This window comes from Pseudomonas sp. W3I7 (genome assembly GCF_030816095.1).
GTDB lineage: Bacteria > Pseudomonadota > Gammaproteobacteria > Pseudomonadales > Pseudomonadaceae > Aquipseudomonas > Aquipseudomonas salomonii.
The window spans coordinates 2,972,164-3,084,464 of the sequence record NZ_JAUSXP010000001.1 but is presented as its reverse complement, the minus strand read 5'-3'; the positions used below and the strand labels follow the sequence as shown (position 1 = coordinate 3,084,464).

Annotated in this window: 110 protein-coding genes and 5 pseudogenes (1 of these 115 running past the window's edge); 48 read left to right on the top strand and 67 right to left on the bottom strand. The window is 58.2% G+C overall.

Annotated features, from left to right (window positions below):
- The first annotated feature begins 160 nt into the window (after nucleotides 1–160).
- Nucleotides 161–1,045: a manganese catalase family protein gene (locus QF043_RS14420; protein ID WP_058821847.1), complete on the top strand. Its 885-nt coding sequence runs from the start codon at nucleotides 161–163 to the stop codon at nucleotides 1,043–1,045.
- A 54-nt stretch (nucleotides 1,046–1,099) separates the two neighbouring features.
- On the opposite strand, the gene cyoE is transcribed toward QF043_RS14420, so the two are convergent.
- The 5 genes from cyoE to cyoA are packed head-to-tail and all read right to left on the bottom strand — an operon-like array spanning nucleotide 1,100 to nucleotide 5,817.
- A complete protein-coding gene (cyoE, locus tag QF043_RS14415) occupies nucleotides 1,100–1,996 on the bottom strand; it encodes a heme o synthase (protein ID WP_307419037.1) in 897 nt (298 codons plus the stop codon).
- Nucleotides 1,954–2,292 carry a cytochrome o ubiquinol oxidase subunit IV gene (gene cyoD, locus QF043_RS14410; RefSeq protein ID WP_058821846.1) on the bottom strand — a complete coding sequence of 113 codons (339 nt, stop codon included), beginning with the start codon at nucleotides 2,290–2,292 and terminating at the stop codon, nucleotides 1,954–1,956. Before cyoD ends, cyoE begins: the two co-directional genes overlap by 43 nt.
- A gap of 1 nt (nucleotide 2,293) precedes the next feature.
- A complete protein-coding gene (cyoC, locus tag QF043_RS14405; protein WP_307419035.1) occupies nucleotides 2,294–2,908 on the bottom strand; it encodes a cytochrome o ubiquinol oxidase subunit III in 615 nt (204 codons plus the stop codon).
- Between the two features lie 3 nt (nucleotides 2,909–2,911).
- Nucleotides 2,912–4,885 carry a cytochrome o ubiquinol oxidase subunit I gene (gene cyoB, locus QF043_RS14400; protein ID WP_307419034.1) on the bottom strand — a complete coding sequence of 658 codons (1,974 nt, stop codon included), beginning with the start codon at nucleotides 4,883–4,885 and terminating at the stop codon, nucleotides 2,912–2,914.
- 2 nt (nucleotides 4,886–4,887) lie between these two features.
- On the bottom strand, nucleotides 4,888–5,817 hold the full coding sequence (gene cyoA, locus QF043_RS14395) for a ubiquinol oxidase subunit II (protein WP_307419033.1): 930 nt from the start codon (nucleotides 5,815–5,817) through the stop codon (nucleotides 4,888–4,890).
- Between the two features lie 404 nt (nucleotides 5,818–6,221).
- Here cyoA and QF043_RS14390 point away from each other — a divergent pair, with 404 nt between their 5' ends.
- Nucleotides 6,222–6,536: a hypothetical protein gene (locus tag QF043_RS14390; protein WP_307419032.1), complete on the top strand. Its 315-nt coding sequence runs from the start codon at nucleotides 6,222–6,224 to the stop codon at nucleotides 6,534–6,536.
- Nucleotides 6,537–6,951: 415 nt separating this feature from the next.
- Here QF043_RS14390 and QF043_RS14385 read toward each other — a convergent pair whose 3' ends face one another.
- On the bottom strand, nucleotides 6,952–7,221 hold the full coding sequence (locus QF043_RS14385; protein ID WP_307419031.1) for a DUF6555 family protein: 270 nt from the start codon (nucleotides 7,219–7,221) through the stop codon (nucleotides 6,952–6,954).
- A gap of 269 nt (nucleotides 7,222–7,490) precedes the next feature.
- Nucleotides 7,491–11,646, bottom strand: a pseudogene (locus tag QF043_RS14380) (CheR family methyltransferase).
- Between the two features lie 294 nt (nucleotides 11,647–11,940).
- On the opposite strand from QF043_RS14380, the gene QF043_RS14375 reads away from it, so the two are divergent.
- The 14 genes from QF043_RS14375 (at nucleotide 11,941) to QF043_RS14310 (ending at nucleotide 26,197) form a co-directional block, all read left to right on the top strand.
- Entirely contained in the window at nucleotides 11,941–12,798 is an 858-nt protein-coding gene (locus QF043_RS14375) for an SDR family oxidoreductase (RefSeq protein WP_307419030.1), read from the top strand.
- Nucleotides 12,799–12,860: 62 nt separating this feature from the next.
- Nucleotides 12,861–14,654, top strand: coding sequence for a thiamine pyrophosphate-requiring protein (locus QF043_RS14370; protein ID WP_307419029.1), 1,794 nt, complete (start codon nucleotides 12,861–12,863; stop codon nucleotides 14,652–14,654).
- Nucleotides 14,655–14,739: 85 nt separating this feature from the next.
- The gene (locus QF043_RS14365) at nucleotides 14,740–15,396 is read left to right on the top strand and encodes a cytochrome c3 family protein (protein WP_307419028.1); all 657 of its coding nucleotides are present in this window, start codon (nucleotides 14,740–14,742) and stop codon (nucleotides 15,394–15,396) included.
- Nucleotides 15,393–18,263: a TAT-variant-translocated molybdopterin oxidoreductase gene (locus QF043_RS14360; RefSeq protein ID WP_307419027.1), complete on the top strand. Its 2,871-nt coding sequence runs from the start codon at nucleotides 15,393–15,395 to the stop codon at nucleotides 18,261–18,263. Before QF043_RS14365 ends, QF043_RS14360 begins: the two co-directional genes overlap by 4 nt.
- On the top strand, nucleotides 18,253–19,617 hold the full coding sequence (gene nrfD / locus QF043_RS14355; RefSeq protein ID WP_307419026.1) for an NrfD/PsrC family molybdoenzyme membrane anchor subunit: 1,365 nt from the start codon (nucleotides 18,253–18,255) through the stop codon (nucleotides 19,615–19,617). The genes QF043_RS14360 and nrfD overlap by 11 nt, the downstream gene beginning before the upstream one ends.
- Complete coding sequence (locus tag QF043_RS14350; protein ID WP_307419025.1) at nucleotides 19,610–20,134, top strand: DUF3341 domain-containing protein; 525 nt, start codon at nucleotides 19,610–19,612, stop codon at nucleotides 20,132–20,134. Before nrfD ends, QF043_RS14350 begins: the two co-directional genes overlap by 8 nt.
- Nucleotides 20,131–20,664 (top strand): cytochrome c, encoded by a 534-nt coding sequence (locus tag QF043_RS14345; protein WP_307419024.1) that lies wholly within the window; start codon nucleotides 20,131–20,133, stop codon nucleotides 20,662–20,664. The genes QF043_RS14350 and QF043_RS14345 overlap by 4 nt, the downstream gene beginning before the upstream one ends.
- A complete protein-coding gene (locus QF043_RS14340) occupies nucleotides 20,661–21,659 on the top strand; it encodes a hypothetical protein (protein ID WP_307419023.1) in 999 nt (332 codons plus the stop codon). Before QF043_RS14345 ends, QF043_RS14340 begins: the two co-directional genes overlap by 4 nt.
- On the top strand, nucleotides 21,649–22,017 hold the full coding sequence (locus tag QF043_RS14335; RefSeq protein ID WP_307419022.1) for a hypothetical protein: 369 nt from the start codon (nucleotides 21,649–21,651) through the stop codon (nucleotides 22,015–22,017). The genes QF043_RS14340 and QF043_RS14335 overlap by 11 nt, the downstream gene beginning before the upstream one ends.
- Nucleotides 22,007–22,798: an SCO family protein gene (locus QF043_RS14330; protein WP_307419021.1), complete on the top strand. Its 792-nt coding sequence runs from the start codon at nucleotides 22,007–22,009 to the stop codon at nucleotides 22,796–22,798. The genes QF043_RS14335 and QF043_RS14330 overlap by 11 nt, the downstream gene beginning before the upstream one ends.
- Nucleotides 22,795–23,727: a cytochrome c oxidase subunit II gene (coxB, locus tag QF043_RS14325; RefSeq protein WP_058821829.1), complete on the top strand. Its 933-nt coding sequence runs from the start codon at nucleotides 22,795–22,797 to the stop codon at nucleotides 23,725–23,727. Before QF043_RS14330 ends, coxB begins: the two co-directional genes overlap by 4 nt.
- Nucleotides 23,724–25,322: a cbb3-type cytochrome c oxidase subunit I gene (locus QF043_RS14320; RefSeq protein ID WP_307419020.1), complete on the top strand. Its 1,599-nt coding sequence runs from the start codon at nucleotides 23,724–23,726 to the stop codon at nucleotides 25,320–25,322. Before coxB ends, QF043_RS14320 begins: the two co-directional genes overlap by 4 nt.
- Entirely contained in the window at nucleotides 25,309–25,941 is a 633-nt protein-coding gene (locus QF043_RS14315; protein ID WP_307419019.1) for a cytochrome c oxidase subunit 3, read from the top strand. Before QF043_RS14320 ends, QF043_RS14315 begins: the two co-directional genes overlap by 14 nt.
- Before the next feature lies 1 nt (nucleotide 25,942).
- The gene (locus QF043_RS14310; RefSeq protein WP_307419018.1) at nucleotides 25,943–26,197 is read left to right on the top strand and encodes a hypothetical protein; all 255 of its coding nucleotides are present in this window, start codon (nucleotides 25,943–25,945) and stop codon (nucleotides 26,195–26,197) included.
- Here QF043_RS14310 and QF043_RS14305 read toward each other — a convergent pair.
- Nucleotides 26,183–28,486, bottom strand: coding sequence for an FdhF/YdeP family oxidoreductase (locus QF043_RS14305; protein ID WP_307419017.1), 2,304 nt, complete (start codon nucleotides 28,484–28,486; stop codon nucleotides 26,183–26,185). The genes QF043_RS14310 and QF043_RS14305 overlap by 15 nt on opposite strands.
- Before the next feature lie 178 nt (nucleotides 28,487–28,664).
- Between QF043_RS14305 and QF043_RS14300 the strand changes: the two genes are divergently transcribed.
- Nucleotides 28,665–29,591: an NADP-dependent oxidoreductase gene (locus QF043_RS14300; protein ID WP_307419016.1), complete on the top strand. Its 927-nt coding sequence runs from the start codon at nucleotides 28,665–28,667 to the stop codon at nucleotides 29,589–29,591.
- A 233-nt stretch (nucleotides 29,592–29,824) separates the two neighbouring features.
- Here the strand turns inward: QF043_RS14300 and QF043_RS14295 are convergent, their stop codons facing one another.
- The 7 genes from QF043_RS14295 to QF043_RS14265 form a co-directional block, all read right to left on the bottom strand.
- The gene (locus QF043_RS14295; RefSeq protein ID WP_307419015.1) at nucleotides 29,825–30,064 is read right to left on the bottom strand and encodes a hypothetical protein; all 240 of its coding nucleotides are present in this window, start codon (nucleotides 30,062–30,064) and stop codon (nucleotides 29,825–29,827) included.
- Complete coding sequence (locus QF043_RS14290) at nucleotides 30,061–30,318, bottom strand: DUF6555 family protein (protein ID WP_307419014.1); 258 nt, start codon at nucleotides 30,316–30,318, stop codon at nucleotides 30,061–30,063. The genes QF043_RS14295 and QF043_RS14290 overlap by 4 nt, the downstream gene beginning before the upstream one ends.
- 100 nt (nucleotides 30,319–30,418) lie before the next feature.
- The gene (locus tag QF043_RS14285) at nucleotides 30,419–30,700 is read right to left on the bottom strand and encodes a hypothetical protein (protein WP_307419013.1); all 282 of its coding nucleotides are present in this window, start codon (nucleotides 30,698–30,700) and stop codon (nucleotides 30,419–30,421) included.
- 27 nt (nucleotides 30,701–30,727) lie between these two features.
- Entirely contained in the window at nucleotides 30,728–32,041 is a 1,314-nt protein-coding gene (locus tag QF043_RS14280; RefSeq protein ID WP_307419012.1) for an SDR family oxidoreductase, read from the bottom strand.
- A gap of 81 nt (nucleotides 32,042–32,122) precedes the next feature.
- Nucleotides 32,123–32,881: an OBAP family protein gene (locus QF043_RS14275; protein WP_307419010.1), complete on the bottom strand. Its 759-nt coding sequence runs from the start codon at nucleotides 32,879–32,881 to the stop codon at nucleotides 32,123–32,125.
- A gap of 71 nt (nucleotides 32,882–32,952) precedes the next feature.
- The gene (locus QF043_RS14270) at nucleotides 32,953–33,453 is read right to left on the bottom strand and encodes a cupin domain-containing protein (protein WP_307421391.1); all 501 of its coding nucleotides are present in this window, start codon (nucleotides 33,451–33,453) and stop codon (nucleotides 32,953–32,955) included.
- A gap of 70 nt (nucleotides 33,454–33,523) precedes the next feature.
- Nucleotides 33,524–33,979, bottom strand: a complete 456-nt coding sequence (locus QF043_RS14265; protein ID WP_307419009.1) for a hypothetical protein — start codon at nucleotides 33,977–33,979, stop codon at nucleotides 33,524–33,526.
- Nucleotides 33,980–34,221: 242 nt separating this feature from the next.
- On the opposite strand from QF043_RS14265, the gene QF043_RS14260 reads away from it, so the two are divergent.
- Nucleotides 34,222–34,464: a hypothetical protein gene (locus QF043_RS14260; RefSeq protein WP_307419007.1), complete on the top strand. Its 243-nt coding sequence runs from the start codon at nucleotides 34,222–34,224 to the stop codon at nucleotides 34,462–34,464.
- Between the two features lie 9 nt (nucleotides 34,465–34,473).
- Here the strand turns inward: QF043_RS14260 and QF043_RS14255 are convergent, their stop codons facing one another.
- The 3 genes from QF043_RS14255 to QF043_RS14245 all read right to left on the bottom strand — a co-directional run bounded on the left by QF043_RS14255 (nucleotide 34,474) and on the right by QF043_RS14245 (nucleotide 35,762).
- Entirely contained in the window at nucleotides 34,474–34,752 is a 279-nt protein-coding gene (locus QF043_RS14255) for a hypothetical protein (RefSeq protein WP_307419006.1), read from the bottom strand.
- 16 nt (nucleotides 34,753–34,768) lie between these two features.
- Complete coding sequence (locus QF043_RS14250) at nucleotides 34,769–35,023, bottom strand: hypothetical protein (protein WP_307419005.1); 255 nt, start codon at nucleotides 35,021–35,023, stop codon at nucleotides 34,769–34,771.
- 502 nt (nucleotides 35,024–35,525) lie between these two features.
- Nucleotides 35,526–35,762, bottom strand: a complete 237-nt coding sequence (locus tag QF043_RS14245) for a hypothetical protein (RefSeq protein WP_307419004.1) — start codon at nucleotides 35,760–35,762, stop codon at nucleotides 35,526–35,528.
- 198 nt (nucleotides 35,763–35,960) lie between these two features.
- On the opposite strand from QF043_RS14245, the gene QF043_RS14240 reads away from it, so the two are divergent.
- Together QF043_RS14240 and QF043_RS14235 are read left to right on the top strand one after the other, a co-directional pair.
- Nucleotides 35,961–37,100, top strand: coding sequence for a glutathione-independent formaldehyde dehydrogenase (locus QF043_RS14240; protein ID WP_307419003.1), 1,140 nt, complete (start codon nucleotides 35,961–35,963; stop codon nucleotides 37,098–37,100).
- A 670-nt stretch (nucleotides 37,101–37,770) separates the two neighbouring features.
- Entirely contained in the window at nucleotides 37,771–38,148 is a 378-nt protein-coding gene (locus tag QF043_RS14235; protein ID WP_307419002.1) for a Rho termination factor N-terminal domain-containing protein, read from the top strand.
- A gap of 1,212 nt (nucleotides 38,149–39,360) precedes the next feature.
- Here QF043_RS14235 and QF043_RS14230 read toward each other — a convergent pair.
- Nucleotides 39,361–39,453, bottom strand: a pseudogene (locus QF043_RS14230) (VOC family protein); the annotation flags it as partial.
- A gap of 311 nt (nucleotides 39,454–39,764) precedes the next feature.
- Here QF043_RS14230 and QF043_RS14225 point away from each other — a divergent pair.
- The 4 genes and pseudogenes from QF043_RS14225 to QF043_RS14215 all read left to right on the top strand — a co-directional run bounded on the left by QF043_RS14225 (nucleotide 39,765) and on the right by QF043_RS14215 (nucleotide 43,248).
- The gene (locus QF043_RS14225; RefSeq protein ID WP_307419001.1) at nucleotides 39,765–40,658 is read left to right on the top strand and encodes a hypothetical protein; all 894 of its coding nucleotides are present in this window, start codon (nucleotides 39,765–39,767) and stop codon (nucleotides 40,656–40,658) included.
- A gap of 100 nt (nucleotides 40,659–40,758) precedes the next feature.
- Nucleotides 40,759–41,478, top strand: a pseudogene (locus QF043_RS30795) (PAS domain-containing protein); the annotation flags it as partial.
- Between the two features lie 183 nt (nucleotides 41,479–41,661).
- Nucleotides 41,662–42,027: pseudogene (locus QF043_RS30790) on the top strand (methyl-accepting chemotaxis protein); the annotation flags it as partial.
- A 183-nt stretch (nucleotides 42,028–42,210) separates the two neighbouring features.
- Nucleotides 42,211–43,248 (top strand): GGDEF domain-containing protein, encoded by a 1,038-nt coding sequence (locus QF043_RS14215; RefSeq protein WP_307418999.1) that lies wholly within the window; start codon nucleotides 42,211–42,213, stop codon nucleotides 43,246–43,248.
- Between the two features lie 271 nt (nucleotides 43,249–43,519).
- Here QF043_RS14215 and QF043_RS14210 read toward each other — a convergent pair whose 3' ends face one another.
- Nucleotides 43,520–44,914: a DUF1254 domain-containing protein gene (locus QF043_RS14210; protein WP_307418998.1), complete on the bottom strand. Its 1,395-nt coding sequence runs from the start codon at nucleotides 44,912–44,914 to the stop codon at nucleotides 43,520–43,522.
- Between the two features lie 314 nt (nucleotides 44,915–45,228).
- On the bottom strand, nucleotides 45,229–46,953 hold the full coding sequence (gene mobH, locus QF043_RS14205; protein WP_307418997.1) for a MobH family relaxase: 1,725 nt from the start codon (nucleotides 46,951–46,953) through the stop codon (nucleotides 45,229–45,231).
- Between the two features lie 221 nt (nucleotides 46,954–47,174).
- Between mobH and QF043_RS14200 the strand changes: the two genes are divergently transcribed.
- Nucleotides 47,175–47,372: a hypothetical protein gene (locus tag QF043_RS14200; RefSeq protein ID WP_307418995.1), complete on the top strand. Its 198-nt coding sequence runs from the start codon at nucleotides 47,175–47,177 to the stop codon at nucleotides 47,370–47,372.
- A gap of 129 nt (nucleotides 47,373–47,501) precedes the next feature.
- On the opposite strand, the gene QF043_RS14195 is transcribed toward QF043_RS14200, so the two are convergent.
- Nucleotides 47,502–48,461: an ArdC family protein gene (locus QF043_RS14195; protein WP_307418993.1), complete on the bottom strand. Its 960-nt coding sequence runs from the start codon at nucleotides 48,459–48,461 to the stop codon at nucleotides 47,502–47,504.
- 130 nt (nucleotides 48,462–48,591) lie between these two features.
- On the bottom strand, nucleotides 48,592–48,921 hold the full coding sequence (locus tag QF043_RS14190) for a hypothetical protein (protein ID WP_307418992.1): 330 nt from the start codon (nucleotides 48,919–48,921) through the stop codon (nucleotides 48,592–48,594).
- Nucleotides 48,922–49,348: 427 nt separating this feature from the next.
- Here QF043_RS14190 and QF043_RS14185 point away from each other — a divergent pair, with 427 nt between their 5' ends.
- Nucleotides 49,349–49,741 carry a DUF3742 family protein gene (locus tag QF043_RS14185; protein ID WP_373460689.1) on the top strand — a complete coding sequence of 131 codons (393 nt, stop codon included), beginning with the start codon at nucleotides 49,349–49,351 and terminating at the stop codon, nucleotides 49,739–49,741.
- A gap of 8 nt (nucleotides 49,742–49,749) precedes the next feature.
- On the opposite strand, the gene QF043_RS14180 is transcribed toward QF043_RS14185, so the two are convergent.
- From QF043_RS14180 to QF043_RS14160, 5 genes are all read right to left on the bottom strand, one after another.
- Nucleotides 49,750–51,306 (bottom strand): conjugal transfer protein TraG N-terminal domain-containing protein, encoded by a 1,557-nt coding sequence (locus QF043_RS14180; RefSeq protein ID WP_307418991.1) that lies wholly within the window; start codon nucleotides 51,304–51,306, stop codon nucleotides 49,750–49,752.
- Between the two features lie 10 nt (nucleotides 51,307–51,316).
- The gene (locus QF043_RS14175; protein ID WP_307418990.1) at nucleotides 51,317–51,625 is read right to left on the bottom strand and encodes a hypothetical protein; all 309 of its coding nucleotides are present in this window, start codon (nucleotides 51,623–51,625) and stop codon (nucleotides 51,317–51,319) included.
- Between the two features lie 3 nt (nucleotides 51,626–51,628).
- Complete coding sequence (locus tag QF043_RS14170; RefSeq protein WP_307418989.1) at nucleotides 51,629–52,975, bottom strand: integrating conjugative element protein; 1,347 nt, start codon at nucleotides 52,973–52,975, stop codon at nucleotides 51,629–51,631.
- A 32-nt stretch (nucleotides 52,976–53,007) separates the two neighbouring features.
- Nucleotides 53,008–53,964, bottom strand: a complete 957-nt coding sequence (locus QF043_RS14165; RefSeq protein WP_307418988.1) for a TIGR03756 family integrating conjugative element protein — start codon at nucleotides 53,962–53,964, stop codon at nucleotides 53,008–53,010.
- A 104-nt stretch (nucleotides 53,965–54,068) separates the two neighbouring features.
- Nucleotides 54,069–54,323 carry a helix-turn-helix domain-containing protein gene (locus tag QF043_RS14160; protein ID WP_307418987.1) on the bottom strand — a complete coding sequence of 85 codons (255 nt, stop codon included), beginning with the start codon at nucleotides 54,321–54,323 and terminating at the stop codon, nucleotides 54,069–54,071.
- Between the two features lie 169 nt (nucleotides 54,324–54,492).
- On the opposite strand from QF043_RS14160, the gene QF043_RS14155 reads away from it, so the two are divergent.
- The 3 genes from QF043_RS14155 to QF043_RS14145 all read left to right on the top strand — a co-directional run bounded on the left by QF043_RS14155 (nucleotide 54,493) and on the right by QF043_RS14145 (nucleotide 56,110).
- Entirely contained in the window at nucleotides 54,493–54,750 is a 258-nt protein-coding gene (locus tag QF043_RS14155) for a LasR-specific antiactivator QslA (protein WP_307418986.1), read from the top strand.
- 368 nt (nucleotides 54,751–55,118) lie between these two features.
- Nucleotides 55,119–55,367: a hypothetical protein gene (locus QF043_RS14150; protein ID WP_020300912.1), complete on the top strand. Its 249-nt coding sequence runs from the start codon at nucleotides 55,119–55,121 to the stop codon at nucleotides 55,365–55,367.
- Complete coding sequence (locus QF043_RS14145) at nucleotides 55,364–56,110, top strand: zeta toxin family protein (protein ID WP_307418985.1); 747 nt, start codon at nucleotides 55,364–55,366, stop codon at nucleotides 56,108–56,110. Before QF043_RS14150 ends, QF043_RS14145 begins: the two co-directional genes overlap by 4 nt.
- Here QF043_RS14145 and QF043_RS14140 read toward each other — a convergent pair.
- From QF043_RS14140 to QF043_RS14100, 9 genes are read right to left on the bottom strand one after another with little or no spacing between them, the layout of a single operon-like run.
- The gene (locus QF043_RS14140; RefSeq protein WP_307418984.1) at nucleotides 56,088–58,874 is read right to left on the bottom strand and encodes a conjugative transfer ATPase; all 2,787 of its coding nucleotides are present in this window, start codon (nucleotides 58,872–58,874) and stop codon (nucleotides 56,088–56,090) included. The genes QF043_RS14145 and QF043_RS14140 overlap by 23 nt on opposite strands.
- Complete coding sequence (locus QF043_RS14135; RefSeq protein ID WP_307418983.1) at nucleotides 58,874–59,290, bottom strand: TIGR03751 family conjugal transfer lipoprotein; 417 nt, start codon at nucleotides 59,288–59,290, stop codon at nucleotides 58,874–58,876. Before QF043_RS14135 ends, QF043_RS14140 begins: the two co-directional genes overlap by 1 nt.
- On the bottom strand, nucleotides 59,253–60,770 hold the full coding sequence (locus tag QF043_RS14130) for a TIGR03752 family integrating conjugative element protein (protein ID WP_307418981.1): 1,518 nt from the start codon (nucleotides 60,768–60,770) through the stop codon (nucleotides 59,253–59,255). Before QF043_RS14130 ends, QF043_RS14135 begins: the two co-directional genes overlap by 38 nt.
- On the bottom strand, nucleotides 60,760–61,572 hold the full coding sequence (locus QF043_RS14125) for a TIGR03749 family integrating conjugative element protein (protein ID WP_307418980.1): 813 nt from the start codon (nucleotides 61,570–61,572) through the stop codon (nucleotides 60,760–60,762). The genes QF043_RS14130 and QF043_RS14125 overlap by 11 nt, the downstream gene beginning before the upstream one ends.
- Nucleotides 61,569–62,210 carry a PFL_4703 family integrating conjugative element protein gene (locus QF043_RS14120; protein ID WP_307418979.1) on the bottom strand — a complete coding sequence of 214 codons (642 nt, stop codon included), beginning with the start codon at nucleotides 62,208–62,210 and terminating at the stop codon, nucleotides 61,569–61,571. Before QF043_RS14120 ends, QF043_RS14125 begins: the two co-directional genes overlap by 4 nt.
- A complete protein-coding gene (locus tag QF043_RS14115; RefSeq protein ID WP_307418978.1) occupies nucleotides 62,207–62,620 on the bottom strand; it encodes a TIGR03750 family conjugal transfer protein in 414 nt (137 codons plus the stop codon). Before QF043_RS14115 ends, QF043_RS14120 begins: the two co-directional genes overlap by 4 nt.
- Before the next feature lie 7 nt (nucleotides 62,621–62,627).
- Nucleotides 62,628–62,999 (bottom strand): TIGR03745 family integrating conjugative element membrane protein, encoded by a 372-nt coding sequence (locus tag QF043_RS14110; protein ID WP_058821791.1) that lies wholly within the window; start codon nucleotides 62,997–62,999, stop codon nucleotides 62,628–62,630.
- A gap of 17 nt (nucleotides 63,000–63,016) precedes the next feature.
- On the bottom strand, nucleotides 63,017–63,256 hold the full coding sequence (locus tag QF043_RS14105; RefSeq protein ID WP_058821790.1) for a TIGR03758 family integrating conjugative element protein: 240 nt from the start codon (nucleotides 63,254–63,256) through the stop codon (nucleotides 63,017–63,019).
- Nucleotides 63,253–63,588 carry an RAQPRD family integrative conjugative element protein gene (locus QF043_RS14100; protein WP_058821789.1) on the bottom strand — a complete coding sequence of 112 codons (336 nt, stop codon included), beginning with the start codon at nucleotides 63,586–63,588 and terminating at the stop codon, nucleotides 63,253–63,255. The genes QF043_RS14105 and QF043_RS14100 overlap by 4 nt, the downstream gene beginning before the upstream one ends.
- A gap of 452 nt (nucleotides 63,589–64,040) precedes the next feature.
- On the opposite strand from QF043_RS14100, the gene QF043_RS14095 reads away from it, so the two are divergent.
- The 11 genes from QF043_RS14095 to QF043_RS14045 all read left to right on the top strand — a co-directional run bounded on the left by QF043_RS14095 (nucleotide 64,041) and on the right by QF043_RS14045 (nucleotide 75,230).
- Nucleotides 64,041–64,868 (top strand): hypothetical protein, encoded by an 828-nt coding sequence (locus QF043_RS14095; protein WP_307418977.1) that lies wholly within the window; start codon nucleotides 64,041–64,043, stop codon nucleotides 64,866–64,868.
- A 27-nt stretch (nucleotides 64,869–64,895) separates the two neighbouring features.
- Complete coding sequence (locus QF043_RS14090; protein ID WP_307418976.1) at nucleotides 64,896–65,849, top strand: 2OG-Fe dioxygenase family protein; 954 nt, start codon at nucleotides 64,896–64,898, stop codon at nucleotides 65,847–65,849.
- On the top strand, nucleotides 65,846–66,631 hold the full coding sequence (locus tag QF043_RS14085; protein ID WP_307418975.1) for a class I SAM-dependent methyltransferase: 786 nt from the start codon (nucleotides 65,846–65,848) through the stop codon (nucleotides 66,629–66,631). Before QF043_RS14090 ends, QF043_RS14085 begins: the two co-directional genes overlap by 4 nt.
- Nucleotides 66,632–66,664: 33 nt before the next feature.
- Nucleotides 66,665–67,288 (top strand): LysE family translocator, encoded by a 624-nt coding sequence (locus QF043_RS14080; RefSeq protein WP_307418974.1) that lies wholly within the window; start codon nucleotides 66,665–66,667, stop codon nucleotides 67,286–67,288.
- A gap of 563 nt (nucleotides 67,289–67,851) precedes the next feature.
- Nucleotides 67,852–68,904 (top strand): LLM class flavin-dependent oxidoreductase, encoded by a 1,053-nt coding sequence (locus tag QF043_RS14075; protein ID WP_307418973.1) that lies wholly within the window; start codon nucleotides 67,852–67,854, stop codon nucleotides 68,902–68,904.
- Nucleotides 68,905–68,931: 27 nt separating this feature from the next.
- Nucleotides 68,932–69,543 carry a cysteine hydrolase family protein gene (locus tag QF043_RS14070; RefSeq protein WP_307418971.1) on the top strand — a complete coding sequence of 204 codons (612 nt, stop codon included), beginning with the start codon at nucleotides 68,932–68,934 and terminating at the stop codon, nucleotides 69,541–69,543.
- Nucleotides 69,540–70,595: an anthranilate phosphoribosyltransferase gene (trpD, locus tag QF043_RS14065; RefSeq protein ID WP_307418970.1), complete on the top strand. Its 1,056-nt coding sequence runs from the start codon at nucleotides 69,540–69,542 to the stop codon at nucleotides 70,593–70,595. The genes QF043_RS14070 and trpD overlap by 4 nt, the downstream gene beginning before the upstream one ends.
- A complete protein-coding gene (locus QF043_RS14060; RefSeq protein ID WP_307418969.1) occupies nucleotides 70,592–71,812 on the top strand; it encodes a phosphoribosylanthranilate isomerase in 1,221 nt (406 codons plus the stop codon). The genes trpD and QF043_RS14060 overlap by 4 nt, the downstream gene beginning before the upstream one ends.
- 25 nt (nucleotides 71,813–71,837) lie before the next feature.
- Entirely contained in the window at nucleotides 71,838–73,088 is a 1,251-nt protein-coding gene (locus QF043_RS14055; protein ID WP_307418968.1) for an MFS transporter, read from the top strand.
- Between the two features lie 14 nt (nucleotides 73,089–73,102).
- Nucleotides 73,103–74,521, top strand: coding sequence for a UbiD family decarboxylase (locus QF043_RS14050; RefSeq protein ID WP_307418967.1), 1,419 nt, complete (start codon nucleotides 73,103–73,105; stop codon nucleotides 74,519–74,521).
- Nucleotides 74,522–74,552: 31 nt separating this feature from the next.
- Nucleotides 74,553–75,230, top strand: a complete 678-nt coding sequence (locus QF043_RS14045; protein ID WP_058821777.1) for an HAD family hydrolase — start codon at nucleotides 74,553–74,555, stop codon at nucleotides 75,228–75,230.
- Nucleotides 75,231–75,414: 184 nt separating this feature from the next.
- Here the strand turns inward: QF043_RS14045 and QF043_RS14040 are convergent.
- The 12 genes and pseudogenes from QF043_RS14040 to QF043_RS13985 all read right to left on the bottom strand — a co-directional run bounded on the left by QF043_RS14040 (nucleotide 75,415) and on the right by QF043_RS13985 (nucleotide 84,996).
- Nucleotides 75,415–76,147: pseudogene (locus QF043_RS14040) on the bottom strand (TIGR03747 family integrating conjugative element membrane protein).
- 92 nt (nucleotides 76,148–76,239) lie between these two features.
- Complete coding sequence (traD, locus tag QF043_RS14035) at nucleotides 76,240–78,345, bottom strand: type IV conjugative transfer system coupling protein TraD (RefSeq protein WP_307418965.1); 2,106 nt, start codon at nucleotides 78,343–78,345, stop codon at nucleotides 76,240–76,242.
- Between the two features lie 9 nt (nucleotides 78,346–78,354).
- Nucleotides 78,355–78,867, bottom strand: coding sequence for an integrating conjugative element protein (locus QF043_RS14030; protein ID WP_307418964.1), 513 nt, complete (start codon nucleotides 78,865–78,867; stop codon nucleotides 78,355–78,357).
- The gene (locus QF043_RS14025; RefSeq protein ID WP_307418963.1) at nucleotides 78,864–79,412 is read right to left on the bottom strand and encodes a lytic transglycosylase; all 549 of its coding nucleotides are present in this window, start codon (nucleotides 79,410–79,412) and stop codon (nucleotides 78,864–78,866) included. Before QF043_RS14025 ends, QF043_RS14030 begins: the two co-directional genes overlap by 4 nt.
- Entirely contained in the window at nucleotides 79,394–80,113 is a 720-nt protein-coding gene (locus QF043_RS14020; RefSeq protein WP_307418962.1) for a TIGR03759 family integrating conjugative element protein, read from the bottom strand. Before QF043_RS14020 ends, QF043_RS14025 begins: the two co-directional genes overlap by 19 nt.
- Before the next feature lie 9 nt (nucleotides 80,114–80,122).
- Nucleotides 80,123–80,794 carry a chemotaxis protein gene (locus QF043_RS14015; protein WP_307418961.1) on the bottom strand — a complete coding sequence of 224 codons (672 nt, stop codon included), beginning with the start codon at nucleotides 80,792–80,794 and terminating at the stop codon, nucleotides 80,123–80,125.
- The gene (locus QF043_RS14010) at nucleotides 80,791–81,333 is read right to left on the bottom strand and encodes a PilL N-terminal domain-containing protein (RefSeq protein ID WP_307418960.1); all 543 of its coding nucleotides are present in this window, start codon (nucleotides 81,331–81,333) and stop codon (nucleotides 80,791–80,793) included. Before QF043_RS14010 ends, QF043_RS14015 begins: the two co-directional genes overlap by 4 nt.
- Nucleotides 81,334–81,436: 103 nt before the next feature.
- Nucleotides 81,437–82,183, bottom strand: coding sequence for an ABC transporter substrate-binding protein (locus tag QF043_RS14005; protein ID WP_307418959.1), 747 nt, complete (start codon nucleotides 82,181–82,183; stop codon nucleotides 81,437–81,439).
- 52 nt (nucleotides 82,184–82,235) lie between these two features.
- Nucleotides 82,236–82,730: a DNA repair protein RadC gene (gene radC, locus QF043_RS14000; RefSeq protein ID WP_307418958.1), complete on the bottom strand. Its 495-nt coding sequence runs from the start codon at nucleotides 82,728–82,730 to the stop codon at nucleotides 82,236–82,238.
- A 101-nt stretch (nucleotides 82,731–82,831) separates the two neighbouring features.
- Nucleotides 82,832–83,089 carry a hypothetical protein gene (locus tag QF043_RS13995; RefSeq protein WP_307418957.1) on the bottom strand — a complete coding sequence of 86 codons (258 nt, stop codon included), beginning with the start codon at nucleotides 83,087–83,089 and terminating at the stop codon, nucleotides 82,832–82,834.
- Between the two features lie 69 nt (nucleotides 83,090–83,158).
- Nucleotides 83,159–83,740: an STY4534 family ICE replication protein gene (locus tag QF043_RS13990; protein ID WP_307418956.1), complete on the bottom strand. Its 582-nt coding sequence runs from the start codon at nucleotides 83,738–83,740 to the stop codon at nucleotides 83,159–83,161.
- 914 nt (nucleotides 83,741–84,654) lie between these two features.
- Complete coding sequence (locus QF043_RS13985) at nucleotides 84,655–84,996, bottom strand: helix-turn-helix domain-containing protein (protein ID WP_307418955.1); 342 nt, start codon at nucleotides 84,994–84,996, stop codon at nucleotides 84,655–84,657.
- 208 nt (nucleotides 84,997–85,204) lie between these two features.
- Between QF043_RS13985 and QF043_RS13980 the strand changes: the two genes are divergently transcribed.
- The gene (locus QF043_RS13980; RefSeq protein WP_307418954.1) at nucleotides 85,205–85,459 is read left to right on the top strand and encodes a hypothetical protein; all 255 of its coding nucleotides are present in this window, start codon (nucleotides 85,205–85,207) and stop codon (nucleotides 85,457–85,459) included.
- 41 nt (nucleotides 85,460–85,500) lie between these two features.
- On the opposite strand, the gene QF043_RS13975 is transcribed toward QF043_RS13980, so the two are convergent.
- From QF043_RS13975 to QF043_RS13915, 13 genes are all read right to left on the bottom strand, one after another.
- A complete protein-coding gene (locus tag QF043_RS13975; protein ID WP_307418953.1) occupies nucleotides 85,501–87,468 on the bottom strand; it encodes a DNA topoisomerase III in 1,968 nt (655 codons plus the stop codon).
- Nucleotides 87,469–87,692: 224 nt separating this feature from the next.
- The gene (locus QF043_RS13970) at nucleotides 87,693–88,148 is read right to left on the bottom strand and encodes a single-stranded DNA-binding protein (RefSeq protein WP_307418952.1); all 456 of its coding nucleotides are present in this window, start codon (nucleotides 88,146–88,148) and stop codon (nucleotides 87,693–87,695) included.
- The gene (locus QF043_RS13965) at nucleotides 88,145–88,663 is read right to left on the bottom strand and encodes a DUF3158 family protein (protein ID WP_307418951.1); all 519 of its coding nucleotides are present in this window, start codon (nucleotides 88,661–88,663) and stop codon (nucleotides 88,145–88,147) included. The genes QF043_RS13970 and QF043_RS13965 overlap by 4 nt, the downstream gene beginning before the upstream one ends.
- A complete protein-coding gene (locus QF043_RS13960) occupies nucleotides 88,660–89,415 on the bottom strand; it encodes a PFL_4669 family integrating conjugative element protein (RefSeq protein ID WP_307418950.1) in 756 nt (251 codons plus the stop codon). The genes QF043_RS13965 and QF043_RS13960 overlap by 4 nt, the downstream gene beginning before the upstream one ends.
- A gap of 262 nt (nucleotides 89,416–89,677) precedes the next feature.
- On the bottom strand, nucleotides 89,678–90,868 hold the full coding sequence (locus QF043_RS13955) for an STY4528 family pathogenicity island replication protein (protein WP_307418949.1): 1,191 nt from the start codon (nucleotides 90,866–90,868) through the stop codon (nucleotides 89,678–89,680).
- Entirely contained in the window at nucleotides 90,865–91,413 is a 549-nt protein-coding gene (locus QF043_RS13950; protein ID WP_307418948.1) for a DUF2857 domain-containing protein, read from the bottom strand. The genes QF043_RS13955 and QF043_RS13950 overlap by 4 nt, the downstream gene beginning before the upstream one ends.
- Nucleotides 91,410–92,996, bottom strand: coding sequence for a ParB family protein (locus tag QF043_RS13945; RefSeq protein ID WP_307418947.1), 1,587 nt, complete (start codon nucleotides 92,994–92,996; stop codon nucleotides 91,410–91,412). The genes QF043_RS13950 and QF043_RS13945 overlap by 4 nt, the downstream gene beginning before the upstream one ends.
- Nucleotides 92,997–93,010: 14 nt before the next feature.
- A complete protein-coding gene (locus QF043_RS13940) occupies nucleotides 93,011–93,220 on the bottom strand; it encodes a hypothetical protein (RefSeq protein WP_307421388.1) in 210 nt (69 codons plus the stop codon).
- A gap of 83 nt (nucleotides 93,221–93,303) precedes the next feature.
- A complete protein-coding gene (locus QF043_RS13935) occupies nucleotides 93,304–94,146 on the bottom strand; it encodes a ParA family protein (protein WP_307418946.1) in 843 nt (280 codons plus the stop codon).
- A 4-nt stretch (nucleotides 94,147–94,150) separates the two neighbouring features.
- The gene (locus QF043_RS13930; RefSeq protein WP_307418945.1) at nucleotides 94,151–94,381 is read right to left on the bottom strand and encodes an AlpA family transcriptional regulator; all 231 of its coding nucleotides are present in this window, start codon (nucleotides 94,379–94,381) and stop codon (nucleotides 94,151–94,153) included.
- A 109-nt stretch (nucleotides 94,382–94,490) separates the two neighbouring features.
- Nucleotides 94,491–95,246, bottom strand: a complete 756-nt coding sequence (locus QF043_RS13925; protein WP_307418944.1) for a hypothetical protein — start codon at nucleotides 95,244–95,246, stop codon at nucleotides 94,491–94,493.
- Nucleotides 95,247–95,795: 549 nt separating this feature from the next.
- Nucleotides 95,796–96,701: a LysR family transcriptional regulator gene (locus QF043_RS13920; protein ID WP_307418943.1), complete on the bottom strand. Its 906-nt coding sequence runs from the start codon at nucleotides 96,699–96,701 to the stop codon at nucleotides 95,796–95,798.
- A 23-nt stretch (nucleotides 96,702–96,724) separates the two neighbouring features.
- Complete coding sequence (locus QF043_RS13915) at nucleotides 96,725–97,393, bottom strand: LysR family transcriptional regulator (protein ID WP_307418942.1); 669 nt, start codon at nucleotides 97,391–97,393, stop codon at nucleotides 96,725–96,727.
- A gap of 177 nt (nucleotides 97,394–97,570) precedes the next feature.
- On the opposite strand from QF043_RS13915, the gene QF043_RS13910 reads away from it, so the two are divergent.
- Nucleotides 97,571–98,218 carry a hydrolase gene (locus QF043_RS13910; RefSeq protein WP_307418941.1) on the top strand — a complete coding sequence of 216 codons (648 nt, stop codon included), beginning with the start codon at nucleotides 97,571–97,573 and terminating at the stop codon, nucleotides 98,216–98,218.
- A 99-nt stretch (nucleotides 98,219–98,317) separates the two neighbouring features.
- Here the strand turns inward: QF043_RS13910 and QF043_RS13905 are convergent, their stop codons facing one another.
- The 3 genes from QF043_RS13905 to QF043_RS13895 all read right to left on the bottom strand — a co-directional run bounded on the left by QF043_RS13905 (nucleotide 98,318) and on the right by QF043_RS13895 (nucleotide 101,313).
- Nucleotides 98,318–98,563 (bottom strand): hypothetical protein, encoded by a 246-nt coding sequence (locus QF043_RS13905; protein ID WP_307418940.1) that lies wholly within the window; start codon nucleotides 98,561–98,563, stop codon nucleotides 98,318–98,320.
- A gap of 413 nt (nucleotides 98,564–98,976) precedes the next feature.
- Entirely contained in the window at nucleotides 98,977–100,245 is a 1,269-nt protein-coding gene (locus QF043_RS13900; protein WP_307421386.1) for a site-specific integrase, read from the bottom strand.
- Between the two features lie 153 nt (nucleotides 100,246–100,398).
- Nucleotides 100,399–101,313, bottom strand: coding sequence for a LysR family transcriptional regulator (locus tag QF043_RS13895; protein WP_244972951.1), 915 nt, complete (start codon nucleotides 101,311–101,313; stop codon nucleotides 100,399–100,401).
- A 247-nt stretch (nucleotides 101,314–101,560) separates the two neighbouring features.
- On the opposite strand from QF043_RS13895, the gene QF043_RS13890 reads away from it, so the two are divergent.
- From QF043_RS13890 to pgm, 4 genes are all read left to right on the top strand, one after another.
- Complete coding sequence (locus QF043_RS13890) at nucleotides 101,561–102,583, top strand: zinc-dependent alcohol dehydrogenase family protein (protein WP_307418939.1); 1,023 nt, start codon at nucleotides 101,561–101,563, stop codon at nucleotides 102,581–102,583.
- Between the two features lie 719 nt (nucleotides 102,584–103,302).
- Complete coding sequence (locus QF043_RS13885) at nucleotides 103,303–104,733, top strand: hypothetical protein (protein ID WP_307418938.1); 1,431 nt, start codon at nucleotides 103,303–103,305, stop codon at nucleotides 104,731–104,733.
- Complete coding sequence (locus tag QF043_RS13880; protein WP_307418937.1) at nucleotides 104,730–106,136, top strand: GntR family transcriptional regulator; 1,407 nt, start codon at nucleotides 104,730–104,732, stop codon at nucleotides 106,134–106,136. The genes QF043_RS13885 and QF043_RS13880 overlap by 4 nt, the downstream gene beginning before the upstream one ends.
- A gap of 106 nt (nucleotides 106,137–106,242) precedes the next feature.
- Nucleotides 106,243–107,889, top strand: a complete 1,647-nt coding sequence (gene pgm, locus QF043_RS13875) for a phosphoglucomutase (alpha-D-glucose-1,6-bisphosphate-dependent) (protein WP_307418936.1) — start codon at nucleotides 106,243–106,245, stop codon at nucleotides 107,887–107,889.
- Nucleotides 107,890–108,004: 115 nt separating this feature from the next.
- On the opposite strand, the gene QF043_RS13870 is transcribed toward pgm, so the two are convergent.
- On the bottom strand, nucleotides 108,005–108,700 hold the full coding sequence (locus QF043_RS13870; RefSeq protein WP_307418935.1) for a pirin family protein: 696 nt from the start codon (nucleotides 108,698–108,700) through the stop codon (nucleotides 108,005–108,007).
- Between the two features lie 220 nt (nucleotides 108,701–108,920).
- Here QF043_RS13870 and QF043_RS13865 point away from each other — a divergent pair, with 220 nt between their 5' ends.
- Entirely contained in the window at nucleotides 108,921–111,368 is a 2,448-nt protein-coding gene (locus QF043_RS13865; protein WP_307418934.1) for a UvrD-helicase domain-containing protein, read from the top strand.
- Nucleotides 111,369–111,531: 163 nt separating this feature from the next.
- On the opposite strand, the gene QF043_RS13860 is transcribed toward QF043_RS13865, so the two are convergent.
- A complete protein-coding gene (locus tag QF043_RS13860) occupies nucleotides 111,532–111,804 on the bottom strand; it encodes a DUF1652 domain-containing protein (RefSeq protein WP_026013572.1) in 273 nt (90 codons plus the stop codon).
- A 256-nt stretch (nucleotides 111,805–112,060) separates the two neighbouring features.
- On the opposite strand from QF043_RS13860, the gene QF043_RS13855 reads away from it, so the two are divergent.
- On the top strand, nucleotides 112,061–112,301 hold the 5' portion of the coding sequence (locus QF043_RS13855) for an AraC family transcriptional regulator (protein WP_307418933.1). Its footprint extends 566 nt past the window's final position; the window shows 241 of its 807 coding nt (coding positions 1–241); the start codon lies at nucleotides 112,061–112,063; its stop codon lies off the right edge, out of view.

Sequence of the window (112,301 nt, the reverse complement as noted above, 5' to 3'; positions counted from 1 at the left end):
AAAGCCCCGAGGCCGCCGTTTCGCTTGGCGTGCGGCGCTGAACCGCTGGTCGTGCGCACGCATTATTTTTCAAATTTTCTCCGTGCTGTTGCTTCACATGAAGGTAGGCGCGCGTTCAATCAAGGGCGCCGCCTCGTTCATACGCCTGAGGAGATTTGTGATGTTTCTACATAACAAGCGACTTCAATACACCGTACGCGTCGCCGAGCCCAATCCGGGCTTGGCCAACCTGTTACTCGAACAGTTCGGCGGCGCCCAAGGCGAGCTGGCGGCAGCGTCGCGCTACTTCACCCAAGCCTTGTCCGAGGATGACCCGGGGCGCAAGGACCTGTTGATGGACATTGCCACCGAAGAGCTCAGCCATCTGGAAATCGTCGGCTCGATTATCGTCATGCTCAACAAAGGCGCCAAGGGACGCATGGCCGAAGGGGTCGAAGAGGAGGGTGAGTTGTATCGTTCGCTCAACGGTGCCGGCAACGACTCCCACATCACCAGCCTGTTGTACGGCGCAGGTTCACCACTGACCAACTCTGCCGGAGTGCCCTGGACTGCCGCCTACATTGATACGATCGGTGAGCCAACGGCTGACATGCGTTCCAATATCGCTGCGGAAGCCCGCGCCAAAATCGTTTACGAACGCTTGATGAATGTCACGACTGATCCCGGCGTCAAAGAGGCGCTGGGCTTTCTCATGACCCGGGAAATCGCGCACCAGCTGTCTTTCGAAAAGGCCCTGCACGCGATCCAGCCCAATTTCCCCCAAGGCAAGCTGCCGGGCATGCCGGAGTTCACCCAGGTGTACTTTAATATGTCGCAAGGCGCGGGCAGTGTCCGGGGTCCTTGGAACCAGGGCGAAGACTGGGAGTTCGTGGAAGACCCGCAACCGGCGGTTGATGGCGGTGACGGGATGGCGAGCGTGCAGTTGGATGCCGACGACGATGCACGGTTGAGCGCCATGAAAATCCGCACGGTGTCGGACCCGCTCAGCGACCCCACCACCGGTGCCGACCTGGGCGCGGGCCTGCAACCCAAGCCTGATCTGTAACGTGTCGCCACCGCACGCCGCGAGGCGTGCGGTGCTTGAGCAGGTGCTCGGCAGCTAACGCGCAATCGCCAACGACAGGTTGAGTACCAGTACCAGCACAATCGAAACCCCGAAGACTTTACGCGCCCAGCGTGCGGGGTTGGCCAGGCGCATGGCGCTCGCCGCCAGCGCCCACCAATAACCGCCACAACCGAGTACCGCGCAAAAATACAGCGCACTCATCTGCGCGACGACGCCCAGCAGGGTCGCGCAGGCGAGGAACACCAGCAGGTACGCCTGTATCTGAACGTTGGCTTGGGACAGGGTCAATGTGGGCAGGCGTGCAGCGCGAAAATCCTCGTGGCGCATCACGGTAATTGCGTGCGAGTGGGGCATTTGCCAACTGCAGAACACGGCGATCAGCATCAGTGCGGTGAGGTCAAAGCTGCCCGTCACCGCGCAATAGCCGATGACGGGCGGCATGGCGCCAGAGAGGCTGCCGACCAGGGTGGCCCAATGGGAACGACGCTTCAACCAGCAGGTGTAGACCCCGACGTAGATGATCAGCCCGGCCAGCGCCAGCAGGCAGGACAGTGCGTTACTGCCGGCCCACAACAGCCCGAAGCCGCTGGCACCCAGCGCAACGGCATACATTGCCGCCGTGGGCACCGTTACTGCCCGGATTGCCAGCGCCCGATGGCAGGTGCGCACCATGCGCCGGTCGATGTCTCGATCAACACAGTTATTGAGCACGCAGCCGCAACCAATCACCAGCGCGGTACCCAGCAGGGTGGCGAGCAACGGCACAGGGGCCGCCAGGTGGCCGTTGGCGGCAAGAAAGTAGCCGCCCAGTACGGAGGTGAGGTTGCCAAAGATAATCCCCGGTTTGGTCAACTGGAGCCCGACATTGAACAGCCCCGCCCACTGTCTCAATGCGCCAGCATGTTGTGATGAATACTGTCCATGATCCATAGCGAAAGTCCTACCAGCAAGAGAATGATGACCGCCGAAAAGATCAGCGCGATAAGGTTCCAGCGTTGCTCGGCGGCCGTGTCCAGGTGCAGGAAGAACTTCAAGTGGGCGATGATTTGCACCGCGCCCAGCGCCACCACCAGCCAGGCGGTGACGGTGCGCGGCAACGTCGGGTACATCACGAGTGCGAAGGGGATCAGGGTCAGGAGCACCGAGACGATGAACCCGACCAGGTAAGACCGGCTGCTGCCATGGGCGGTGCCGGCGCTGCTGTGAACCGAACTTTGCTTGTACATGTCACACCACCCCTAACAGGTAGATCACGGTAAAGACGCAGATCCACACCACGTCCAGGAAATGCCAGAACAGGCTCAGGCAACTGAGTCGCGTGGCGTTGGTGCTGGTCAGCCCGCGCTGATGCACCTGGGCCATCAGCACCGCCATCCAGACCAGGCCGGTCAGGACGTGAGCGCCATGGGTGCCGACGAGGGTGAAAAAAGCAGTCAGGAATGCGCTGCGATCGGGGCCGTTCCCCTCGGCGATCAAGTGGTGAAACTCATTGATCTCCATGGCGATAAAGCCCGCGCCGAGCAGGAACGTCAGCCCCAGCCACCGCAACACATGGCTCGGCTGGTTACGGTTCAACGCGAGCATCGCGTAGCCGTAGGTGATGCTGCTCAACAGCAGCAAGAGGGTTTCGCCGAGCACATAGGGCAACTCGAAGATATCCACGGTCGAGGGCCCGCCCGCCACACTGTCGCGCAGCACCGCATAGCCTGCGAACAAGGTCGCAAACAGGATGCAGTCGGTCATCAGGTAGATCCAGAACCCGAACAGGCTCAGCGAGCCCGCGTCTTCGTGGCCCTGTTCCTGCGTGTGGGCAATGTCTTTGTCGATTACGGTATGAGACATGGATCAAGCCTCCGCCAAGTCTTTGAGGCGCGCCGTTTCGATGCGCGCGACCTCGTGTGCGGGCACGAAATAATCGGTGTCCTCGTCGTAGCTGCGCACGACGAAGGCGACCACCGAGGCCACCAGCCCGAAGATCACCATCCACCAGATATGCCACACCAGGGCAAAGCTGCAGATCAGCGCAAACAGGCTGATGATCAGGCCCGATGCGGTGTTGCGCGGCATGTGAATACTGCGGTAATCGGTGTGGCTGAGGGTGCTCACGCCACGTTCCTTCATGCCCCAATACGCATCCAGGTCGCTGACTTTTGGCTGCTCGGCAAAGTTGTACACCGGCGGCGGGGAGGCGGTGGCCCACTCCAGGGTGCGGCCGTCCCACGGGTCGCCGGTGAGGTCGCGATAGCGATGGCGGTGGCGAATACTCACAAACAGCTGCAGTGCCTGGGTGGCCACGCCGCAGAGGATGATTGCCACCCCCACCAGCTCCAGTAACAGCCACGGGCGCCATTCCGGGTTATTGAAATGGTTGAGGCGCCGCGTCATGCCCATGAAACCGAGCACGTATGACGGCATGAACGCGAAGTAAAACCCGGTGATCCAGCACCAGAAGGCGATGCGTCCCAGTTTGTCGTTCAAGCGAAACCCAAACGCTTTCGGGAACCAGTAAGTGAGTCCGGCCATGTAGCCGAACACAGCGCCGCCAATGATGACGTTATGGAAGTGAGCGATCAAAAACAGGCTGTTGTGCAGCATGAAGTCGGCCCCGGGCACTGCGAGCAAGACCCCGGTCATGCCGCCGATGCTGAAGGTGACGATAAAGCCCAAGGTCCACAGCATCGGCGTCTCGAAGCGCACGCGGCCGCGGTACATGGTGAACAGCCAGGTGAAAATTTTCACCCCGGTCGGCACGGCGATGATCATCGTCATGATGCCGAAGAAGGCGTTGACGTTGCCGCCCGAACCCATGGTGAAGAAGTGATGCAGCCACACGACGAATGACAGCAAGGTAATCGCAATCGTCGCCCATACCAGCGACACGTAGCCGAACAGGCGCTTGCTGCTGAAAGTCGCCGCAATTTCCGAAAATACTCCGAAGGCCGGCAGGATCAGGATGTACACCTCCGGATGCCCCCACGCCCAGATGAGGTTGACGTACATCATCGGGTTGCCGCCGGCTTCGCTGGTGAAAAAATGCATGCCCAGGTAGCGGTCCAGGGTCAGCATCAGCAGGGTGGCGGTCAGGATCGGGAATGCGGCGAGGATCAGCACTGACGTACACAGCGCGTTCCAGGTGAACACCGGCATTTTGAACAGGCTCATGCCTTCGGTGCGCATCTTCAAAATAGTCACGAAGAAATTCACGCCCGTCAGCAACGTCCCGATGCCGGATATTTGCAGTGACCAGATGTAATAGTCCACGCCCACGCCCGGGCTGTAGCCCAGCTCGGACAACGGCGGATAGGCCACCCAACCGGTGCGCGCAAACTCACCGACGCCCAGCGAAATGTTGACCAACGCCGCGCCCACCACAAACAGCCAGAAGCTCAACGCATTGAGGAAGGGGTAAGCCACATCACGCGCGCCGATCTGCAAGGGCACGACGATGTTCATCAACCCGACCACGAATGGCATGGCCATGAAGAAGATCATGATCACGCCGTGGGCGGTGAATATCTGGTCATAGTGCTCCGGCGGCAGGTAACCCGGCCCGCCACTGGCGGCCATCGCTTGCTGGGTGCGCATCATGATCGCGTCGGAGAAGCCGCGCAGCAGCATCACCAGCGCCACGATGATGTACATGCAGCCGATTTTCTTGTGGTCCACCGAGGTGAACCATTCGCGCCACATGTAGCCCCATTTGCGTTTCCAGGTGATTGACCCCACCAGCGTCACACCGATCAGCCCGACGATCGCCAGGGTATACATCACAATGGGTTCAGTGGTTGGTATCGCGTCCCATGACAATTTACCGAACATAGTTAACGCTCCTCAGCCAGCAGGCTTGGATGTTGAGGGGAGCGCTCGCCTGTTTCGTCCAGCTGCGTCTGGCGGCGCTTGGCCTTGTTGGCTTTATTCATGCCTTCGTATTTGTCGACGATGTCCAGGAACAAGCGCGCCTGTACCGCCGAGTAATAGGTGACGGGGTGCTTGATGGTGGGCTTGGCCAGTTGTGCGTAGCTGGCCTGGTCGAGGGGTTGTGCGGCGCCTTTGACCTTCGCCACCCACGCCTGGAAATCGCTGGGGCTCAAGGACAGCGTGGCGAAATGCATATCGGAGAAACCGGGGCCGTTGTAATTGGCGGCGATCCCGGTGAACTGGCCGGTTTCGTTGGCGATCAGGTGCAATCGGGTTTGCATGCCGGCCATGGCATAAATCTGCCCGCCCAGAGCCGGGATAAAGAATGAGGTCATGGCCGCGTCGGAGGTGATGGTGAAACTCACCGGCGTGTGCACCGGCAAGGCCAATTCGTTCACCGACGCGATGCCCAGGTCGGGGTAGATGAACAACCACTTCCAGTCGGTCGCCACGACTTGCACATTGACGGGCGGCGTCTGCGAGTCGAGCGGGCGGTAGGGGTCAAGTGCGTGGGTTGTTTGCCAGGTCACCCAGCCAAGGGCAATGATGATAAGCAGCGGCACGCCCCATACAACGGCCTCGATTTTGTGTGAACTGGCCCATCGCGGCGAATAGCGCGCGTTCTTGTTGGTGGCGCGGTAGCGATAGGCAAATACAAACATGAGGACGATCACCGGAACGACCACCAATAACATCAGCCCGGTGGCGAGAATGATCAAGTCGCGCTCGTCCGTTGCAATTTGTCCTTTGGGATTGAACACAACCAAGTTGCACCCCGTTAACAGCAACGTTCCGGCGAGGGACACCAGGAAGTACCCGATTATTCGCTTCATGGCCTGCTCCTGCGGTTAAACATCCGTGGTTTTATTTTTCAAGCTGCCGCGCGATACCGCTGCACGGTATGCAGGTTTTTTAACGCTGCGCTTGTTTAACGCAGCCAAGAGCGTTCATTGTTCAAGACGCGTACTGGCGGCCCGGAAAAGTTGCCGATTTTCCGGGTTTGTATACGTGTGTCTGACGGTCGGAAGTGTAACTACGCCCCGGCCACGATATTTTGAATAACGCCTCTGGCGTTGGTTTAAGAATTTGTTACACAAGCTGACGAACGGCTAACAAGCGAAACGGTAGTTGCCTTCTGTCGACAAAGTGGCAGCGGCAAGTTGTTAAATGCGCGGAATCATCAATCATTGAAGTGAGTCTTTCAAACACCGTATCGCGTGCGTTTAAGGAGAACAGTATGTTTATTCGAGGCGACATCTATAAGGCCTGGGCCGCGCAGGCGCAGGCCGAGCAGTGTTTCACCCAAGAGGTTGAAAACGGCTGTCACATTGATGTCCGGGCGCGGGAACGCGCGGACGCTGACATTGAAGTGCTGGTCAGTGTCTACACCGCGACAGGGCAGTGTGTTGTCGAGCGGACCCAACGGTTGCCGGGCGCGGAATGGTCGGTGCGCGACGCCCTCAAGCGGGGTATCGATCAGGCAGAACGGGTTGCCGGGGGCGAGTCTGGCCGGTTGCCTTGCGCCGATGCGCACAGGCACAGCGATGATTGAACGCCTGTGCGGATGAGGGCCGGAAACAAGCGCCACATCGGTCAGCGTCGGCACTGCTTCATTGATGGCAACTTGCCAATAACTAAGCGCTTGTTTGAATTTTTTTCACACATGGGTTGAAAGAGCGCCCGCTTGTTGGTATCGCTTGTTGAAGACGTGATCTAAAAAACAGGGATGGAGCGTTTATGTCTCATCAACAAGCGGGAAAAAGCTGCGCGACGTGTGAGGTTGAATACTTCCCGCGCTCGATAGTCAAGCGCATACGGTGTTGATAGGGCATGACCCATGGTGCCCAATTTGCAGAAAAATACAATTAGACCAGCGAGTTGAAGAGGCACTTCAGGAAAGTGTCAAAAAATTGTATTCAATGCTGGCCCGGCGACGGCAGTCATAACGCGAGAAGCGCCGAGCGCTGTTATTCAGGCGGTGGCGGCGCGTAGGGTTTGGCGATGAACGGAATGCTGCCTGATGGGCGCCACGTTACTTGAGCGATGCCATAACGTTCGGCGAGGGGTTTGCTGATGCGTCTGAACTTGTCATGACGGGACTTGGGAATAATGCCGATGTCTGCATCGCAGCATGCCCAGTGCCAAGCCTCCGCGTTGTTCATCGTGTCGGCCCGAATAATAAACGCCTTGGGCATGTTGTGTATGAAGTATTCAATAATAAATAAAGAGCTGTTCATTGTTCCTCCGGCTATTAGTTTCGTCGGGTTACAGGAACAAAGGTTCATATTTTTTTGAGCCATTAACGGGGAGTCGCCAACCGTCTGATCAAGCGTGTAGAGACGCCGTTTGTCTGGCGATCAAAGTAAGTTTTTAACTAGCGTTAAGGGCATGTGCTCTTTCAAGTAGGCCTGTTACTCCTGCAGGCTGTCAGGTTACACTCCTGTTTGCCCGCACGGTGTGCGGGCATTTTTTTTGGGAACTGGCCAGGCGCCTGAATGCCTGCCCGTTATTGTTGCGTATTGCACAAACTGTTGATCAGTTCAATCAGCGACTCATGAGCCACCGGCTTGCTGACGTGATGATTAAAGCCTGACTCGGCGGTTTTTTTCTGATCGTTTGCGGCGCCATAGCCCGTCAGTGCAATGGATGGCGTGGCCTGCAAGTGATCCAGCTTGCGAAGGTTTTTCATCAATTCATGGCCGTCCATGACCGGCATGCCGATGTCCGAAATGATCAGGTCATACCGGTTGGTGTTCGCGGCTTCAAGCGCCAGTCGCGGATCGCCGAAGGCCTTTACGTCGGCACCTTCCATTTCAAGCAGCATCTGCAGCACGAACAGCACGTCTTCGGAGTCGTCGACCAGCAGGACTGTCAACCCGCCGAGACGGTTATCCTCATCCGAGGTTTCCGGGGTGGCCGGTAGATCATCGTGCTGCTCGCTCAGGGGCAACAGCACTGAGAATGTGCAGCCAAAGCCGAGCCCCTTGGAGTGCACGCTCACATGACCACCGTGAGCCTCAACCAATTGTCGAACCAGCGACAGGCCGATCCCGAGGCCCTCACGCTGATGCGTCTGGTGCTGGTTTTCGGCCTGGCTGAACAGGTCGAAAATCTTGTCCAGGCTCTGCTCGGCCAGCCCAATGCCGCTGTCGATGACGTCCAGCCTCGCATGCCTACCTCCATCCACGCGGCTGAGGACCAACTGCACGCGGCCATCGTCCGGGGTGAATTTCAGCGCGTTGTTGACCAGGTTCCAAATCACCTGCTCAAGCCGCGTAGGGTCGGCATCGACGAGCAGTGTGGTCTGCGGCGCGAGGGAAATATCCAGCGTTACCTGGCAACCGTGGCCATCGATGAGCACCACGTTGTAGATGTCCTGAAGCGTTTTGGCCAGGTCGACCGGCTGTTTCTTCAGCTTGAGCTTGCCGGTGCGCACCCTTGCTACGTCCAGCAGGTCGTCAATAATTCGCGCCTGGCTGGAAACCGCCTCGCAGATCGTATCAACGGCCTTGATCGCCGGGCCCGTTGACTTGGTGGCCGGCAGGCGGCGCAGCAACTCGGCGTTGAGCTGAATCAGGTTCAACGGATGTTTGAGCTCGTGAGACATCACCGCGAAAAACTCGTCCTTGAGGTGGCTGTTGGTCTGGGTTTCCATCAGCCGCTTGTGTTGCTCGTCATGCATGCGTTTATGGCCGGTGAGGTCCCGGGCGATCTTGACGTAGCCGCGCAGGCTGTCGCTCTTGAGTTGGGTGACTTCACCGCTGCAATAGAACCGGCTGCCGTCCTTGCGCACATGCCAGCGCTCGTCTTCACCCCGGCCATGTTCGCGGGCCGCGCGCAGTTCATTTTCCGGCACCCCGTCGGTGCGGTCCTCCGGGGAAAAGATCAGGTCGTAGTAAGCGCCCAGCACTTCGTCTTTGGTGTAGCCGAAGATCAATTCCGCGCCGGTGTTCCAGTCGGTGATAGCCCCATGGTCGTCCAGGATGATGATGGCAAAGTCATGGGTGCTTTCGGCCACCAGGCGCATGCGCTCTTCGCCCAGCCTGAGCTCTTCCTCGGCCAGGCGGCGTTTGGTGATGTCGATAAAGGTCAGCACGGTGCCGTCGATATGGTCTTCGCTGGAGCGGTAAGGCAGTAGACGCGCAATGTACCAACGCTCATCCTTACTGTTGATCTCGCGCTCGATCATGCTCAATGATTCGAAGACGTTCGTCGCGTCACTGGCCATTTCCGGGTAGTTGAGGCGGTGGGTGATGTCCATCAAGGAGCGGCCGGTGTCCACCGGCAGCATGCTGAAGATGTCCGTGGCGCGCGGGGTAAACCAGCGGATGCGCATATTGCGGTCGACAAACACGGTGGCGATGTCGGTGGACGCAATCAGGTTGGTCAGGTAGTCGTTGACCTTGTCGGTTTCTTCAACCTTGGTCTTGAGTTCGTAGTTGACGGTGAGCAGCTCTTCATTGATCGACTGCAACTCTTCCTTGCTGGTCTCCAATTCTTCAGTGGCCGAACGCAATTCTTCGTTGACCGCCTGCATCTCTTCGTTGGAGGCCTTGAGTTCCTCGCTGGAGACTTCCGATTGCTCGATGGTGTCCTGCAGGTGCAGCTTGGTACGCTGCAGCTCACGCTCCAGATTGCTCATCATCTGGTTCTCGACGAGGTTGACGCTGGACTCGCCCGATTGTTGCGAGTCGACTTGGGTCTCTTTGAACGTCACCAGGACAAAATCGCTTTCGGTGGCGTCATCCCGGTAGGGAAGGGCCGTGATGTCCACCATGAACAATTCCTGGCCACGCTCCAGTTGCACCTTGCGCGACGTGACCGGCAGACCGGATTGCTGCACCTGAAACAGCGTCGTGCGAATATCCAGGCGCAGGTCGGGGTGCACCAACGCGAGCAAATTACGCGTCATTTCCCCTGCTACGTAACGCAAGAAGCGCCCGGCACCTTCGCTGATGTGCAGGATATCGGCGTGTACATCGACGATGACACTCGGGCGGTGCGGCTTTTTCCAGGGCGCGCAGGTGAATTTCAGCAAACGAGACTTTCGTCGGCATCTTGGTTTCAGTGATGGCTGGCAGCATATTGGGGCGCAAATAGCCACCCCGCGGCATGGTGGGCGCGCGCCGCACCGAGGTCGAACCAGCACGCACACGAAAGATGCGATTGCGCTTGTCTACCGGCACAAACAGGTCAAGGCAGCCATCGGCTGACTCCGACGAGCCGAGGAACAGATAACCGCCCGGGCGCAAGGCGAAATGGAACATCTGCAGGATGTCCCGTTGCACTTCCCGGTCCAGGTAAATCAGCAGGTTGCGGCACACAATCAAGTCGATCTGCGAGAACGGCGGGTCGGCCATCAGGCTGTGCTTGGCAAACAATACCTTTTCGCGGATTTCCTTACGCACTCGGTAGTGCTGGTTTTTTTCTTTGGAAAAATACTGGCGCAGGCGCGTGGGCGGGACGTCGGTGATGATTGCTTCGGGGTACACGCCATTGCGGCCATGGCTGATCGCGCGCTCGTCGATATCGGTGGCGAATACCTGCATTTTTGCCCCGCTGGCGTCCAGAACCAGTTGCTCGGCGACCAGCATCGCCAAGCTGTAGGCTTCTTCGCCGGTCGAACAACCGGCCGACCAGACACGCACCTCCTCACGATGCGGGACGCTGTCTCCCAGAGACTTGACCAGATTGGGGATCACGTCACGCTCAAGCGCTTCGAAAGCCTCGCGGTCGCGAAAGAAGTTCGTGACGCCGATCAGCATGTCGCCGAGTAACGACTTGGTTTCCTCGGGGTGTGCCTGGAGAAAATTGTAATAGCTGGCCAGGTCCGGTTGGGCGGTCACCTGCAAGCGCCGCTCAATGCGGCGCAACACCGTGGCCCGTTTGTAGTGCTTGAAGTCATGGCCGGTAGTGGCGCGCAACTGGATCAGGATGTCCAGCAGCAGCTGTTCGGCTAAAGCAACATCCCGTTCAGTCGCGGGCGGGGTGGTGTGGATCTCTGGGTCATTGGCCGTGGGCAGGATGATCGATTGAGCGTTACGCCACAGCTCAAGCAGTTTTTGCGGCATTTCCACCACCGGAAGCGCCAGGTCGACCATCTGCGTTTCGATGGCGGCGAGCGGCATGCCGTCGAACTCGGCGTCTTCCGGCGTTTGTACCAAGGTGACTCCGCCTTGCTCCTTGATACGCGACAACCCAACTGCGCCGTCGGAGCCGGTGCCGGACAGGATCACGCAAAACGCGCGCTCCTTATGCGTGTCTGCCAGGTCGCGGAAAAATAGATCAATCGCAATATGCGAACCTCCTTCGCGCACCGAGGAGGTTACTGCCAGATAGCCATCATTCATCGCCAGATGTTGTGCGGGAGAGATGACGTAGACGTGGTTCTTTTCGATGGGTGTGGTGTCGGTGACTTGCAGCACCGGCATCCGCGTCGACTCCTGGATGATTTTGTCCGCCACGCTCTGATGGTCGGGTGACAAATGCAAAACCACCACGAAGGCCATGCCACAATCTTTGGGCATATGCTCAAAGAACGCCTTTACCGCTTGTAGGCCACCTGCCGAAGCGCCAATACCCACTACCGGAAAGGCTAGGTTGCTTGGGGTTAGATCCTTGCGTTGCGGAACATTCGGTGACCGCGGTGGGGCAGACTTCATGAGATAAACCTTGGTTAACAGCGCGCTGAAAGTCCGCTATCACACGGTCTCGATTCAGAGGGATAAGGATTGAAAACAAGTGCGAAATATAGCCCAAAAACTGCCCGGCATTGGCGTTTTAAGATCGCTCGATAATCCCTGTAATTTGGTTGAGGCGCAAACATTGCGCAAGGTTTAATCAGATCGACGGGTGGTACTGCATCACAGTCACGCTGATCCGGATGTTGCAATTTCATCTGAACTAAAGCCCGCGGCGAGTCCTCGCAAGAGTATACAAACAGAGGAGGACCGCCGATGAGCAACTATCCAAAACCACCGTTCAAACCCCAACAGCAAGCGGTGCCCGGCACCCAATACCGGATGGATCCACAGCCCGATTGTGGTGAAAAAACCTATAAGGGTTCAGGCCGTCTGGCGAACAAAATAGCCTTGATCACCGGTGCCGACAGCGGCATTGGGCGTGCCGTCGCCATTGCCTTCGCACGCGAAGGGGCAGATGTGGCGGTCGCCTACTTGGATGAGCATGAGGACGCCAAGGAAACGGCGCGCTGGGTAGAAGCGGCTGGCCGAAGATGCCTGCTGCTGCCGGGCGATCTCAGCAGCCAACCTCATTGCTCGGCTATCGTGAATGACACGGTAAAGGCCTTTGGGCGTATCGATATTTTGGTTAACAACGCAGCCTTTCAGATGACCCATGAAACGTTGGAAGAAATTGCTGACGAGGAATGGGTGAAGACATTCGACGTTAATGTCACCGCCATGTTTCGGATCTGCAAGGCCGCGCTGCCCAACATGGCCGCAGGCAGCTCGATTATCAACACCAGCTCCGTCAACTCCGATGCGCCCAACCCGTCACTCCTGTGTTATGCGGCCACCAAAGGCGCCATCGCCAATTTCACCGCAGGCCTGGCGCAATTGCTCGGCAAGCGCGGTATTCGTGTCAACAGCGTCGCGCCTGGGCCTATCTGGACACCTCTGATTGTGTCGACGATGCCTGAAGCGTCAGTGAAGCAGTTTGGTGGCAATACGCCCCTGGGGCGCCCCGGTCAACCGGTCGAAGTGGCGCCGATTTATGTGTTGTTGGCCTCGGACGAGGGGAGCTATATCTCCGGCGAACGATACGGCGTGACAGGCGGCAAGCCGATTCTTTGACGTATGGCGGTCGTAGCGTACTGCGCCCGTTTCCATTCGACCTGGTTTAAGCGAGGGTTCCAATGACAACGACAGTAGGTGACTTTCTGGTTGAACGGCTTGCCCAGTGGGGCGTCACGCGGATTTTTGGTTATCCGGGTGACGGCATCAACGGCGTGTTTGGCGCCTTGAGTCGCGCCAACGGCAAGATCGAGTTCATTCAGGCCCGTCACGAAGAAATGGCCGCGTTCATGGCTTCGGCTCACGCCAAGTTCACCGGCGAACTGGGGGTGTGTATTGCCACCTCCGGGCCGGGTGCGTCGCATTTGATCACGGGTTTGTATGACGCGCGTATGGACCACATGCCGGTGCTAGCCATTGTCGGGCAACAGGCCCGGGCAGCGCTGGGCGGCCATTACCAACAAGAGCTGGACCTGGTCTCGATGTTCAAGGACGTGGCCGGCGCCTTTGTGCAACAGGCCTCGGTGCCGTCGCAGGTGCGCCACCTGATTGACCGTGCGGTACGCACCGCCGTCGGCGAGCGTCGGGTCACTGCGATCATTTTGCCCAACGACTTGCAGGAAGCTGCCTACGAGCCGCCCGCCAGGGCCCATGGCACGGTGCATTCCGGTGTGGGCTACAGCAAACCCAAGGTCGTGCCCTACGAGGCCGACTTGCAACGTGCGGCAGACGTGCTCAATGCCGGCAAAAAGGTTGCGATTCTGGTCGGCGCCGGGGCACTGGCGGCGACTGACCCCGTGATTGCCGTGGCCGAAGCATTGGGCGCAGGCGCCGCCAAGGCGTTGCTTGGCAAGGCGGTGTTGCCTGATGACTTGCCGTGGGTGACCGGCAGTATCGGCCTGCTGGGCACCGAGCCCAGCTACAGGTTGATGACCGAATGCGACACCTTGTTGATGATCGGCTCGGGTTTTCCCTATTCCGAGTTCCTGCCCAAGGAAGGCCAGGCGCGCGGCGTGCAGATTGACCTGCAACCCGACATGCTGAGCCTGCGCTACCCGATGGAGGTGAACCTGCTCGGCGATGCGGCCGAAACCCTCGCCGCACTGCTGCCGCTGCTGGAACACAAGACCACGCGTACCTGGCGCAAAAAAGTCGAAGGCTGGCGCGCAAGCTGGGAGAAAACCCTGGAGAAACGCGCCCTGGCCAAGGCCAAGCCGATCAACCCACAGCGCGTGGTATACGAACTTTCGCCGCGCTTGCCCGATCACGCGATTATCACCAGCGACTCCGGCTCCTGCGCCAACTGGTATGCGCGTGACCTGAAGATCCGCCGAGGCATGCAGTGTTCGCTGTCCGGTGGCCTGGCGTCGATGGGCGCCGCCGTGCCCTATGCGATCGCGGCCAAATTCGCCCATCCGCAGCAAACGGTGATCGCGCTGGTGGGCGATGGCGCGATGCAAATGAACAACATGGCCGAGTTGATCACCGTCGCCAAGTACTGGCGGCAGTGGCTGAGCCCGAAATGGATCTGCGCAGTCTTCAACAACGAGGACTTGAACCAGGTCACCTGGGAGCAACGGGTGATGGAAGGCGATCCCAAGTTCGAGGCTTCGCAGAACATCCCCGACGTGCCGTACCACCTGTTTGCGATCTCGCTGGGGCTCAAGGGTATCTTCGTCGAGCGCGAAGAGGACGTCGCGTCGGCCTGGGAGCAAGCGCTCGCCTCGAATGTGCCGGTGTTGATCGAGTTCAAGACCGACCCCAACGTGCCGCCGCTGCCACCGCATATCAAGCTGGAGCAGGCGAAGAAATTCGCTTCCACATTGCTTCAGGGCGATCCGGATGAGGCCGGGGTAATTGTGCAGACCGCCAAGCAGGTACTGGCCAGCGTTTTGCCTGCACGCCCGAAAAAATAGACCGCCCGCGCCGATCACAAAAATAACGAACTCCTGCGCACCCGCGCAGCCCTAGCTGTAAGGACATGGACATGAGAATCCGGCGATGACGCAGATTTTCAGGCGCTCGGCCGACACCTGGTTGCGCGTGGGATTGCTGCTGCTAATCGTCGGCGTCTCGGGAGGCTTGCTTGTGGCATTAACCCTGGAGAGCACCGACTACCGCACCGGGCGCAATTGGGTGGTCGAGCAACCGCTGCCCTTCAGTCATGCCCACCACGCGGGCGAGCTGAGGATCGACTGTCGCTACTGCCACAGCGCGGTGCAGTCCTCGGCCATGGCCAGCCTGCCGCCCACCGAAACCTGTATGAGCTGTCATTCCCAAGTCTGGAAAAACGCCGACGTGCTGGCGCCGTTGCGCAAGAGCCTGCGCGAGCGTGAACCCTTGCACTGGCAGCGCGTGGTCGATCTGCCGGACTACGTGTATTTCCATCACGGTGTGCATGTAAACGCGGGTGTTGGCTGCAGTGAATGCCACGGTCAGGTTGACCGTATGCAACTGATGTTCAAGGCCCAGCCGCTGAACATGGGCCAGTGCCTGGCCTGTCACCGCGACCCGGCACCGCATCTGCGGCCCGTAGATCAGGTCACGAACATGCAGTGGCGCACCGACGAGGATCGCCGCGCGCTGGGTGAGCGGCTGATGAAAGCGCACCCTATGGATATCCGGGGTTTGACCGACTGCGGGACGTGCCACCGATGAGCGCGCCCCTGGATTTCGCCACCTTGCGCGACCAACTGGCCGGGCTCAAGGGCCAGGCCTATTGGCGCGGGCTCGAGGCGCTGGCGGCGTCCCCCGAGACCCAAGCGCTGATGGCCGCCGAGTTTCCGGGCGCGGCACCGTTGATGGACCGCCGCAGCTTTCTGCAACTGATGGCCGCCAGCCTCGCCATGGCCGGGCTGGCCGCGTGCGGCAAGACCCCGGAGCAGGCCGTTACGGCGGTTAACCAAGCGGTTTCACTGATACCGGGTGTCGCGGCCTGGTACGCCACCGCCATACCCTTTTGCGGCGTCGCTCAGCCGGTGTTGGGCAAGACTGTGGCCGGACGCCCGATCAAGCTGGAAGGCAACCCCGAACATCCGATGTCCGGTGGCGCCTGCGACGCGTTCACCCAGGCTGCAATTCTGCAACTCTATGACCCGGACCGCTCCCAGGCGCCACGCTTCAAAGGCCGCGAAACCAGTTGGTCGCAGGTGCTCGGGGCGCTGTCGGGCATGCAGAGGGCGTTGGATGGCGTGCATGGCAAAGGTCTGCATATCGCCTGCGGCGCCAGCAGTTCGCCGAGCCTCGGGCGACAGCTCGCTCAACTGCAACAGCGCTGGCCCGAGGCGCTGCTGTACCACGCTGAAGCATTCAACGAAACCGTCGCCCTGCACAGCAGCGAACAGGTGTTCGGCCAGCCGCTGAGCCCGCGCGTGCAGTTGGAACAGGCTGACGTGCTGGTGTGCCTGGAATACGATCCGTTGGGCAGCGGTCCCTGTCAGACGGCGTTGCAGCGCGGCTGGGCCGAGCGACGGCGGCGGGCGGCCAAAGGCGAGGGCGCCGCACTGGTCTTCGTGGCGGAAAGCATTCCAACCCTCACCGGCGCTGCCGCCACGGCACGTTTGCCGGTCGCGCCAGCGCGCCTGCCGGACCTTTTATTGGCCTTGAGTCAGGCCCTGGGCGAAACCCTGTCGGGCACGCCACGCTTGAGTACGGCGCAACGGCGTTGGGTGGACTCGGCCGCCGCCGCGCTCAAGGCGCATCCGGGGCGAGGCCTGATCGGCATCAGCCATCAAGCGCCCGAGGCGTTGCAGGCGCACGTCACTTACCTGAATCAGCGTCTAGGCCACATGGAGTGGCAAGTGCCCAGTCTGCTGGGCTACACGCCGCGACACCGGTGGGGTTCGCTGGAGCAGCTAAATCGCGAGCTGGTAGCAGGGCAAGTGACTCACCTGGTCATGCTGGACTGCAACCCGTTACAGACGTCGACGCTGACGCCTGCCCTGCAGCAGGTCCCGTTCCGCCTTCACGCCGGCCTCTATTGCGACGAAAGCGCCGCTGAATGCCACTGGCACCTGCCACTCAACCATGCACTGGATGGCTGGAGTGATGCTCGCGCGGCGGATGGCAGCGCCTGCATCGTGCAGCCGCTGATTGAACCAATGTACGCGACCCGTACGTTGCACCAGGTGGTCGACATGCTGCTCAACGCCGCCGAGGTTGATGCCCTGCAATTGGTGCGCGCCACGTGGGCGCCTATCCCCGAGGCTCAATGGCGCCAGGCGTTGGCGGACGGCTGGATCGAACCGGCTGCGCCGCCCATAGAAGTCGCCGACGCGCCAGCAGCAACCCTCGCATTGACCGATATCGACGGCCTGCAGGCGGTCATCCGCCCGGACCCGACGGTATGGGACGGGCGTTTCGCCAATTGCGGGTGGCTGCAAGAACTGCCCAAGCCGATCAGTACCCTCACCTGGAGCAACGTGATCGGGCTTTCGCCGCGCCAGGCGGAGCAGTTGGGCCTTGGCAATGGTGACGGCGTTGAAGTAACCCTGGCCAACCAGACTGTGCGCGGGCCCGTGTGGATCGAGCCGGGGCAGGCCGACGAGGTCATCGCCCTGTACACCGGTTATGGCCGAACCCGCGCCGGGCGTGTCGGTAACCACCTCGGCTACGCCGTCAGGCCGCTCGAACAGCTTTCCGTCGGCGCGACCCTGCGTGCCACGGGCGAGCGTTATCGGTTGGCCGCCACGCAGGCCCATCACCACCTTCCCGGCGATGAAGACCCGCCCATCCGCGTAGTCGCGCGCGATGCGCCGCAACTGCCCACCCAATCGATTCAGGTGTCGCTCTACAGCCCGGCCGCCGACAGCGGCCCGCAATGGGGCATGGTCATTGACCTGGACCTGTGCACCGGTTGCAACGCCTGTGTCGTCGCCTGCCAGGCCGAGAACAACATCGCCGTGGTCGGCGCCGACCAGGTTGCCCAAGGCCGCAGCCTGCACTGGCTGCGCATCGATCACTACTACCAGGGCCCGCTGGAGGCACCGCGCTCACGTTTCCAGCCGTTGCCGTGCATGCATTGCGAACAGGCGCCCTGCGAAACAGGCTGCCCGGTCAATGCCACGGTACACAGTCGCGATGGTTTGAATCAGATGGTCTACAACCGCTGCATCGGCACGCGCACGTGTGCCTCCTATTGCCCGTACAAAGTCCGTCGCTTCAATTGGCTCGACTACAGCGCTGATGCGGCGCCGTCACTCCAGGCCCAGCGCAACCCCGAGGTGACAGTGCGCGCCCGAGGCGTCATGGAAAAATGTACCTACTGCATCCAGCGCATCAGCAGTGCGCGGATTGATGACAAGCAGCAAGGCGCCGACTTCGAAACCTCAGGCGTGGTCACCGCCTGCCAGCAAACGTGCCCCAGCCAGGCCATCCGTTTCGGCGATATTGCCGATCCGTCGAGCGACGTCAGCCAGGCACGCCGGGATCCGCGCCATTACCGCCTGCTCGAAGCCCTCGGTACACGACCGCGCACCAGCTACCTGGCGCGGATCGAAGAGGAGGGCCCTGCGGATGAACGCTGAGCCGCTGCAGCACGACACCGCGCATTTCTTGCCGCAGGACCTGAGTGACCAGCAGGTGTCGCGGCAGGTGTTCGGGCCGCTGCACCAGTTCCCGCGGCGCGTGGCTTGGCGCTGGATGTTCGGCGTCGGCATCGTGCTGTTGCTGATCTACCTCGCCTCAGTCGCGGTGTTGTTGGCCAAGGGCGTGGGCATGTGGGGCAATAACCAGCCGGTGCAGTGGGGCTTTGGCATTCTCAATTACATCTGGTGGTTGGGCATCGGCCACGCCGGCACGTTTATTTCAGCGTTGCTGCTGCTGATCGAACGACCTTGGCGACATACCCTCAATCGCTTGGCCGAATTGATGACGCTGATGGCGGTGATCTGCGCCGCGCTGTACCCGATCCTGCACCTGGGCCGCCCCTGGCTATTCTACTGGACCATGCCGTACCCGAATGAGATGGGACTGTGGCCGCAATTCAAGAGCCCCACCGCGTGGGACATGTTCGCGATCCTGTCATACCTGACGGTGTCGGTGTTGTTCCTGCTGGTCGGCGCCATACCTGACTTCGCCACCGCCCGTGACCGCGCCCGGACGCCGCTGCGGCAAGTTTTGTATGGCCTGCTCGCGCTCGGCTGGCGCGGTTCGCAACGGCACTGGGCGGTATGGCGACGGACCACGCGGGTGCTGGCGATCCTGGCGATCCCGCTGGTATTTGCGGTGTCGAGCGGTTACTCGTTCCTGATGACCATGGGCCCCCAGAGCGGCTGGCATTCCACATTGTTTCCGCCCTATTTCGTCGCCGGCGCGGTGTTTTCCGGGTTTGCCCTGGTGGCGTTGCTGGCGATTGGCGTGCGCTGGATGCTGCGCATCGAAAGCCTGATCACCGAGCGCCATCTGGACATGCTCGGCCGTTTGCTGCTGGCCACCGGTTGGCTGACGGCCTACGGTTACCTGGCGGATCTGTTCATGCCGTTCTACAGCGGCGATGCCCACGAAATCGAGGTGCTGCTCACGCGCATCAGTGGTCCGCATGCCTGGAGTTTCTGGCTGGCGATTGTCTGCAATGTCGGCGTGCTTCAAGCATTGTGGTGGCGCCAAGTGCGACAGCAACCGAGGCGCCTGGCCCTGGTCGCGTTGGCGGTGCTGGGGGGCATGTGGGCCGAACGTTTCATGTTGTTGATCCCGCCCCAGACCCGCGACCTGCTGGTGTCGAGTTGGGGCGACTATTCGCCAACGCTGTGGGACTGGTCGCTGTTTATTGGCAGCTTCGGCGTGTTTCTGGTGCCCTATAGCCTGTTCCTGCGCTACTTGCCGATGGTCTCCGCGTTCGAGGTCAAGCAGGCGCTGCATCAGGAGCGCGGCGATGGCTGACTGCCTGGGGCTGCTTGCGCGTTTTTCTGCACCCCAGCCGCTGGTGGAGGCGGGGTTGCGCGCCTGGGACCTCGGCTATCGGCGCCTGGACGCGTTTGCGCCGTTTGCCCTGGAAGCCTTGGAGCCGGTGTTGGCGGCCCGGGCCAACCGCGTGCCGCGCATGGCGTGTGTCGGCGCCGCCGTGGGCGCCGGGCTGGCACTGTTGATGCAAATTGGCTCGGTGTGGGCCTATCCACTGAACGTCGGCGGGCGTCCGTTGATTGCGTTGCCGCAGCTGTGGGTGGTGACGTTCCTGTTCGCGGTGGTGTTTGCTGGCGCGGCGGCGGTGCTGACCTGGTTGATGTGCATCCGCCTGCCACGCCTGCACCATCCGTTATTTGCGGCAGAGGGGTTCGACGCCGCCAGTGATGACGGGTTCTTCCTGTTTATCGACGCGCGTGACCCGCTGTTCGACCTTGAAAGCACCCGTGCCTGGCTGGCCGAACACGCGCTCAGCGTGCAGGCGGTGCAACCGTGAGTCGCTGGCCGTGGGCGCTGTGCCTGGTGTTGCTGTGCAGTGGCTGCGATGACATGTCACGCCAGGCCAAGGTACTGGAGCAGCGGGCGGGTGCGCTGTTCGCCGACGGCCTCAGCAGCCGTCAGCCGCCGGCGGGCAGCGTGGCGCGCGGGCAGTTGCAGCGCGAGGCAAGCGTGCAGCAACGCCCGGTGCTGAGTGCGGCATTGCTTGCCCGGGGCGAGGCGGGCTATCAAACCTTTTGTACACCCTGCCATGGCCTGAGCGGGCTCGGCGACGGCTTGGTGGTCGATCGCGGTTTTCCGGCGCCGCCGTCATTCATCGAGCCACGGCTGTTGAACGCAACCGATGACCAACTGATGCAGGTCATCGCCCATGGGCAAGGCTTGATGTATGGCTACGAATCGCGCATCCAGCCGCAGGAACGCTGGGCCATCGTCGCCCATCTGCGCGTGTTGCAATTGAGTCAGCATGCCGACCTCGACAGCCTGCCGGAGCCGCTGCGCCAGGCGTTCGGGGCGCACACGCAATGAAACGCCTGCCACTGCTTGTCGCCATCGCAGCCCTCGGGCTCGCGCTGTTTGGCCTATGGCAGCCGGCCTGGGTTGGCGCGGGCGCCCTGGCGGCGGCGGTGAATGGCACCAGCATCGTGCTGGGCTGCGTGCTGCTTGCCGTGCTGACGCCCCTGATCAGCGGGCGCTGGCAACCGCTGCTGGAACCGGGCAGCCGCCTGGGCGCGAGCGCGGTGATCCTGATGGTGCCGATGCTGCTGCCGGTGCTGCTGGCAATGGCGTGGGTGTACCCGTGGTACAGCCAGGAGACCCAGGGTTTTCGGGGACTCTGGTTGTCACCGTGGTTTTTTGCGCTGCGCACCTTGCTGTATGCCGGGCTGGCTTGGCGGGTGCTGCGCTGGGCCGGTCGGCACAACGCCGCGGGGCTGATCCTCTACGGGTTGACGGCCAGCCTGGCGGCGGTGGACTGGCTGATGTCGCTGCAGCAGGAGTTTGTCTCCAGCATTTTCGGCCTGTTGTTGATTTCCAGGCACTTACTCGATGGCCTGGCGTTCGCCGGGCTTTGTGCGATGTGCTGGAACGTGGTGCTGTTGCCGGCCCGGCAGTGCGTCGTATTGCGTGGCCTGTTGGTAAGTGCCCTGGGATTTTGGGTGTATGTGCACTTCATGCAGTACCTGATTATCTGGTCGGTGAACCTGGAGCATGAAACGCTCTGGTATCGCCTGCGGGAAGCCGGGTTGTGGGGCGTGTTGACCGCTTTGTTGATGCTGGGGCAACTGGCGTGTCTGCTGGTGCTCGCGTCGCCGTGGGGCGCGCGGATGTGGGTATTGATGTGGGGCTGCGTGGCGATCCTGCTGCTGGGGGCGCTGGAGTCCATCTGGATCAGCCTGCCGTCGATATTCCCTGAAGCAGGCGCCGGCACCGTGCTGACCGCCGTGCTTTGCCAGGGCGTCTACGCGGCGGGCCTGTTCATGTGGTGGCGTCGGCAATGGCAAAGGAGGCGCCATGACACCTGATTACCAACCCAACAATTTTGACGGCAAAAAAGCCTGGCGCGTGATCCTGCTGTTGTTCATGGCGGTTGCGCTGGCATTGGGTGGCGTGGCCTGGCTGTTGAGTGGCTATCGCCAGCATGCGCAACAGCCGCCCTTGAGCGAACTGGAACGCCAGCGCCTGCTGCCGCCCGAACCGCGCTTGCAAGCCAACCCCAGGCAGGCCGGCGAAGCACAACTCGCCCGCCAGCGCGTGCGCCTGGACAGCTTCGGCTGGGTCGACCGCGAGCGTCACATCGTGCATCTGCCCTTGGCGCAGGCCCGACAGTTGATGCTGGAGCGAGGCTGGCCTGCACCAGAGGACGATGGCCATGAGCATTAAACCCGTGCTGGCGCTGCTGGCGTGCCTGGTGTTGCAACCGGTCATGGCCCAAGGCTTCGACCCGTTTACCGCCGCCGGCATCGACAGCAGCCGCGTGGGCAGCCGCCTGGCCCTGGACACGCGCTTTACCGATCAGCACGGCGGCTCCGTGCGCCTGGGCGATTTGCTAAACGGCCAACCGACGCTGCTGGTGCCGTTGTACTTCCGCTGCCCGAATGTGTGTGGTGCGGCGCTCTCGACCTTGTTCAGCCAACTGGCCAACCAGCCTTATCGCCTGGGACGGGACTTCCAGGTCATCGCCTTCAGCTTCGACCCGCGTGAGGACGTGGGCGCCGCCCGCGAAGAACTGGCCAAGCTCAGCCAGCACTGGCCGGCATTGGCCAACGCGCCCGGCCTGCATCTGCTGACCGGCGACGCGGCTGCCAGCCAGGCCCTGGCCGACTCGATCGGGTTCGGTTACCGCTTCGATCCGCAGCAACAACAATACGCCCACAGTTCGGCGGTGGCCGTGGTCACCGCTGACGGACGCTTGTCGCGCTGGCTCTATGGCCTGGGCTACCAGGCCAGCGACCTGCGCCTGGCGCTCACCGAAGCCGGGCAGGGCAAGCTCGGCGCAATCAAGGAGCAGCTGTTGTTGCTGTGCTACCACTACGATCCCCAAAGCGGCACCTACAGCAGCCGGATTATCTTGTTGCTGCAAGTGGCCGGCGTCGCCACCGTGTTGGTGCTGGGCCTGTTTATCGGCGTTGCCGTGCGCCGCGAACGTCGGAGGGCGCCATGAACGAACATTTCCTGCGCCTGTGGCCGGCGCAAGCCTCGGATTATGCGGTCTCGGTGGATTGGCTGGTGATTGGCTTCACCGCCATGATGGCGCTGTTTGTGGTGCCGGTATTCGTGGCACTGTGGGTGTTTATCTGGCGCTATCGACGCGGCCGCGTGGCAGACCGTGACCACCGCCCGCAAAGCAACCTGCCCATTGAACTGGCCTGGATCATCCTGCCGTTCATTGGCTCGCTGGTGGTCTTCCTGTTTTCCGCGCGGTTGTTTTTCATCGCGCGTACGCCGCCGGATGACGCGCTGGAAGTGCAGGTCACCGCCCGGCAATGGATGTGGAAATTCCAGCACCAGGGCGGCCAGCGCGAGATCAACACCTTGCACGTGCCGGCCCGGCGCCCAGTGAAATTGACGATGATTTCCGAGGACGTGATCCACAGCCTGTTTTTCCCCAGCCTGCGTATCAAGCAGGACGTGCTGCCAGGGCGCTACAGCATGCTGTGGTTCCAGGCCGAGCACAGCGGCACCTACGAGGTGTACTGCGCCGAATACTGCGGCACCGACCATGCGGCCATGCTGGCGCGCCTGGTGGTGCTGGACCCCGCCGACTACGAACACTGGCTGACCGAAAACGGCAGCGCCGCCGACCTCGCCAGCCAGGGCGAAACCCTGTACCGCCAATACGGCTGCGGCAGTTGCCATGACTCGGGTAACGCGCCGCCGCTGGCCGGGGTGTTCAATCGCACGGTACAGCTGGCCGATGGGAGCCAGGTGAAGGCTGATGAAGCCTACCTGCGCGACAGTATCCTGTTGCCGCAAAAACAACTGGTGGCCGGCTACCTGCCGATCATGCCGACCTACAGCAACCTGCTGGACGAAGAGGCCGTGCAGCGTCTGGTGGCCTATCTGAGCACACTGCCTGGAGATCCCAAATGAGCCCACCCAGCTACCTGCATGAACAAGGCCTGCGCTCGTGGTTCCTGACCCGCGACCACAAGCGCATCGCGGTACTGTACATGCTCACCGTGACCTTCTTTTTCTTTGCCGGCGGGCTGGCGGCGAGCCTGATCCGCATCGAACTGGTGACCCCGGAAGGCGATTTGCTTACCGCCGATGGCTACAACCGTGCGTTTACCCTGCACGGCGTGATCATGGTCTGGTTTTTCCTGATCCCCTCGATTCCCAGCGTGTTCGGCAACTTCCTCGTGCCGATCATGATCGGGGCCAAAGACATGGCGTTTCCGCGCCTGAACCTGTTCAGTTGGTACCTGCTGCTGGGCGGTGGTTTGTTCACCTTGCTCGCGCTGCTGCTGGGCGGGGTCGACACCGGCTGGACCTTCTACACGCCGTTGTCGACGATGTTCAGCAACGGTCATGTGGTCGCGGTGATTTGCGGGGTGTTTATCGCCGGGTTTTCGTCGATCTTCACCGGCGTCAATATCATCGCCACCGTGCATACCTTGCGCGCGCCGGGCATGACCTGGATGCGCCTGCCGCTGTTTATCTGGTCGATGTATGCCACCTCAATCATCCTGGTGCTGGCCACGCCGGTGCTGGCGATCACGCTGGTGCTGGTGGCCGCCGAGCACCTGTTCAATATTGGCGTGTTCGACCCGAAACTGGGCGGAGACCCGCTGCTCTTCCAGCACCTGTTCTGGTTCTACAGCCACCCGGCGGTGTACATCATGATTTTGCCGGCCATGGGCGTGGTCAGCGAACTGATCACGGCGGCGGGGCACAAGCGTATTTTCGGTTATCGCTTTGTCGCCTGGTCGAGCGTGGCGATTGCGGTCATCGGCTTTCTGGTGTGGGGCCATCACATGTTTGTGGCCGGGCAGTCGATGTACGCCAGCCTGGTGTTCTCGCTGTTGAGTTTTCTGGTGTCGATACCGTCGGCGATCAAGGCCTATAACTGGAGCGCCACGCTGTACAAAAGCGACCTGACGCTGCACGCGCCGTTCCTGTTCGCCCTGACGTTCATCGGCTTGTTCATCGTCGGTGGCGTCACCGGGCTGTTCCTCGCCTTGTTAGCCGCGGATCTGCACGCGCACGACACCTATTTCGTGGTCGCGCATTTCCACTACATCATGGTCGGCGCGGCGGTGGCTGGGTACTTTGGCGCGCTGCATTTCTGGTGGCCGAAAATCACTGGTCGGCTGTACTCGCAGCTGTGGGGCAAGATCACCGCGATCCTGATTTTCTGCGGCTTCAACCTGACGTTTTTCCCGCAGTTTTTGCTCGGCTACCTTGGCATGCCCAGGCGTTATCACAGCTATGACCCGGACTTTCAGTTCCTCAATGTGTTGTCCTCGGCCGGCGCGTCGATCCTGGCCGTGGCCTACGTGCTGCCGTTTTTTTACCTGCTGGGCTCGCTGCGTTGGGGCGAGCGGGCGCCCATCAATGCCTGGGAGGCTGCCGGGCTTGAGTGGCGCGTGGCGTCACCGCCGCCGGTGCATAATTTCGAAGCGCCAGTGACGGTGGATTTCGAAGCGTACGACTATTCGCCCGAGGCGCGTCGTGATCCGCTCTGACGAAAAACCCGCCGAGCCGTTCGTGGCCTGGGCCCAACAGCGCGACGCCGCACGCCTGGGCATGTGGCTGTTCCTGGCCAGCGAAGCAATGATGTTCGGCAGTCTGATCATGGTCGCCTGGTTGCTGCGGTTGCAGCACCCGGACGGGGTGGCGGAGGCGGTGGCAGGGCTGCATTACTGGCTGGCGGCCGGCAATACGTTCCTGCTGTTGACCAGCAGCTTGCTGATGACCCTGGCGATAGCCGCCGGTGAGCCGCGCCGGGTGCGTCACTGGCTGCTCGGCGCTGCACTGTTGGGTGTGTTGTTCCTGGGCTGCAAGGGCATTGAGTATGGCTTGGAGATTCAAGAGGGTGTGTTGCCCGGTTTCGCCCAGGCGTCGCACTGGCAAGTACCCTCGGCGCAATTGTTCATGAACCTGTATTTCATCGCCACGGCGCTGCACGGCGTGCATGTGCTGGTCGCCGTCGGCCTGGCGCTGTGGCTGTACCGTTCGCTGGGACGCGGCACGCTGGCGGTGCATCAGGCCGACACGCGGCTGGAAATGATCAGCCTGTATTGGCACTTGGTCGATGGGATCTGGATTGTGTTGTTCCCCACCCTCTACCTGGTAGGGCGCTGAGATGAGTAAGACGGGCGCACTGAAGGTCTACGCCGGGTTGCTGCTACTGTTGGCGCTGCAATTGCTGTGTGCAACGTTCTGGCCCCGGCAGGGCGGCGTGATCATGCTCGCCGCCGGTGCGCAGTTCCTGCTGTTGTTGCTGTTCTACCTGGGGCTGTACCGCCACCGAGGTTGGGCGCGCCTGTTTGGCTGGGTGTACCTGCTGTGGCTGCTGGTGATGGCGGTGTTTATCCTCGGTGAATCAGCCACCCGCTGAACTCAGGCGCACCGGCACCGACTTGGCCGCCGGCACTTTACTGCGTTCGGCGTGGTGCCAGAGCGGCACCAGCGGGTTGCATTCCGGGTAGTAGGCGGCGGCGCAGCCTTCGGGAATGTCGTAGGCAATGATTTCAAATGGGCCGACCTGACGCTTTACCTCCGGTTCGATGGCGGTGGTCAACAGCACCCGCTCGCCGACCTTGAAGCCCAGGCGCACGATGTCGTTGCAATGCATAAAAATCACTTCGCGCGTGCCACTGACCCCGCGAAAACGGTCGTCATACCCGTAGATGGTGGTGTTGAACTGGTCATTGCTGCGCAGCGTCATCAGTTGCAGCACGTCGCGCGCGGGTTCGGCGAGGTTGACGTCATCGTCTTCGGCCAGCGTCACGGGGGTGACGAACTGCGCCTTGCCCGTCGGGGTCTGCCATTCGCGTTGCGCCGCGGCGATCGGCCGGTGGAAACCGCCGGGTTCGGCCATGCGGGTTTCCATGTCATGAAAAATCTGCGGATAGATCGTGCCGATGGCGGTTCTGACCGTCGAGTAATCATCGCTCCAGGCTTGCCAGTCGATACGGTTGCCGGGCGCCAAGGCGGCCATCGCCAGGCCGGCGACGATGCTGGCTTCGGCGCGCACGTGCGGCCCCACCGGTTCGGCGCTGCCGTGCCAGCCGTGGATGCAACCGGTGCTGTCCTCGGTGGTGTAGGTTTGCGCCACGCCGTTTTGCCGGTCAATTTCTATGCGCCCCAGGCACGGCAGCAGCCACATGTTTCGGGCAGGCAGCAGGTGGGTGCGATTGAGTTTGGTGGCGACTTGCACATTCAGTTCCAGCCCTTGCCACGCCGGTTCCATGCGCGAGGTGTCAGGTATCGCCCGCAGGAAGTTGCCGCCCAGCCCGATGAACCCGCGCACGTGCCCCGACAGAATGCCTTCGCAGGCGTCCACGGTGCACAGGCCCTTGTGCGCCGGGACCTTGAAGCCGAAGTGCTGCTCGATCAGGTCTGCCGGGACTTTTTTCGGGTCTTCGGTGATGCCCACGGTGCGCTGGCCCTGCACATTGGAATGGCCGCGCACCGGGCAGATGCCGGCGCCGGGTTTGCCGATATTGCCGCGCATCAGCATCAGGTTCACCAGCATCTGCACATTCGCCACCCCGTGGCGGTGCTGGGTCAGGCCCATGCCGTAGACGAACATCACCCGTTGGCTGCTGGCGTACACCGTGGCGGCGGCTTCGAGTGCGCCGCGCGTGAGCCCGCTTTTGTGCTCCAGTTGCGCCCACGTGCAGTCACGCACGTAGGTGGTGAACGCCTCGAAACCTTCGGTGTGGGTGGTGATGAAATCGTAGTCGAGCACGGCCGGTGTGCCGCGTTCAGTAGCGCAGTCATCCATTTCCAACAGCGCCTTGGCGATGCCGGTGATGGCGGCCGTGTCCCCGCCAATCGCCACCTGATGGTATTGGGTGCTGATCAGGGTCGACTCGGGCGTGAGCATTTCGCTGGGCGATTGCGGGTTGACGAAGCGCTCCAGCCCGCGCTCGCGCAAAGGGTTGAAGGTGATGATCGGCACGTCGCGGCGGCGCACGTCCTGCAATTGATGCAGCATGCGCGGGCTGTTGCTGCCGACGTTCTGGCCAAAGAAAAACAGGCAGTCGGTGTGCTCGAAGTCGTCCAGGGTCACCGTGCCGACCGGTACGCCGATGCTTTCCTGCAAGCCGACGGAGGTGCTCTCGTGACACATGTTGGAACTGTCGGGCAGGTTGTTGGTGCCGTAGGCCCGAGCGAACAACTGGTACATGAACGAGGTTTCCAGCGAGGCGCGCCCGGAGGCATAAAACACCACGCTGTCGGGCTCCATCGTCTGGAGCTGCGCGCCAATTGCCTGATAGGCCTCGTCCCACGACGTCTCACGGTAGCGGTCGCTCTGCGGGTCGTAGCGCAGCGGATGGGTCAGGCGGCCCTGTTGTTCAAGCGCATAGTCGGGCCAGTCGCGCAATTCGCTGAGGGTGTGCTCGGCAAAAAACGCCGGGGCGGTCTTCAGCGACGTCAGTTCCCAAGCGGTGGCCTTGGCGCCGTTCTCGCAGAACTCCAACGCATGCGGGCGGCCGGGTTTGGCCCAGGCGCAGCTGACGCAGGCGAACCCGTCGGGCTTGTTTTGCTTGAGCAGCGCAACGGGCGCCTTGGTCAGCGCCTGTTCGCGCCAGAGGATCTGCATCACCGATTTAGCCGAGCCCCAACCTCCGCTCGCGTGGGTGTAGGGCTGGAAATGGGTCTTGGGATGAATGAGCATCTTGGCACTCCCGGGCGCTGGCTGGATAACCTTGGGACGGGCCGTCAGGGCAAAGGTTCGAGCGGAATGCCGGACGGGAGGTGCCGTTTGTCTGCGCTGTGCAACACCGAGTGAACCCATGGCCGCCGAGCGTCCTCCACACCCCTGTGTGCTCTGAAAAGACGAAGAGGTAAGTGGCATGAAAGCGATCAGGATTGAGCAATTTGGCGGCCCCGAGGTCATGCACGTACGCGAGGTCGAGGTGCCGGAACCCAAGGCGGGTGAGGTGCTGGTCAAGAATGTCTTTGTGGGTATCAACCCCGTGGACTACAAGATTCGCGAGGGTCAGTACCCGGAGGTCAAGCAGGACAAGTTGCCGCTGACGTTGGGCCGGGAAGTCGCTGGCGTGGTCGACAAGGTCGGTCAAGGCGTCAGTGATTTCAAGCCGGGCGACCGCGTGTTTGCCATGATCGGTGCCGACGGCGGTTATGCCGAGTACTCGCGGGTGCCTGCCGAGCATCTGGCGCGGGTCCCTGAAGGCCTCGATTGGCCGTCCGCTGCCGGCGTGCCGCTGGCCGGGCACACTTCCTGGCAGGCTTTGGTCGAGCACGGCCAGATCGAGCAGGGGCAGAAGGTGCTGATCCATGGAGGCACGGGTGGCGTCGGCCATTTCGCGGTGCAATTTGCCAAGGTAAAGGGCGCCGAAGTCTACGCCACCGCCTCCACTGACAGCCTGCCGTTCCTGCGAGAGCTGGGCGTCGACCGCGCCATTGATTACAAGACCGAACGGTTCGAGGACATCTGCAAGGACTTTGACTTGGTCATCGATTTGATCGGCGGCGACACCCAGGCGCGTTCATGGCAGGTGCTCGGCGAGGGCGGGCGATTGGTCTCGACCCTGACCATGCCCGATGCGCACCATCCCCAGGCGGCAGGCAAGACCGGCACGCGATTCACCGCCGACCCGCGCGGTGAGGAACTGACCGAAATCGCCGGGCTGATCGCGGCGGGCAATGTGCAAGTGTATGTGGCCAAGACCTTTAAATTGGAGGAAGCCAAGCAGGCGCTGGACTTCCTTGCCAACGGCCACGTGCACGGCAAAGTTGTATTGCACGTCAGCGATTGAGGAGGCGGTATGAGCGAGCATTCAAAACCGGGCCCAGGCACGCATGCCGGGCAGAAAGTGCGCCCTGAAACGGCCAAGCGAAACGACAAATCGGAAAATCCGAATGTCGACCGCCCCTGGGAAGCCGAGACCGAGCAGGGCGGCGTTGCCCCTGGCGGGCCTTCAAAAGATCCTGAGTCAGGGGCTTGATAGAGCGCTCACGTGCCAGCCCTGTGTTCAACAGGGCTGGCCGTTCATTTGCGCTTCGCGCGGTTGATGCGCATCCACTCTCGATACGCGGCGGTACGTTGCGCGTCCGCGACCTTCTTGGCCTCGGTAAAGCGCGCCCAGGTGGCCGCATCACCGCTGTAGCGCTCGATGATTTCATAGGCGCGTGCGTCCAGCCGATCGGCCTCGAAGAACATCTCGGTGTTCTGTGCTATTTCGTCATCCCAGGCCTGCCTGGAGCTGTAGTTGAGTAGTCGACTGGTCATTGTGTAAGTCCTTCTGTCCACTGGATCTGTTCCGCGCCGCTCCATCGCACATGGGTGATGCCATATTTCTCAGCAATTGGTTTAGAGACGCGTTTGAGTTTTTGTTGGCCAAATTTCGGTATGACTGCCACGCCTGCATCGCAACTGGCCCAATGCCATGCCTCGCCGTTATCCATCCGTGTCGTTCGCACGATGAACGACTTCGGTTCACCGTGAAGTTCGTAGTTGATCCTGAATAAATCGTTGTGTTTCATGAGGCCCTCCCTATGCTCATGAACTACAGATATTTGACGTCAAAAAAAATTCAAAATAATTGTCCGACAATTCGATAAGCGACACGGGCCGCGAGGGCCCTCAACCGTCCACCGTAAATGTCACCCACCCCGGTCCGTCATTTCGCCGTTCGATTTCGGCTATTACGCCGCTGACCGAAGTGCCGTCGGGCAAATTGATGGTGACGAAGTTGGGGTTGCCGGGCCAATCGAGCGGGGTCTCGAAGCTCAGGCACGCGAGTGTGGGTTTGCCGCTGCTGGTCAGATGGATCGCGACGGACGCATTCAGACATTCGTCCGATTGTGTTCCCAAATGCCGCGAGGCGGTGATGACGCTGGCGTTACCTTGGTAGTCGTAAGACATGTTGGTTACCTCTTCGGGTGGACGCGGTCAGGGGCGACGTTTAGGGTTCGATTGATAGCGGCGCGCAACGGCAACACCGCCCAGCAATAGCGCGGCGCCGACGGCAACGAGCAAATACGGCGCAGGTTTGCTGTTTTGCCGCCAGCCGCCCTCGACTCGGCGCTGCCCCGTTGACGGCGTAAACAGGTTGCCTGAGGACGTGTCGGCCTGCGGGCTTCGACCGAGCGCGAAGCGCGTCAGCCAGCCCGACATGTGGGCAAAGCCTGGGACCAGGAAGTGAGCCACCCTCGCAGCGGTGGCGGCGGCGCCCACGGTGATGCTGTTGCGCGGCTGAAGGGCGCAGGCAACCATGGCGTCGGCCACCAGGTGCGGGTCATAAACCGGTGATGGGGGCTTCAGCGCGTGGCCGGTGAAGTTACCGCCATCTCGAAAGCCTGGCGTGTCCATCACGGCCGGGTAAATGTCACACACGTGAATGTTCGGCAGGCCGGTCAGCTCGGCGCGCAATGCTTCACTCAGGCCGCGCAGGCCGTATTTGCTCGCCGAATACGCGACGGCATACGGCTGGGCAACCCAACTCCCGAGTGACAGCGTGTTGATCAGGATGCCGGCCTTCTGCGCCTTGAAATAAGGCCACGCCACATAGGCGCCACGCAGGTAACCGAGCAAGTCTGTCTGCAACACCTGTTCGTGGGCTTCCAAGGGCGTGTCTTCGAAGCTCCCCACGGCACCCACGCCGGCATTGTTGATCCATATGTCGATACGGCCGTGGCCGAACGCTGCGGCTTCCGCTGCCAAGGACCTCATCGGGTCGGATTGGGTGACGTCGGTCTGGACGGCAATCGCCTCGGCGCCGCGCAGGGCACATTCCTCGACGACTTCGGCCAGCGCGGTAGCGTCCCGGGCCGCAAGTACCAAGCGTGCGCCTTGCTTGGCGAAGGCATGCGCGGCCGCGCGCCCGATTCCGCTGGACGCACCAGTGATTACCACCGTTTTGCCGTGCAGTTGGCCGCTGACGGGGCGGGCGACGGAGGCGCGCTCGGGCTGTGCGTTTGGCACATGCACTTGCACGGCTTCCAGCTCGAGGCGGGCGCCATCATTCAATACCAGGGTCAGGTTTTCGATGATGCCCGCCACCCGGTCTGGGAAAACCGGCTCGCCCATGGCATCCAGCTCGTCGTACACGAATTTCTGGCCCTCCAGCCACCCGACGGCCGTCATCAATTCCGGGCCCAGGTAGTACTTTCCATCAAGGAAGAACCCGCCGAAGTTGTGGATTCGCTCCAGGTTGTGCACGACATAGCGTTCGCCGGGCCTCATTCCGGTGCCTGAATCAATCATGATGACATCCTCCATTCACGTGTGTTTGGGTAGAGAAGGCGGCGCAAATGATCGTTCAATCGAAATGACCGACAGGCACTGTCAATGGGCGTGCGGCGTTGCGGTCGGGTCGACGATTTGAATGATTTCACCCTGACGCCACGCATCGGCACCTGGTGCAATCGGCGGCGCAGCGATGTCTGCGCGCGCCTGCTTTTTCTGGCTGCTGTCGATACCCATCCGCTGGTCCCGCTCAGCGACCATGTGCGCATCCGCCTGCCCGTCGGCGGTGAACCCCATCATCAACTGAGGCACGCCCAACGGCAGGCGTTTGTCGAGGTCGGTATGCCAGGTGTGCCAGGTCTTGCCGTAGGTGTGCACCAGCTTTTCCATCAGCGCATGCTCGGCCACCGCCGGGATGCCTGGCGCCACCAGTTGCCCCGATTTCACCTCGTGCACATGGCTGTGCCACAACGCTTTCTCCGGCGTGGGCAGGCTGTTGAACAGTTGCTCGCTGATGATGTACTCCACGCCCATCAGCTTGGCGTCTTTGCGGTTGCCGTCATAGATCACGCACTGGATCACCTCTTCGTTGAGGATTGCGCAGTAGTGATGGGCTTCCATTTGCATCTCGGGGTGGCTGTTGTAGAAATGGAAACCATCCAGGTAAGCATTCAGTGCGTCGATTGGCGGGCGCGACTGCAACAGCGCGGCGCCGGCCTCCAGCGTCTGTGTGCCGGGGGTTTCAGGCTGGCCGGGTGCTTCGACGTTTGATGGTGAAGTGTTGCCCGTGCAGGCGGTGAGCAGGGCCAGGGATGCCGTCAAAGAAAGTGATGGGGCGGTTCGGCGGGTTCGGGTCATCGTAGGTTCCATCCTGTTGCGCGTGTTCACGCTGAAAATTAAAGCAAGGGCTGACCGTGCACAGCGCACCGTCAGACGTGCGTGGTGGGGCGGCTGACCCATAAGCGGCGATACGTCCCGTGGTCTCCCTCCACAGGGCCTTGATCAGGAAACGGCAGCTGCTTGATGCTCGCCAGCTGCGCCTGCGTGGGCGCTTCGCGGCAGATATCCGCGTGTTGGCCTGGCGGGTAAGCGCCTACCACCAAGAAGTCATCGCTGGCCCCGATATTACGGTGACCGGTTCCGGCGGGCAGCACCAGGACATCGCCCGCGCGCACCTCCAGAACCTGCCCGTCGGGGCCGCCCAGCATCAGTTGGGCGTGGCCTGTCGCAACACCCAGCACTTCATGGCCCTCGGTATGGTAGTGGTGATAGTCATAGACCCGGCTGCGCCATTTCGGCGGCCAGCCTTGGGCGGCGAACATGTCCTCAAACCGCGCGGCCAGGTCGCCGAGCTGTGGGGACAGTACTTGGGCGTAATGCAGCACAGGCAGGTCCGGATTATTAGGAACCGGGTCATTGGGCTCGAGCATGAGAGACATTGATGCCGGTGTATCAGCCTGTGAAACGTTCATGTAGACACTCCGATTGCACGTGTTGGGTTTATTGGGCCGCCTGCCACGTCCACTGGCCGCCGTCTTTTTCACAGTCGACTTTCGCTTGCTTGAGATCCTGCGCGGCGTAGTGGTACGTCACCATCCGGGCGTTGTCGGGCAGCATGGCGCCTGCGTGATCAGGGGCTTTGGACGTAGCGTGAGGGTTGGCGAGCGCCTCCTGGGTCAACGTGGCCTTGCAACTGGCAGCAAAGTCGCCGGGGCACTGTGCAACCCTGGTTTTCTGTGTGGCCAGCATGTCTTTGTTTTCATTGCTGCATGACCAATCGATGGCGTCGGCGGGCACGCCTTCGTAGGCATAACAGGTGTGCTGTTCCACCATCGGGACCTGGTCACTTTGAGAACGCGTGACCACATCACAGCCAGCGGCCAGGGCCGTCGAAGAGGCGAAGCAGAGCATTAAAGCCATCGGGCCTGCCAGCGCAGCGACAGGTGAAGTGTTCATCGGTCATTCCTCGCAAGTAAGACGATTATCCGGCCTGCTGGCGCTTCACGATGCTGCACTTGAGCCGGTCCCTACACAGTGGGAGGCGTTGAGCGCGGGGAAAGTTTGAACAATCTGCACACGCTTCGACGAATGGCATTCGCCGTGTTTCATCAAGGCTCGGCGGGCAGATTGAGTTTGAACATCGAGAACGCTGCACGCTCTCAAATACACACCGGCAGTTTCACTGGAGGATGAAAAATATGAGCCAGGCACCTGAACCTCCAGAGCTTAAGGCCTGGTACCAATTGTTGAATGACGAGGGCTACCGCTTCGATTCGCCGGATGCGTACCACCGCAGCCTGCTGGACGCGGCGCAGGCATTGCTCAGCGGTGGCGTCATCGACTGGGACCAATGCGAGAGTCTGATACAGCAGGCCGATTCGGCGCATGCCGAAGCGCTGCAACATGCCGTGGCGCGACAACTGCGCGATCCATCGGCGTAAGCCCCCCAGTTAGGGCTGGGTTTCAACCGCTACCAGCAGTTCACCAGTGGGCAATGGCTGTGCGTCCTTGATGAGACCGTGGCAGGCAACGCCGTCGAACGCGAAGGTAATCGTGTGGGCATGCTGCAAACGCGATGGCCATGGCGGGTTGAGCCGAAGCTGCCAACCAGACGCTGTAGGCGCAACCTGCGCCGAGCACTCGCAGGCCAGCGCATTTACGCCGAACAGCGTGTCTTCAAGGTAATCAATTTTGATAAGTTGCGCGGCGGTCTCAGTAAAATCAGGCATGAAAGGCCTCGCTTTATTACCCCGTGGATGAAAGTTTGGAAGACTGCCTGGACATCACCATTTCATCCAATATTTCCCGGATGAGCCTGTTGATCCCCGACTCTCCGTGATACTTGTCGCGATTGATGTTGGCGATGGTGAACTGGTCAGCACCCTGTGCCAATACGGTTACCGACAGGTTGCCTTCAGGGTTGACTGCGCATTTCACCCTACAATTAGGTAGGCGCGCCGAAAGAGCTATGTCAATCTCCGCTTTGGTTAGCGTGTCCATGTAGTTACCGTGCTGGAAGACTTTTACACAATAAGGCTAGTTCAGAATACGTTTACGTAAATACTGGCATGGCAGTAGCACTGGAGCGCGGGGTCGCTCGTCGAGATTTGGTCAAGTCCGACCATCGAGTTACGTGAAACCTCTCACGTTAGCGCTTCGCGACTACCTGGCTTCCCTTGTGCCTTCCGGTCCGTACTTCGGAAGCCTTCCATGAGTCCAGAAGCCAGCCGCAGAGTGGGGTGACCTTTGGCTTTGATCGATTGGGTGCAATGGCCCGCCATGGCAGTGACTTTAATCTCGGCTGGGTATATGGGTTCTCAGCGACCGCGTCAACGCATGATCGCCTTCTGGGGCTTCATCTTCAGCAATGCGTTATGGGTTGTCTGGGGATGGCATACAAATGCTTTCGGATTGGTCGTGCTCGAGTGCATTCTGCTGGGCATGAACGCACGCGGGTTTAGGAAAAACCAACGCGCAAGCCAGGCCTCCGGATGAATCGCCATTACTGACTTTGAAAATTCTTTTTAAACCCGCGCAGGTTCATCGAACAGAGGCAGAACTGAAGCACGATCAATGCGTAGGCTTCAGCGTAAGCCCCCCAAATAACCCACAGAACATTACTCAAAATAAAACAGAAGAACCCTGCCATTCTTCTCGCGGGGCGTTGAGAACCGATAAGCCACGCTGCGATCACGGTCACTGCCATGGCGGGCCATTGAACCCAGTCAAGATAACTCAAGACAACTCCTCTAATCTCTTGGCGGTTTAAAGGAGAGAGGCGCCTAGGGGCGAATAATTCAGATTATTGTCGGGTGGCGTGCTGATTAACCGCTCGTCAGACTCGACGCTGATTTCTTGAACATACGTTTCGTTCTGTCGGACAGATTAACCATGTGCTGGCGAAAATTCCGTTTCGTCTTGCTTCTGGGAGAACACAATGAAAGCCATCGTTTACAACGGCCCTCGTGACGTCAGTGTGCAAAATGTGCCTGACGCCAAAATCGAAAAACCTACCGACGTTCTGGTTCGAGTGACAGCCACCAATATCTGCGGATCTGATCTGCACATGTATGAGGGTCGCACCTCTTTTGAAACAGGCAGAGTGTTTGGCCATGAGAACTTGGGCGAGGTCATCGAAGTAGGCGCCGGCGTAGATCGGGTCAAGGTTGAAGACCGTGTATGTCTTCCATTCAACATTGGCTGTGGTTTTTGCGAAAACTGTGAAAAAGGCCTCACCGGATTTTGCCTGACGGCTAACCCAGGTAGTGCTGGTGCTGCTTACGGATTCGCTGACATGGGCCCTTATCAAGGCGGACAGGCTGAGCTCCTTCGAGTGCCGTACGCCGATTTCAACTGCCTGGTGTTGCCCGAGGACGCGCAAGAACGTGAAGAAGATTACGTCATGCTGTCGGACATCTTCCCGACTGGCTGGCATGCGACCGAACTGGCAGGCCTCCTTCCCGGAGAAAGCATTGCCATCTACGGCGCCGGCCCAGTTGGTTTGATGGCGGCCCACTCCGCCATGATCAAGGGCGCCTCTCAGGTGTTCGTGGTAGACAATCATCCTGACCGTTTAAAGCTCGCTGCTCAAATGGGCGCTACGCCCATCAACTCGCTTGAGAAACAAGCAGTGGATCAAATTTTGAATCTTACCCATGGCAAAGGCACAGATCGCGGTTGTGAGTGTGTTGGTTATCAATGCTGCGACCACCATGGTCATGAGGCCAACCACCTGACGATGAACAACCTTGTCGCCTCAACCAAAGCAACTGGGGGCATCGGTGTCGTTGGTGTGTTCGTGCCGCAAGATCCTGGGGCTAAAAATGAATTGGCCAAGGAGGGCAAGATGGCTTTCGACTTCGGCGCTTTCTGGTTCAAGGGGCAGCAGATTCGAACTGGGCAGGCCAACGTCAAAGTCTACAACCGTCGCTTGGCCGAGCTTATCCATCATGGCCGAGCAAAACCTTCTCAGATCATTTCTCATCGCCTCAGGCTTGCTGAAGGCCCAGATGCCTACAAGCACTTCGACGCACGTGATGATGGCTGGACGAAGGTCGTACTCAGGCCAGCAGCCTAAATCGAACAGCCAATTTCTTGCGAGCCCGCTTCTGACTGGCGCCTTCTCATGAAGATAAACATTAATGCTCTCTGGGATGTGGCGTGTGTTACCCGCGAGTTCTTTCAGCACCGCGGCATTGGTGCAAAAAGCTTGAACGCCCGGGCGTATGCACGCTCTCGCTTGAAGATCGGCTTAATAAAATAGGCTTAGAGGGGTGTGATGATCGCTTTTGAGATCTCGCACCGTATTTGATCCATTCACTACCCGGTAAATGATCATGAAAAAGTTGAGTATGTGCTTGGCCTTATGCAGTGTATTCATGCTGCATGGATGCTTTGACAGCGCCGATAACGCAACGAAAGACAACTCCAGTGGCGCCAAGTCGTCTGTACAGATGCAAGAAGGAAAGGCCGACGAAAGTAGACAGTGATCGATGGCCCGGGCAGTCGTAGACCGCTTGGGCCAACAACCTTTTACGATAGTAAAATGGTGATTGAGATGAATTGCCTGATTTCTGTGGGCACTGTCGAGTGCTTGATGTACCGAGGCGGAATGGTGTGCCATCTGCGAAAGCGGCTAACCTTGACGGTGATATTCCGGAACCCATTTATCGGGCGGCCTGAACGTGGTCGGATTTGGATACTCTACAGATGTAGGCAAAGTGTTCAGTAACTAAGAGGATGCGACCATGCCGCGTGGGGATAAAGATAAGTACACCGATAAGCAAAAACGTAAAGCGAAAGCTATTGAAGACAGCTACGAGGCTAAAGGGGTTCCCAGAGATGAAGCAGAACGTCGTGCCTGGGGAACAGTGAATAAACAGTCAGGCGGCGGTGAGCGGAAGGGTGGCTCTGGGCAAGAAACCTCCGAAGCAACCAAGGCTAAGGCTCGAGAATCATCAGCTCGGCGAGCTGCAGCGACACGGGAACGTACCCAGCATTCTCATCAACGATTAGAAGATATGAGCAAAAATCAGCTGATGGATCGAGCTCGCAAACACCTAATAGCAGGACGTTCGACTATGCGTAAGGGTGAACTGATCGAGGCGCTGAAGGATGCGAGTTAAGGATTTCACTGAAGTAACTACGTGGCATGAACGGTTGCATGGACGCAGGCAGTCCGCTCGGAGTTCTCCTCATCAATAGTCTGCTCGTCTTCAGGTTGGGGGCATTCGTTTCAAACCACCCAAGTTATGCCCTCAGATGTGCCCCCAATTCAGCAATCCGCTCGAATTGAATGGAGCTCTATGGCTTGTGGAGAGGCAGAAATGATCAGATAAACAACCTATCCGACGACGCCTAAAGATTCTCAGGGGCGCCAAAGAACATTTCGACAGGACTCTAGAGCGGTATTTTCAGGTCTTAAAAACTAAAATATGCCCTTAGTTTTGCGCCATTCGCATCGGGTCTACGAGTGATTGTAAACGGCTATTTCCAACGGGCCCAAGTCTTGCTGTGCCTGGATCAGTGTATTCCGTTTGGGCTTCGGTGTAGGTTGGAGGTTTCTTCGCATAAACGAGTCTATGGTTGTTTGAGATGAAGGTTTGATCGGCCACTTTCCATAGCTGCCGGCGCCTAATGCCCGTTCTCGAACATACTCCTGGCGTCGGGCAGCACGCCTATCCGCAAGATGCGCAACCGCTGCGTGCCGGTGGGTCTTGGGGGATGCTGGGCTTTCAACAATGACGCCAGCATGAGCGGTGAGGTGCACCACACCTACTGTCGGAGCAGGTGGGTTTCGGCCCCCAATGCGATAACTGCATGCGACGCACCGGAATTTGGCAACCTGGGCGGTGCCAAGGAGCTCAACCCCCAAAGTATCGCCGCCTTGGCCCCGTGCATATCTGGCTACCCCATGTATGGGGTGCTAGGGGTCGAGTGTTCGAATCACTCCGTCCCGACCATATTTTTCAATGAGTTAGCCCAATCTTCACCGGTTGGGCTTTTTCATGTCTGAAAAAATACTCCCACATTTACTCCCACGGCTATTTTGAATCTTGCAAGCTTCGTGTGAACCAGCGACAGCTTGGTACTGATTCGCATGATGTGGCGTATGTAAGAAGATGACCGGCTGCAAAACCCTCACCGACATTCAGCGCGCCGACCGAGCTTTCTATCTGCGGAACCATCCCATCGCCAGCACGGTCACCGCGCAAACTCGGCGCACCTCGACTACTAGCCCGGCCAAGGCCTTAACCGGTAGAAATCGGCCATTAGCGGACGTTGAACTACGTCCGCTGAACCCAAAACCTGAACATCGGCTTGGCTCAGATTCAAATTCAGATTGAGCAAGTCGGCCTCTCACCCAACCGCGCTACCAACCTGACGAGACAACCGTCAGGATCCTGGGCGATGAATTCGCGCTGGCCTACTCCAAGATGGGTTAGATCCTACAACTATAGTTTAGTGGCACGAGGGAACCGTGGCGAGGATCATGATGCAAGGACGGGCGGGAATTATCGTGATGCGTTGTTGGCTGCAATTGGTCGAACGGATTCATGCACGCAGCGCGTCTTTAAGCCGGAGGGCATCGATCAGACACGCTTGCGGATGACCGGTAATCGAAGCGCGTCAGGTCATAAAACATTTTTGGGGTGAACCTGCCAGCGGTTCGAATACACATATACTGTGCGTATTGCGAATGGTAGCCGTTTGATATTACCGATTAAGGGTTGTGTACTCGATGAACAAGACTGATCTGCTTGAGAATTTGAAAGAGACCAGTTACGAAATGACCCGAGGCAACATAGACGAAGCTGTTCTCCTGCATTTCGATTTGGTTATGGAGAGCTATCGACAAAAGCCTTCATTCTATAAAAACCTGTTGAAATATGACCGGTTCATGGTGGCCCTGTCTTTGTTGAGCTTTAGTTATAAAGATGAGCAAGTTCCCTTATCCAAAGTGAAAGCATTTTGCCAAGAACGTGGCTATATGTCTCGCAACAGCCTGGACTCATATTGCGTGTTTTTATCTATCACCGGATATCTGGATGTCCGGTTACATGTCCAGGACGGACGCCAACGTAGCTTCCGACCCACGGATAAAGCGCTGTGCAATACCGCGCAGCTAATCAAATCGTATCTGCTGCCTTCGCAGATGATCTCTCCATACGACAGTTGGTTGTCGGGCCTGGGGAAAAGTGCGGATCTATTGCGCGTTTTTTTTCGAGGGTTTGCCAGAATACTCGAAGGCGACTTCCTGCTCGACAAGCTTTTGCCTGAAGCGAAATGGATTCTCAACCGGGATGGCGGTCACCTGCCGATGCTCGCACTCTATGCTGATGCCTTGCGCAACGGCTCGTTAGAGACTGGCTACAAAGTATCCTCTTACGTTGAGCTTTCATCGCGTCTGGGCGTATCCAAAACACACATGCAGCGCATGATCAAGGAAGGCCAGTTACACGGCTATTTCAAATGCGATAAACGCTTGGTGGAGTTGAGCCCGGCCTTTCTCGAACTTATGCGGCGGGCCATGTCAATTTATTTCGCAGTTGCACGGGTCAGCATGGAACTGGGAGTTGATGAAAGCGAAGTGGAAAACAAGTTTGGCGGTATTTGCATTGTTTGTGGACGCTAGCTCCAATGAGTTCGTTTGTTATTTAATCTTCCCTCTCGGGATCGACTTAAACACTGAGCAATGTCTTTTTCTGTTGTAATTGTTTATACCGGAGTTTAGCGTGTTTAATCGCCAGATAAAGAATGCTCTTTTTGCCTGCCAAGAGGAACTGTCCCTATCGCTCGGTACAGTTGCCGGTATCGAAGCGGTTTTTCTTTCAATACGTGTCGATGGTGCTGGTCGGATTATCTCGGCCAACCATCGATTTGCGCAAACGCTGGGATACTCGCTGGAACAGCTTTCAAATATGGCAATGAGTAACATTAACGCGGAACCGCAGAATGATTTTGCACCCAACCTGTGCGCCATCCAACGGCAACGCTATCGTGCCTCCGACGGCCGTGCTGTGACACTCAATGTAGGTTGGATCGCTGCAGCGAACCGGACGTTTCAAGGCTACGGCATGGTTGCACCACCTCTGGCGCAAGACGAACAGGAGGTCATCGAAATGTTCAACGCACTGAACCGCTCGATGGCGATGATTCAGTTCAGTCTCGCGGGTGAGGTCATTTACGCCAACGAATCGTTCGTCCAGGCCATGGGTTATAGCCTTGCGGAGATACAGGGCAAGCATCACCGCCTGTTCTGCCTGGGGGAGGACGTGGCGTCGGCGCATTACGCCGAGTTCTGGAAGAGTCTGAACAATGGCGTGTTTAACGCTGGTCGCTTTCGCCGGGTAGATAAAAGCGGAAAAGTGGTGTGGCTAGAGGCCACTTACAATCCCATCAGAGACGCTTCCGGTCGGGTTTATAAAATTGCCAAATTCGCCAGTGTAGTGACCGAGCAAGTTGAAAAAGCCGACCAAATCAAACAAGCAGCGACCATGGCTTACGACGTGTCGCTAGATACCGATGTAAAAGCTAACCGAGGTATGGAATTGGTCGCCGACTCCGTACTTGGAACACAGAATATCGCCCAACAGATGGCCTTGGTGACCGACAGCATGACCGCGCTTGAATCGCAGTCGCAGTTGATCGGTTCCATCGTCGACACGATTGGCGCCATTGCCACCCAGACTAATCTTTTGGCGCTTAACGCCGCTATCGAAGCTGCACGCGCTGGAGTGCATGGGCGAGGATTCGCTGTCGTGGCGGATGAAGTGCGCAAGCTCGCCGGCCGTACCAGTGCAGCCACGCGGGAGATTAACGGCGTGGTCAGGCAAAACCGAGAATTGGCTGGCGCAGCAGCGTTGCATGTCCAGTGCAGCAGAGACCAAGCCGACGTTTTATTGGAACTGTCCGAACAGGCAGGTATGGCGATGGTGGCTATCCAGTCAGGCGCAAAGCAAGTCGTGAAAGCCATTGGCAGAGTCACCAGCGACCTGCATTGAATGCTCTATCTGCGTCGCGGTAACGCCTCTTCGTTGATGGTGAAAGCAATATGAAAGTTTTTGCGTGCAGTCTTTTCCGATTGATAACAGGAGTATAGATGCCGAAATACACTTAAGTCATTGGTCAGGTATTGCCCACACGTTCACGTCACATTTTGGCCGTTTCGGAAAAGGAGTTTAGGGATGCCGGCGATTTTCAAAATCCGACCAAGAATGCGAACGCTGCTGTCACCAGCGGTTACCAAGATTGAAATGGCAGGAATTGTTTCCTGGCTTTGCGTTTTGCTGATTGAGCCTGCGACAACGTTAAATCTACCGAACCTATTGGTCACAACATTGTTGTTTGTTATTTGGTACGTCCATCGCGTAGTTGCTGATTTCCGCATATGGAGAATGCTCGGCGGCGTCTATATATTGATTTTGTCACTCGGCTTTGCATATGTGATTGACACCAATGTGCAGTTACGCGTCTTTACGCTGCCCCTTGCTGTGATCATCGTGGTAAGCAGTGCTATCTTATTCGTCACAGTTCAGGACTATCTTCTTTCTACATTACTGGTCTGGATGCTGATGTGGCCCACTTTGGACGTTGGCCTTTACCGGGAACTGGAAGTTTATGTGGTAATTTTTTGCGTTGCTTCCATGTCCATTGGTTTTACTCTTAGCTTTACCTTTTTAAGAAGCATGCGGTCGGTATTGTTGGTCGAAAGTGAGTTCAGGACATTGGCGGAGACAGATTTTCTCACCTCCTTACTTAACCGGCGGGCCTTTATAGAGACCTTCAAAAAGATATTGGCTGAAGGTCACAGCGGCTACTTCATAATGTTGGACATTGATGACTTTAAATTAAAAAATGATCAGTACGGTCACGATGTCGGTGACAAGATTTTGTGTGCCATGGCCGGGTGCCTGAAAACCACCGCTGGCAGCCACAGTGTCGGACGGATTGGAGGTGAGGAGTTCGGTGTCTTGTTGTTGGGCGAAAATGATGCGGTTGCTAATGAATATGCGTTGCGCCTGCTGGCCAACATCCGTAGCAGCGTATTGCCTCCGCATCAATTCACTTGCAGCGCGGGCGTCGCGCCGTTCCGAGCGACATCGGACATGTCAGCGGTGCTCAAATGCGCCGACAGCAATATGTATAAAGCCAAGCATGATGGTAAGGATCGGGTGTTTCAGGATGGAAGGCAGGTCAAACCGCTACTTCCTGTAACTACGTAATTAAGGTTTGACTGGAGGACGTCTGTGAAAATCGTTTTCGAAGAAATCGAATCTCCCCCTTGCTGCTTGCTTACGCTGGGCACCTTCACTTTGATGTTCCATAACCGTTCTGAGGCTGAAAGCTTTCTGAAGCTTATTAAGGGATGAAATACATCGCTTAGCCCCCATCGCTGAGCGTCTGCTTTTGGCCGATTGCTGTGTCTCTGGGGGAGTACACTTGCAACGGAATAGACAGCCCAGTTTTACTCACAGGGCTGTCGTTGGCTGGCGGCTACTTCGCTTGCTCGATCAGCGGCGATTTCCATTTTCCGGACAGCAGTTCCGGTTTCGGCCAGTAGTAGCGCATCGTGACCATGAATGGCCCGTTTGGCGCCGGCAGCCAGTTCGCCTCTTTGTCTTTGCCCGGGGACTCGTGCTGGATGTACAGGGTGAGTCCGCCATCGCCATCCTTGGTCAGGTTCGGCAGCATTGGCGAGTTGATCAGATAGCGGTTGATCGCATTGTCCACGAGCAGTTGTTTTGGCAGATCGTACATCGTCAACGACCAGAATGCTTCCACTGGTGGTTGCTGACCCTTCGCGAATCTCAGTGTGTACTTGTGTTGACTGCCATCAAGGGACTGACCAGAAGCGTCCTTGTCGTAGATGGGGTACATCGCCTCTTCACGCGAGTTCGCGCCAATGCCCATTTGGGTACCTGTGGCGCGGACGACATAGTTGTTCTTCAGATATTCTCTGGTGCCGAATAGGGTGTCTGTTTTACCGCCCAACGAGTTGCGTAACTGATCGATTTCTTTCTGGCCGTCTTGCATACCCGCCACCAGCGCAGCTTGCTGCTCCTGCGACAGTTTCGAGGCGTTGAACGGTTTTCCCGGTTCGATACCGATCTCGGTGAAACGCTTACGCAACACAGCCTCACTCGGATGGATCGGGGCGAATTGCAGCAGGAAGGCGAACTGGTTGAAAAACTCCGGGGATGTGCGTTCGACGGCAGGCGTTATCGGTTTGATCCAGTTCACCTCAGCCGCCGCTTTTGGGGCAGGTTTGTTCTGGAATGCGGAGAGGGTTTGAACCTTGTAGTTGGCCTGAATTTTTTTAACGTCATCCAGGTCGGCTGGATTGAACAACTGAGTACGGCCCACCACCGAAACCATTTCCGTTTCGGCCTTGATGACTTTGTCCACGCCTTTAGGTTTTTCACCTTCCCAGTTGGGCCCGGCGATCATGTATGTGCCGCCTTGGTTGCCAGTGGAACGGCTGCCAATATACGCAAAGTTGAAGCTGTAGAGATCCATCAACTGGAATACGAAGTACCGATTCTTCTCCATCGGCGGGACACTGATGATCACCGGTTCTGCTCGCAGGTCCAGGCCTACGAACGAGTAGGGCGTATCAGAGTTCGGGGTGACGAACGCGGTATCTGCCGGGGTAAAAACCCGGGAGACGTTGAGGATGCTATTGAACGGGCCCTTATACTGCGGGTTGGTTTTATCAACCGAGAACGCATACATGACCCGGTAGGTATCCACCATCGGTGTGCCGAAAACATAGGCGTCCTTGGCGATGCTCCGGGTCTCTTCCACGCTTACTGCAGCGTTGGCCTCGATGGGTACGGCAATCATCATGGTCGCTAACAGTGATGTAGCAAACAACACTTTTTTCAGCATGTACGACGCTCCCTGATTCCATGGCGGCAGTCTTGACTTTCATCTACCAAGCTTAAGCATCGTAGGTGCGAACTCGTGGATCGTCCACGCGCCCCCACTCATCTCATAGAAACTCGGGTACTTTTCGTACCCAAAAGATATGAACGTTTCCTTTTGGCCGATTGTAGCCTGTTGCGGAGGGCTGCGTTCGTCCCAGGCGTGCCGTTGACGAAAAGACAGCGAGCGTCTCGGGATGAATAACAGAGCGGTAAAGCGGCGAGTGTGCACTTCAGAATCAACTTGAGTTTCGATTCCTACCACGGGGCCGTTGAAAGTTAATCTCTTTCCATTTTAAGAAACGGATTATCGAGTGGCATAACTTCAAAAAATAGCTTGGGATCCTCAATCAAGTAGCCCTTCAAAGTCGTTTTCTTCCTAGGACCTTGCACTTTGCACGCCCAGATGTTCAAACCATCAACTTGCTTCCTGTGGACCTTCAGCTTCTCAAACTGCTTCTGCACCCAACGCCATTCTTCGATGTCTTGGCAGGCGCCCTGAGAGATACCGGGGAATTCCTGCGTATAGCGTTGAAAGAGACCAGGCGTGACCAGAAATACGCTCCCTTCCACCGTGTGGATTTTAGCCTTGCTGTCGTTGATGATCAGCTTGTGGCTGAGAATGCCTTTCTTGACCCAATTCAGGAATGCCTGGCCTGGGTTATCCGATGGAGTCGTTGAAGTTTCGACAGCGCTTTCTGAGGGGGCATCACGGGCCTCAGGCTCCTCCAACTCGAACATGTTCAGCAGCGTGCCTAGGTAGTCGGTATCCTCTAGCACCATGGGATCCGGCTGCGGTTGGCTTTGGTCTGACCTTGTACTAACTGCCTCAGGCGCTGATGTTGGTACCGGGGCGTCAGTTAAGTGTTCATGAGCCGCAATGCTCACGGTTCCGCTAAATGCATCAGGCCGGTCTTCGTTTCCCCAAATCAATGCCGGTTGAAGGCGCAGAAAGGTGAAGGTCTGCTGCCAGTTTCCCTGTGCCACGAGCGCAGTCCAGATAGCTTTGCCTTCTGGTGTAGACTCGACCAGCCCATGCGATTGCAGTTCGTCGAACACGGCAATGTTGGACGTGGGGATGTCCTCAATCGATTGTGCCAGTAGATAAGCTCGCAGCTTGTCGGTGACCGTCTTGCTGACCAGCCAGAGGGCGTCCTGGGTCAGCCATCCCGCGGCACCCGGCTGGTTGAGTTTCAGCTCGTGCTGAACCAGATGACGCAGTCCGCCGATCAAGTGATGTTGCAGCGAATGAATCGGTGCTTGTAGCGCCTTGCTCGGATTGCCACCGATGTTCTGCGCGGTAGAGACGCGGTCGGCCTGAATGACCAACTCGCCCAGCACACCGGCACGCTCGTACTGACCCGCCAGGACATACAGCAAGCTGGCCCACAGCGACGGAAATCCACTGAGCCAATCCAAGATCGGGCGGTCGAGAATCTGGGTGTAGAGCAAGCCTGCAGCGGCTCCGTGCAGGTGGTAGTCGCGACTTTTGAGGTAGCGAAAACGGTAGGGCTGATCCAGGGGACCCTGCCAGGGGTGCCAATGACGGCCATCCTGGCGTTCAACCAGCAGGTCCACGGCGATCTTGCCGATGTCATGCAGCAGAGCGCCATAGGCGATGCCGGCTGACCAGGCATCAGTCTGGGCGGCCTGGTCTTCGGGCGCGGCGCCACTGGGTAGTAGATAGGACTGGCGCAATTTTAGACTACAGGCGACCAGCTCAAGGCCATGGTCGAGCATGCCGCCGAGGTACGCATGATGGTGCGTCTCGCTGGCCGGGAGTTGCTGGACCAGTTCGGCATAGCTATGGATCGGATTTAAATAGAGCTGGATGAACTGCGCGTGGGAGAGGGCGGTGTACTGCCAGATGCGATCGAGCAGCTGGCGGCGGTGCTCCGCGGCTAACAAGTTGTGAGCCGACTCGATGGACAGGTAACCTTCGGCGACGTTGACGGTCGGTGGCGGAGGGGGCTTCTGCCTTTTGCGGCGAAACAGGCTGAGCATCGTGACCTCCGGAAAGTGGCTGGGTCAGTGGCCTTTTAGCCTTTTCGGATAGAGCTCTTACCCTTGAGTCCCCATTCCCTTCCAACCCTTACCCGTCCTTTTGGCTCGTGTCCCTTTGGATGGCAATCGGAATATGGATACGGCTACGCATCGTTTTGTTGGGGCTAGTACGGCAAAGACAAGAGCCGGTACACTGCGGTGCCTATTTTTTGGGTCTCGCCATGAACCTCACTGACGCCACGCTCGTGCTGCTGCTCGCCGCACGTATCCATGGAACCGACGAAGCTGTCAGGGCCTCGGCGAAGAGCGTGGTCAAGAAGTTACCGCGCGGCAAACGCGATCTGATCTATAAAGTGATCGACAGTCGGAGTCCGCTCGAGCTCGTGGATTATCTGGCGCAGAACCTGGATGCGGAATGAAAGGTTGCGGGTGTGTGCCAATCCCTGACTGTTTGAATTAGAGCCCCGCGGCAGGGGGATTTCTGGACGCACAAAAAAGGCCCAACTCGCGCTGGGCCCTTTGATGCGATTGCGGTGGTGAGGTAATGATCAAACTCCATCGTTCATACATCGTGAATCATCCATTACCATCTGCTTCCGTTGCTGCTCCAGGTTGAGCACAAACTCCGAGGCGCTTCGGGCCTGACCACTGGCGCGAAAGATCGCGCGTTTGTCAGCCTTGAGCAGGCTGAGCCAGGAGTCGATGTAGCCCTCGTGTCGCAACTCTCCCTTTATACCGGCGTAAGCACATAAAAAAGCGGCACCCATTTCGGCGATCAACTCCTCAAACGCGTAGCCTGGCGAGCCGAATGGGCAGTCTGACGTCACGCCTTCGCGCTGCAACCGAGCGTGATGCCCGGTCCAGTGCGTCAGCTCGTGCAGTGCGGTGGCGTAATACCCGCCTTCATCGTGAAATTGTGCTTTTGTTGGCAGTTGGATGAGATCCCTGATCGGGTGGTAAAAAGCTTCGTCGGCAGGCCGATGAACGATGTGTGCACCTGAACTTAACAGCAGATTTTCCGCGGCGCTGTTGGGCTGGAAGGGGTCACTCTTTTCCGTCTCGAGCAGGGTGTCATTGGGCATTTCGAGCCCCTCCGTTTGCTCGATGTTGAACAGAAAATGTGTCCTGAGAATGCCGAAGTGAGTGACATTGGGCTGACCGTTTTCATCGAGTACGGGTTGGCCTGACTCGGTCTGTTCCTCGCGCTCCATCCGCTTGTAGAGCACCGCCAGAGTGCTGTGCTCACCCTTACGAATGTGCCCGCCAGCTTTTTTGGCTTGATTGAACGTCAGCCAACGATCTTGAGTGAACCCCTGCAACCTGGCCTCGGCCCAGAGCAGCGGCAAATTGATGCCCGAATACGGATGTCGCGTGATGGCGTTGATGGGGTAGGGTTGATGACCGATGTCAACTGAGCCACTTGAGGACCAGGGTTTGATCCAGGGAACAACGCCTTGGTCTAACGCGGTAACGATCTTGTCTGTCACGTTTTGGTAGATATCGCGCATGGCAATTTCCTCGGGAGAAAAACGGAGGAACGCCTTGCCCGTCGGGGTAGGGTTCCCCGGTTGGGTCATGGATTGGATTGATGCACGTCTTGCATGCCGTCCAAATGTGGAGGGGCGCCGCCAATTGCGCTTAGCGCTGAAGTTCTCCTGCAAGCGCTATCAGCAAGGCGTCAGGCTGACCCGCTTCTTGGAGTAGACTCAGACTCAATTGCAGCAATGGCTCGTGGGCTAAGTGATCGGTTGGTTCACTGTGGATTACCTCGAACAGCACGTAGGGCTTGTGTGGATAGGCCAGGTGGGCTTCGAAGGCTGCGCGCAATACGTGGCTCAACCGATCGACCTGCAGCTTCTCAGCGTGATCGGATTGCTCGAGCAGTACTGCGTGCAGCCACGCGCCAGGGGTAAACACAATGGGTAACCAAAGAGTGTTCAGTGTTTCCGGTGTAAGTGGATCGGGCATGGCATGTCTCCGTCGAAAGCGCGAAGAAACCTGTCCCGTGCGGAGAAAGATTTCCCCGCAGTGGGTTGAAGAAAATTAAGAGGGCTTACCTCGCGAGCAGAGCTCAAAAGGCGCTCATAAGAGCAGTAGGCGTTCATCACCGTAGAAACGGTCACTGTGCGAGCCACCGAACGCTAATCGCACTTGGGGGGAACCATCATTGAAGTGACGTAGCCTTGAAGGTTCTGGCTACCTGGGAAAGTGCTGTTGATAACAGCTATCCGCACCTTGTATTTAGCCGGACGATTTATCTGGGTCAACCACTGTAGAGACGCTGTTTCACGGAGCTAGTCTTCTGGCTTCCAATGAGGATTTTTCGACCGGGGAAACTGATAAACGGTCAGGCATGGGCCGTTTTCGGTAGTAGGCTATTCCTCTAGGCTCAACCATGAAACGCTCAGAAGAGGGCGAGACCATGCCGACTCAACAACCTGTTCAGAATTCACGTGCCCACCGCTGGGCGTATGCCTGTGGTCTGTCGGTGAAGCGTGGTCACCGTAGGTTGAAAACTTTTGAATCCCACGTGGTCGAGCGTGCGAAGTCCGCAGGTGTGCCCGCAGGTAAATTTCTTATTCGCGGGAGTTTTCTGACTGCTAAGTTCGCTCTGTTCGGAGCATTTCTTTTTGTCAGCTTCTGGTTGTTTATGCTGATGTGCACAATTGTCGTATTAGCATCTATCCCATTTCAGGATTCAGACACTCCAGATAGTGACGATCTCGATGATCCAATGCATAGAACGTCTTGGCCTGAGCGTTACGATAAATGGGGTTCTCTGAAGTAGGCTCTTAGTTATTTTGAGCTCGATTTACCCGAAACAATTCTTGCACCGCTCATCAACTGAGAGGTCCCGTTAGAGCTCGCTGTCTGTGCTGCGTGGGTTCCCCTGCTGAGCATTCCTTCTACGCCTGAACCTACGCTATATCCGGCCCAACTCATTGCCCCGAGAAACAGCATCGGCAGTACGATGAACATCGCCCCCATCACATACTCAATTACCTGTGCCGTAACTGTCCCATCCATGAAGCCGGATGTGGGCAGTGATAGCAGCATCTGATTGGACGCCGAAACCTGGTTGTACAGCGTATCGAGCATGCTGGAGTCGACCCAGCGGGCCAGTTCCCACCAGAAGGTCAACATGTGAAGCGTGAACAGTGCGAATGTCACCGTCATGACGGTCTTCAACTGATAGGTACTGACCAGCAGAATCAGCGGCAGGCTGATGATGACGCCCATGATCAGGAAGGCCTGCACCATCGGCAGTGCAGCACGTAGCGCATTCATCGCCGGGAAGTTGCTGAAGGAGCCGAGGGCCAACCCGGTATTGGTGGCGAGGTTGTTGAGCCCCTGATTGATCGAGCCGCCACGAGCGCTGGAGCCATAGTCTTGGTACACCTGTCCGGGCGACATGGACATCGATTGCTGGCGCGGGCTGACCAGCTCACGCAGGGTAGCATCCTCGATCTCGTTGCTCGAACGGCCAGACAACCAGCCTTTCAGCTGAGTCAGCAGCGAGGGATCGACCTGCTCGATCAAACGTTCGCGTAACCCGATACCATCATCATTCCACCACTGCTTGCAAGTGGGGTAGCCCGCGCCATTCTCCAGCCGCGGTAAGGAAACATCGCGGCTTTCGTCATACGGCCAGCTGACTCGCGGTGTGCGTGAACGATCAGTATCGTAGTAGCCGGGCGTGTCGAGAAAATAGCTTGAGCCGATCCAGGACGCATCGTGACTTTGTGCCTTGTCTAACTGCGGGCGGTTGGTGAACAGCCGAGAGCGGGAATAGCCATAACAGTCGCGGGTGAAGTCAGCGACTTCCTGCAGCAGGACCTGACTGTCGATGCGCGAACTATCGATCTCCATGCGCATCTGCCGGATATCCGGTGCGCAGGGAATAGAAGCGGCTGCTGCGGCGGTCACGCCTTTGCTCAAGGCATGCACCAGAAACCACCAGATCGGTACGTTGGCGGAGCGTTCGCCGATAGTATTGAAGGTCTCCCCCCAGGCGGTTTCCGCCGGCTTGGCCACACTCACGCCGCAGCGCTGACTCGCCGCATCGTCGAACGCCATTGAGGCGAGGCTCAACGGAAAGACTGGCGCGCAGCCGAACAACACAACGATGTAGGCCAGCCACAACCTGTTCTCGATCCGTGGTACCGAGAGCAGTCCCTTGTTACCTTCATCTGCGCCTTGCTGACGGGCTGACAACCACTCTTGCAAGATGATCGCGCCGAAGGGCGCGGCGAACAGCCCGGTATCGGACAGGATGCTCCAGAGGCCGTTGTTGATGATCCAGGCCAGCAGGGAGAGGTAAAACTCCAGGTAGCTGTTGGTGCTCATGAGCATGGTGGTGACCTCACAGTCGGGTGAACTCGACGCAGGTAAAGAGCACGAGTCCTAATGCCCCGATGCGTTTCACGCGCAGTCGATTCTGTGGTCGATGTCGGTAGCGTCGAAGCAGATCCCACCAGAGTGCAAAGAGGGCTCCGTAGAGCAGGGCACGCCACCACCGCAGATAAGGTTTTGCGGATTCGAATGCCTGCTGCCAGGCCTCGAGGCTACCCAGCGCAGTGTGGCCGATCCAGGCGACCAGTGCGGCGGTCAGGACCATCGCCGCAGCAATTCCCAGACTCGAAAGCAAAGTGAGTAGTGGTGAGCGTTTCATGGCTCACTTACGCCGGGCGTCAGCGTCATTGAGTCGACCGGGCTCGGGGTCGCCTTGCTCGACGGTACGCGAAGCATCGGCACCACCGGCATGCCGATCGAGCACCAGGCTGGCGGTGTTGGTGGCCAACATCTGCCGGACCTGCAGTTCGGTCTGCAGCAGGCGTATCTCGCGCTCCAGAGCGTCGATGTTTTTCGTCAAGGCGGTTTGGGCCGGCTCGGCGGAGGCGATGTTCGGTTCGTGACCGCCTGCCAGCAGGGTACGCAATAGCAATAACGCTTTGTCGAGTACGCTGGACAAGGCCGTCTCACTGGCCAGGCGCCGTGCCAACAGATCCTGGTCGGGATCGTCGCGCAGGGCTTCAACCACACCACGAGTCACCGGCAGCATCGGGCTGGAGGCTTTCGCCAGGTTGTCAGGGGTAGGCGGCAGAGAGCCAGAAAACAGCCCTTGCAGGGCCTTGAGGCGCTCGTTATAGGCCTCCTGGATCAGCGGCGTCAGTCCGCTGCCAGCGGTCGCACGCAGAGTTTCGCAGCTGTCGCAGGTCGCGACTTCGCTCTCGCCCAACACCCGAACAGCCCAGTCGGACTCCTCTTGGGGCGAAGCCCATGTCTGACAAATAGCCCCTCCCAGGCAATCACTGCTACTGATCGAGGCACTGTCATCCACCGTACGGTTATGCAGCAGATTATAGCCTGCGCGGACCACGTCGGCGGTCACCCGAATGGGCGTCTGTCCGTTACCTCCGGCCTCCGAACCGCCGACCCAGGACACCCCATTGTTGCCGTTATGGGCCTCGGTGTTTTTCACCGCTGCCACCGCATCACCGCCGGTTTGCTCCAGATTGCCCTGCATCTCCTGGTTTTTGGCCAGCGCACCCCAGCCGGCTTGACCGACCTTATCCGCCATCTTTTCGGCCATGGCCTGGCAGGTCAGTTTGGAGCGATCGAAGTCGATACGACCTTGCATCACCCCGTTACTGAGCAACTCATAGAGGCCGGGGTTGGCGCGCTGGATGATCAACGCCGGCAGCGACATCACCGCTTGGGTCGCGTTTTGCACAATGCTGCCCATGATCTGCTGGAAACCTTCGGTGACGCCGTTCAGTTGGTTTTGCAGGGTGTTGGTGAGGCTCATGTTTCCGCACATCATGTTCGCTCGCCATGACCCGCCGACACCGAGACCACTGGGTCGGTAGAGCGAACTCGGAGAGCCGACTGCCGAGCCGCCACCAATGGTGTACATCACTCGGTCGTCGAGTACTTCGCCTTGAGTGCCCAGGCGGTAATCGCCCTCGGCGGCGTGGGCATGAGTGGCCATGGCGAGCAGTCCACAGAGCAACAGACTCATCACACACAACCATGGTCGCGTGAAAAACCGACTCACGACGTGCCTCCTTCGAAGTCGATGCTGAACAGAAAGGTCTGCCCCTCACGTTTGCAGCAGCTATAGGGACGCCACAGCGACCAGGCGTAGCCGCCATTCGCGCTCTGGACTGGATCGCTGGGGAAGATGGCGCACGTGGGCTGCACCTGGGGGTAGAGCAATTGCCATTTGTGGGTCGAAGCGTCGTTTTCAACGATCGGGCCAGGCGGCCAGTAGCCGTCGCGTTTGGCGGGCGTGAGTGGTACATACACATGCGGCTGCCAGTTGTTGGTAATCACATCGCCGGCGCGTTGCGCCATGACTGCGGCCGCCTTGAAATCGTCGGGCTGTACCAGAAAGCCCTGCCGGGGATAAACGTTGCCCCACATGTTTCCCGAGGCCTGACGACCAACTTCACGGATCCCCGGCATGAGCGATTCGGGGTAGAAACTTTCTGGGATGCCATGGCGCCAGGCCAGTGAGTCCAGGGTACTCAGGTAGTAAGGCATTAATGCCGTGGCGCCGCTGGCGCAGGCATAGCCGGATTGCGAGGCCAATTGCGTGGCGGCCCATCCGCCCGGGTGACCGATGCCGTCAACGTTTTTGAAACGAGGCAGGTTATCGCGCTGTGTGTTCGGCGTGATCAGGTTACCGCCACCTTCCGCACCGCTGATGGGAGAGGAGAGGGTGGCCATCTCGGTCCAGGGGTTATTGCCGGTGGTGGCGTAGCTCGAGACCACCAACTCAGGAATGAAATGACGAACCTTGGTCGAGGTTTTGACTGCGCAGCCGAAGGGCGTGCAGAGCAGCCAGAAACAAATGCCGACGACCCTGTATTCGAGACAATTTGGCGAAAGCACGGAGGAGGTGATGCTGGCGGTGTCCAGCGCCATGCTCGGGTCGCACGCCAGCAGGACGCTCAGCGCCAAGGGCCGTAGCTTTGTGGGCGGGATTGACGAGCGGGCAACAGGCATGATCCAGGCTCTCGGTGTATGCCTGGGCAGGTTCGGTTAGGGACTGAAGACTGTCAGTGGAAATTATGAAGGCGGATCTATCGGGTTTGCGAGACGTGAGACTATTATTTGACGTGAAGGGCGCTGCGCAGGATATCGGGTTCCACAAGTAACTGATCTGCGGTAATTTCGAGAATATTGGCGAGCTTGCACAGGACCAACAGCGACGGATTGCCCGTGCATCGTTCGATTTGACTGACGTAGGTGCGATCCACCTCGGCCATGAGCGCGAGCTGCTCTTGGGTCAGGTTTTTCACACGTCGCATCCAGCGGATGTTTTCCGCCAGCTGCAGACGAAGCTGTTCGTAGTCTTGAGTCATGCGCGCAAATTGCGCCTTGAGGGACTCTCAATCCACGGGATATAGTCTACATTGGTATTGATCTAGGCTATTTGATGCTCATGCCTGTTATTGAGCGTTCATTTGGTACCGTTAAGCTTTTCGAGTTTGGATTCCACTGCTAACAATAAATCAGAAATCTAGGGTGTGTATGGACGAAAACTACATTTCAATTCCTGCGGCGGATGGTTGCCCAAGTCTTCTGACACCTTGGGGCAAAGAGTTTGTTTCGATGATCGAGCGTGGCGTGCAATGCGCTCAGGCTTGGCTTGATACGCCCGGCGAGATTCCCCTGTGGTGGGAGCTGGCGCAAACCCGCAAGTCCTTTCCTGTCGGTGACTGCCAGGATGCTTTTGAAGCAGGTTTTTTATTGAGGATTCAGCAGCGGCTTCGTGGCGTGTCACAGTAACTATTGTTGCTCATGGCGATTTCGACTTGACCCCCCTTTTGCATCAATCAGACCACATTGGGACAGACAAATGATTGCAGCGATAGAGCTATTGTCTGTCTAGTTGAGGTGTATTGGTCCAAATACTGAAAAGCTTGGTGGGGAGTCGCGCTTTCCTTAGTTGGGTGCTGCGCCAAGGGTGGTGCTTGCCTCCAATGCCGCCAGTCGTGCATCGAGCGTGAAAATCTCTTGAAAGGTATGGTTCCAGACGCCATTCCTCTAGACTGGGGGCTGACAGAAGTAGCTTTCGCCCTGTTACAAACAGGTTTACGTAGCTAAGATTCTGATTAAGTGCAGATTCTGCACGCTCTGAGAACGTGGAGCGCGATATGAAAGCCAAACGAGTGTTGAGTGACGATCTGGTGAGCCGACTGGAGGATAAGATCCCGGTTATGGCTGAAGGCGCCATCAATACCGCCTATATCAACGCGCTGGCGGCCGGGCGCAGTGTGATGGAGGTTATGAACGGCATGCTTGTTGAAACGACTGCCGACGGTAAGCACAAGGTCATTCGGGTGGCTAAACCCAAGCACAAAGTGACTTTGGGTGGCGTAATCAAGGTGCGCCGCTGCTCATGACGGTTCCTCGGTTGAGGGTTTTTGCTGGACCCAATGGCTCCGGCAAGAGCACGATGAAAAGTGCCATCCCTTCCCACCTGATTGGTATCTACATTAACCCGGATGAAATCGAGAAGGCTGCCAAAGAGAGCGGCCGTCTGGAGTTCAGAGATTTTCAACTGGAAGCTGAAGGTGATGAGGTCCTCAGTTTCATTAGGGAGCATCGGCTGGTCAAGTCCGCCGGGCTCGATGAGGAGTCCGCCAAAATAGGCTTTAGCAGCAATGGTCTGAATTTCCAGACGGTCGCGATGAACTCCTATTTTGCCTCCGTGCTCTCTGACTTCATCCGGAACAAGCTTCTCGAAGAGCAGTTGTCTTTCACCTTCGAAACGGTAATGTCCAGCGACGACAAAATCGCTTTTATGCTCAAGGCGAGAGAGTCTGGATATCGAACCTACCTTTACTTTGTGGCAACTGAAGACCCTGACATCAATATCAACAGGGTCAGGAACCGTGTTGCAGCAGGTGGGCATCCAGTTCCCACAGAGAAAATTGTTCAGCGTTATGGCCGTTGTCTGAGCCTGCTGCCTGCGGCTATTGCCGCTTCGAGCCGGGCCTACATCTTCGATAACTCCGGTGCCGACCTCGTGCTGCTTGCCGAAGTTACGGATGGAACTGACCTGGAATTCAGGGTTGACGAGGTCCCCGGCTGGTTCATGGATGCCTACGTTGAAAAAGTGCTCAATGGCGAGCTGCCGGGTTGATCAACATCGGATGCGCTTTCCCTCTTTTTATTGGCTCTATTCCACGCGCCTGATCAATACGCTCAGCTACTCGATAGGCAGCTTCCAACTCCGAGCAGTCGTGCTCTTTCATCAATGTCCAGCGTTCTGCCTTTTCTTCAGGTTCCGTCATGGCAAGGGCGAGGTAGAGGCTCGGTGGGACCGCTCGGAATAACGTTTCGAGCTTTTTCGACAGCACGACCCCCTCAGTGTATTTACCCGGCTCTTTACTGGCGGAGAGCAGCAAGGCTTTCTGTGCCGGCGTGAGCTTCTTGAAGCGTGCGATTTCCTCGATCTCCGCGGGCGGCATGTTCAAACAAATCCACCATTCGATCATGTTGAGCATGGTCTGCGCAGCAGTGGGAAAGTCGGCAAGGTTTTGCGTCGCCATCCAGAACCAAGCGCCGAGCTTGCGCCACATCTTCGTCCCCTTGACCACGAAGGGCGCCAGCAGCGGGTTTTTGGTGATGATATGACCTTCGTCGGTGACCATGATGATCGGCCTCCCTAGGTACTGGTCGCGTTCGGCGAGGTTGTTCACGGTGTTCATCAGGCTTATGTAGCTAATGGACATCTGTGCCTCATAGCCTTCGCGAGCGTAAGTGGCCAGATCGACAACGGTCACATCGCTCTCGGGCCAAGGCGTGCCCTCGCGATCGAACAGTTCACCCTCGAAACCCTGGCAAAACAGGTCGATGGACTCGCCCATTTCCTGGGCACGCTCGCGACGCTTCTCCGGCAAATGCGGGTCGGCGGCGACGCGTAGCAAGGCATCGCGCACGTCGCGAGTCAGCACTCGACGGCCCGCGGTGACGCAGGTTTGCGCGGCATCGAGAATGCACTCGCGGATCAAGCTGCGATCGGCTCGGCTCAGGCGTGCCTCTTCCTTGGCCTCGCCGCCGGTGATCATCAGCCGGGCGGTGATTTCCAATTCGCCGAGAATGTCGCGCTGGTTTTCGCGACTGGCTACCACCTCATCGTCAAGCTCATCGATCGACAGACTCGCCACCTGATCCGGCTGCTCGACTAGGCGCCAGGCATCGGCGAACGGGGCGAGACTGACCGAGCCGCCAGGTTTCAATTGGACCTTATTGACCGACAGGCCCTGTGTCGCGAAGTAGTCTCCCTGCAAGCCGAATGAGTTACCGGCCTCGACGATAAAAAGGCGAGGACGGTACACCGCCATGACCTGCATCAGCAGGGTGACCAGGGTGGCCGACTTGCCGGCACCGGTGGGGCCGAACAACAGCAGATGACCATTCATAGCCCGGTCCAGGCGTGACAACGGATCGAAACTTAACGGCGAGCCGCCACGATTGTACAGAGTTATACCTGGGTGGCCGGTACCGGTGCTGCGGCCCCAGACTGGAACCATGTTCGCCAGGTGCTGGGCGAACATCAGGCGGGTGTACCAGTTACGCGTGTCGCGGGCCGGGTTGTAAACCATCGGCAACCACCGCAGGTAGCTGTTGCAGGCCGCGACCTCGTCGCCTTCGCGCACCGGCTGCAGACCCGCACCTAACAGTGCGTTAGCAAGGCTGACCGAGCGCTGGTGCAACTGCTGTTCATCACGACCGCGAACATAGAACGCCAGCGTTCCCCGGTACAGCTTGTGCTGACGACCGATGATCGCGCGGGCTTCTTCAACATCCTGACGGGTCTGGGTCGAGGCCAGATTTTCACCGATGGCTTTGCGCGCCAGTCGGTTTAACTGGTCCTCGAGCACATCCTGCGGTTTGACCACCAAGGTCAGGCTCATCACCGTACCTTCAGGCAACTGGTCGAATAACGCGTTCACTGCATCGCCCTTACGGGTTTCTCCGGTGAGTTGACCAATCAAGGGCGCCCGGCGCAGCTTGTCCACCACAATCATCCGGTGGGGTTGATCGTCGAAAAACCAAAGCCCATGCTGCACATCCGAACGCGGTTCGTTGAAGAACAGCCGTTCGGCAAAGTCATGATCGAAGGGCAGTTCCAGCGACTCGCCCTCGCCAGACTCCGGATAGGCCACGCGGCGGTAGAAATCCTCGGGCGCTTCATCGGTGAGCCTGGGTGCCGGATTGAACCAGGGCAACAACCAGACATACAAACCTCGGCCATCGACTCGCGTCGATTGCACCCCGCACGCCTGCAACGAAGCAGCGATACGTTCGCAAGCCTGTTGCAGGGATTGCACCGGGGTGAGTCCCGTCTCCTCGCCGTCAGACTCAAGCCAGCGATAGACCACCAGGCGCACCCGGCGGTTGTTTCCGAGCCAGGGCAGGCGCGTGACTGCCTTGTCCTCGAACAGACCGCCGGGCTTGGCGATGGCCTTCAGATGTCGGCGAGTAAGTTCCAGGTATGCTTCGGTGAACACCGTACCTCGCGCGCTGTCCTGAATATAATCGGTGAGCCGGGTCAGGTAGGGGGTGAAGTCGCTGTCGTCCTGGCAGAAAAACTGCGCCACCCAAGGCGCTTGATCCAGCTCGTCAAAGCTATCCTGCAGGGCATCCTCAAGGGCATCGCGGGCCGCCATCAACCAATCGGGCTCGCGCCCTTCAGTGCCGATGGGCAGTAACTCGAACACCGCACCTACTGAGCGATTGTCATCGAGAAGGAAACACTGCTCGGTGTCGAGGTATTCGACCCAAGGCAGGTGATCGGTGAAGCTGGGGTTGTGCGCATAGAGTATGGCTTCATCGGCCAAGGTTGCGCGAGGGCGCAATGGGTTGCGCCAGGTTTTCCACTCGTGAGCGCCGGTTCGCATCACAAGTCTTCCTGACGTTCACCGGGCAGTGCGTACTGCACGCGCTGGTAAAACGGAAAGACGGTCGAGTAACCCGGGACCGGTGCCTGCTCGGTGCCGCTCAGATGCGGATACACGTACAGCACTAGATCGGGATTAGCAAGGCGAGGGAACAAATTATGGATCTCGTTCGCCGCGGTGCGCGTGTACGGTTCCTGGAGCGCCGCGGAGAAATCTGCCTGGGCCAGCGGACGGCGTAACAGTTGCCGAGCATCCAGCAGTTGCTGCTGAGTGCCTTGTGAGCCGGCTCCGTTCCAGATGTCCAGCATGGTTTGCTCGCCATGGGGCAGAAGCGTCTCCTTGTCGGTGGAACACCCCGCCAGGACTAAGCAAAGCAAGCTAGTCCAGATCAGGCAGGGAGGCATGGTCTTTTTCATGGCGAACGCTCCGGCCCTTGGGCTCGTAGTCGATGGTGATTTCATGGTCGAGGTGCAGTGCGACCTGTGCCGCCGGTGGCACGTACACGGCGGCAAAGGCTTCGCCATACAGCTTGTTGACCCACTCGCGGATGTCGCTGACCCCACCACTGAGAATTGAATTCAGTGCGCTATTGCCACTGCTGCTGGCGACCCCGAAGGCAGTACCGCCCGAACTGATCACGCTGCTGTTGTTCTGCTCATTCCCGAGCAAGGCAGCGACACCGGCGCCGGCCGCAGTGATCAGGCTCTGGCTACCGAGGTATTGTTGGGCGTTCGAGCGGCGCTCGCCGGCAATGCAAGGAATGCCATACGGATCGGACAGGTAACCGAGCCCGCCACGGATCTTGTCGGTGTTCGAGCTCTGGGTGGTGGAGGCAGTGCGGCTGGCTATCGCCTTCGGCTGAGGCACCGTGCGGATGGTGCCATCGGTAAACACAAAGGTAATTGACTCGACCTGTCCGCGTACGCAGGACAGGGTCCAGTCACCGGACGCCGTGCCGCTCATCACGGCCCCCGCGACGTCCGGCAGGTCGATGCCGTTGGCGGTCAGGTTCTCCGGGCCGACCAGCACCTTGAAGGGATAGGGGTCATTCACGGTGCCGTCCACCGGGACTCGGCCGATCAGCGCGGTCATGGCGACCGAGCCCATCAGCGTGGCGTTTTCGGGGAACGTGTAGACCGGCTTCGCGCCTTCGGTACGATCAACGGATCGCGTCAGGTCGCGCTCACCCTTGGTAACTGCACGTAGCTGTTTCTGGCTGCGATCAATCGCGTTGTCTTTCAAGCCTTCCAGAGAGTTGAAAGCGGTAGGCAGGCTCAGTGCGGAGGAAGTCGTGGTTTTGCCTCTGGCGTCGGCGGACGGAGCATCCGAGGGTTCAATCCACTGCAGCGCATCATTGGTAGAGTGTCGCCCTTCGAACTGAGCGCCGTCGCCGGGCTCAAGCCCCAATCCGATCGGCATGTCCTTGCTTTTGCCAGTCAGCCCCGACAACTGTTCCTGCAATTGCGTCAGCAGGCCGCGAGCCTGACGACTGTCTTGTTCCGCTTTGAGTCGGGCCTCGTTGGCTTGGCGGCGGCCTTCGTCGACCTGCTGGGTCACACTGCCAAGCGCGGTCTGGATACGCGAATCGACACTGTTTTCCCGCTCGCGTAAGCGGTTGTTTTCCGTCTGCAGTGAGTCATTGTGTTTCTTCAAACCGAGCATGTCGCTGCGCATGGCCTTCACCTGGCCGACCAGCGTGGCGACCGTGTCGCGTGGGGTATCGCCCGCAATGCCGAGCGACTTGGCTTGCTCGGCGGATAATTGAATATTGCCCTGATCAACTGGGTGCTCTGGAGAAGGTGTGCTGCCACCCGGGACCCAGGTTTTCAGGATGATCAGCACCACGCCCAGCAGCGCAGCCGGTACCAGACATTTGAGCAAGGCGTTAGCTTTCATCGTCAGCACCTCGCGCAACGGGCGGGAGCAGCACGGCTTGCTCGAGGCCGGCACCGCGGGTGACAAGGTAGGCGATCGTCGTGTCTTCAGCGCTGCCGACAGGCCCGAGGAAAGCATGCTGGAAGGCCGCGGCGAACAGCTTGGCCTGAAGTCGACGTGGATCGAGTTGCACCGTCTCTGAACCACGATTGCGCAATTTCACCGCCGTCACCCAGTAATCACCGAGTCGCCAGACGGCGATGGGTGTGCTGGACACGTTTTCGTTCGGCAGCAGGTTCGGCAGTTCGGTGCACAGCTTGAGCGGGACGCGGCGTACACCGGGCAGGGACTTCACGGTGCGCAGCGGCGCGTACAGGCTTTGCGCGGCGTAGCGCGTCAAAGCGACCGGGATCGGTGTACGTTCTGGAACCGGGACGGTGTTGGGTTCAGCCTCGGTAGTTTGCACCTGAGCATTCTTGAGAATACGCACGGGCTCCAGCGGTTGATCGCCAGGCGTGGCCGCGATATCCAGCAGGATGATCTCGCCCGTCGTGACTGATTGCAGTTGCAGGCGGGTCGGGGCAATGGCTTCCGACGCGCGCAGGTACAGCGTGCCGCCGGTTGATTGCACGCGCAGCTTGCCGGTCAGGGCTGAGGGCACCCCAACTCGAACATCCTCATCGACAAAGACCACCCGTTCCTGATTGATCACCAGTGGGACCGAGAGGGGTAGGCGTTCCCAGTGCATCAACTCGACGGCCTGTGCTGCTGCTCCCCATACCATCAGTGCGATGGTGAGTCTCAGGGTAGACATCCGCTTCATGGCTCACCTCCAGGCAGGGAGATTTTTTGCGGAGTGCCCTGATAACAATCCAGTGCCAGCCCCCACTTATTGCGTTCGGGGTCCAGATCAAAGCGCACCACGCGTAATGGATAACGCACTACCACCCGTTTCACCGGTTCGGCGGCGTAATACTCATCAGCGTTGAGGTCGAGGGTGACCAGCCAGCTGTCGCGATCGAGTTGCTTGACCCTGAGATCCGGATCTTCGCTGTAACCTCGGCCCAGAATTTCGTAGACCCCACGCACCCGCTGGCGCAGTTCGCCGGCGGCCTTGCGGTACTCGTAGTCGCCATCGAGGAAGGCCTTGCAGGAGGGTGTCAGGTACGACTGCAAGCCATAGATGGCGCGGCGATAGTCCTGCTCTCCATCTGAGGGCCAGCGGTTGAGCTGACCAAAGATGTACAGGGCAAAGGCATACACATTCTCTGAGGGGATATCCCACCACTTGCGAGTGCTGCCCGAGCGCAGATCCGGGGGGACATGCACGGTCAGATCGGTCGGTGCCGAGCGCCAGCCGTACCAGAGTCCGGCACAGAGCAGGGCGAGGACCACTACTGCCAGACGCAGGCTGAAGATATGGGCCTGTTGCGCGTCTACCTTGTTCCGAAATCGGCTCATGGTTGCCACCGGGACAGGGCAGGGCGCATTCGACGTGAACGACGAACCGTCCAGGCTCCGGAGTGGAGAATTAAACTTCCGCGCCCCAGGCGCCAACGGCTGGCCAGTACCCATTCGAGCTCGCGGTACAACCAGGTCTCGGGGCGCGCCCGTTTGGCTCGACGTATTAGCGTGCCACCGGCAAATAACACCAGCGCCATGCTTGCGATCATGCTGGTCGGCGCCACGGCAATGGAGGCGGTGGCGATCGCCAGAGGAACACCCAACACCAGGCCAACGAGTGCGCCGGTACCGAGCGCCACCCACATCTCATCATTGGTCAAACCGCGTAATACGGCAGGATCACGATTGAGCCGTTCGGGTAGAAAGACCAAGGTGCCGTCGGCAAGGCGTTCGATAGTGTCGTTCATGCCAACCTCACAGAATCGCGGCAGCCTTGGTCAGGAACCAGATGATGATTACCAATAGCAGGGCTCCGATGCCGACTACGGCGCCGAGGTCTTTCCAGGTCTTGCGTTGGTTCTGTACGTCGGCATAGACGGTGAGCGAATGCCAGGCTACACCGAGAAAAGCGAGGAGGGCGATCAGTAGACCAAGTAGGATTCCGCCGTCGTAGGCGTAGTTTTTGATCGTCTCGATCAATCCGGACCCTTCCCCGCGCGAAGGGGCTTCCATGGTGGGTAATTGGGCAAAAGCCAGGCTTGGACCGAGCACCAGCAGCAGCCCGATCACACGCTGACTCGTACGATCACGCAGGTTGTTTTTCAGAGGGGCAAAGCACTTGAGCATGGCGGCGACCTCCTGGATTAGGACAGGGTGAAGAACATCAGTAGGAGCAGGGCGAGCAAGACGCGCACGGCGCTGCCGCCGAAGGCCCCAAAGCGCACACTGCCGGCGGCCCAACCCCGGTAAGCCGTCCACATCACCCAGGCACACCAGAGCAAAACCAGGACGAGAACCAGGGATAGCCACAGCGTGGAACTGTTCTGTGCCGAGAAACCGGAGGCATTCTGAAACGCTGCGATTTGGGCGTCAGTCATGCTCATGGCGAAGGCTCTGCGGGCGTAGTGTCGAGGCGGTAATTGCCGACCAAATCGGTGGGATCACGGGGTTGGGCGCGGGAGGGGGATAGATAGTCCCGCACGCCTTGACGAATGCGCTGAATGTCTTGAATTAGGCGGGGATAGTCGAAGCGATAGCGATCGTCGGGTTCGAACGTGCTGGCTGCCTCAGCTTGCGTTACAAGGCGTTCGATAATATCGAGCTGCTGCTGGACTTGGCTGAACTGATCCTGCTCCCGATCAGACGCGGCATAGCTGCTGCCATGGACGATAACCAGCGATAGCAAAAACAAGCTGCGGAAGGTGGTAATTGGCATGATGCTAGCCCTTATGGATCTGGGAGCAGAATCAAGCTAGAGGGTGAATTTTTCCGTAAGAAACCTGAGGTGTGATGGATCACATTTATGGAATGCGCTTTCTTGCGAGCCCTGTAGCAGTGATCCGTATAAACGCCATTTGGCTCGCAACCAATCCCAAGATAGGCGCGTCAGCACTTGAGCTGCGCCGGTCGCACCTCCGTTCGGCGGTAAGGCCGCGCCGTGCTTATCTATTTACGAATAGATGCCAATCGGTTGAAGACGTTGGTACATGACGGCGCATGAATTTAGCTTGATGACCCCCAAGTACCACGCACATTGATTGCCATTTGTCAGGTTCCCTTGACCTGTCCAATCGCATGGGCTAAATATTACTTCATCGCAATTAAGCGATGCTGGTTAATATATTCGATACATAACAGAGTTAGGCTTGTCATCAAAGATGTGCTGATATGTTCTGTTGGTTTGAATTTAATACTGATGCCAAGGAAGGTATAATTTTGATTGCATTGAATAGTAGCAGATTATTAAACGCAATGAGCTTGGAAAGCATCATCGGAAATTTCCCTTCTGATCGAGCTATTTCAACGCTTGGCTTTGCACAATTCAAAAACTGCTACGACCCTGCACTATTAAGGGGTGTCTTGGACGAAGCCCTTAAGCTAGAGTCTATAGCAAGCAATAAGTTTTTGTCGTTAAAGCACTTGCGCAAAGCTCATGTTCATATACCTCAAATTGAAAGCCTGATGCTGAATAAGCATAGGCTCGAATACCTGTCCCTGTTGGCAGGTTGTGAGCTTGAACCTTATCCTATTCCCACCGCTGCGGCGCATATAAATTATTATCGACGGGGCGAGCCGGCGATTGGTTATCATACGGACGGGGCCGCGATGGTAGAACTTATTCCATTGTATATCGATGGCGCCAAGGCCAATACTGCCACCTTGATCTACAAGGGAAGCGCTTCTGCCCGATCAAGTTTTGGTGAGCTCCAGGCGCCGTTCTCCGAAGATGAGATTATACGAGTAACTCAGGAAGTCGGTGCGAGTGTTCTATTGCAAGGTCGCTGTTTACTACACGCTGCAGAAATAAATAGTGAGTCTGAGCGTATTACTTTGGTATTGGTATTACGCTCAAAGCATCAACCTTGGAAAGATGATAATACTTTATTTCGCCTCCTACAGGATGACCTTCCTGAGGATGTGGTGCAGCCTTGGGTCGACGATGTTGTAAACCGACAGTATCCAGCGTACTTGAGAGCCAAAAATATTCATTCCTGAATACGACAGCGCATTCGAGATATTGCCATGAAGGATATTCCACGTATGTCAAAAGGCTTGTCGCTGCTTGTAAAGTCTTTGAAAGCTAGACATCCGGAACCTTCCCGGCTGCAGGGTGAACCTCTCTGGGACGATGCCTTCAACCGATCCGATGCAAAAATCGACGTCACCTTGTGCCGCACGTTATTGGATCTCGGTTACAGTCAGTCCGATATCAATCGCCATGAGCGGCACATTGATAATCTTGGCTATATTGGACCGATCCGCCCCTTCACTGATCAATGCATCAATATCCTTTCAACCACTGCGCAACGATTGGAAGAAAAAGCACCGAGTAATCCACATATTGTCTCCAGGCGGTTAAGGGGGGCGCAACAACACTCACAATTTATCGCTGATCTAATCGATAGTCCTGACTTTCTATGCAATATGTCAGCGCTTGCCGGCGTACCTTTGATACTCCATCCACATCCGGATGCGGCGGTCCAAATTAATTACTATCGTCATGACGCGTCTCGCCCCGAGAAAAATCCGGACGTCGCAAAGTGGCATACCGACGGTATGGATTATGTACTGACCATCCTCCTTACCGACAGCTCCACCTACGTGGGGGGCAATTTTCTTTACTACGATGGCGTGGCCGCGACATTTGATCCTCGCATAGAACAGCACCACGAAAAAATCAGAGTTGCAGACTTTCATAATAAAGGTGAGGCTATATTAACTAAGGGTTCCAAAATCTTTCACGGTGTAACTCCCGTGACTCAGGGATTTCGCATCACGCTGGTCATTTCGCTCTTTTGTCCATACTTCCATATGAATGATAGTAATAAATTCTGGCACAGTGCGCCCGATGATGGACTTTTTAGGACATTAAAGAACTGGAGTCGCTTCAAGTTACCTTGGCATAATCATCGTTATTTTTTTCAGCTAAGCAAGACGAACGAGAAAATTTACCAACGCACGAGGAGTATGAAATGAACGAAAAAGCAAATCTTCCGGTCACCGACTATAGCAAGCTGGCAATGGAGTATTCGATTCGACCGGTTCATTCCAGCAACATTAACATTCAGTCTGAGGAGAAATTTTCAGCTGTCGTAGAAGGTGTGGAAGCGATCTACTCGATGCACGACTACAAAACCATGTACAAGATCCCGAATTTGTATGACGCCATGATTTACGGGATGCTCGGATGTCGTACGCCAGCACTGCTATCAGAGAAGTTCGAGCAGCTACTTGATCAACATTCAAAGGAACAGGAATTGCGCGTATTGGAAATAGGCGCTGGTTCCGGGGCGTTTGGGCAGGCCCTGCTCAATAACAGTAGGCGCCTGAAGATTATAGGATTGGATATCGTAGAAGAAGCCCAGGAAGCTGCCGCGAGAGATCGGCCTTTTGTCTACAATGACTACATCGTTGATGACCTTTGCAATCTTTCCCACGAGAGCTTGTCCACCATCAACTCGTTTAAACCGAACTGCGTTGGTGTCGCATCTGCTACTGGCTGGGGTAATCACATACCGGTCGCAGGTTTTGAAAAAGCTTTTGAACTGCTCTCTGCGGGAGGATGGTTCATTTTTCATGTGAAGCCAAATGATCCGGATCCAGAGTGCATCGCGCTGAATCAATGGATCGACAAAAAGATCGCTGATGAGGATATTGTTGATGTGCAACGCGGCAAAATTTTTCACCGTTATGGCGTAGGTGGCAATGAAATTTACTATGACTACATCATTGGAAGGAAATCACTGTCAGCCGCCTGACCGTTCACGTCTGCTGTTTCAGGAAAATATCCCTTGCTCACATTTCAACAACTGATCACTTTTGCACCCGCTGCGTTTGTGGTTGCGATAACCCCAGGCGCTAACAATTTGCTCGCGTTCAATCACGGCACGCAAGCGGGTTTTTTTTCCACAGTCATGAGTCTGGTGGGTCGTTTTATCGCATTCGCCATTATGATTCTGTTGGTTGCGTATGGAATGGGGGAGTTACTCAAACAATCTCCCTTTGCTTTTTCATTTATCAAGGCTATCGGTACCCTTTACCTCATATATATTTCTTGGATTCTTATCTTCTCGACGCCCCCCGAAAAATATGGCGAGATAGCCGCTGTGAGCACGGCGGACATGACGACCAAAGAGTTTCTCGTGGCCGCTAGCAACCCTAAGGCGCTTTTACTTTTTACTGCATTCCTGCCGCAGTTCATCGTTCCAGGGATCGCGTATGACATGCAATTGATCACCCTTGGGGGCGTTTACATCCTGGTAGAGTTTTTTTGCGCGTGCTGCTACGCCTATTCGGGGGTATGGGTCAAAACTCATACCCGTAGCAATTCCGTCACCATCCGCCTTATAAATCGTATTGCGGGTGTTATTTTGCTGCTCATGGCAGGCCTGCTTTTTTTCTCCGCTCCCCCGTAACCTGGTGAGCTATTCAACATTCGAGTGAAGGCTGCTCGATCACGCCGTCAAAATGCTCCAGCGTTCAAATGCCGTCGCAAAGGAACGGCATAACGAGCTGCATCGTTCAGAGTCATCAGTCTGCCCAACGACTTGGTGCATCGATGCCATACGAGTAATCAATGAAGGTAGGTCACGTATTTGACCAGGTTCGGAGGTGGTCTTCAGAGTTTTTGAACCTCTTTTGGGTGTCGATAACGGACTGGGGGCTCGCTTGGACCTCTTCAGGTTCCAACCTATTCTTCATCTCTGCTATCCATGCACTTACTCCTGACAAATTGTTACTAAATGTATCGCTCTGGTGCAAAACAATACAAATCCTCTCCGAATCGCGGGTTTTGGTGGATTTGTTTTTTTCGCGTTCATTTTATTGATTCCAACGGTTTTTTGCGGCTTTCGATCGTTGACGGTGCCTCTGAACTGAGACGGATGAATGAGGCTGGCCGAAAAATTGCTTTAGTGTAGATGCGGTAACCATAGACGGATCTAAGGGGGTACACCTGATGAAGTTGGGAGCTTTTATGATGCCGGCGCATCCGCGCCATCGCTCCATCCGCGACGGCCATTTTCACGATCTGGATACGCTGGAATATCTGGACAGCATCGGTTTTGAAGAGGCGTGGATTGGCGAGCATTACATGATGCCGTCAGAACCATGTCCTTCACCCGACCTGTTGATCGCACAAGCCTTCCTCAAAACCAAGCGCATCAAACTGGCTCCCGGGGCCTTTATGTTGCCTTTCCATCACCCTGCGGAGCTGGCGCATCGCATCAGTTGGCTCGACCATATTTCCGAAGGGCGCCTCATGGTCGGTATCGGGGCCAGCGGCACCAACCTCGACCTTGAGATGTTCAACATTGATCACAAGTCTGGCGCGCATCGCGAGATGACCGCCGAGTCGATTGCGATCATGACCCGCTTTTGGGAAAGCGAAGGCCCCTTTGAGTATCGCGGCAAGTACTGGACTGTACGGCGGCCCGCCGACCAGATGGATAAATGTTCCGGCTACCACCTCAAGCCATTCCAACAGCCATACCCACCGATTGGCGTGACTGGCCTCTCCGCCTCATCCGCCACCCTGGGACTTGCCGGTGCCAACGGCTGGATCCCCATCAGTTTTTGCTTCACCCCTCAATACCTGCATACCCATTGGGCGGCGGTGGAGCGCGGGGCGCTTGAGGCCGGGCGCGTTGCACCGTCAAGAGACATGTGGCGGGTGAGCCGGCCGTTCTTCGTCGCCGACACCGATAAAGAGGCCTGGCGTCGTTCGGTGGGTGGTGAAATGGGCCGTTATTTCCGCGAGGACTACCTGCCGATGCTGGCGGGTAATAACGCCTTGGGGTTGCTCAAGCATCACCCCGACGTGCCCGACAGCGATGTGACGGTGGAGTACGTCGCCCAGCATTGCTGGATCGTGGGTTCGGCCGAAACGGTCAGGCAGCGAATCGAGGACATGCAGGAACAGTCCGGCGGTTTCGGCGTATTGCACATCATGTGCTTCGACCATCTGGATGACCTGGCGGCTACCCGAGACAGTTATGCCGCCCTGGCAGGGATAGTCGCCAACGATTTCTGACTCATCTCAATGGAATGGGAGAGCTCCATGCAACGATCTTTCACAACGGTCAACGCCACGCACAACATTGCGTTGGTGGTGATCGATATGCAACACGATTTTGTCGACGAAGACGCACCCATCGCCTGCAAAGGCGCTGGCGCCATTGTGCCGCTGATCCACGAATTGACCGCGTTGGCCCGCACCCTGGGGATCCCGGTTATCTATACTCGCGAGTCGCACCGCAAGCAGAAGGTCGATTTCGGGCTGGAACTTGAGTACGGAGAAACCGAGCATTGCGTCGAGGGTACGCCGGGGATCGAGATCATTGATGAACTGCGCCCCCACGAGAGTGATTATGTCCTGGTGAAGCGCCGTTACAGCGGCTTCTTCGCCACAGACCTGGACTTGCTGCTCAAGGGCCTGGGCGTCAATACCCTGGTGTTGACCGGCGTGGCGACGGACGTTTGCGTGCGCGCCACCGCCCAGGACGCCTTGCAGCTGGATTACCGGGTCTGGGTGCCGCATGAATGCGTGGCAGGGACCAGCGAGGCTCGTCATCTGGCGGCGCTGGAACATATCGGTTATGTGCTTGGCCGGGTTCTGCCGTTGGAGTCGGTCATGCAGCACATGCGTGACAGCTGCGAGGTATCGACATGAGCGCGGTACAGGACGCCAACCAGTTGCCGTGCGCCGATTACCATCAGGTGATTCGCCAGTTGGTGGAAGAACGGGCCGATCTGACCCGCCAGGAGACGAAGCAGGTGGTCGAGGCCATTCTTGATCGCCAGTTCAGCGACCTGCAAATTGCCGCCACGCTGGTTGCCCTGAGTCGCAAAGGTGAGACGGCGGACGAGATTGCCGGGGCGGTGGATGCCATTTTGAGCCGCAGTACGCCCTTGCAGACCGGCTTCGACAACGCGGTCGATATCGGCGGAACGGGCGGTGACCGGGCCGGTACGTTCAATATTTCCACCACGGCGGCCTTCGTCGCCGCTGCGGTGGGCGTGCCGGTTGTGAAGCACGGCAACCGCAGCGTCACCAGCCGCTGTGGCAGCAGCGACATGATTGCCGCACTGGGCGTGGATGTTGAACAACGCAGTAGTGCGCAGCAAATCCGCGCAGACCTCGCCGCATACAACTTCGCGTTTGTGGCCACCGCCAGCTTTCACCGGTTTGCGCCGCGTATCGGCGAGATCAGGCGTGAGATCGGCGTACGCAGCGTCTTCAACCTGGCGGGCCCCCTGGTTCACCCGGCGGGCGTCAAGCGTCAGCTGATCGGCGTCGCACGACCCAATCAGCTTGAGCTCATGGCCGACACGCTGCAAAGGCTTGGGCGTGAAGAAGCCTTCGTGGTGCACGGACTCAATGGTCTCGATGAGGTCAGTTGCGTCGGTGAAACCCTGGTCGCACATGTTCGTCACGGCACCGTCGAGACGTTCAGCCTGCACCCGCGTGACTTCGGCGTTGACGCTTGCCGCATGCAGGACCTCATCGGGGGTGACCCCCAGCGCAACGCGCAACTGTGCACCGCCATCCTCGAAGGCGAGCGAGGGCCCCGCAGCGATGCGGTGGTGATTGCGGCGAGCGCGCTGCTGGTGTTGAGCGCCAGGGCAGAGAGCTTCTTGGAAGGTGCACACATGGCCCGCGCAGCCATTGATAGCGGCAAGGCCTATCAGGTTTTTCAAGGATTTTTGGGGCAGGGATTATGAAAACAACCATCAAGATTTGTGGCATCACCACGCTGGAAGATGCATTGGCGGCCGTGAATGCCGGTGCCCATGCGCTGGGTTTTGTCTTTTCGCCGAGCCCGCGCCAGGTCAGTGCCGACGTGGCGCGCGGGATCATCAGCCGGCTGCCGCCGTTTATCAGCACGGTCGGCGTATTTGTCGATGAGCCGTTGCCCCTCGTCCTGGATACGATTAAGCGCTCGGGCATCTCGATGGTCCAGTTGCAGGGCCATGAGAGCAATGAGTATTGCCAGCAGATCGACAAGCCCGTGATCAAGGGTTTTCGCGTCGCCGCGGAAGTGGATGTTGACCTGATCAATAGCTATCAGGTGAGCGCCTATCTGTTCGACACCTACGTTAAGGGACAGGACGGTGGCACGGGCCAGCGTTTCGATTGGGAGCTGCTGAAACGCCGTCATTTTTCCCGCCCGGTGATCGTCGCCGGCGGCCTGAATGTGAGCAACGTCCGGCACCTGATGGAGGCCTTGAACCCTGACGGAGTGGATGTCAGCAGCGGCGTCTCGGCAACCGCCACCACCAAGGACAGCGCCAAGATGCGCGCCTTTGTCTCGGCGGTCGAGACGGCGGGGCAGGAGCCACCCCTGGAAAAGGTGGCATTCGGTGAAGTCGACATCCTGCGCGACGCCTTCCATGACCGGCCACTGGTGAAGGTCAACGGCAAGCAGTTCCTGATCAACTCGCTGACCGAACAGGTACCCGCGACCTCGGCGCAGTTGCTGCACGTGGCGGCGCAACGGGTGTGCGAGGCGGCTGACCTCTCCCTGGGGTTGAAGCTGGTGGGGGAGGAGGACAAGGGCGGTGTGCTGCTGGCGGCGGTCTCGTTGCTCTGTGGCCTGCCCTTTGGCATTGCGCGTTGGTACCCGTCGGGGCTCGAAGGGCAGGTCAAGGTCGGCTTCGACTGTGAGTACATTTCGGGCGAGTTGTACCTCAACGGCGTCGAGCCCGGTGATCGGGTGGTGATTGTCGATGACCTGATCAGCACCGGCGGCACGCTCATCGGTTTGATCGAGGCGGTGCGGCGGGCAGGCGCGCATGTCGAACAGATTATCTGTGTGGCCGAGAAGCTCGACTACGCCGGTGTCGAGCGGGTGCGCAACGTCACTGGCCTGGAGGTCAAGACCCTGGTCCGCGTGCGAGTGTCCGGGGCCACGTCCAGCGTCGTCAGCGTTGCTTATTAACGTCTGCAAGAGCGAGAACAGTGTGATGAAAACCAAAATCTTTCCGGGATGGTACGTGGTGTTCGCTGCGCATCTGCTGCTGGCCCTCATCTTTGGTGGCGCTTACTCCTTCGGCGCGTTCTTTTCACAGATCCAGTCCAACTTCGATGTGGGGCGTTTTTCCGTGGCCTCGGTGTTCTCACTGACGGCGTTCATCTACTACGTGGTGGGGGTGTTTTCCGGTTCGTTGGCGGATCGTATCTCTACTCGCGTCGTGGTCGGGGTTGGCATCGTCTTGCTGGCGGTGGGGTTCTTCCTTAGTAGCCTTGCCTCGGGGTCGTTGCAACTGTTCCTGGTGTGTTTCTGTTCCCTCGTCGGACTGGGTGTCGGCCTGGTGTATGTGCCGACGGTGGCCGCGGTTCAGCGCTGGTTCGTCAAGAATCGCAGCAAGGCTTCGGGCATTGCGCTGGCAGGCACCGGCGTCGGGACATTTGTCGGTCCTTCCGCCGCCGGGCTGCTGATGCAGCACTTTTCCTGGGAATCGACCCTGCAGATCTTTGCCGTAGCGATCCTGGTGGTGGGGCTGGTGGTGGCATCGCTGGTCAGGAGTAATCCGCAAGAACTCGGGCTGTTTCCGGATGGCCTCGCGCCGGCGGATGCGAGCCCCGGGCGTCAGGCGGCGCCCAGCGGCATGCGCCTGGCCGAGGCCGCGAGTACGGGGCGATTCTGGTGGTATTTCGGCGCGATTTTCTTTGGTTCGGTCGGGCTGTTTCTCGCGCTGGTGCACATCAACCCCTACGCGCGGCAGTTTGGTATTTCCGCCACCCAGGCGAACCTGTTGATCGGACTGATCGGTGTGGGCAACGTCGCCGGCCGGTTATTCCTGGGCAGCATCGGTGACCGCATGGGCGCGCGTCGCCTGCTGATCGTTTTGACCTTCGCACTGGTGCTGCTCAATCTGCTGTGGCTGGGTGCCCACACGTTCGTCACGCTGGCGCTGTTCGCCATTTGTTTTGGTGTGGCCAACGGTGGCTGCATATCCCTTTATCCGTCGGTGGCCGCCAGTTGGTTCGGCACGGCGAATCTCGGAGCGATCCTGGGCTCACTGTATATTTCGGTGGGCATAGCCGCCTTGATCGGCGGCAGCGTCGCAGGGCTGCTGTTCGACCTTTACCAGAGCTACGCGGCGTCGATCATGTTGGGTGCGCTCTGTGCATTGCTCTCAGTGGTCTTCATCCTGATTGCCGCTCGCCCGGTGCCTGAGGTTGCCATCCCTGCGGCTTCGGCAGGCTCCTGAGCGAGGGCGCAGTAATGACCGACAGCCTTGAAATCCATGACCTGCGTTCAGCGTTGAGTGTGCTTGAGCGTCACGGAAAAACCGTGGCGCACATCAATACACCGATGGACCCGAACCTGGATCTGCTGAGTGACTACCTGGCCGCGTACCGAACCGCGACCAACTCGGTGATGAGCGCCGAGCAACCGCTGCGGTTATACCGCAAGCCCCGGACGGGGGCATTTTCGGTATTGCTGGGAGTGTTCGGCAGCCGGGCCAATACCCGGATGTTCCTGGACCCTCAAGGCCGCCACGGCACTGAGGTGTGCAATGCCGAGTTGGTGTACCGGGCGATCATGCACCCGATCGCGCCGGTCATGGTGCACCCTGCGGCGGAGCGGGTGGTGCTGGAAAACCCCGACGTGCACACGTTGCTGCCCGCGCTCACGTGTTCGGTCGGTGACCCGGGGCCGACCATTACGCTGGGTATGGTTTACGCCCGCGATGAGCGCAGTGGCGCGACCAATTGCTCGGTGCATCGCATCACGATCAAACCCTCTTCGGTGGCGATTGCGATCTATCCGGGAGGCGACCTGCAACGCCTGATTGACCTGCATACCCAGCGGGGCGAACGGCTGTCGGTTTCAGTCAACATCGGCATGGACCCGGCCATTTATATCGCCGCCGCCTTGAGCAAACCTGCCCTCGGCTTTGGTGACGACGAACTGGGCGTGGCGGGCGCGATTCGTGGGCGCGGCGTCGAACTGGCACCGTGTTATTCCAACGCCGGGCGGTTTGTTGAGCACGCGGAGATCGTGCTGGAGGCGAGCCTGGGAACCGAAATGGAGCCCGAGTCATCGCTCGGCGATGCGCACTCGATGCCGGAGTACCTGGGTTACTACTCACCGTGCGGCGAAGTGTCGACGCTGCGTGTGAGTGCCTTGAGCCATCGTCCGGGGGCTGTTTATCAGGCGCTCTCGGGGCCGGGTCGGGAGCAGTCGGAGTTGTTGGGGGCTGGCCAGGAAGCATCGATCCTGCGGTTGCTCAGTGAGTGGGGCATGAGCACGTGGATCAAGAACATCGTGGCGCAACCCGCCGGCGGCGGCCATCTGTTGACCGTATTGCAGGTGGCCAAGTCCTGCGAGGCGGATGATCGGCTGGTCCGGCAACTGGCGCAACGGCTGCTGGAAGCCATTTCCAGCACCAAGAACATTGTGCTGCTGGACGAGGACGTCAATCCGCACTCCGCCGAGGACGTGTTGTGGGCGATGTCCACCCGCTTCCGGGCAGAAATGGATATTCACCCCACTCGACCATTGCCGGGTACGCCGCTGGACCCGACGCTGTCGAGCCTTTACTGCTCTGGGGAGTTCACGGGGGCGGCGCCCAAAAGCGTGTTCGATTGCACCGTGCCGTTTACCCTACGCCCACGGTTCCGCCGGGCGTTTGCCTGATGGTTTTGCCCACTTGAGTGGTCCATGGCCTATGCACTATTGCACGCTGCTGATTGATTTCGATGGCACGCTGTTCGACACCCGCAATGCGATCCGCAAAACCCTGGAAGCCCTGGCCGGCCGCCGTGGTGCGGCGCCTTTTGCCGCCCACTTGATCGACCAAGTGATCGACCAGGGGCTCTCGTTGGTGGATATGTTGGGTGTGCTGCTGGGCCCCGGTGATGTGCCTGGTTTGCCGGCATGGGTCGCTGACTATCGCGCGATCTACAACGGCGGATTGGGGGTGGCCCAGAGTGCGCCTTATCCGGGTGTCGAAGCCGTTGTGCAGCAACTGCATGAGGCAGGTATAGAGCTGTTTATTGTTTCCAACAAGGGCGAGGTCTCGATCCTGGACACCCTTGAACAGTACCGGCTTGGCCCATGCTTTCGCGGGGTGGTTGCGGCTGTTGGTGATCGCGCGCCCAAGCCGGACCCAGCGAGCTTTTTTGAACGGGTCAGGCCCCGGATGCGTCACGGCGACAAAGCCCAGGTCTTGGTGATCGGCGACACCGAGATCGATCTCGGGTACGCCCGCAACCTTGGAGTAGCGAGTTGCTGGGCGGCTTACGGGTATGGGCTGTCATCACGCTGCGAGGTGCTGGCGCCGGATTTCGTTATTCAGTCGGCGAATGACCTGCTACGGCTGGAGGACTGCCGTACAGACTCTTGAATAACTTAGGTTTTGAAGGATTTGAAATGACACCGGCGTAGTGGCTGCATGAAATAATCGCTTAGAAGGCTAGTGATGATGTCCAACTTTCTCGGGGGCAAATTGAATGCACACAACGCCTTGCCTTTGGAGGGCTGGTGGATGAAATGGTCGGACGAATAGAATTTTTTAGTTTATTGCATTGTTAAAGGTATTTTTTGAACGTCGTTGCGGTGACTGCTGTTGTTATCCCTAACATCACCGCGCTAGGAAAAAAAATAGCCATGGGATTAAGCGAAAAGGGCAGGGAAAGGTAAATGCCACAAGGTACGATCAGCAGCGGTATCACTGCTCGTTTGGCGCGGTGATAGACAAAACTGCTTTCTCGCCCTGCGCCAAATTTGCGCAGGTCACGGCGCATCAAACCCTCGACAAAACCGGTGAGCGTGGCCAACAAAAATAGTGGTGTGGCTAGAACCAGAATGGTCAGGCGCACCACGAAGGTGAAGGTGACATACACCGCTGCCAGCACGAAATCGTCAATGCTCACGTATAGCTGATTGGTCCAACTCCAGAAGCCGTTGCCCTGGCTCGACAGCCGCGCCTGCTGGGCAAAATCCGCAAAACCAGTCTTGACCAGCAGCCATTGAATTAGAAAATTCAGCCACTGGACAATCGTGTGTCCGGGTTGTTGGATGATGAGTGAATATTTAAAATGCTCACTCAGCCAGCCCAGTTCGTTCGTCAACATGGCCTGGCTGTGCCGCCAACCCCTGATCGCCCCAGACCAGTAGCAAACCGGCGAACTCGATGAGGATCGAGAACACCAACGACGCCATTAGCACACCGATGATGCGCAGGACTAGGATGATTGCCGAGATAATCAATCCCGGGCGCTGGATCGGTTGTGGCGACGTGTTCTGGGCGGAAGTCGTCATCGTTCACTCCATATTGCGAGTTGCAGAGTTGATGCGGGCACGACGCCTGCCAAATACGTTTTTGCTGAATCGAAACCTGTGACAGGGCCGGGCTACCCAACCTGATCCAGATCGAAGTTTGTTGTTGGACCGCCACCGCTTGCACTCCACCATTGTCCTGCCTGTTTGTTGTAAGCCGCGCGCATCCGTTGGGTAAGCTCCTGCAGGTCTTTGGGCATGGCATCGTCGTTGGAGGGTTTTGGCAACGGCATGCGGACTTTCCAAAGCTGCCCCCCGGCCTGGAAGGAGAACATTTGCCCCTTGGGCAAGCTGACGATGTGAGCAGGCTCGATCAGCGGCACGTTGGTACTGCTGACACGGTCCTGTGAGGACGAGGTGAAGTCCGTGTTGGCCTCCGGATCGGAGGTGTCGGTGGCACCCGACACCAGTGTCTTGGTCAGCACATTAACCTTGGGCAACTGCTGGGTGAGCAGCTCCGCGGTCGCGGTTTCGCGCACCCGCAGCATTTGCAGGGTGTTGAAGTTGCCGATCACCTGGCCGGCCTTGGCCCGGTTGCCAATCCGCGCTTCGATATCACTGAGGGTCTGGGTGTAGGCCGTCACCTGAATGCCGGCACCACCGCCCTTATTGATCAGCGGGATAAACTCATCACCCATCAACTCGTTGAACTCATCGGCGTGCAGGTTGATTGGCAGTTTGTAACCAGCGTCGTCAGATTGAGGCAGCCCATGGTCAATGCCATGTTTGTAGATATGTCCGGCGACCGAGACCAAGTCGGCGAACATGGAGTTGCCCACAGCGGCGGCCACCTCGGCATCGGTCAGCGCATCCAGACCGACGTAGACGATGCCGCGTTTTCGGATGATCTGCATCCAGTCGAAGATTGGCCGAGGGTCATCTAAATCGGTGTAGTTGGGAGCCAGTAACTGGGCGGTCTTGCCGGTGGTGAGTTTCTCCAGCAGCGGCAGTAGCGAGGCGACGATTTTGTCGAAGTAAGTGCGGTCGTAGCGCACCGCTGAACGTAGTCCGTCCATTACCGGATCAAATACGCGTTTCACCGCCAGGTATTGCTCGATGGCCACCACCCGCTTTTCGCGTCCTATCATATGCCGGGGAATGTTCTTCTCGGTGAGTTTGCCTTCGAGTTGGACAATCACTTCCCACGCCTTCGGGTCGGTCCTGGCGAAAAACTGCTGGGCGTATTCGATGAACAGGGCATCAATGTTGACCACATGCCGCTGGATTTGCAGGTAGTCCGGACGCCGGCCCAATTCGATCAAAGCACGGGCAATGATGTTGACAAAACGCCATGCGAACTCACGGAAGGCCGCGGAGTTACCTTCACCACTGAGCTGCCCAGCAATGCGAGATGCCACCTCAGAAATACGTCCGAAACGTCCCACCGCGTTATAGCGGGCGGAGATTTCTGGCCAGCCCAAATGGAAGACATAAAACTCTTTTTCCCGACCGGCGCGTTTGGCTTCGACGTACATGCGCTTGAGCAAGTCGGCATCGCCCTTCGGATCGAAGACAATCACTACCTCATGTTCAACGCGGTGAATGTCCTGGGTGATGTACACCTCGGCGAGCCGGGTCTTGCCGACGCGGGTAGTGCCGAGCACCAGGGTGTGTCCGACCCGTTCGCCCAGCGGCAGGCTGACTTCCGTTTCATCGGGCTCGACCCCATGCAGCAGTGGCGAGCCTCCTACCGGTGGTAAAGGGCGCACCGGATTGAAAGCACTGTCCCAAGCGGTGACGCGTGCCAATGTCGAGAGCGGAAACGGTGCATGTTCCAGGCGGCGTTCGAGACCGCGTGCCAGACGATAGCGAGTCGGTTGGTCGATATAGTGAGCAACAGCCGGATCCTGGGCCTCGACCAAGCGCTGGGTGTGCAGGCGGGTCCAGCGAAAGCCTCGGCCCATGAACAGACGCTTGCGGCTGACCGGAATCTGTCGGCTGGTCAGTTCGTAGCGGGGCAGCCGACGGATATTGCGCCTATAGCGCAGTACCTCCCAGGCTTGTCGCAACCGGAGCAGGCCGAACAGGGTATAGGCCAGCGCAGCAACCAGACCAATCTCGGGTGATAGGGCCACAGCCCAGGGTGAGTACACGCACAACACTGCGGCGGCGATACAGATCGCTACGGTGTACAGCTCAACCGCCGGCCGGAGTTTGGACTCTATCGCATGCTCGGCCATGGCCTGGACTCACTGTTCCAGTGAGGTGGCGGTGATCAAGACTGGGTAGTGCTCAATCTGCAGACGGGTGGCGATGTCGTTGCCGTTGACCGGCAGGATGGTGATGCCCGGAGCGGCTGCTTGAATCCGGGCCAGGGCTTCATTATCGGCCACTTCGACGGCGAGGCCAGCCGCGCCCATTTCCTGCAGCTCAGCCGCGTGTTGACGCAGCCAAGCCAGCGACTGGGGATCGTCACCGACCAGAAAAAATGGCTGCAAGCCCGGCAAGTTCAGGGAGCGAGACGTGATCTGGCCGGGGCTCAAGTGAGAACTGCGGATGGGCAGTATCCAGGCTTCATCGGCAAACGTGGACAGGTCCGCATGTATGGCCCGATCAGGCTGGATTTTGTTGTTTATTGGCGGCTTGGAAGCTTGAAAATGGATTCGGGTGAAGTCGCTGGATTGATCCTCTGCTACTGTCAGTTCCGGCTGGACGAAAGGTGCCAAGAGGAGGAAGTAACAGGTAAGAGGTATGAGCTTCATGGCGGTGTGCCCTGTTTGACGGAAACCAGCAGTCGTTCGAGTTGCCGGGAAAATCCGGCGCGGTAACGCACGGCCGGCGCGCCTCCTGCCGGACGGTGATAGCGTCCGGCAGCTGAGACCCAATCACCGGTGGCGGCGTAATGCTCCTGCAACAGCGCGGCGGTCACGGCGAGATTTCGATAGGGATCGAGGGCTGCGCAGGGACTGGAAAAACGTTGCCCGTGGTAACCCAGGTTGGTTTGTCCTAGGCCGACATCGACCAGCTTGGCGTCATGCCGAGCGAGAGCTTGGAGCAAGGCGCGACAGGCAGCCGGGCGAGTGGCGAAGCGGTAGGGTGTTCCGGCGATGTTCAGGGTCCAAGGCCAGGGCAGCAGTCGACCACGGACACGGATACCGCTCTCCTGCAGGGCAATCGCGAACAGCACCGTAGAGGGGATGTCGGCGTCATGCGCCGCCAGTTGGTAGGCTGGCGGCGGAAGCTCCTCTGCCTGAGCTGCCAGCATCGCCAACATCAGCGTAATACCACTCAGTTGAGGCGTTGCCATTGTCCATTCACCTGTTGGAACGTGGCGGGCAACGGTTCCGGGGCACCCAGGCTAAACCAGCGACCACGGTCATGGTTCAGGGTGATCTGTCGGCGTTGAACCTTGGCCGGATCGATGTCCGCTTGCCGAGCCCAGCTACGGACGCGTTCATCCTCGCCTTGGCTGCCCACCAAGTAGATATCGAACGCCGTGTCACTGCTTTGTAGACGCTGAGCTTCGGCGGTGCACGCCGGGCAGTGATCCTCCACAAACAGGGCTGGATGCGGCGCGACCGCTGAGCTGGTAGGGGCCGGGGATGCCATGCCCTGGATCGGCAGCAGCCCGGGAAACAGCTTGGCCCAGGCAGCCGTGTAAGCGTTTTGGTAGGCCAACTCGCGCTCGGCGCGTTTGGCTTCCAGCGCTACCTGTAGTTCGGCATAGCGCTGGCGCTCTTGGTCGGTTTGGGCCTCGACCCCGAGTGCGGTCAGCGGATCGAGGTTCGGGCTCCAAAAACCGCGTGGGCCGGCTTGGATCTGTTCGAAACGCGTCCACTCCTGCTCGGTCAGGCCCCAGCTCGCCGCCTGTTCAGAGTCAGAGCGCCCCAAGGGCGCGACCTCCGTGTCCTGATTCCGTGACGGTGTCGTGGCGGGGTTACCCATAGCAGCGCCGATGACCAATAGCGGAGCGAGACAGACGACGGTAGGCAGTAGCGCTCTGTTCATGATCGCTTCTCAAGGAAGGTGTACGGTCTGGTCTGGCTGAGCGGCCACTGCGAAGATGGCTGAGTTCGGCTCCAGCACTTTTAGGTACCAGGCGCCGAACTGCTCACCGCTATGCAGCAGCCGAACATCCATGAGCGAGCGACTGTCAGAAGGTGCGACCGCTAAAAAGCGCTCACCACCGCGGGACTCGACACCCAATACCGAGAACGGTGGCGAGAGCGGGACGGATTTTGGGCGAGCGGTCTGTTTCGGTTTGAGCGCTGAAGGCGTCGGCGGTGGGGGTGATGGCTGGGTCTTGAGGTCCAGGAACTGCTGCTCGACCTGTTCAAGACGTGCGCGTAGCACTGTCAGGTCTGCCACGGTGGCACGGGCCGCCAGGCCATCGCGCAGTTCCTGTATTTCTTGCGCCCATTGATCCAGCATGGGATCGAGGGTATTGGCCTGTTGCTCACCGGTGTCGACCATCTGCTTCAGGTCTTTCAGCGCGTACTGCAGTTTTTCCTGGGCATCCTTGAGCGCGCTTGAATCACGTTGCAGGGTGTCCAAGGTTTGTCGGTATTGCGTGTCCGTGCTCTGCAGTTCGGCCACGCGCTGATATTGGTTATACAAACCACCGCAGAGACCGGCGACCGCCAGGCAAAGTAAGCCGACAATAAGGGTTTGAAACGTTGAGGCTTTCATGGCCGCGCCTCCAATTGATGGGGCCAGACGGTTGCGATCAGCGCGACACCGGCCTCCGTTTTCTGCTGTTCGAAGCAGACCGAACGGCTGACTTCGTCGGTCGTAAGTTGCCAGGCGGGGCCAGCCAGCACTTGTAGGGCGTTGCGCAAAGGGATTGGCCCAAGCCGGTAATGGGCCGCGGGCAGGGGCCGAGTAAACAGCACCTTCACGGACGCGGTAACGGGGCAGAGCGAATAGCCCGAGCGCTGCAATACGTACTGCAAGGCATCCTGCACCGAAGGGCTCAGGCTGGACGGGATGCTCACGTCGATGATTTGGGCAAGCAGATCGCGTTGCTCCGTGGTGGGCTCGGTGCTGACCAGCGTGTAGCGGCCATAACGAAGTTCTGCCGAATGGCTTTCTTCAGCTGTGCCCCTCGAGAACTGTGTCCGATTGGAGCCACTGCCGATCTCTGGACGGGTCGGCAATGGGTTGGGGGCTTGTGCGGTGCAGGCGCTCAATAAGCCCAGCAGGCAGACAGGCGTTAAAAAACGGCCCATGGAAAAAACCTCATGTCAGATTCAGTGCAGAACCTGACATGAGGTGAAGGAGCGATTCATTGAGATAGTTGATTCAAGGTGGGTCGTGTTAAAGCGCATGTTGCTATTCATCGAAAATGGCGAGCCCATCCAAGACGGAAGCGTCGGGGTCGAAGACTAACAGTCTCACATCCGCCGATGCCGCCAGATACAGTACGTCGGCCAAGGCTTTCGGTGTACCGGCGTCGAGTTGCTCTTGTCGTAAGCTCGAATAACGTCTGCCATCAATGGTCAACAAGTTCTCGTCCGTCCAGGGCGTGCCGATCAGTTTGCAACCCATGCCGCAGCAATCCGGCAACGTGAAAAGTTCGAACAAGAGGCCGGTTTGCCTCGGAGCGGAGTGACTGAGCCACTCTTCCAGATAATGCATCGCAGCTTCGGGAAGGTGCGCGGTACTGAGTTCCCAGGCTCGACTGAAATGTCCCGTTTCGAAGCTCAAGCAATGGACCATGGCTTGGGCTTCTTCCATGGAGTACAGATCGCCGAGATGATGCCGCTCGTTGAGCATTTCACCCGTTACGGCGTAAATCACTTGGCGCACCAGTCCGGTAGACGGGCAGCATTCATCCAACTCCTCCGGAATGGATTGGCCTTCGCTGATCAAGGCGAAATCATCATTGAACACGCAGGGGAACAGTTGCAGCGCATCGTCGGGAAGATGAGCTTGTGAGTCGTGTACGGGGCGAAAGCAGTGAGGGCGGTCGTCTTCGTAGGTGATCAGCAACAGCCGTTCGATATGCAGGTTGTCGTAACCGCGAGCAAATGGATTTGAGGTCGGCAGCGGGGTTGAGGTTTGGTGGGCGGGGTTCATGAGGGTTCTCCAGAATGAAAATTAACAAGGCGTCCGAAGACGCCTTTTAGGGTTAAAGCCAGCCATATTCGGCAAGGGAGAGCGGACGGCCTTCACCCACGATGAAGTGATCCAGCACGCACACTTCGATCAAGGCCAAGGCCGCTTTTAATCGCGCGGTCAAGACGCGATCCGTCTGGCTGGGTTCCGTACACCCTGAGGGGTGGTTGTGAACAAAAATGGCGGCCGCAGCGTTATGCGCGAGGGAGCGCTTAACGACTTGGCGAGGGTAAACGCTGGCGCCATCAATGCTGCCGTGAAACAGGACTTCGAATGCCAGCACTCGGTGCCTGGCATCGAGAAAGATCACGCCGAAGACTTCATGCTCTTGTTGCACAAGGTGCAGTTTTAAGTACGCGGCCACGGTGTCAGGCGACGTCAGGATTGGGCCGCGGGCGAACAGCCGACGATCCAGAATATGCAGCGCTTCGCCGATCACCTGGTTTTCATAGACGATACGATCAGCCTCGACATCCGAGGTCTCAATCAGTGTGAGCTGGGTGTTCATGGGGGTACCTCCGAAGGGAACAATCAGGGGGTACACGCCCGAGGGGAGTGGTGTCCCCAAGGTGGATATAGAGTCGCGGGCATTAACCGATGACGTGTTGTTTACAGCCGAGTGAATCGGTGGCGTCGTCCGTGCAGGTGTGAGTCACAACCGTCGCAGGGCAACAAGGAAAACACTTTTATCCCCCAGCCGGCGTCGGGATCGAAGTCGGCACTGAAGGGCATTAACCGCACCAGTCCACAATGGATGCCGGCGATGCGTTTCTCGATGTCATCCGTGGTGTAGTAGAGCGATAGCGTGCTGTAGTCCTCGTAAGCCGCAGCGAACAGGCAGTCGTCGCAAAGCCAGAAGGATTCCATGTTGGTTCTCCTGTGCTGATTGAAGAAAAGGCGCTCGATTGAGCGCCTTGGTGAAACATCGTGGACTGTTCAGACGGACTGAACGGTACGCGTGGCGACACGGCGGGCCGTGCGGGGAGGGGGTGGAGATTCAGGTTCGACCCGAGCCTCTGTTGGGTTTTCGATCTCCTCAGCTTCGGCATCAGCCGATGGTGGGGATGGCTCACTGCTTGGCGCTTGCTCAGCAGGTGCTGTTGCTTCCTGCCTGGCGGGCGCTTTGTACTCAAGCATGCCATTGACCTTGATCCAGTCGATGAACAGCAAACGACCTTTCAAGCTGGCACCTGGCTGACCTTGTTTAGCGCCTTTCTCGTAGAGAAACGGATCAATCCACAGGTCACCGATACGGAACGACAGTAAGACCTTTTTCTCGGTGTTGACAGCGTCCATATAGAGACGAACCAAACGTTCAGCTTCGCCGCCAGCGACTTTGCAGTCGAAGCGGGTGTATTCCACTGCGTCGCTGGCACCGTGCAGAGCTGCGATATCGCAGGCCATGAACGGCTGGCCGCGGCGGACTTGTACTTCACGAACACGGTTGAGGTAGCCGATACCGACGGTGTGCAGGTTGAAGTAAGTGATCACTTCTTGAGATTGGTTGGTGTGGGCCATGGTGGTTCTCCTGTTTTAAGGGGAAACGGAGACACACAACCCCTGACGGGGAAGTGAACCCCCGTCAGGGTGGGTAAGGTGAAGGCGAGCGATGAACGACTCACCACCGGCAAGCCGATGACGATCAGAACGATGCGTCTGGGGGAATAGCGGTGCAGCAGAAGAAAATCCGCGGTAGTGGTCCGCGAACTTGCGGTAGTGGGCATTCATCACCGCCGAAGCGGTAACCGTGCGAGCTTCCGAACGCTGATCGCACTTGGGTAAACCACCACGAGCGTGGCGTAGCCTTGAAGGTTCTGGCTACCTGGGCTGGGCTGTCAACGACAGCAAACCACACCCTTTGTATAAGCCTGTCTCAAGGGAGCGTCAAGGTGCTGCAACCCGATTTTTTATGGCTGGAATACGGTGGAAGTCACTGGAATTAAGAAAAGGAAAAAAATGAAGAGTGGGCCTGGCCGAGTGCCAGGCGAGGAAGAGAAAAACCACCTTTGACGGTCTTACGCACTCGACAAGCGCCTCGCAACACTTGGTCGAACTGCGCCATCATTCGCCAACCGACCCTTGTCGTGGCCTGGGTCGGAACATGCTGGCACGCATCCGCGCACAAAGGGTGCCTAGTGTTTCCCCGGCGGGCTCCGGGACTGAATACGATCGTCGAAGCGGATGACCGCTATTGCCTGGCAAGGGCAACAGCGGTCATCCGCCACGGTGATCAGGTCGAGCATAAAACGGGAATTAAATCCCGCAGAAGAGAAGGCTCCGAACTCGAAGAGTTCGACCGAGCTACCCGGAGCAAATCGGTCTTGGGTCGCCGTTGGCGGTGATCCGAAGTTACTACAGCAGAGAGGGCAACACGACGTCAAGCCTATGGGCGCTCCCCTCATAAGACACAACGTTGACCGCGATGAAAGAGGTTACTTACTGCCGAGATGAGCAGCTAATTGCTCAACAGTTGCCAAGATAAACGCACGGTCGCTTTCTTTCAGTCCACTCAAAATACCCGCGATCATCTGGCCCTGGTCATTGGGACGATTACTCGATGCCGTCAGCAGTTCATCCATCCGGCAATCGAAAATGTCCGCTAATTGCATCAGCTTGACTACGGACAGCTCCACCACACCCCGCTCCAGGCGGGAGATGGCTTCGCTACCAATCCCCAAGCGTTCAGCCACCTCTTCCTGGGTCAGATTACGCTCGGTGCGGTGCTTCGCGATCATGCGCCCGATTTGGGCTTGGGTTGGATGTTTATGTGCCAAGTGATGAGATCTCCAGTTCAACCCGAATGGTTGAGCAAAGACTCGTTGACATGAACATCCCTAAAGGTTGAGTATCAACTTATTGGGTTGTTATAGTGACTGAAATGGCTGTGTATCGCGACGTGATTTCTATTCCAACAGGAATCAGCGTCCAAGGTGGTCGGTGAGAACGAAAGCCTGATAGGGCCAAGCTGAGGGACGGTTGAGCATGGAAGACGAAAACAAGGACATGGATCTGATCTGGGATCGAACACTTGAGCTGTTCATCAAAATCCATGATTGCCCAGATAATCCTGAACACTTCGACAGCCTTGTTCGTTGGCTAAACGAAAGTCCTGCTCACCTGAAAGCGTTCAACGAGCTGGGGCAGATATGGATTTCTACTGGCATCGCCTTGGCCCGAGAAAACGGACAACCTTTGATCGATTTGGAGCGGGATCAGGCGCCGCCGATAATGCATTGAACAGTGCCACACCCAACCTCATGACGAATTCAACTGAACGGTCATTGACGCTGCGTCTCTTTTCCTATCGGCGTAGTGCCCTTGCAGTTCGGGTACTGCGAGCATGACCAGAACGGACCAGATTTTCCCTTACGCTTGATCATTGATGCATTGCAAATGGGGCAGGTCGGCCCGGCTTTGATCGGTATCGACAAGGTGAGCGATCCACAGTGTTTGACCAATTGCGCAATCCAGTTCGCCTGCTTGGCGACGAACGTATCCAAGGTCAGGCGTCCTGCTTCGATCTCGTCCAGAGCTTGTTCCCAAACCGCGGTCATACCTGGATCTGCGACGGCGGCCGGCACCGCCTCGATCAGCGTATGGGCTGTAGCGGAGGCCGTTAAGGCACGTTTTTTCTTCAGCAAATAACCGCGATCAATCAACCCCTTGATGATGCCGGCTCGCGTGGCTTCGGTACCGATACCGGTAGTGTCCCGAAGTTTCTGTTTCAGTCGTGGGTCGGTGACCAGCTTGGCGACGTTTTTCATGGCCTTGATCAGATCACCCTCGGTGAAAGGTTTGGGAGCGGTGGTACGCATGGGCTTGAGTTCGACGTCGTCCACTGCGCACTTAGTACCCTGCTGTAAAACCGGTAAGACTTGGGACGTGTGACCGGGCTCATCCTCCTCGGTGTTTTCGCAGAGTAAGCCTTTCCAGCCCTGGACCAGGATCTGTTTGCCAACAGCGATCAAACGTTCTTCGCCACATTCCAGCTCGACCTGGGTTCGGTCAAACTCATGATGCGGCAGAAATTGCACGAGGTAGTGGCTACGAATCAGTTCGTAGACTTGGCGTTCTTGTTCAGACATCCGCGCCAAGTTTGCCGGCTCGGTGGTGGGAATGATGCCGTGGTGCGCGGTGACCTTGGCATCGCTCCACACGCGGGAGCGCAATGATCGATTGAGACTCCCGAATGCAGGTCTGAGTGCCGGATCCGTTTCGAGCAGGGCGTCGAGTACTGCGGGTGCCTCGTTGAACATACTCTCTGGCAAATAGCGGCAATCGCTGCGCGGGTAGGTGGTGGCCTTGTGGGTTTCATACAGAGCTTGGGCGATGTTCAGCGTTTCCTGGACGCCGAGCCCCAGCTTACGCGAGCAGACCTCCTGCAACGTGCTCAGGTCGAAGGGCAGGGGTGGTGCTTCGCGGGAATGTTCAGTCTGCAACGAGAGCACCGTGGCGGACTTACAGTTGTTGATTGTCTGGACCGCATGATGGGCAAGTGTGTGCTGCAGGCAACGGCCCGCCTCGTCCCGCCCTGAGCGTGGCGGTAACCAAGATGCGATGAATCGCTGACCCATCGACGATAGGAACACTTCAATGTTCCAGTAAGGTACCGGGACGAAGCCGGCAATCGCACGATCCCGATCAACTACCAAACGTAAGGTGGGTGTCTGGACGCGCCCCACTGACAAAACGCCGTCGTAGCCTGCCCGGCGACCAAGAAGGGTAAACAAACGACTGAGGTTCATGCCGATCAGCCAGTCGGCACGGCTGCGGGCGAGGGCCGAGTGATAGAACGGGAAAGTCTCCTGACCGGACTTCAGCGCGGACAGGGCTTTGCGAATCGACGCCTCGTTGAGTGCGGATAACCAGAGGCGCTCGACAGGACCACGATAGTTGCAGAGCTCTAGTAACTCACGGGCAATCATTTCACCTTCGCGATCGGCGTCGGTGGCGATGACGACGGTGGTAGCGTTACCGAGCAGGCGTTTGATGACTTTGAATTGTGCTGCGGTCTTGGGCTTGACCTCAACCTGCCATTGCGCGGGAATGATCGGTAGATGATTCAATGACCAAGATTTGTACTGATCACCATAAGATTCAGGTGGGGCTGTCTCTAGCAGGTGGCCAATACACCAGGTGACGGTGGAGTCGGGTCCGATCAGGCAACCATCACTACGCCCGGTGGCCCCGAGTACTTTGGCGATGTCACGACCCTGGGAAGGTTTTTCGCATAGAAAGAGGCGCATAGAACTGCTCCGGATTGAGTTCAGAGCAGCGTTGTTGGAAATAGCAGTGGCGAGATACGAGAAACCTGAATGGCAGGTTCCTCATATTTAGACGGTGAGGAAGGCTTGTATGGTCTGAGGTTTCTGTCTGGTTGTTATCTGGATAACAGGATGGGCCTCACGAGCAGCCAGTAATAACTGGCCAGCAACTTCACGCAAGGCGCAATTTTTATGCCTGAAGACTTTCAGGCCGTAGGTGGTTGCCCTCTGCGTTTCTTGGGTTTCGACGCAGGTGAGCCGGCTGGCTCTGTATTTTGAGAGGCCGCCGATTCGCTCGAGCGTTCCCGCATGACCACGCTATACACCCGGTGAGGCAGGATGCCAACTCGACGGGCCTCGATCTTGAAGGTCACCCGCGCGTTATCTTCGCTGTCCTCCCACTCATCGCGCGCGGTACGACCTTCAACCAGCACGCGCATGCCTTTCTGGTACAGCGTGCACCAGTGTTCGGCCTCACGGTGCCAGAGCTCAACAGGGGCCCAATAGCCCCCTCGATCTTCATAGCTGCCCTCACGTGGCACAGGATTGTCGAAATACACATTTAGCCGTAGTAAGCGCCGTGGTTCGTCATTGCCTGAAGCGAACTCCTGGAACTCTGGCGCACTGCCAATATTGCCTTCGCCGACGAAAAAAGTACTCATCGTGATATCTCCACTGCGGGGGTGAACTGGCGCAGTAACCGTTCGGCACTGGCCATCTTGATTGCACAGGTCGAGGCCTGGCGGTAGAGCGAATGCACCACGCTCATCTGTAGGTTCAGTGCAATGCGATCGCATTCGAAACGGTGCAATCTCTCGCGCACGCCCTGCGGCAGGGCTCTGTTGCAGACCTGACGCTCCCAGACTGCAACCCCCATACGGGCGAAATCACGCGTGCGCCAACGCAAAAATGTGCTGCCCGCGCTGGTGTTCTGCAGCACCAATCGGATATCCAGCAGTGAGTAAGGAGGCTGTCCGGCTTGCTGCACCACAGCCTCCATCAGGTGACATAACTGCGCCTCGATTTCCCTCGCCAGCTGCGCCAAGTGCTCCAACTCCCCCTTACCCTTAAAAGGTTTTAAAAGGCCTTTTAGTGAGGCAGCGTGTTCGAGCTGCCGATAGGCATCGGATGTCAACGCTTCGAGGTTCATCGGTTGAGCCGGGTTCATGGGCTTCATGCGTCGTCCTCCGGCTTATCAACTGTCGCAGAGGGCTCGTTCGCATCCTCTGTCAACGCGTCAGCCTCATCCTCTACCACAGCACCACGACGAACGATTGGGGGCGCGAACTGGGAACGGCGATGGCCCTCAAGGATGTCCATGGGCGGCATACCTAATTTATCGACGGCTGCCAGGGCGCGAGCGTTGTTCGCCGCCATGTCATCGCGTGTGACACCCGCATTCCGATAACGCTGCGCCTGGCCGAACAGGCTGCGCAGCAGATGGGCCCCGTCATCGATCCAGGCTTCCATGTCCCTGCGACCGATCAAAGCGGTGTGATGAGACAACAGGGTCCGGCGCACCAGAGTGTCGTAATCGGTCAGTAGGTAGACTGCTAGAAAACCCAGCTGGCTGCCGATGTACAGCGGCAAAGTCACAGGGTGGATGTTGAGGTTGTCGCTCATATCGATCTGTGTCGGCAGGTCCTGTCTGATTCGATCCAGCTGTTGGGTCAATTCCAGCATCCCAGCTTTAGCCTGCATCAGCTTCTCTTCTAGTTGCACCATGGCCCAGTCGGCATAGGGGTCGTCCTGGGCTGCGGTTTGTTTGATCAGGTTGGTGACACTGATGTAGCCGGCCATACCCATGATCGAGTGGACGCCTTCACGTGCAGCCCGACCCTGCCAGATACGGGCGGCATGGTGAGTGTGCAGGGTCAGGGTGATGCTGCTGCGCAATGAACCCAGATTGAGTTGATAGTGATCGGCCATGGTGTTGTCCTCGCATTCGCTTGGGCGGGAACGTTGCGACAGATGAGGGGCAAGGGCAGTCAAAAAGCTGAATGCGGTCTGTTCGGTTTGGTTTAAGGGGCTACTATGAAGACCTCAATGGATTTGATGCCAGTGGCATCAAATCCATTGACGTCTACGTTCATGGGAGGCGATGTCCCGGCCTTTCCCTAAGAATTTCCTAGTTTGGTCCGACGTGTTCGTAGAGTGGAACTCCATAGATTTGATGCTACTGGCATCAAATCTACTGACGTCCACCGCGTTTGCCGCGCAGTTGGCGCAGCTCATTCAGGCACGCTTGAGCAAGGGCAGACACGGGTTCGCCCTGTTTTCGAATGGGGCGCGAGGGTGGTGGTGCAGGCGGTTCTGCAATGGGTGACGGTTCGGCCTGACCTGCCCAAGGACGAAAGTCGCCGTTCAGTGCGCGCTGGATCAGACCCATCAGATACGCCGCTGGCTTGCGGATTCCACCGGCCGCACAGCGTGCTCCCGCTTCGTTGAGCACTGCCTGCCGATCCGCGGGTTTGAGCTTGTTCAGCGCCACCGCGACGGCCTGACGCTCGCTTGGGCTCAGATGCAGCGCAGCGGGCCAGTGCAGGTTATCCACCGCTGAGGTCGCGCGCGGTACTGTACAAATACTTTCTTTTAATACAGTACAGGCGGCGTTCGGATTCCGAACAGCGCGGGAAACATTGGCGTTCAGCCCCGGTTCGGAATCCGAACTAGGGCCTGTACGATTCCGAACGAGGGCACCTTCCCCCCGTTCGGAATCGTACAGAGAGGTATCGGCTGCCGGATCCAATCCTTGCTGCGCCCAAAGTTCGCCCCAGCTGTCGAGCCGTGTCGGTAGTCGACCCTGATCGATATCGGTGTCCTGGCGGATTTCTTCCACAATGTGCTGCGCGACAATACGCACCGCCTTGGTCGCATGACCGAGGGCATGTCCGACCAGCGCCAGGTAATCCTGATCCAGTTCGATGGCTTCGGCGGGGGTTAACGGCTCATCGTGCAGAACGTACAGCGAACCTTGAAGACGTCCGCTGAGCTGATCGCGTCCGCGACTCACCAAACTGAGCCAACGCGTCAACCTGAGCATCGTCAACACCCGAGCAATGGTTTCACGGGAGGCTGACGCACCGTAGGGCACGCTTGACAGGTAAGGCTGCAAATCCTCATAGCGCGGCGTGACCACGCCTTGGCCTTGGAGCATGAGTCGAAATACCTGCCAGGCATTACGTTCCAATGGTGTCAGCCGATGATCCAACAGCAGGCGACGTGGCACGACTTCGTGAGGTTGGCCGCTGAACAGAAAGCCAGCTTGCAGGGCCTGGTTGGAGGGTTGTTCAGTGGTAGGGCGTACGGGCCAGCGTTCACTCAGCTGCAGGGTGCATTGTTGCAGGACACGCTGCCAACGACTGGAAGGGGCAGTATTCATGTGTTGTTGCTGTACTGGTCAATCTGCCGCCACACGATGGTCAAGCTGATCTGTTGCTCCTCCGCCAGCATCATCATGGCGTCGAGCTGATCCCCGGTACTGTCTTGTGCGCGCAGCTGGCACCATCGCTGCCAGAGTGCATGTTCCTGCGCTTCGCTCAAATGCTGAGGACGGCCCTTACGGATTTCTATCTTGAGCAGACGTCGACGCAGGGCGGTTTCCGAATGCGCCAAGCCAAAGCACTGATACATGATGGTGCTGCTGGCGCCTAGCTTGAGCGCTCGGTTGATCAACCGTTCGTTCTGCTCGTCGCGTTCGGCTTGCTCGATCAAACGATGCAACACCGGCGAGTCAATCTTGACCTCAACCCAGGGTACGGTGGCATAGGCCAGGCGTGACAGGGTGGTGGGTGGTAAGGATTGCAACAGGTAGATGTCGTCTTCATCCAGTCCGAGTGCCTTGCAGCGCTGCAGGTTACCTTGGCGCAGTTCATGCAGCACCTGGGTCAGCATGGCCTGGTTGAGCACATTGAAGGACAGGTTCATGGCAGCTCCTTCGGTGAGTTGTCCTCAGGGGTAAGCGTTAAGTCGATCAGGCGTCGGGCCAGGCGGATCAGACGATACAGCTTGATGAGCAGACCGTCGGGCAGTCGCTCCAGTCCTACGTCCACGGCGGGACGATCTGTAAGCGGAAGTTGATAGATCCCCAACAACAACTGGCCGAACAGCGCTGACGGCAGTTGCTTACGATCTTCCCAGTTGACCTCGTCTTGAGCGCGCAGCAGGGCCAGGAGCAGCAGGTGAACGCCGGCCGCGCGAGGCGTGGCAAGATCAACCCGTTCGATGTCTAGAGCGAAGCCCAAGCCAAGCGGCTGATCAATGATGCTCTCGGGATGTCCAGCATAGGCCGCCATTTCCCGCGCCAGTGTTGCAATGGTGGTTCGCAGTTGTTCGGGACTATCCAGTGCTGGTGCGATGGTCCAGATGTCGTCGATCGCATAGGTGTCGACAGAAGATGTTGCGTCGGTGGCGGTCTCGCGATCGATCTGTTCACGAATCTGTTGAACTCGTGACGGAGGACTGACCGCTGATACGACCTTCGTTTCTGGCGGTGTGAGCGGTTCTTCTCGCGTTGGTTCGGTCTGGGGCCTAGTCTCAGTTGATTTGGGATGGGACTCGGAGGAGGGAGGTCCTGCCGAGGCTTCATCAATGCTCGGCAGATGGATATTCTCCGAGGGCGCGGTGAGGGCAACGCCAGGCGTCGAGACGACCCGTTGAGTATCGCTCAGTTCCAGGGCCAGCATCCGGTAGGACTGTCCGAGCAAGCGGCTCATGCGTTCGAGCAGTTCATCCTGGATCTGCTCAAGATCGAAAGACTCGGGATCGGCATCGAAGTCACTCAGGGTGTCGAGCCAAAATTCGGCGAACACAAGGGGGGCGGTTGGATAACGGTTCCAGGTTCGTTGTGCTTGGCTACGCAGACCGATCAGTCGTTCGATCTGGGGCTTACCCAATCCGGCATACAGGGTTTGTGGAATGGCAGGCAGTAGGTGTTCAAGGGTGTCGAGCATCCGGCTGATGTGCGACTGCGAAATGGGATAACCCCCAGCGGCGAGACGTCGTGCCAGCTCACGTTGCGAGAGCACAGCTCCATCTGCTTCGAGCATAGACTTGAGTTTGAGTACCGCCAAAGCACGTTCGATGAAAGTGAGTTGACCGTGCAGATCACTTTCGACCAGGTGGCCGAGTAGGGCGGTGATTTCACTGGTCCAAGGTCGGAACAGGCAATGAATGTGGAAAAAGCGCTCGTCGCGGGTTTCCTGCCAAAGCTCGCCGAGAATCGCCAAGCGTGTATTACCGCCGTTGCGGATGATGAAGTAGGTTTCTCCCGGGCGACGGGTAATCGGCGGTGGTTGATCCAGCCCACGCTCACGGATCGAGGCCTTGATATCGTCATATAGCGGATTACGGATGAAGCGTGGGTTATGTTCGTAGGGCCGCAACTGTTCCAGAGTGACCAGCATAGGCGTGTCAGTGAGTGGGTCGGACATCCGCTCCACTTCTGGACCCCGAGGGAAGTGGTCCTGGTGCAGCTTGTCGGAGATCTCCTCCTGACTGAGCTTCTTCATCAGAACGTCCTCAATTATCGCCGGCTGCGCAAATGGTCACCGACCTCGAAACTAACGATCTCGGCAGTACCCGAACCTTCGAAATGTTGGGAGAGTTCTGCGAGGAACCAACCCATGGACGAGCGCCCACCCTGTAGGCGAAAGACAACGGTGCAGTACTCCTCGCAAGGTGGGTGGTGTGGTTGAATGGAGGGTGGAACGATGATGGGAAGTTGATCCAACATCAGAAGACTCCTAGCCAGACGGTTGGCCTCAAGGTCGATCAAACACAATGACGGGGTGAGAAATGTCGGCTTGGTGATTCGTCTCATTGAACCTCCACGCATCGGCTCACCGTAGAGATCGCCTCGCGCCACTCCGGAAACAACTCGATGGCCAGCGCCTGCATGGTTTCCAGTGCCGATGGCGAGCGTCGTTCCCGTGACTGGCGCGTTTCGATTCGGTGGGCTGGTAGGCCGAGGGAGGCGGCATTAAGGTAAGCCACTCGGTCTGGAATTACGGTTTCCAGAACCGAGATGTACGTAGCCTCAGCGAAAGTCTTGCGCAGGCCACTGATGATCATCCGTGTGTCTGCCCTAAAGGCATTCACCTGGTTCAGTAACAATCGTAAGGGTGGGGGTGGAATGCCCAGATGACGGAACGGCTCGAGTTCACTCCTCAGCTTCAAGGTTCCGCGGCGCAGTTCGCGGGCGGCGAGCATTTCCGGGGTGATGGGAGAGAGGGCGAGATCGGAAGCTAGGATAGCCATCTCCAGCAGCACGCTACGTGCCCCTTGAGTGTCGATCAACAGCAGATCGTAACTCGGGCGGAAGTCGTCGAGCAGATTGCGCAGCCGTAATCGTCCGTCTGGGGCATGCAGCAGCAAGGTGCTCAATCGGCCTTGATCATCGTTGGAGAAGATCAGGTCGAGCCGTTCGATCACCGTCTTGGAAACAATCTGTGCAGGAGTTGTTAGGTTGAGTGCGAGGAGCTCGTACGCGCCGGCAGCAGCCTTTTGGCTCAATGCGTAATAGCTGGATAGGGTGGGTTGACTGTCCAGATCTAGCAGCAGGACGCGCAGGCCCGCATCTGCGAGAAGGCCGCCGAGGTTGGCGGTCACCGTAGTTTTGCCCACCCCACCTTTGGTAGAGACTACCGATACCACACGCACGACATCAGCCCTGCTGCGCCAAACGGTCGCTGACCCACTGCTCGATCTCCAGCGAGTCCCAGCCGACCGCGCGCAGACCAATGCGTTTGGCTTGAGGAAATTTACCTTCTTTCATCAGATTGTAAATGTGCGCGCGCTTGAAACCGGTTTTCCGCTCCACCTCTTCACGGCGCATGATGTGGCGTTCAAGCTGTGGTACAGGTGCTTCAGCGATGAGAGAGGTGGGACTGGACATAATGGTCACTCCTGGCGCCGATTGGCGTGTGATGGGAAGTGACTCGGATTCAATACCAGAAAAAGAAGTGAGTCATTGCAATGCAAGTGACGTGATTGCACTGCAATGCTCAACCGTTGGCTTTGGCAAGGCTACGTCTGCCAGCTGCAAATTTTTCATCCAGGGAACGTTTACTTAGTCCTGGGACGCCACCATAGTGGCCAGTTATGGAATCGACAATAGAAGCCTGGCTATCGAATATCGAATGCTTTCTCCCCGCCTGAGACGAACCGAGCATGATATTGACCAAGGCTCCAATGACGTTCAAAAAACTGGTTCTGCTGACGTCGCTAAGCTCTTGTTTGTTCTCGGCGAGCCTGCGCAGAGTATCGCGTTCTAATCCTGCAGCTTTTAGCTCTGCAGTCAATGATTGAAGTTTGGCTTCCGTAGCTTTTAACTGTATCTGCAGGGCGTCACGATCCGCCTGTAAAATCAAAAAGGTGCTATGGCGAATTGCTTCTTGGTCAGATGTTGTTTGACTAAAAAGAAATGAAGGTCGCTGGTCTGGATGGTAATAAAGCATCCATCTCTTGAGGTCCGAATGCCTGATGGTCAGTAACCTGGGGTCTACTGGTGTGCCAGGGGGAACTGTAATGCCGAATGCTCCATAGGGGATCTCCTGATTTCTCGCTGCATCTAGAATCTTACCTACCCTTGCATGCAAGCATGGCCATTGGGGAAAGATATTAATGAGCCGATCCGAGTTGTCCCATGCTGACTCAAGAATCTGAGTCTCATGAGATAGCAAATCGCACCAGCGTATTGCCGCTTCGATGGGCCTGTAGAAAAGTTTTTCGACGGCATTCAAATCCGTAGCTTCGTACATGGCGGACGCCTTCTATCCAAGGGCAGGCCGCTAGGTGCTGTCTAAATGCCTAAAACCATGACCTAGGCTTCCGTGCGGTAGCTGTCCTACATGTTTTTGGTGCTTGCAAGTCATCGCTTTGCAGCGAGAAGACTGTTTTTTTGTCCAACGCTCGCCCATTCTCCGCTCCCGATGGCTGTCCGAGCTGAATGACTTGAGCTAAGTCTAGGAGTAACCTCTCTGCAAGATGTTCGTCAAACGCAGACAAATAGCATTTACCGCATTGATTGGCTGTTCTGCGTTGTCGCGTTTATCTATGGCTCTTTGGTTGTGGATAGCAGTTTAGTTTGGTTCGAACGTGAGGTCCCCCTTAATAAGTGCAACAGCTCCTGTCTTTTTAGTGCTGGCTTAGATTGGTTTTCCATTTGCTTAGAGTATTTGAAACACAACAGAGCAGCTGTTCGCTAGTCTCGGCTGCCTTGTTATGCATCGGGCCATGCTTTCTGCCAGCGCGGTGCCGATGACTCTATTTCGACCGGTGGGTCTACCGCCGAGGCGACGCTAGAATCGTCATCTCGCAGCCCGATCACGCAGGAAACTCATCAGTCGACTCACATCAGGGTTCAGTGACTGCTCGCTGCGAAAGGCCAGGTAAAGTTGTCGCACGGCCCAGCGTTCTTTAATTGGCAACATGGTCATGCCACGCGCTGTCACGCTCTTGGACACCGCTGCACGCGGCAACACACTCACCCCATGACCCGCCTCGACCAGACTGAGCACGGCCTCAAAACTGCTGGCCTGCAGGCTGATCTTTAGGCTTCGGCCCCGGGCGGCGGCCAGATCGCTCAATAACCTGAGAATCGCACTGCCCTCATTGGTACCCACGAACGGGCGGTCCAGGATGTCATCCAGGCTGGCCTGATCCTGCTGGTGCAGCGCATGCCCTTGGGGTAGAACCAGTACCAATTGGTCCTTGCGGTAGACGATCTTTTCGATCCCCACGCTGGTGGCATTGTTGGCCACCACGCCAAGGTCAATGTCCCCAGACTGCAGGGCACGGATTATCTCGTCCGACAACCGCTCTTCCAGCTCAAGCTTGACCTCGTTGTAGACGGTTCGATAGGCGTAGAGATCCTTGGGAAGAAACTGCACGATTGCCGAGGTATTGGCCCATAAGCGGATTGTGCCGCGGATGCCCTGAGAAAATTCCGACATCGAGCCCACCAGGCGCTCCGACGCACTGACGATCAATTGGGCGTGCCCGAGCAAAGCATCCCCGGCGGCGGTCAACTCCATTGCACGATGTCGGCGCTCGAACAACGGCATACCGATGACCTGCTCAAGGTCCGTCAATCGACGGCTGACCGCCGAAAGTGTCATGTGGACGCGTTCAGCGGTGATGGTCAGGCTTTTGCTTTGCGCCGTTAGGACAAAAATCCGTAGCGTTAGCAGGTCCAGATTGGAAGGGTTGATCACAATGTCGGTTTCTTGATGAACGGTTAAGGTGAACGCAAGCTCGCACCATAGTGGGTGGAGGGCAGATGGGCTGCGCCGCCGAACAGCTTTTCACGCAGTGTGCCTGTTGCATACGTAGTTTTATAGACGCCTCGCGTCTGCAATTCGGGCACGACCCAGCGAATGAAATCACGCACGCTTTGCGGTGCAACGCTACGAATCAGGTTGAAACCGTCGATGTCCGCTTCCTGCTGCCACGCACACAACTCATCCGCGACTAAACTGCCATCCCCTACCAGCGTCAGGATGCGCGAGCCCAGCGGCATGGCCTCAAGTAGTTTCCTGACCGTCCACACTTTACCCGGGCTGCGTCGGGTGAAGGCTTCCAACGCCGACTGGCCCGCCTCACTGTGCTGATAAACAATCGGTTCATCCAAGTCATAGCGGGAAAAGTCGATACCCACCGTCGATGTCTCCCTGGCAATGTCGATCTCGGTGCAGACTCTGGCGGCGTAGTCCCGGAACGTCGCGCCGGCCTCGGTGAGTGACGCCCCGCGAGTGGAGCGTGCCAACAGCTGCACGCCCAGCTCTGCTTCAAGCCGAGCCAGTCGGCGACTGACGATCGACTTCGACACGCCGAGCCGCAGCGCAGCCTGTGAAATGCCCCCCGCATCAGCCACTTCCACGAAAGTCTGCAGTTCTTCGATATCCATACGTGCGTTCCTCTTTTCGCGACACAGTTAGCCTTGGAATGCTACTACTGCATCGAACATGGGAACAGCACAATGGATTTTCCAGGCAGAGCATCCTTCGTGCGTGCCTGGAATCCATTACCCGCAAGGGCTCCGGCTCTTTCACACACGTGCGTCACCCATAAAAAGGATTTGCCAATGGCAAGCGAGACTCTGCGCAACCCCCACACCGACCAGCTACTGACCCCGGAAAATTCGGCATTGATCATCATCGATTATCAGCCTGTTCAGGTTTCCTCGATCCGCTCGATGCCGCGTGACGAGCTCGTCTTCAACATCACCAGCGTCGCCAGGGCGGCGGTCAACTACAACCTTCCGATCATCCACTCCACCGTCAATGTCGCGACCGGTCGCAACAAGCCGCCGATTCAGGAGCTGCAAGAGGTGCTCGGCCACCTGCCGACCTATGATCGCACCTCAATCAACAGCTGGGAGGACACGGAGTTCAAACAGGCGGTCAAGGCTCTCGGGCGCAAGAAGCTCATCATGACTGCGCTCTGGACCGAAGCGTGCCTGACGTTCCCGGTGCTCGATGCTATCCAGGAAGGCTATGAAGTCTATGTGCCGGTCGATGCGGTTGGTGGCACATCGCTCGCCGCACACGAGGCGGCATTGCGCAGAATGGAACAGGCAGGCGCGAAGCTCATCAGCCGCGTGCAGATGTACTGCGAACTGCAGCGCGACTGGTCGCGAGAAGTGACCGTGCCGGGCTTTATGGGCGTGTTTGCGAACTTCGACGGGTTCCACGCTGAAAAGGCCCTGGAGGAGGCAGGCAAGAAGGCCTGATCAGCGGGCAGTTGATGAAGGTGGCGCTCGCGAAAGCGGGCGTTGCCTTTATTTTTTGCAGTGAATAAGCCCGACCCGCTCGTGCCTCGCAAAACCCTTCTAAGGACGCAAATCCACGCTGATGAATTTGCTGTCGCGCTTCAAAATCTTCGACAGCGGGGAGATTCGTATTGACGGCCAAACATCGCGCACCAGCCAACTGCTGAAGGAGCCCAGGGGTTTTCGAGTGATGTAGCTGGCAGCGATCATCAATGCCAGACCTACATAGATATGCAAAGCATCCCTCGAGAGGTCGATGGCTGTAATGATCCCAAGCTTGAGTGATTTCAGGGTGGAAGTGACCATTGACTGTTTCCTTGTTTTACGTGGCTTAGGTCCACGATAGTTACCCGCGGTTTTACTGGTCGTCACGTTCGATAGTCGGTCCTGAACCGAGCGTTAAACGTTGCGCCAGTATGCGCAGGTGTCCAACAGCCCTACACGGATCGTGTCTCTTTGGCAGGTGCTGAAAAATTTCACTCAGTCGGTACGTGCTCGAACATTGTGAGATTACTGGCTATCCGATTGGCTGTGGATCGAATCAGGTCGCATAGTTCGAAGGCATCCCTCCACGCTCTTGATATGCTTCAAAAACAAGTCCAGAATTAAGTCTTTTCCTGCTTCGGAAAGAAAATAAAACCCTTAGATTTCAATGGGTCGGACGCCAGATGCGAGTCTCGTTTCCCGCTCCAATCTCCTGATTTGTATTCGCTGTATCGTCAATCTGTGGTTATTCGCGCCGCGTTTTGACGCAACTGATCTAGGTAGTTCGCCCATTGTTGGGCAGCCTCTCGGCGTTGCGCCAGCAATTGAGCCCGTGCATACACTGCCCCGAGCGCACCCGGCATTCGGTGGGATAAAGACAGTTCAAGCACGATAGGATCTATACCCAAATGCTCGTGGGCTATGGTCCGGTAGGTGGCGCGAAAGCCGTGGGCAGTAATGTTGTACTCCGGCCAGATACGCTGAAAGGACTTGAGCATGGAGGTCGGGTTTATGGGGCGTCCCGGATAGACCGGCGAGACGAACACCCAGCCTTTGCCTTCTTCATCCACCACGCGGGTTTTATGTAGCTCGCGTAACAGAACCAAGGCTTGTTCAGGCAACGGCACAATGTGTTTGCTCTTGTCCAGATGCTTGGTCTTGCTCACCACATAACGCCAATCGGCGCCCACCAAGTCGACATCTTCCCAGCGCATCTGCACCAGTTCGCCTGGGCGGACCGGCAACACGACCAGCAGGCGCATTGCGGTGGCAACGCTGCCGTCGTTGCAGTCATCAAGGCGTAGAAGAAACCTGCCCAGGTCGGATGGCCTTTCGATCGCCGGGTTGCTGGTCACGATGTGGCGGATCTTCAACTCCTCGATGTTGCTGAGCGCCACGTTGCGCTCCACCCAGCCGCGACCTTCGGCAAAGCCCAGAACGGCACGTATGATGGTGCGCACGCGCCGGGCCATGGCCATGGTGCGCTGGCGACGCAACTCAGTGATGATCGTAGTGATGTGCTCCAACTTGATCTCGCTGATCGGTTTTTTGCCAATGGCAGGCAAGATGTGGTTGTTCAGCGCTCCGTTAAACCCCGAGATGGATTTTGTCACCAGTTCGGCAGACTTGAATGCCAACCATTGCTCGGACACGTAAGCGAAGGTGCGCTCTTCATTGAGCAACTGTGCCTCGATCTTGGCGGTCTTGGCCTTGAGCGGAGCGGTGTGGTTAGCCACGTCGCGGCGTGCGCCGCGGGCAATGTCGCGCGCTTCCTTGAGGCTAATGTCGGGGTAAGCGCCGATGGAGAAGCGGTTTTCCTTCCCATTCAGCCGATACTTCAATCGCCAAACCTTGGAAGGGGATTTGCCGACTTTGCTCGACGCCCTCACCTCCAAGTAGAGGCCAGGAACTTCGCCATCGGCGTGTTTGCCAGGTTCGGTCAGTGAGCGGATCAAGGCATCGCTGAGTTTTCGTTTGAAAACAACCGCATTATCTGGGGGCATCGGTGGGGGCATCCTTTTTAAGGAACCGAAATTTGCCCCCAATTATGCCCCCATTAGTCGTGGAATCCATTGGATTTAGACAGGCGGCAATGGACTGAAATTACCAATAAGCACTTGTTATAAAACAGTTTTATGGAATTTACTGGAATTCCATTACAGGCTATCGGGGTCCCCGAAAAACATCTGAATCCTCGACCTCAACCACCGCTCCCCCGGATCATTATCCTGCGACCCACGCCACGCCATATGCAGTTCAAACGTGCGTACCGGCAACGGTGGGTCTTCGGCGCGCAAACCGCCCGCCGAGGTGAGTGCCTCGGCGGCGTAGTCCGGCACGGTGGCGAGGATATCGGTGCCCGCCAGCAATGTGCCCAGCCCGTTGAACTGCGGTACGGCCAATACCACGTGGCGTTTGCGATCGAGCTTTTCCAGCTCTTCGTCGATAAACCCGCTCAGGTCGCCTGCGAAGGACACGAGGGCGTGGGGGCGGGCGCAGAAGTCGTCGAGGCTCAGGGAGCCGGGCACGCTGTCGGCGCGCAGCAGTTTCGGCAGGCTGCGGCGCAGCACTTTGCGTTTGGCGTTGGCGGGCAGGTCGGCGGTGTAGCTGACGCCGATGGAAATTTCCCCGGAGGCCAGCAGGCCAGGCATCAGGATGTAGTTGACGCGGCGCACCACCAGCACGATGCCTGGCGCCTCGGCGCGCAGGCGTTTGAGCAGTTGCGGCAGCAGGGCGAATTCGACGTCGTCGGACAGGCCGATACGAAACACGGCGGTGCTAGTGGCCGGGTCGAATTCGGCGGCGCGGCTCACGGCGGTGGAGATCGAGTCCAGGGCCGGGGAGAGCAGGGCGAAGATTTCCACGGCGCGCGCCGTCGGCTCCATGCTGCGCCCGGTGCGCACGAACAGCGGGTCATCGAACAGCCCGCGCAAGCGCGACAACGCCGCGCTGATGGCCGGCTGGCCAAGGAACAATTTCTCGGCAGCGCGGGTCACACTGCGCTCATGCATCAAGGTTTCGAATACGATCAAGAGGTTAAGGTCGACACGACGCAGGTCGTTACGGTTCATCTTGTGTCCTGGAAGAGTCAGCAAACTTGACGTGAGCGGCCACATGTAAACAATGACCGGCATGAATCTTACGGGGAAAGGCTGGTACTCTGCACCGGATAATTGAGTTTTCCTACGATACTTGAGGTGAATGCCTCACTTGCGGAATCAATGACAGACATGTCGACTATTAATGGCGACCGGTGGCCTTACCCGGAAAGCCCAGATAGAGTTCATGGCATTAGAGGTTACTTTGACGAGGTTTGCGATGTCCCGCACGATCCGTTTTCACAAGTTTGGTCCGGCCGAGGTGCTCAAATGCGAAGAGCATGCAGCCGCACAGCCCGCACCGGGCGAAGTGCAGGTGCGTGTCGAAGCGATTGGCATCAGCTGGTATGACATTCTGTGGCGCCAGAACCTGGCGTCCTCCCATGCACGCTTGCCGTCCGGCCTTGGCCATGAGATGGCGGGTGTGGTGGTGGCCCTCGGTGAGGGCGTGGATGACTTGGCGATAGGCGATAAAGTCGCCAGTTTTCCGGCCGAAAGCCCCAATGATTACCCGGTATATGGCGAGCAAATCGTATTGCCGCGCTCGGCATTGACCCGTTATCCGGATGTACTGAGCCCGATTGAAGCCAGCGTGCATTACACGCCGCTGTTGATCGCCTACTTTGCCTATATGGATCTGGCGCGGGTCAAACCCGGCCAATTTGCCCTGGTGACGGACGCCAGCCACTGTGCCGGCCCTTCGTTTGTGCAACTGGGCAAGGCGCTGGGTGTTCGGGTGATCGCCGCCACCAAGGACAGCGCCGAGCGCGAATACCTGCTGTCGCTGGGGGCCGAGAAGGTCATCGTCACCGAAGAGCAGGACCTGCTGATGCAAATCAACAAGTTCACCGATAACCGCGGCGTGGATGTGGTGTTCGATGGCTTGGGCGGTCCGCAGATGTCGTTGCTCGGTGATGTGCTGGCGCCCCGTGGCAGCCTGGTGCTCTACGGTTTGCAAGGCGGCAACCAGACGCCGTTCCCGGCCTGTGCAGCGTTCCAGAAGAACATCCAGTTCTTTGTGCACTGTATCGGTAACTTCACCGGCAAGCCGGAACTGGGCATCATTCAGGACCACGTCGCCTTGCAACGCGCATTGCGTGACATCAACCAACTGACGGCCGACCGCGTGCTGGTGCCACTGAAAACCACCGTGTTTGCCTTCAACCAGTTTGTAGAAGCGCACCGTTACATGGATGAATGCCCGTGCCGCGAGCGTGTTGCGTTGCAGGTTGAGGCTGTTTGAGGTGTAGGAAGATTCGTAAATGAGTTTTGCAAACTCTGGGCGCATGGGGCAAATGCGCCATATGACAGGGTTGAATCCGCGCGTTGTCTGAAACGCGCAACGGCCGTCCGGTCCCGCAAACGATGCCCTTTTCCCCGCCGCCGCCCTGAAATTCAGCGCGGCGTTGTTGTGTCTGTACCCTGCACATTTGCCCCCGTCATTATCTGAACTGCTTTTTGGTCAGCTTCTGTATCTGTTAATCATTATTTCAGCCCTGATAATTGGCACTTCACTTTCAACTCAAGGACTGAGTTATGAATGATTTCCTGATTCATCAGCAGGCACTTCCTGCAACTACGAGTGGTACAGCCTCTGCCAGGACGCGAGGCAATCGCCACTCCAAGGATGGCTTTCAAACGATGCATGGCTGGAGGTTGAAGTTTGACAAGTTCTATTTGTCAGATGTGTCTTTGAATTCAAGGTTAAAGGGCTGTAGGAGCCTGTCTGAATATTCCTAGGAGCATTGCTGCCTATCGCCAGGATGCTGTAGTACGGCGCCTTCGCCCCAGAAATGCTGGGAGACGAGCCGCCTGAGCAGCGCTTATCGATTTGTAACCCGGTGCTAGTGTTTATCTGTCGCACACACTGCACCGCAGGCAACGTTCTTACACATGCAATAGATCGGGCAACTACGCTCGGTAGTTGTTTTGAACTGATATTTCAACTCAGGTAGTAGAACTATGAGCGCTATTCACGAGCAGGCTATGAATTATGTTTACCAGCAAGTTCAACAACGCTTGGTTGGGTATTTCACACGCGCGGAGCGCACTGCACTTCAATTATTGATTCAGCGTATTGTCGTGGCCGCCGGCGGCATGGAACAAGTGGGTGATTACAAAGTGCTGGTGGCCCATGGCGGTGGTGAAGTCAGCAGCTACACCCTGGCGTTACTGCGTGCCGCACAGTTGAGTATCGCCGCGCGTGCGCCCAGGACCTTCCAGTTACGGGTGGCGACGCTCCGCCACGCGGGTATGACGCAAGACACCCTCGAGGCGATTCATCGCGGTTACAGCCGGCTGTTTTTCCATGATGACGACCGGGTCGAACTGTTGATGGTCGAAAACGAACAGGTGTTGCCCTTCAACCATCAGCGCCCGGCCTCCAGTCGCGGCTGTGAAGCTCACCAGCGCAACATGTTGATGGTGGGGCATCTGACCTCCGGCGATGTGCGCGCCACGCTGTGCAACGATGCCTACCTGGCACTGGGGGATTTCTATCAGCGCGTCACCGCCTGGAACGGTGGCGTGCACGCACTGGTCAGTGGCGACTCCGCGCGCAAACAGAGCCAGCTGCTGGCCTGGCTGAAAAAAGCCGCTCAGGCCAAAAGCGTCAAGGCTGCCAAGGGTAAGCCGACGTCGCTTGGCGGGTTGTTTACGCGCATGGATGAATGGAGCGGCGACTTCTACCGTGACCTGTACGGCGAGCACTATGTGCCCAAGGCTGACGTCAGCCCGGGCGGGTATCGCCACCTGGCCTATATCGGTATCGCCGACTTGCTTGAAGGCATCGACCGCGCCAGTGCTCCGTTGCTCGTCGATTTCATGGCTTATACGCCAGATCCGCTGGGCTTTCACTTCAGCCACCCAAGCTTTGCCAACCCGCCGTTGATGGCGCACCTGCGCGGCCTGCAAGCCGAATGCCTGCGCGAGCTGCATTACGAGGAAGGTGTCGAGGAGTTCCTCGAGCAGGCGCGCAATTACCTGCGGCGTCGGCGGGTGCCCGAAGAGCTGGTGAACCAGGTGGCCAATCGCGGGGAGCGTGCGTCGGCGAGCAGCCTTGCCCAGCAATTTTTCGGCTTGGACGAGAACCAGCTGGTCTGCCTGCTGTTTTCGCCTTTCATTCATCACGGCGAACGGCTGGAAGGCTATTTGCGTCAGTGCCACCCTGGCATGCTGGTGGCGTTGCCAGAACTGCACAAGGTCTTGCAGGGCAAACCGGCAGCCGAGATGCTGCAGCAATGGGTCGCCGATGCCAGCGGCTTGCCGCTGCCTTTGCTCCAGCATCTGTACCGCAAGCGGCCGATGAACCTGGCCCTTCGCGGTGCCCACAATGCACCCGTGCAAAGGTCTCAAGCCCGTGATGGCAGGGCCTTTCAGCTGTCCGGACGATGACGCTGCGGGGCGCACGGCAGGCTGACTTTGCTTATCAGGCGGTTTATCGCTACATGATCAACCTGATTAACGAGGTCAGCACGGATACGCGCGTAAAGCTGCCGTCGCTGCGCCAGTTGTCCCAGCGACTCAACGTGTCGATCTCCACCATCCAGTATGCGTATTCGCTGCTGGAAAAGGAGGGCCGGGTGTATTCGGTGGCCAAATCGGGTTATTACGCCTGGCCGCTTGCCGCCGGCCCAGTGGCGTGTCCCAGCGGGGATTTGCTTGAACGCCTCTATATGGCGTCCCGGCGCCCGGGCATGACCGTGCTCAGTGGCGATGAACCGGCCTTGCTGGCCTCACTGGACGGCACTTTGCTGCGCCTCGAGCGCGAGTTGGTGCGTCAGTATCCAGGGCATCTGCAGCCTTGGTCACAACCTTGCGGGGTGTGGGAGCTGAGGGCGGCGCTGGCGGCTCGCTACACCTCATCACCGACCCGCTGCTGGCAGGCTGACGACGTGTACATCGGCGCAGACATGCGCGGTGTACTCGACATCCTTATCGAGGTATTGGGCTTGCGCGGCGCCTCGGTGGTGGTCGAATCGCCCTGCGAGTGGTCAATCCTGCGCCTGCTGCAGGATGCCGGGGTGCGTATCCTTGAGCTGCCCTGGGGCAGCGATGGCCGCCTGGAACTGGCCCTGCTCGAAGGGATGCTGCGTAACGAGTCGGTGCAGTTGCTCGTGCTCTCGTCGTCGCTCAGCCTGCCGTCCGCCTTTGCCTTGCAGCCTCAAGACCGCCTGGCGGTGGCACAACTGCTCGATCGGTACGACTGCTGGCTATTGGAAAACGACACCTGCGGCGAATTGGGCTTCAAGCCGGCACCGGTTGCCCTGCGCGACCTGGTCAACCCTGAGCGGTTGGTGGTATTTGCCTCTTTCGAGAAAATACTCGGCCCAGAGGCGCCGTTTGGTTACGCGTTGTCGCGGCACTTGAGCGGTGAATTGCAGCGACAGTTCCTGCTGCGCTCGTTCCGACTGTCCGCCATTCGCCAGCGCGCGATTGCACGCTTGTACCTGAGCGGCAAAATCGACCAGCACCTGCACCACTTGCGCGGGCTGCTGCTGGAGCAGGCAGGCGAAATGAGCAAACTACTGAGCCAGCACCTGGGTGATCAAGTGACTTACCGGATGCCGGCGGGCGGGGCGACCTTTTGGTTGGGCGTCACCCGGGCGGTGGACATGCGCAAGGCTTTCCACTACCTGCTGGCGCGCCAGGTCGTCATGGCGCCCGGTGAGCTGTTCAGCGTGTGCGGCCTGCACCACCAGCACCTGCGGTTGAGCAACACCTTCCACGGTCAGCCCAACTTGGACAGTGCCCTGGCATTGGTGGGCGAGGCGCTGCGTGATGCACAGATCAGCTAAATGCATGAAACTTCTCTGTGGCTTGTAGGATCAATACCGTCGCGCAGTAGTCGAACTCTCAGTAAACTGTCATTTTTTCCGAATCCTTCTTCTTCGAGGTTTATGCATGACAATCAGTCCTTTTGCGGGCAAGCCGGCGCCAGCTCAATTGCTGGTGGATATCCCGCGACTGGTCACGGCCTATTACACCGGCCAGCCTGATGCAGCGATCTCCACCCAGCGCGTGGCCTTTGGTACTTCCGGGCACCGTGGCAGCTCGTTCGAGCTGAGTTTCAACGAATGGCACGTGCTTGCCATCAGTCAGGCCATCTGCCTGTACCGTGAAGCCCAGGGCATCAATGGCCCCTTGTTTGTCGGCCTGGACACCCACGCGCTGTCGACTCCCGCAGGCGCCAGCGCCCTGGAAGTGCTGGCCGCCAACGGCGTACACGTGATGCTGGCCGAAGGCGATGAATACACGCCGACCCCGGCCATTTCCCACGCCATCATCTGCTACAACCGTGGCCGTACCAGCGGCCTGGCAGACGGTATCGTGATTACGCCGTCGCACAACCCGCCACAAAGCGGCGGCTACAAGTACAACCCGCCCAATGGTGGCCCGGCCGATACCCACGTTACCAAGTGGATCGAAGCCAAGGCCAACGAGCTGCTGGCCAACAAGCTGGCCGGGGTTAAACGCATTACCCACGCCCAGGCGCTCAAGGCCGATACCACCCATCGCCATGACTACCTCAACAGCTACGTGGCCGACCTGGTCAATGTGATCGACATGGACGCCATCCGCAGCGCCGACCTGCGCCTGGGCGTGGATCCGTTGGGCGGAGCAGGGGTGCGCTACTGGTCCGCAATTGCCGAGCACTACCGTTTGAACCTGGACGTGGTGAACACCGAGGTCGACTCGACGTTCCGCTTCATGAGCGTCGACTGGGACGGTCAGATCCGCATGGACCCGTCCTCCAGCTATGCGATGCAAGGCTTGATCGGCCTCAAGGAGCGTTTCGACGTCGCCTTCGCCTGCGACCCGGACCACGACCGCCACGGCATCGTGACGCCATCCGGCGGCCTGCTGGCACCGAACAACTACCTCGCCGTGTCGATTGATTACCTGTTCCAGAACCGCCCAGCGTGGCGCGCCGATGCAGCCGTGGGCAAGACCGTGGTCAGCAGCGGCTTGATCGATCGCGTTGCGGTGCTTATCGGCCGGCGCCTGTTTGAGGTGCCAGTCGGCTTCAAGTGGTTTGCCGATGGCCTGTTCGAAGGCTCGCTGGGCTTTGGCGGTGAAGAAAGCGCCGGTGCCTCGTTCCTGCGCAAGGACGGCACGGTCTGGAGCACCGACAAAGACGGTTTGATCCCGGCTCTGCTGGCTGCCGAAATGACCTCGCGCAAAGGCCAGGACCCCAGCCAGATCTACCGTGGCCTGACGGATGCGCTGGGCGAGCCGTTCGCGATTCGTGTCGACGCCAAGGCGACCCCAGCGCAGAAAGCGCTGTTGGGCAAGCTGTCGCCTGAGCAGGTCACTTCCACGCAACTGGCCGGGGAAAGCATCGAGCAGATCCTCAGCCATGCGCCGGGTAATAACCAGGCAATCGGCGGTTTGAAGGTGATGACCAAGAACGGCTGGTTCGCTGCACGGCCATCGGGCACCGAGGACATCTACAAGATCTACGCCGAAAGCTTTGTGGGTGAAGACCACCTCAAGCAGTTGGTGGAAGAGGCGCAGGTGCTGGTAGACGGCGCCATCAGTTCTAACTGACGCAATGTGGGAGCTGGCTTGCCTGCGATAGCATCAACTCGGTGTATCTGATGTACCGAGTTGTGCGCATCGCAGGCAAGCCAGCTCCCACAGTTTGTTGGGCTCAGGCTGAAGGTCAGGCCAGGTCTACCAGGACGATTTCGCTGTCTTCAACCGCTGTTACCCGCAACACCTGCTCATCCTCAACCGCCACCCCGTCTCGCGCTTGCGCACGCAGGCCATTGACTTCAATCACCCCCGTCGCCGGCACCAGATAGGCCCGGCGCCCGCTGTCCAGCCGATACTCGGCGCTTTCTCCAGCCTTCAGGTTAGCTGCCACCAGGCGTGCATCTGCCCGAATGCGCAAGCTCTCAGTGTCACCGGCCTTGCCACTGGCCAGGGTCACAAAGCCCTCACGATTGCCCTTGGGAAACGGCTTGGCACCCCAGGAAGGCGGCAGACCGCCCTCATTCGGGATGATCCAGATCTGGAAGATCTTGGCCGGCGTGGCTTCCAGGTTGTATTCGCTGTGGGCAATCCCGGTGCCGGCACTCATGACCTGTACGTCACCCGCTTCGGTGCGGCCTTTGTTGCCGAGGTTGTCGGCATGGCTGATGGCGCCTTCACGTACGTAGGTGATGATTTCCATGTCGCGATGCGGGTGCTGCGGGAAGCCCGTGCCGGGCGCAATGATGTCGTCGTTCCACACCCGCAGGTTGCCCCAGTGCATGCGCTTGGGGTCGTGGTACTCGGCGAAGGAAAAGTGATGATGGGCATCGAGCCAGCCATGATGGGCGCCGCCCAGGGTAGTGAAAGGTCGAAGTTCGAGCATGATGGGTCTCCAGTGGATGGTGGCTATCATCCAGCAGCACATGATCGATAAAAAGCGTAAAAAATGCCGGATTCCAATCTGTTTATTCGATTGATTGCTGGCGTTTTGACTTTTACTTCATCGCCTAACTGCATGACAACAAAGCAATTGGCTGGAACTGCGCGCCGATTCCGGCGACCATGGCACCTTCGCCAGAACCAACCTCATCGCTGGAGTCCGCGTGCCGCAACAAACGCCTGATCTGCCCCCCGAACTGCGTCCCCTGGCAGAAATGCCCCTGCTGAAACGGCTCGCCGCCCGTTTGTTTGGCCATGGCCTGACGCGCTTGCGTGCCCAGCATCGGTTTTCCTGGCTGCACGGCCAGGCGGACGGCTTTCGCAGCGGGCACGAAGCCGGCGTGGAATATGGCTACCGCGAGGGCAAGGCCGACGGGCTGGAGGAAGGCCGCCAGGTGTTGCTGATCCGCGACTTTCGCCCTGACGAGCACCGCGCGCCGGGTGTGGATGACAGCTTGTTCGACGATTGGCGCCTGCCGCTCACGGCCGACGTCAAAAAGCGCATGAAGGCTGACGTAGCACGTTTGCTGCCGGCCCACGCCCAGCCCAGTGCCGCGCAGTGGAAGATGATCTTCAGTGACACCCCCTCGACCTCGGTGATTGCCGGTGCCGGCGCGGGCAAATCCACCTCGCTGGTGCTGCGCATCCTTTTGCTGACCCACTGCCTGGGCTTTGAGCTGAGTTCGATGACCGTGGTGACCTTCACCCGCGAATCGCGCAAAGACTTCATCAACAAGCTCATGGAAATTCTCGGACTGTGGGGCCAGCCCCTTGGTTTCAAAGAAGCTCAGGCCGTGGTGCGTACCTTTCATTCACGCATTCTGCCGATGGTGCGCAGCCTGCCAGGCTTCGAACGGCTGCAAGCGTTTGAGAGCCTCAGCAGCGGCTTCGAGGATGCCGACGGCAACCCCTTCGACCTGCGTATCAGCGACGCCCAGCGCCAACAGATGAACACCTGTTATCACCGACTGCATGGCCGCCATGCGCGCTTTCGCGAGCTGATCGCACCGCTGGCCCGCCATGGCCTGCAACTCAAGGAACTGGAGCGCGACCACCCCGACGTGCAGAAGCGCATCGCCGTTACCGAACTGGCGGCCAAGCGCGATGAAGAACTCTGCGACGTGATCGAGGACCTGTGGTTTCGCGCCGGCGCCTGGCCGATCAAGGGCATAGAACCGAGTCGCCAAACCTTTGAAATCAACGGTGCGCTGTTTCACTGTCACGGCTACATCGCGGATCTGGATGCCTGGGTGGTGCTGGGTTTTGATCCGCACGAAAACCCTCAGATCAACCGGCCCAATTCAAAGCTTTCGGTGCGGGCCGAGTGGGCGGTAAAGCGCACCCTGTTTCAAGCTTTCTGTCGCAAGCCATTGATATGGCTTGATAACTACGAATCATCAAAGCGCCTTTTAAGCAGCCTGGCGGGCGACGCGAGCGCCGGGCCTGGCTTTGATTACAAGGTCAAGGGCGAGCTGGCCTCGGCGCCGCTGCTGGACAGTTTTGTGATGGCTGCCGGGTTTATCGAGAACCTCGGGCTGGATGTGCCCACGGCCGTTGGCCAAATGAGCTTCGCCAAAGACGACCCGGACCGCGGCTACTTTGAAGCCTTGAGCATTTTCTGGAAGGCGCTGGAAGATCACTTGCTCGATCAATCGCCGCCGATCATGACCTATAACCGCATGTTCTCGCTGTTCGGTGAGAACACCCCGGAAAACCTCAAGCTGCTCAGCGATCCACTGCTGCGGCCGATGTCGCACCTGATGATCGACGAGTTTCAGGACGTTTCGCCGCAGATCGTCTCGTGGATTCGCGCCAGCCTGCGCGAGATCCGCAGCCGTGGCCCGGCGATGCATGTGGGGCGTGGCGCGCAACGCTCCTCGTTGCTGTGCGTGGGCGATGACTGGCAGTCGATCTATGGCTGGCGCGGCAGTTCACCCAAGTACTTCATGGCGTTCAACCAGGAATTCCCGTCGCCCAGCACCACCCGCGTGATGCTCAGCGAGAACTACCGCAGCCACCAGCACATCATCGACGCCGCCGAACATGTGGTGCGCGCAGCCCCGGCAATCCCCGGCAAGAAGGCCAAGGCCAGTGGCGAGCCCAAGGCTTTGCAACCCGTAGTGGTACTGGAGCGGGACGACGCCGCACTGGGACGGCAGTTGCTGGAGCACTATCAGCGCGGTAATACAGTGCTAATGCTTTATCGAAAAAGTAGCGATAAGTTATTGATACAAGAGTATATTCAGTCTGTAGTTAATGTTGATTCTAGCTTGCCGCCACAGGACCGTCGGCTCAAACAGCTGACTTATCACAGTGCCAAGGGACTGCAAGCGGACGCTGTTTTCCTGCTTGGGGATTGCCAGCACGTCACTAGCTCGCCTTACAAAAACCAGGTTTACCGCATGGCGGGCCTGGGCAAGGACGGCGACAGCGAGCCCTACGACAGCGCGCAGAAAGACGAAGTGCTGCGCCTGGCGTATGTCGGGATTACCCGCGCGGTGAGCCATTGCTATTGGTATGTGGAGAAGCCGGAAGGCCAGGGCGTGAACGTGCCAAGGGCTTCGGAGCGAGTTGATGGGCGGAAGGCTTTTTTTGATGACCGACGCAGCTAGCCTTTAAACACGGCTCTATAAGTGTGGCGAGCAAGCTTGCTTGCGCTGGGGTGCGAAGCGCCCCCAAAAAAGCCTGCTCCAGCTGCGCTGTCGAACGGGAGCAAGCTCGCTCGCCACAGCAAGCCCGCTCCCACATTGGTTAGCATTTACCTGTTAAATCGGGTCACGCACGCAACGACAGCGGCGGCACAAAACACTCCAGCTCATCCTCCACCGCTTCGATAATGCGCTCCACATCCGCTGCATTCATCACCGTGGCGCAAGGAATGCCGGCAATCGCGATCAACGTCTCGCCGCTGGCCCGGTCGAACAGGCGTGCGACCATACTGCCGGGGGCGTCCATGCTCCCCTCGAAGCCCATCGGATGAAAGTGCCAGCGCATCAGTTGGCAGGCATTGGGAAATGTCACTTTGTTCATGTTGCCCACCTTGTTCATTGAGCGCTTCCTTTAGCTCGCGGCAGGGGGCCATGACCTTCACTGGTCGTGGCATCAAGACGTTCAAAATAGCATTCGTTCGCAAGCGCGCGGTGACTTTTTAGGAGCCGTTCGGCAGTTCTTTCGCGATTATATGACATGGGTCATGTCTTACTTATGACTAAGCAAAAGGCCACTAGTCAGAAGTTCCAATTGACCATTGAATGCCGCCGGCAAATTCGGCAATCTCCCAGGCATTCCCGCCGCAGAGCCTTCCATGCAGCCCGTCTTGAGTGAAGAGCGCGAACAAACCCAAGCCACCGGCGATCTGGTGTTGCGCCATCACCTGTGCTGGCGCCATCGCGACCTGGATGGCGTGATGTCCTACTACCACCCCGACATTCAGTACCACGACTTCTTCCAAAACCGCGTGGTGGGTCAGGCCGAGTTGCGCGAGTATCTGCAAGCCAGCATGCCGCGTGGCGCCGACGAGGCGATCGAGCACATCGACCGCATTC

Bases quoted from the DNA above. Each gene is read 5' to 3' on its own strand.
- QF043_RS14390 (WP_307419032.1), top strand. From the start codon at position 6,222: ATGTTTATTCGAGGCGACATCTATAAGGCCTGGGCCGCGCAGGCGCAG.
- QF043_RS13955 (WP_307418949.1), bottom strand. From the start codon at position 90,868: ATGAATACTGCCCCTTCCAGTCGTTGGCAGCGTGTCCTGCAACAATGC.
- QF043_RS14375 (WP_307419030.1), top strand. From the start codon at position 11,941: ATGAGCAACTATCCAAAACCACCGTTCAAACCCCAACAGCAAGCGGTG.
- QF043_RS14015 (WP_307418961.1), bottom strand. From the start codon at position 80,794: ATGAAAGCCTCAACGTTTCAAACCCTTATTGTCGGCTTACTTTGCCTG.
- QF043_RS13950 (WP_307418948.1), bottom strand. From the start codon at position 91,413: ATGAACCTGTCCTTCAATGTGCTCAACCAGGCCATGCTGACCCAGGTG.
- QF043_RS13905 (WP_307418940.1), bottom strand. From the start codon at position 98,563: ATGGTCACTTCCACCCTGAAATCACTCAAGCTTGGGATCATTACAGCC.
- QF043_RS14320 (WP_307419020.1), top strand. From the start codon at position 23,724: ATGAGCCCACCCAGCTACCTGCATGAACAAGGCCTGCGCTCGTGGTTC.
- QF043_RS14110 (WP_058821791.1), bottom strand. From the start codon at position 62,999: ATGCTCAAGTGCTTTGCCCCTCTGAAAAACAACCTGCGTGATCGTACG.
- QF043_RS14055 (WP_307418968.1), top strand. From the start codon at position 71,838: ATGAAAACCAAAATCTTTCCGGGATGGTACGTGGTGTTCGCTGCGCAT.
- QF043_RS14175 (WP_307418990.1), bottom strand. From the start codon at position 51,625: ATGAAACGCTCACCACTACTCACTTTGCTTTCGAGTCTGGGAATTGCT.
- QF043_RS14115 (WP_307418978.1), bottom strand. From the start codon at position 62,620: ATGAACGACACTATCGAACGCCTTGCCGACGGCACCTTGGTCTTTCTA.
- QF043_RS14195 (WP_307418993.1), bottom strand. From the start codon at position 48,461: ATGCGCGATATCTACCAAAACGTGACAGACAAGATCGTTACCGCGTTA.
- QF043_RS13910 (WP_307418941.1), top strand. From the start codon at position 97,571: ATGGCAAGCGAGACTCTGCGCAACCCCCACACCGACCAGCTACTGACC.
- QF043_RS14155 (WP_307418986.1), top strand. From the start codon at position 54,493: ATGGACGAAAACTACATTTCAATTCCTGCGGCGGATGGTTGCCCAAGT.
- QF043_RS14120 (WP_307418979.1), bottom strand. From the start codon at position 62,210: ATGAGCCGATTTCGGAACAAGGTAGACGCGCAACAGGCCCATATCTTC.
- QF043_RS14370 (WP_307419029.1), top strand. From the start codon at position 12,861: ATGACAACGACAGTAGGTGACTTTCTGGTTGAACGGCTTGCCCAGTGG.
- cyoA (WP_307419033.1), bottom strand. From the start codon at position 5,817: ATGAAGCGAATAATCGGGTACTTCCTGGTGTCCCTCGCCGGAACGTTG.
- QF043_RS13885 (WP_307418938.1), top strand. From the start codon at position 103,303: ATGAGCGCTATTCACGAGCAGGCTATGAATTATGTTTACCAGCAAGTT.
- QF043_RS13930 (WP_307418945.1), bottom strand. From the start codon at position 94,381: ATGTCCAGTCCCACCTCTCTCATCGCTGAAGCACCTGTACCACAGCTT.
- QF043_RS13945 (WP_307418947.1), bottom strand. From the start codon at position 92,996: ATGAAGAAGCTCAGTCAGGAGGAGATCTCCGACAAGCTGCACCAGGAC.
- QF043_RS14085 (WP_307418975.1), top strand. From the start codon at position 65,846: ATGAACGAAAAAGCAAATCTTCCGGTCACCGACTATAGCAAGCTGGCA.
- QF043_RS13990 (WP_307418956.1), bottom strand. From the start codon at position 83,740: ATGGCCCACACCAACCAATCTCAAGAAGTGATCACTTACTTCAACCTG.
- QF043_RS14090 (WP_307418976.1), top strand. From the start codon at position 64,896: ATGAAGGATATTCCACGTATGTCAAAAGGCTTGTCGCTGCTTGTAAAG.
- mobH (WP_307418997.1), bottom strand. From the start codon at position 46,953: ATGCTCAGCCTGTTTCGCCGCAAAAGGCAGAAGCCCCCTCCGCCACCG.
- QF043_RS13895 (WP_244972951.1), bottom strand. From the start codon at position 101,313: ATGAACCGTAACGACCTGCGTCGTGTCGACCTTAACCTCTTGATCGTA.
- QF043_RS14300 (WP_307419016.1), top strand. From the start codon at position 28,665: ATGAAAGCGATCAGGATTGAGCAATTTGGCGGCCCCGAGGTCATGCAC.
- QF043_RS14125 (WP_307418980.1), bottom strand. From the start codon at position 61,572: ATGAAGCGGATGTCTACCCTGAGACTCACCATCGCACTGATGGTATGG.
- QF043_RS14150 (WP_020300912.1), top strand. From the start codon at position 55,119: ATGAAAGCCAAACGAGTGTTGAGTGACGATCTGGTGAGCCGACTGGAG.
- QF043_RS14340 (WP_307419023.1), top strand. From the start codon at position 20,661: ATGAAACGCCTGCCACTGCTTGTCGCCATCGCAGCCCTCGGGCTCGCG.
- QF043_RS14190 (WP_307418992.1), bottom strand. From the start codon at position 48,921: ATGCCCGATCCACTTACACCGGAAACACTGAACACTCTTTGGTTACCC.
- QF043_RS14145 (WP_307418985.1), top strand. From the start codon at position 55,364: ATGACGGTTCCTCGGTTGAGGGTTTTTGCTGGACCCAATGGCTCCGGC.
- QF043_RS14255 (WP_307419006.1), bottom strand. From the start codon at position 34,752: ATGCCTGATTTTACTGAGACCGCCGCGCAACTTATCAAAATTGATTAC.
- QF043_RS14225 (WP_307419001.1), top strand. From the start codon at position 39,765: ATGAACAAGACTGATCTGCTTGAGAATTTGAAAGAGACCAGTTACGAA.
- QF043_RS13890 (WP_307418939.1), top strand. From the start codon at position 101,561: ATGTCCCGCACGATCCGTTTTCACAAGTTTGGTCCGGCCGAGGTGCTC.
- QF043_RS14330 (WP_307419021.1), top strand. From the start codon at position 22,007: ATGAGCATTAAACCCGTGCTGGCGCTGCTGGCGTGCCTGGTGTTGCAA.
- cyoB (WP_307419034.1), bottom strand. From the start codon at position 4,885: ATGTTCGGTAAATTGTCATGGGACGCGATACCAACCACTGAACCCATT.
- QF043_RS13880 (WP_307418937.1), top strand. From the start codon at position 104,730: ATGACGCTGCGGGGCGCACGGCAGGCTGACTTTGCTTATCAGGCGGTT.
- QF043_RS14140 (WP_307418984.1), bottom strand. From the start codon at position 58,874: ATGCGAACCGGCGCTCACGAGTGGAAAACCTGGCGCAACCCATTGCGC.
- QF043_RS14280 (WP_307419012.1), bottom strand. From the start codon at position 32,041: ATGATTGATTCAGGCACCGGAATGAGGCCCGGCGAACGCTATGTCGTG.
- QF043_RS14420 (WP_058821847.1), top strand. From the start codon at position 161: ATGTTTCTACATAACAAGCGACTTCAATACACCGTACGCGTCGCCGAG.
- QF043_RS13960 (WP_307418950.1), bottom strand. From the start codon at position 89,415: ATGGCCGATCACTATCAACTCAATCTGGGTTCATTGCGCAGCAGCATC.
- QF043_RS13965 (WP_307418951.1), bottom strand. From the start codon at position 88,663: ATGAAGCCCATGAACCCGGCTCAACCGATGAACCTCGAAGCGTTGACA.
- QF043_RS14075 (WP_307418973.1), top strand. From the start codon at position 67,852: ATGCCGGCGCATCCGCGCCATCGCTCCATCCGCGACGGCCATTTTCAC.
- QF043_RS14105 (WP_058821790.1), bottom strand. From the start codon at position 63,256: ATGAGCATGACTGACGCCCAAATCGCAGCGTTTCAGAATGCCTCCGGT.
- QF043_RS14100 (WP_058821789.1), bottom strand. From the start codon at position 63,588: ATGCCAATTACCACCTTCCGCAGCTTGTTTTTGCTATCGCTGGTTATC.
- QF043_RS14060 (WP_307418969.1), top strand. From the start codon at position 70,592: ATGAAAACAACCATCAAGATTTGTGGCATCACCACGCTGGAAGATGCA.
- QF043_RS14025 (WP_307418963.1), bottom strand. From the start codon at position 79,412: ATGGCAACGCCTCAACTGAGTGGTATTACGCTGATGTTGGCGATGCTG.
- QF043_RS14010 (WP_307418960.1), bottom strand. From the start codon at position 81,333: ATGGGCCGTTTTTTAACGCCTGTCTGCCTGCTGGGCTTATTGAGCGCC.
- pgm (WP_307418936.1), top strand. From the start codon at position 106,243: ATGACAATCAGTCCTTTTGCGGGCAAGCCGGCGCCAGCTCAATTGCTG.
- QF043_RS14335 (WP_307419022.1), top strand. From the start codon at position 21,649: ATGACACCTGATTACCAACCCAACAATTTTGACGGCAAAAAAGCCTGG.
- nrfD (WP_307419026.1), top strand. From the start codon at position 18,253: ATGAACGCTGAGCCGCTGCAGCACGACACCGCGCATTTCTTGCCGCAG.
- QF043_RS14260 (WP_307419007.1), top strand. From the start codon at position 34,222: ATGAGCCAGGCACCTGAACCTCCAGAGCTTAAGGCCTGGTACCAATTG.
- QF043_RS14020 (WP_307418962.1), bottom strand. From the start codon at position 80,113: ATGAACAGAGCGCTACTGCCTACCGTCGTCTGTCTCGCTCCGCTATTG.
- QF043_RS14030 (WP_307418964.1), bottom strand. From the start codon at position 78,867: ATGAAGCTCATACCTCTTACCTGTTACTTCCTCCTCTTGGCACCTTTC.
- QF043_RS13925 (WP_307418944.1), bottom strand. From the start codon at position 95,246: ATGTACGAAGCTACGGATTTGAATGCCGTCGAAAAACTTTTCTACAGG.
- QF043_RS13915 (WP_307418942.1), bottom strand. From the start codon at position 97,393: ATGGATATCGAAGAACTGCAGACTTTCGTGGAAGTGGCTGATGCGGGG.
- traD (WP_307418965.1), bottom strand. From the start codon at position 78,345: ATGGCCGAGCATGCGATAGAGTCCAAACTCCGGCCGGCGGTTGAGCTG.
- cyoE (WP_307419037.1), bottom strand. From the start codon at position 1,996: ATGGATCATGGACAGTATTCATCACAACATGCTGGCGCATTGAGACAG.
- QF043_RS14130 (WP_307418981.1), bottom strand. From the start codon at position 60,770: ATGAAAGCTAACGCCTTGCTCAAATGTCTGGTACCGGCTGCGCTGCTG.
- QF043_RS14365 (WP_307419028.1), top strand. From the start codon at position 14,740: ATGACGCAGATTTTCAGGCGCTCGGCCGACACCTGGTTGCGCGTGGGA.
- QF043_RS14135 (WP_307418983.1), bottom strand. From the start codon at position 59,290: ATGAAAAAGACCATGCCTCCCTGCCTGATCTGGACTAGCTTGCTTTGC.
- QF043_RS13900 (WP_307421386.1), bottom strand. From the start codon at position 100,245: ATGCCCCCAGATAATGCGGTTGTTTTCAAACGAAAACTCAGCGATGCC.
- QF043_RS13980 (WP_307418954.1), top strand. From the start codon at position 85,205: ATGGAAGACGAAAACAAGGACATGGATCTGATCTGGGATCGAACACTT.
- QF043_RS14250 (WP_307419005.1), bottom strand. From the start codon at position 35,023: ATGGACACGCTAACCAAAGCGGAGATTGACATAGCTCTTTCGGCGCGC.
- cyoC (WP_307419035.1), bottom strand. From the start codon at position 2,908: ATGTCTCATACCGTAATCGACAAAGACATTGCCCACACGCAGGAACAG.
- QF043_RS14005 (WP_307418959.1), bottom strand. From the start codon at position 82,183: ATGAACCCCGCCCACCAAACCTCAACCCCGCTGCCGACCTCAAATCCA.
- QF043_RS14265 (WP_307419009.1), bottom strand. From the start codon at position 33,979: ATGAACACTTCACCTGTCGCTGCGCTGGCAGGCCCGATGGCTTTAATG.
- QF043_RS14240 (WP_307419003.1), top strand. From the start codon at position 35,961: ATGAAAGCCATCGTTTACAACGGCCCTCGTGACGTCAGTGTGCAAAAT.
- QF043_RS14285 (WP_307419013.1), bottom strand. From the start codon at position 30,700: ATGTCTTACGACTACCAAGGTAACGCCAGCGTCATCACCGCCTCGCGG.
- QF043_RS14385 (WP_307419031.1), bottom strand. From the start codon at position 7,221: ATGAACAGCTCTTTATTTATTATTGAATACTTCATACACAACATGCCC.
- coxB (WP_058821829.1), top strand. From the start codon at position 22,795: ATGAACGAACATTTCCTGCGCCTGTGGCCGGCGCAAGCCTCGGATTAT.
- QF043_RS13870 (WP_307418935.1), bottom strand. From the start codon at position 108,700: ATGCTCGAACTTCGACCTTTCACTACCCTGGGCGGCGCCCATCATGGC.
- QF043_RS14095 (WP_307418977.1), top strand. From the start codon at position 64,041: ATGTTCTGTTGGTTTGAATTTAATACTGATGCCAAGGAAGGTATAATT.
- QF043_RS14270 (WP_307421391.1), bottom strand. From the start codon at position 33,453: ATGCTCGAGCCCAATGACCCGGTTCCTAATAATCCGGACCTGCCTGTG.
- QF043_RS14160 (WP_307418987.1), bottom strand. From the start codon at position 54,323: ATGACTCAAGACTACGAACAGCTTCGTCTGCAGCTGGCGGAAAACATC.
- QF043_RS14350 (WP_307419025.1), top strand. From the start codon at position 19,610: ATGGCTGACTGCCTGGGGCTGCTTGCGCGTTTTTCTGCACCCCAGCCG.
- QF043_RS14210 (WP_307418998.1), bottom strand. From the start codon at position 44,914: ATGCTGAAAAAAGTGTTGTTTGCTACATCACTGTTAGCGACCATGATG.
- QF043_RS14185 (WP_373460689.1), top strand. From the start codon at position 49,349: ATGAAACGCTCAGAAGAGGGCGAGACCATGCCGACTCAACAACCTGTT.
- QF043_RS14215 (WP_307418999.1), top strand. From the start codon at position 42,211: ATGCCGGCGATTTTCAAAATCCGACCAAGAATGCGAACGCTGCTGTCA.
- QF043_RS14295 (WP_307419015.1), bottom strand. From the start codon at position 30,064: ATGACCAGTCGACTACTCAACTACAGCTCCAGGCAGGCCTGGGATGAC.
- trpD (WP_307418970.1), top strand. From the start codon at position 69,540: ATGAGCGCGGTACAGGACGCCAACCAGTTGCCGTGCGCCGATTACCAT.
- QF043_RS13940 (WP_307421388.1), bottom strand. From the start codon at position 93,220: ATGTTGGATCAACTTCCCATCATCGTTCCACCCTCCATTCAACCACAC.
- QF043_RS14050 (WP_307418967.1), top strand. From the start codon at position 73,103: ATGACCGACAGCCTTGAAATCCATGACCTGCGTTCAGCGTTGAGTGTG.
- QF043_RS14235 (WP_307419002.1), top strand. From the start codon at position 37,771: ATGCCGCGTGGGGATAAAGATAAGTACACCGATAAGCAAAAACGTAAA.
- QF043_RS14290 (WP_307419014.1), bottom strand. From the start codon at position 30,318: ATGAAACACAACGATTTATTCAGGATCAACTACGAACTTCACGGTGAA.
- QF043_RS13860 (WP_026013572.1), bottom strand. From the start codon at position 111,804: ATGAACAAGGTGGGCAACATGAACAAAGTGACATTTCCCAATGCCTGC.
- QF043_RS14045 (WP_058821777.1), top strand. From the start codon at position 74,553: ATGCACTATTGCACGCTGCTGATTGATTTCGATGGCACGCTGTTCGAC.
- QF043_RS14070 (WP_307418971.1), top strand. From the start codon at position 68,932: ATGCAACGATCTTTCACAACGGTCAACGCCACGCACAACATTGCGTTG.
- radC (WP_307418958.1), bottom strand. From the start codon at position 82,730: ATGAACACCCAGCTCACACTGATTGAGACCTCGGATGTCGAGGCTGAT.
- QF043_RS14165 (WP_307418988.1), bottom strand. From the start codon at position 53,964: ATGCCTGTTGCCCGCTCGTCAATCCCGCCCACAAAGCTACGGCCCTTG.
- QF043_RS14305 (WP_307419017.1), bottom strand. From the start codon at position 28,486: ATGCTCATTCATCCCAAGACCCATTTCCAGCCCTACACCCACGCGAGC.
- QF043_RS13995 (WP_307418957.1), bottom strand. From the start codon at position 83,089: ATGGAATCCTTCTGGCTTTGCGACGACTGCCTGTTCGCTGCGGCTTAC.
- QF043_RS14310 (WP_307419018.1), top strand. From the start codon at position 25,943: ATGAGTAAGACGGGCGCACTGAAGGTCTACGCCGGGTTGCTGCTACTG.
- QF043_RS14200 (WP_307418995.1), top strand. From the start codon at position 47,175: ATGAACCTCACTGACGCCACGCTCGTGCTGCTGCTCGCCGCACGTATC.
- cyoD (WP_058821846.1), bottom strand. From the start codon at position 2,292: ATGTACAAGCAAAGTTCGGTTCACAGCAGCGCCGGCACCGCCCATGGC.
- QF043_RS14275 (WP_307419010.1), bottom strand. From the start codon at position 32,881: ATGACCCGAACCCGCCGAACCGCCCCATCACTTTCTTTGACGGCATCC.
- QF043_RS14180 (WP_307418991.1), bottom strand. From the start codon at position 51,306: ATGCTCATGAGCACCAACAGCTACCTGGAGTTTTACCTCTCCCTGCTG.
- QF043_RS13975 (WP_307418953.1), bottom strand. From the start codon at position 87,468: ATGCGCCTCTTTCTATGCGAAAAACCTTCCCAGGGTCGTGACATCGCC.
- QF043_RS13970 (WP_307418952.1), bottom strand. From the start codon at position 88,148: ATGAGTACTTTTTTCGTCGGCGAAGGCAATATTGGCAGTGCGCCAGAG.
- QF043_RS14170 (WP_307418989.1), bottom strand. From the start codon at position 52,975: ATGAGTCTGTTGCTCTGTGGACTGCTCGCCATGGCCACTCATGCCCAC.
- QF043_RS14360 (WP_307419027.1), top strand. From the start codon at position 15,393: ATGAGCGCGCCCCTGGATTTCGCCACCTTGCGCGACCAACTGGCCGGG.